Below are 115,343 nucleotides of genomic sequence, written 5' to 3' on the forward strand. Positions count from 1 at the left end.
TTGTAAACAGAAGTCTGTCCACGAATCTGTAACGACCCTCCTCCTTTTGCATCAGCTGAATAACCAACTTTCAAACCTGGAACGCCTCGTAATAAATCCTGAACAGTCTGCGGATTTTGATTTGCCAAAGCTTCCGGCTTAACCTGAACAATTGCTCCGGTTAAATCCTTTTTCTTCATTTTACCATATCCCACGACTACAACTTCCTCTAAAGCAGCTGCATTCTCTTTTAATTGTACAACAATATTCGATTTGTTTTTTACAACTATTTCCTGGGTTATAAAACCAACAAATGAAACAACTAATACTGAATTTTCATCTCCTGCTAAACTAAATTTTCCGTCGAAATCTGTTGTAGTTCCAATTTTTGTTCCTTTTATCGAAACAGTGGCTCCCGGTAATGGAATACCATTTTGATCTTTAACCTGCCCGCTTATACTATTTTGCTGCTGAATTTTTTCAAGCTTTTTTGTACTCCCTGAAGCCGCAGTGTATGCATGCATTTGAGATAAGGAAACCAATACACAAAATATTGTAAGTTTCTTTTTCAAATCAAATCCTGATGCGCAATCCGGAGCTTTGATTTTCTTAATAAAATTTGTCATTTTTGGTAGTAATTTTGGTTAATTGATTAGTTAAGTTTGTAATCACAGGACAATGCAATTGGTAATTCTAAATTGTCTCTCTAAATCCAGAAATTTTTACACAGCCTCATGATTTACAACACAAATCTAATGCAACACGTATAAGTAAAAGGGGGTAATTACAGCATTATAAAAGGGGCAAATCAGCATTTTACCATTAAATACAAGTTTTTTTAGTACCATGATAAAAAAATAGGTTTAAAAATATTTTATTCATAATTATTTAAAATTTAAAACAAGACTTTTCATCGGATTAAGAATGTTTTTTCTTTAAAGAGTAAAAAAAAAAATACAGCTTAAAATAAATAAGGCTGCCAAAATTGACAGCCTTATATGTATTGAACAATGATTATGGTCATTTTACATAACGATACATTTCTGATGCTGCCAGTAAAAAAGCTCCCACTCCAAAATCTGCTGTAGAATTTTTATCAACCACCTGTCCCGGAATTGCTTTTTCGCCAATTGGCTGTACATATCCAACCGTCCCATCTTCCTGAAGAGCGAATTTTGTTAAATAATTCCATGATTTTTGTACAACTGGCAGATAAGTTTTTTTGTCTAAAATTCCATTATTGATTCCCCACAAAAAGCCGTAAGTAAAAAAGGCCGTACCACTGGTCTCCGGTCCCGGGGCATGTTCAGGATCGAGAATGCTTCTTGTCCAGTAACCTTCGTTTTGCTGAGCTGCTGCTAAAGCCTGAGCCATATCTTTAAAACGATTGATGTATTCGTTCCTATGTTTAGCCGATTTTGGTAAATCCTGAATAATTTTGGCATAACCGGCAAAAATCCAGCCGTCTCCCCTTGCCCAAAAGTCTTTTTTTCCGTTGGCACTTTTGTGTTTTGGATAGACATATTTGGCATCACGGAAATATAGCTTAGCTTCATTATCATACATAATTCCATCTGCATATTGCAGATAAGAATGCAGTTTTTCCAGATACATCTCGTTTCCGGTAACGTTGTACAGCTTTGTCATCACCGGCATTACCATATACAATCCGTCAACCCACCACCAGTAATCATTTGTTGAAGTACTCATTTCGTATTCGATCACTTCGCGGGCACGTGCAATTTTGCGTGGATCATTTTTTCCTGTAAAATTGTATAAATCGATATACGTCTGAAAACAAATCTGCCAGTCTCCAAACAAAACATGTTTGTCGGTTTCTCCATAATTGTATTTCCACTCTGACTTGTCATTTGATTTGGCACCCATCCATTGGTTTTTCTCGGCCCAGGCCATAGAATAATCCAGGTATTTTTTGTTTTGGGTTACTTTGTAAGCTTCCATGTTTCCGGTATGATAGGCCGAAACATGCCAAAAAGAATTGCCCGGTTCAGGGTGTGTTTCCTGCCAGTGATTGTTGACTTTATCAATAATCGAAATCACTTCTTTTTTTGATTGTTTTATTGAAGATGTTTTTTGGGCTGTGCTTTTGCAACTAAAGGCTGTTAAAGAAACAGTGCTTATCAGTACAAAAAGTGATTTTTTAAAATTCATTTGGTTATGAGATTAGATTAGTGTTTTGACTTATTTGGTTTAACTAATTTAAAACTAAATATTTTTAGAAACTAGTGTCATCCTGAGCGGAGTCGAAGGCTTTTAACCGTAAAAGCTTTGAGGGGCTTCGACTAAGTTTATCCTGAGCGAAGTCGAATGGACTCAGCCTGACATCCGTTTATAATTAACCTTATTTTGCTATTTATATCATTTTTCAGCATGGTCAATCGGAATCTGCTGACCAGACCATATTTTCTTTTGTGTCCACGGCTCATAAGCATCACTCCAAAACGGATCTGTTTCCAATAAGCCCAAAACTAAAAAGGCTTCGGAACACAAATATAAACTTCCTGTTGAGATATATCCTTCGCCAATATTATTCTGATGCCCGTATAAACCTACCTGAAGCCAGCCGTTTTTATCGAAAGTACCTTTTGTATTTATCTGGTTATGAATCATAGCATACAGCGCCGACCGAACCTGAGCCGGAGAAACTTCTTTTGGCAGTTCTTTCCAGAGTGCAATTTGGGACAGCAACTGAAATGCACCAAATCGATACGCCAATGATCTTCCAATTGGAGGATAAGTTCCATCCGGCGAAATTAATCTTTCCTGAATGGCCGCATAACGTTTGGCTCTTTTTAACTCAGTATCATAATCGGCTTTGTAGTCGTTATTTTTCTCTTTCAATACAGTTAAAATATCCAGTTGCATAGGGTGAATGACGAAACTGTTATAATAATCCCAGTGAAAATCGGGACCATCACCGTATGTCCCGTCGCCTAAATACCATTTTTTGTGTTCTGATAAAGCATAATTCAATCGATTAGTATCCGGATCTTTATCGAATTTAATTATCGCTGCCTCAACCATTCCGGCAAAAAGAAGCCAGTTGCTATGATAAGGTTCAATGGTTCTGGTTGATTTTAAAGCTTTAATTACATTTTCTTTTGTAACGGCATCCAGCGGTTCCCAAAGCTGTTTCGGTGCACGAAGCAAGGCCTGAGCAAAAAATGCGGCATCAACCAAAGGCTGTCTGTCTTTTACAAAATTCATAAAATCTAAACTGTTCGGATCAGTTGCATTATGAATGGATTTTCGTGCTAAGTCAATATATTTCGCTCTCAGTTTTCCTTCCGGAGTTTCGTCAGGACCTAACTCCAGCCACGGAGCCATACCTGAAAGTGTTCGCCCAAAAGCCTCCAGATAGGTTACATGAGTCCTTTCGTCCCAGGCACCGGGAGATTTTTCTACAGGCATCAATGTTTTTAACTGATTTTTGCTCAATGCATCTAATACCGGATCGCCTATTTTGATTAAAGAAGCTACGAAAAATTCACGCACTTTTTTAGGGGAATCTTTTTCCAGTTTTTTTGATTGGGATTGCAAACCCGTGAAAGCTGTAAAATAAGCAAACCCTAATAAAATTGTATTTTTTAAATGATTATTCATATATCTTTATATTTATTAAAATATCTTTTGTCTCTTCTGAAAACATTGTCATCCTGAGCGGAGTCGAAGGCTTTTAAACATAAGAGTTTTGAAAAGGGCTTCGACTTTAGTTTATCCTGAGCGAAGCCGAATGGACTCAGCCTGGCAGTAGTTTTCAATTCAGGTTGATTTCCAGAAACTTTCATTTAGAATATATTTGTTATCCTTTACATTTTGATACTTCTTTTTAAACTCCGAAGGATTTAAATTGTAAAATTGCTGAAAGTGCTTCCTGAAATATTTTATATCTCCAAAACCGGCAATTGAAGCTGCTTCGCTTATCTGTAAATCTGTAGTGATTAATAATGTCGCTACTTTTCGCAATCGTACATTTCGGGTAAACTCCGAAACCGATTTTCCTGTGATTTTCTTGATTTTTTTATACACCAAAGAATAACTCATTCCTAATTGTTCTGACAAATCATTTACATTAAAATTCTCTACATCCAAATTCGCATCAATAATATCTACAATTTTATCAATCAGTTTTTTATCTTCGTCAGACAGCTTTAAAGTTGCAGACTTTTTTGTAACCGAATTCAGCATATAATTTTGTTCACTATCACGTCTGGCAAATATTCCGCTGATTCGGGCTAATAAATAGTCATTGTCAAATGGTTTAGTAATATAATCATCAGCACCTACTTCGGCACCTTTTAGTTTTACATCTTCTGAAGTTCCTCCTGTGAGCAGTATGACCGGAATATGTTTTAATTCTTCATCGGTTTTGATATGCTTGCAAAAAGCAACTCCGTTCATTTCTCCCATTACGACATCAGAAATAATCAGGTCCGGCATTACTTTTTTAATTACAGCTAAAGCCGCTTCTGCATTTTCAGCTACCGTAACATGATACTTTGGCGTTAATATTCGCTTTAAATAATTCCTGATCTGAACATTATCATCTACTACAAGAATGCTTTTTGCATCCTTAATCAAATCCTGAACATTTTCTGGTTCTTCGACATTTTGCAGTACATTTTTCTGAACCGTATCTTCAAAAGCCTCTTCCAGAAATAAAGTTCTGTCGCTCAGATCTTCTCGGATTTCAACATCCCCAAAATATTCTTTTCCCTGTAATAATTTAATTTCAAAAACAGATCCTCCATTTTCATTATCACGACAACTTACTTTTCCGTGATGCTGAGTGATAAACTGTTTTACCAGATAAAGACCGATTCCGAATCCTTTGCGGTTGTTTCTGATATTTTGATTGGACTGATAAAACAGATTAAAAATTTTGTCTTTATCTCCATCCGGAACTCCTTCTCCATTATCGATCACATTGATAATTACTTCATTTTCTGAACTTCGCAAACTAACGGTAACTGCTCCGTTTTCTTTTTCGGTAAATTTTAAAGCATTCGAAATCAAGTTAAACAATGCCATTTCGATTTTTTCCCGATCTACATAAACCATTATTTTTTCTTCGGAAATACTAAAACTATAATCGATTTTTTTGGTTTTGGCATGCTGTACAAAACAGCTAAAAACCTCTTTACACAATTCTACAATATCAATCTGACCAATTTTCAGTTTTCCGGTTTCGGTTTCAGTTTTTCGAAAAAGAAGCAACTGGTCTACCAGACTCAGTAATCTTCTCGAATTACTGTACACCATTTCTATTGCAGCCAGATCTATCTGTTGGTCTGTACCGTAAATTATTTCTTTTAACGGATTGATAATCATGGTCAAAGGCGACCTGAATTCATGTGAAATATTAGTAAAAAAGGTTAATTTTTTTTCATTCAGTTCCTTTTCCTGCTTCGCCAAATCCTGAGACAGCCTTACCTCATATTTTAGTTTTTCCTGCTGACGCTGGTATTTATCGACTACATAAATAATCAATCCGATAAGGAGAAAATAGACAAAATAAGCATAACCACACCTGTACCATGGCGGTAAAATAGTAACTGGCAACGAAATAGATTTTGTATTCCAGATTCCCTCAGCGTTGGTAGATTTAATTTTCAGCACATAATCGCCTTCTGTTATTTTGGAATAATTGGCATTTCGAATATTGTCCACATAATGCCATTGTGAATCCCAGCCTTCTAAAAAATATGCATAGGATATTTTTTCAGGCAAACTGTATTCTAATGCGGCAAATTCGATATTGAGCATCGATTCGTCATAAGGCAATTTTAATTTATCAATTCCGAAAACAGACAAACCTTCTTGGTCATAAACCTTATTGTTTACTTTTATAGATGTTATAATCAGCTTTGGAAAATCATGAAACTGGTTCGTTATTTTGGTATTGATAATATTAAAACCTTTTATTCCCCCAAATACAATTTCGCCCGTAGAAAGTTTAAGCGCAGCATTGTAATTAAACTGATTGCTTTGAAGTCCGTCCGCATCATGATAACTGGTTATTTTTCCGTTAGCTGCATTGTACACAAATATTCCGTTGTAGGTGCTGCACCAATAATTTCCCTGATTATCCTGTACAATATTTAAAACCGAGTTATTGGGAAGTTTGTTTCTCTGAGTCAAAAATCTGCTTTTGAAAGTCTGTGGATTAAAAAGCATCAAACCGCCGCCTTCTGTACCCACGAGCATTTTTGTGTCAGAATGTGAAACGATAGCACGTACCGGATATTTTACATCAATCTCTTTTCTCTTCATTGTTTTAAGATTGAGCTGATACAATTTCGTAAAATTTCCGATCCAAAGATTACCGTTTTTATCTTCTGTCATCGAAATGATTCCCCTTATTTTAGCATCTACAAAATCAAAATGATCCGTTGTTTCATTATAACGGTATAATCCTTCTTCATCAGGAGAAGCGGCCCATAAAACATTGTTTTTACTTCGAAAGAGTACCCAGATATTTTTTTGATTCCCATTTAGTTTAGGATTAAAAAGATTGTATTTTTTAAAGCTTCGGGTTTGGGAATTGAACAGACAAACCCCTCCTCCGTAAGTTCCAAACCAGGTTCCTTTTGTATCTTTTACAATTGCTGAAACGAAATTGTTCGATAACGAATTGGGGTTGTTGGCATCATAAGAATAATTGGTAAACGAATTATTCTTTCGGTTCCATAAACTTACGCCACCGCCGTCTGTACCTATCCATAGATTTTCATTGTCCTGTTCGGATAACGAAAGAATAAAATCACTTGGCAGCGTATTTTTTATTTTTTCGTTTTTGGAAACTGTTGTAAAAGGGCTTTTTCTTTCTTCGATTGTATTAACGCCTCCTCTCAAAGTTCCGATCCAGACACGATTTTTATTGTCTGAAAACAAAGAAGAAATAGCGTTACTGTTGAGTTTTTCTTCATTCAGGGCTGTACTTAATAACGAAAAAGTATCAGTTGTATAATTGTATTTTACAACACCGTTCCCATTCGTAGCAATCCACAATTCTTTTGCATCCGGTTTACACATCAAATCTGAAACAGGATATTGAATTTCCTGATTTTTATAAAGATGATGCGTTTTATTTAAGACATTGTACCGAAACAATCCTCCTTCTGCTCCGATCCAGACATTTGAAAATTTATCATATAAAATACAGCCACTCCCTAAAACAATCGGAAAAACGACCGAAAGTTTTTGTGCTGATGCATCCATAGTTACAAGCCCGACACCTGCAACACTGCACCATAATTTACCTGACTGATCAAAATCGATTTCCTGGACATGATAATCCCACTGCAATTTTCCTTTTACATAAAGTGGAATCTGAATGATTTTTGCTTGATTTCCTGCGTAGTAAAGCAAACCTTTACCCGCTGTAGCGATGTACATCTTTGATTGATAATCCCTGATTTGATTGACCACAAAATCAATCAGTTCATTTTTAGAAGTTTTCGCATCTGTATAACTTCTTGTTGTAAACTTGTTTTTTAGATAATCGTAAACACTGATGCCGCCTTTGGTACCAATCCAGATTTCATTTTGAGTACCACAAATACTGACAATCCTGTTATTAACTAACGAATTGGAATCATTAGGTTCATTTCTGAAACTTAAAAAATTATAGCCGTCATATCTGCTGATTCCGTCATACGTTCCAAACCACATTAATCCGCGTTTGTCTTTGTAAACAGAAGTCACAGCATTATTCGCAAGACCATTTTGGATTCCGATGTAACCAATATCATATTTTTCCTGTCCGTATTTTGGAATAGCAGTTTTTACAGCCTGTGGTTTAGCTGTAAAGCAAACTAAAAATAGTAAAAATAAAAGGGCTTTATTTCTCAAAATATTAGGTATAAGGGCTAAATATTGTTAAATCTAAGAAAATCAGAAAAACCTATGAACAATTCATAGGCTTTCTTTCTACACAAACATAAATAAAAACGTCAAATTATTTGATTAATGAAATGACATAAGAATAACTATATTTTTTATCCAATAAACGGTACGGATCATGAGGCAAACGTCCCCAGCTGTCATCACCACCCAGACCTCTTTGCTTGTAATCTACATGCAGGTAAACTGCTTCTTTTGAATCTAAATCCAAATCCGTTGGATGGCGCTGTGCCTTGTTTTTTCCCGGATCCAGATCTTCTGTCGAAATATTCAGCGCACTAAATCCAAGAGTCTGTAATCCTTCTATTTTTATACCCTGACCTTTATTGTTTTTTAAAGTCAGCCAGCGAACATCTGTTTTATAACCGCCTTCCTGAGGACGAATGTAATTACTTGTATACTGATTAATTACCTTATCTGAATATTCGCCAATAAACGAAGCCGAATTTCTATCAGAATAATTTTCCCATGGCCCTCTTCCATAATAACTCAGATTTTCATAAGAGCCGTCTAGTTTTGAACGCATTCCAAAACGAGGCAGTTCCGGCAGATTTTTGCCTTCCAAATCAATAGCAGCAGTCACTTTTATAGAGCCATCATTCTGAATCAGATAATTTACAGTGTATGGAACATCAATACCTGCTAATTTATACGACACTTTTACAAGTAAACCTTCTGAAGTATTTTTATCCAGCTGAGCACTTACAACTGTCGGATTTTTGGATGCTTCTTTCCAGATTACTAATTTATCCTGCATATTGCTTCCAAAATCATTATCTGTTGGGGCACGCCAGAAATAAGGTGTCGGGAAACTGGCAAAAATAGTATTATCAGCATTTTTTAAATTGTATTTCAGGATTTCTCCTTTTTGCAAATCAAATTCTCCTGCGATATTTTCTGTCTCAAAAGAAAGTACATTATTCTTAACCGTATGTTTCAGTTTAAATGTACTTTTTGCAATGCTGTTATTTTTAAAATAATAACCTTTTCCTACTGCAAACTGTTCTCTGGCAAATTCATGGCCTTTTGCAACCAAAGGCGCATCGTATTTTGAAACCGCATACACATTTAAAAAAGATTCTGAAGTTTCGTCAATAGAACCTAAATCTAAAGCAACCTTTTTAAGTTCTTCAGGAGCGGCATCTAAATCGAATTCTCCTGATTTTAGTTTTTCTCCGTTTTTAATCAGTTCCCATTTAAAAGTAAAATCAGAAAGATTAGTGAAATTAAAACGATTGACAACGGTTAATTCATTTGAGTTATTAAAACGAAAATCAATATTTTGATATACCTTTTTGATTTCATACAACGCAGGTTTTGGCGTTCTGTTTGAAAATATCACACCGTCTGCACAGCCATTTTCGTCATTTTGAAGTTTTTCAGCTCCTAAATCACCGCCGTAAGCCCAAAACGTTTTGCCTTCTGCATTTTTGGTTTTAATACCCTGATCCACCCAGTCCCAGATAAAACCACCCTGCATGTGTTTGCTGCTGTTAATGATATCCCAGTATTCCTGAAAATTTCCTCCGCTGTTTCCCATTGCGTGTGCATATTCACACATAATGTATGGGCGTTTTTTATCAGCAGCTGCATAACTTTTCATACTCTTAATTCCGGGATACATCGGGCATACAATATCTGTGTTTTTGTTTTCTCCGGCTTGTTCAAACTGAACCGGACGCGTTGAATCTACTTGTTTTAACCAATCGTAAGCATCATAGAAAACAGGACCGTTTCCACATTCATTTCCTAAAGACCAAATAATGATTGAAGGGTGATTTTTATCAGCTGCAAACATTCTTTTGATACGATCTAAATGTGCAGGCGCCCATTCCGGCAAATAAGCAGGATGCTTTTTCTGATCAAACCAATTTTGCCATTCAGCTCCCATTGCATGCGACTCTATATTGGCTTCATCCACAACATAGAACCCATATTCATCACATAATTCGTATAAATGCGGATCATGCGGATAATGACTCATTCGGATTGCATTGATATTGAATTCCTTCATTAACTTAAGATCTTTTAATGAAGTTTTTTCATTTGGAACATGCCCCGTTTCATCATCATGTTCATGAATATTCACGCCTTTAACCATAACCGCTTTTCCGTTGACCAACAATTGGGCGTTTTTGATTTCTACTTTTCTAAAACCTGTTCTCTTAGAAACAATTTCAAGCGTTTTACCTTTACTGTCTAATAATGTAATAGTATATCGATACAGATTTGGCGTTTCTGCATTCCATTGTTTTACATTTTCAATCGTACCAGCAAAACTGATTTTTTCCTCTTTGGCATTTACTTTTTTGCTTTCAGAATAAACCGTTTTTCCTTCTTTGTCAAATAATTCTACTTTAAGAGACGGATTTTTGATCGTATTCTTTTCGAAATGTTTTAAAGTGATATCTAAATTGAAAATTCCGTTTTTGTACAGATTGTCTAAATCACTTTTTACAAAATAATCCCAAATAGTAGTTTTTGGCATTGCCTGCAAATACACATCGCGTTCGATACCGCTTAACCTCCAGAAATCCTGATCTTCTAAATAACTTCCGTCATGCCAGCGGAAAACCTGAACCGCAATTAAGTTTTTACCTTTTTTTAAAAAAGAAGTAATATTAAATTCTGCCGGAGTTTTGGAAGCTTTGGTCATTCCGACTTCTTTTCCGTTCAGGAATATTTTAGCATAACCGGAAATTGAACCAAAATGAAGTATAATCTCCTTATCTTTCCACGAAGGTAAAACTTCAAAAGTTCTTCTGTAAGTAGCCACCGGATTATAATCGCCGTTTATAAAAGGAGGATTTTTAGGAAACGGATACGTAATATTCGTGTAAATTGGAATATCGTAGCCCTGCAATTCCCAGTTCGAAGGAACCTGAATATTTTTCCAGTCTGCATCATTCAGATTCATTGCATAAAAATCTGCAGCTCTTTGAGACGGATTCTGGACAATATTGAATTTCCAGCTTCCATTCAGACTCTGATACAATTCTGATTTTTGAGGATTATTACCTTTTAATTCGGTTTCGTTACTGAATAAAAGAAAGGAGCTCCTGCCCGCTTCTTTTCCCCTGTCAATTATCTGGGGATTTTCCCATTCATTATTCTGGGCATAATTATTTTGCAGGCTCAAAAACAAAGCAAGTGCTAATACAATTTTTTTCATTTAATAATTTTTACAAAATCAGATTTAAGATGTAATACTCCGCAATTTTATTCCAGATTCAGCTTGTTATAATTGTTTAGAAAAAGATAATTCCCTTTACATATAAAATAAAAAGAAGCTGAATCAGAAATAAGAACTTGTTTACAAATTTAGATAACGCCTCATAAGCCAGGAGGGGCATTACAGCAAAATAGAAGGGGTATATCTGTATTAGACAATCAAAATATACGTTTAAAAGGTGATTTTTGTATTATTCATCTTTTAAAATTTTAAAAAAGGCTCAAAATGGATTTATAAAAAAAACCAGTGAAATACTAACTTCACTGGTTTACTGATTTACTTTAAATTTTAATTCGTAGTTTATCTATCAGAACATAAACTGAAGGCGTGTCTGCAGGAAATTTGTAGCACCTTTTAAATCATACCGATTCAGGATTCCGTATCCATAAGCAAACTCAAGACGCAAATTGTTAGACATGTACCAATTGACCATAGGTGTTATCTTCCAGTATCTACCTCCGCTGATGAGTCCATCGTTTAAATCTAAACTTGAAAATCGTATCAGACCTTCTATTTCTCCAAGTCCGCCCTTAAAAACAGATTTTTCTATCGGAATAAAAGTAAAAATTCCGCCTACAGTATTATAAGGTCTTTTACCTCCCGTGAAAATATAAGTAGCAAGTAATTCTCCTCCGTTAAAAACTGGATTGTTTGTAGATGAGGAATTAAATGAATGCCAGTAGTATTCTGAACCAAATGTCCAGGAACCGTTAGTATAATATATTTCACCTCCAAAAATAGTTGACTGATTCGAAGAAAATGTACCTGTGTCAATCATAATCGGAGCCGGGTTTGATTCTGGTCTTGATTTAAGACGAATTGAATTATCAACAGGCTGACCTACCCTTAAATTACCTCCAATATGAAGCGTTGTATTCTTCTCGGCAGAATGTATAGGAAGCCAGGCCACCCTTGAAACAAACTGCCATTTATAGGTTGAGAACGATTGCCCTTTTGAAAGCCAGTCGGTGTACATACCAATATTCCAGACTATTCCCGGTTTTGGTAAATATCCAAGCCATTTTATACCATCTGCCAAAATAGGAACATGATCGATAGCCATTTGTCTTTCCATGTAAGGAAGTGAAAAACCGTTCATTACCTTGCTGAGCGAAATACCTTCTTTGGTTCGTCCTACAAATATATGGCCCCATATTTCTGGTGTTGCAACTGTAACTCCCGTTTCACGGACATACCAGGATGTCTCCTGAGAACCATCGTACATAAATGCTGCTTTCCAGCTTATCGCTCTTTTTGTTTTCAGCTGACCGCTTACCAAAAGTCTGAAATCACGAACGTCGAACGTATTTTTTAGTTCGCTGTTAAGCAAGTCTAACTGGGTTTCCATGCTTTCATTCGGGTTATACGCTGCATATTCAAGCAACATACCCATACCAAACTTAAAAGTAGAAAAGCGTGTATCCAGCATATTCCATGGTTTTTTCTGAGCACTGGTGCTATCTAAAACCAGTAAAGTTTCTCCTTCTGTACCATCAGGAATGGTTTCTTGTTTTTCCTGAGATATAGCGCCGAAAGGTAAAATTAGTAACAGAAAAAAAACTCTATAAATCCACAGATGGAAATTTATAGAGTTTATTATAGTTTGTTTGGTATTCAAAATATCAGTTTTTTAGATATTAATAATTTATGGTCTTTATTTTTGACCTGTCAAGCTTGCAGGATCAAGAAGTTTTTTGATCTGATCTTCTGTAAGCAGTTTTTTTTCGCGAATAAGTTCCAGAATTCCTTTATTGGTTTCAAGAGCTTCTTTAGCCAGTTCAGTTGTTTTTTCATACCCCAGTACAGGATTGAGAGCAGTTACAATACCCACACTTCTTTCCATATAATGATTTAATGTTGCTTCATTTGGAGTAATACCTTCGATACAGTTTTTTCTGAATAATGGTATCGCTTTAAAAAATAACCCTTGCGACTCCATCATCGCGATGGCTTCTACAGGTTCAAAAGCATTTAACTGCAATAAACCAGAATGCGCAGCAAGTGTAACGGTCAAATCATTTCCAATTACTTTGAAGCATACTTCATTCATTAATTCAGGCATTACAGGATTTACTTTACCCGGCATAATAGATGATCCCGGCTGAAGTGCAGGTAAATTGATTTCAAAAATTCCGGCACGTGGACCTGATGCAAGGAAAATAAGATCACTGCTTATTTTTGATAAAGCAATTGCTAAACTTTTAAGAGCCGAAGAATAAATTACAAATCCCTGCTGACTTGATGTTGCTGCAATAAGGTCTTTGCTTTTTACAATTGGTTTTCCTGTAATTTTTGCCAAATGAACAGCAACTTTTTCAGCATATCCCGGTGAGGCTGTAATCCCAGTACCAATAGCGGTTGCTCCCATGTTTTGTTCGCATAAAAAAGCTTCTGATTTACGTAAGGCAGCAATTTCTGCATCAAGCTGGTTTGCAAATGCGTGAAATTCCTGTCCCAGTGTCATTGGTACAGCATCCTGACCTTCTGTACGTCCCATTTTTAGGACATCTTTAAATTCATCTCCTTTTTTATGAAAAGCTTTGGCTAGTAAATCAGCCTCTTTTATCAGTTTATCATTGTGCAGTATCAAAGCAATTTTAATAGCTGTTGGATAAACATCATTTGTAGATTGCCCCATATTAAGGTCATCGTGAGGCTCTATGTATTGATATTCTCCTTTTTTATGTCCGCTAAGTTCCAGCGCTATATTGGCCAGAACCTCGTTAACGTTCATATTGGCAGAAGTTCCTGCTCCTCCCTGATACAAATCAACCAGAAACTGATCATGATATTTACCGTCTATTACGGCCTGACACGCTTTTTCTATGGCAGTCAGCCTCTCTTTTTTAAGTCTCCCTACATCTGCGTTGGCTCTTGCTGCAGCTAATTTAACTATGGCAAAAGCTTTTACATAATCAGGATAAAATTGAGTTGTCATTCCGCTAATCTGAAAATTTTCTAATGCACGGGCTGTCTGAACTCCATAATAGGCATTGTTCGGAATTTGTTTTTCACCTAAAAGATCTTTTTCTGTTCTGGTCTGGGAATAAAGTGAGCCAGCAAAGCATCCGCACAGGATTGCAACGTATTGTATTATTTTACACATAATTTTAATTTTTTAGGATTTTAATTATTTACTGAAATGATTTTATTTCTAATTAACTTATTATAAATGCTTTATATAATAATCTTAAACGAATAATTTTTAATTAGTTAATTTTAAATATTCTTGATTTTTATTCACTGATTGAAAAAGAAACTGGATTTATAGAAAAATTTATTCCATATTTTTTGTTATGTACCTTACGATTTCTTCTTCAAGCTCTTTGGTAAGGTTCTCATACTCTACTTTCAAATGAAAATTTTCCTGCATCATTTGCTTATGCTTTTCGATATTCAGTTTACTACAGCAATAATCATCACACATATTCTTAAAATCATCATCAACCAAATACAATATTTTGATAGATTCTTGATAAGTGTTAAGCTTTTCGCTGCATAATTTTTCTGGAATCGACATCTTAGATTACGTTTAGTTACAGATAATCAACCAAATGTAGTTAAGTCGTTGATAGCTTGTAAGTTAAAAACCGTTAAATTTAACCGTTAAATATCAGAAAAAACTTAGTATTAGTGTCTAATTCTTACAAAAAAGCAAACTTTATCATAATATATTAATAATTTTTTTTTAAATTTATGGTGATTCAAAATCTGCTCATTGTTCTCATTTAAAGCAACTTATATGGAAGCTGAAAAAAAAATTACGAATGAAGAAATTTTGACCGAACTGGAAACTGTTTTGAAATATAGTTCGCTAAAAAGTTCCCCAGTTTTAACCAATTTTTTAAGATATGTTGTGGAAGAAACTGTAAATGAAAACCAGCATTGTATTAAAGAATATTCAATAGCTGTTAATGTTCTCAACAGATCTTCTGATTTCAATTCTAACGATGACGCAGTAGTGCGAATCCACGCCGGAAGACTTCGCAGAGTTATGAATGAATATTATCTGACTCAGGGTCAGAATAATGTACTAATGATAGATATACCAAAAGGCAGTTATATTCCCACATTTATCAGACGTATAAACAACCGAATAGCAGAACCTTTGCAAAACAACAATACAAAACCACTCATTGCTATATTCCCATTCAAATCAATTATTCAGGATCAAAATTTGAGTATTGTAGCGGAAATGTTATGTGGAGAACTGAGTGCAGAACTTTCCCGCTTTGACGAAATTGCAGTTATTGGGAATTTTTCCAACGAAATGATTTCAAAAATCAATCAAAATGCGCTTGAAGCCGCAAATCTGATTGGAGCAGATTTTATTGTAACCGGAAATCTTAAAAAGAACGATCAGAAACTGCAGATTAGACTGAATTTACTAAATGCCTCAACTGGCGAATTTATACTTACAAAATCATTTGAATATGAGAGCCTTGAAGATTTTATAAAAATACAAAATGAAATCATCGAAAGTGTGGCATGCATAATTGGAGGCTATTATGGTGTTATTTTTAAAGAAATCATAAAAAGTGCATCTTTAAAAACTATCAATTCTGATATATGGAAAGGAATTTACAGCTACTACAAATACCAGTCCTCCTATTCGCTCGAAAATTGTTTGTCAGCTTTTACTAATTTAAAACAGGCGACAAAAAAACATCCCGATCATGCTTTGTTATGGGCTATGATGGGTGAATTTTATCTTGATGGTATTGCTTTTGCTATCGAAGATAATGAATTTGAAGAAGGATATCGATGCATAATGAAATCTCTTCAGATTGATCCAAATTGTCAGCATGTATGGCACGCATTAACATTCGCAAATTTGTTTAAAAAAGATTCTGAGGCTTGTCTGCACTCTGCTGAACAATGCATAAAGATAAATCCTAATGCATCCGGCTTAGTATCTGGTGTTGGCTGCATGTTAATTTTTGCCGGTTACTTTGATAAAGGCTATGCTATCATGAAAAATGCATTAGAAAAAAATCCAAACTGTCCATGGTGGATGAATATTGGGTTCTGCTACTATTACATTGCAAAAAAAGACTATACAGCTGCGCTTTACTGGGCAGAAAAAATGGATGCTGAAGAGACTTTCTGGGATCCTCTCCTTAAAGCAGTCACTTTATCTTTTACAAATCAGGATTCTAAAGCAAAAAAATATTTGACAAAATTAATTGAGCTGGAGCCAGAAATATCCCAAAAAATCAATTCAGCGCTTACAAGATGTATTCTCAGCGAAAATACAATTATGCAAATCATTGGAAGTTTGGACAAAATTGGTTTAAAAAGACTTGTTGTCCATAATTAATAACAAGGAAGTTTTAGATAGTCTGATTGTATTTTTCAGATTTTTTTTCAAAAAAATAATTTTTATCAAACATAAAACGTTCTGGTACTAGGATTGTTTTTTTAAATTATAAACACTCCTGTGTTTTTTCAGCTACGTTCAGAATAAATTAGCAGAAGGCTTTTTAATAAATTGCCTTTGACTCCAATCAGCATGAGGCTTATTTTAATTCTAAATGATTTGCATCTATTAGCAAACAAGTAGTTCATTTCATTATTTTAACATAATAATAAGGTTATTTCCTGCCTTTTTTTGCTAACTTCATAAAACTTAAATTTTTTATATTCCTAAAACAGTTAAATTATGCGCGTATCAGTCATTCGAAAAAATATAAAGTTTACCCCAGATTCCAGAAGAGTTGTAGCAAGATATTTTATGAATGGTGATGAGCGGACGCAACAAATGGTAATCCGCATAATGATGCTGGATGAAAAACAGGTATCTGATACACTGGAACAGACACTTCGTGAATTTGCAAGGCGTCACCGAAATATTTCAGCTATTTTTTTCAGACACTGCGAAAAAATAAGACCATTAATTGAAGCTATGCAGATTGACTTTGAAGCCATGTCTCTTGACCGAAAAATGCTCATAGGTTCTTATTGCACAATGGAATATGCTATTGAATCGGCTGCAATTTTTAATCCTTCTATTGTTGAAGATTTTGATCAGTCCGGACTTGAAGCCGGCGAAAAAAGGGTCATCATCTCTTTTCGTGCCACTGGAGAAGGTCATATTTCGTCAATAGTATTCAGAAGGGGAATTCTGGATAAAAACAACGATCTTCACATAATGAAAATTGGGAATCAGATTGATAAAGCAGATATTGATCATAAAGTATTATTTAATAAATCCCGATTTTTAACTAAATTGTCTGAGATGCATACGCACGACAAATACATCGAACAGATTATGCAGGGTCTTCCTGATGAATTTGAATTTGTAGTCCTCAAAAATATAGTAAATGCTGCATTAAATGATCCTTCAATTCGTCAGGAGCGAAGAACTGCTCTTGAAGAAATAATATGGCTGGCCAATTCATTTTATGATTTAAGATTCAGCCATGATGCAGATATTACCGAAAGAGTTATTTTTCCGATATCTGATTCTGAAAGCCGCGGTATAGAGGATGCCCGTTTTGTCCGTTTTGTAGATGACGATAATTCTGTTTCAATTATGGCAACTTACACTGCTTATAACGGACATGCTATACTTCCTAAACTTATTTCTACAGAAGATTTTTATAGCTTTAGAGTAATGCCATTGCATGGAGACGGTGCTCAAAATAAAAACCTTGCCCTTTTTCCAAGGAAAATAAAAGGTAAATATGCCATGCTTTCCAGAATTGATGGCGTAAACAACTACATCATGTTTTCTGAAAGAGCCACGCAATGGAATAATCCAATTCTTCTGCAGGAACCAAGATATACCTGGGAACTGACACAAATAGGAAATTGCGGATCTCCTCTTTGGACTGAAGAAGGCTGGCTGGTAATTACTCATGGAGTTGGAACGATGAGACGTTACTGTATCGGAGCATCATTATTCGACCTTGATGATCCGTCTAAAGAAATAGGAAGACTTACTGAACCTTTGCTTGCTCCATTAGAAGATGAGCGTGAGGGTTATGTTCCTAATGTTGTATATTCCTGCGGAGCAATTATTCATAACAACAGTCTAATATTACCGTATGCTGTATCTGATTATTCTTCTACGTATGCTGTAGTGGATATGGCAGAATTACTAGATGCATTAAGAAAAAGTAAATAACAAAATTTTTAAAATGTTTTTAAAATTAGTCCATTTCATGAAAATGGGATTTTTTCTTGGAGTCAACTTCATTTTACCCAAAGAAAAACAGTAAACTTAAAATAAGCTGATTTAAGAGTCTTTTATTGTAAAACGAATATATGACACCATTTTTTTTTAAAAATAATTTTAGAAAGAGATATTTAAGTCATTTGTAATAGCGATATTTTATTGTTATTTATTTTTTGATAACAAAAATTGATTTTCATGCTTTCAAATCTTTTCGAAATTTTCAAATAGAATTTTGGCATGAAGATTAAATTGTATTAAACACAAAACTCCAAAATCAAATGATTTTGGAGTTTTAATATTGTTAAACTTTTATTATTTACTTTTTAACTTCAAAACGGTTACCGAATAAGCGGACAACTTTAGCGATGCTTTTTCACCTTTGAGACTGTAAGCACTTTCTTTCGGACTTATTTTTTGGGGTTCTGCAAAAGTATTTTCATCTTGTAAATTTGAACTCGTAAGCGTTATTATAGTCCCTTTAGACGAAAATTTGGCTCCCTTCAAATCAACTGTAACTTCTTGTGAAACTGCTGCTGTATTTACCAGTTTTATAATTACCTCTTTTGCATTTACATCCTTTACAGCAGATGCATAAAGGTCGTTTTGTCCTGTTAGCGGTTTTCCTTCTTTAGTGATATTCAATAAATCGGTTCCTTTATTGGTTGAAAACAATTTTTGTACATAATAATTGGCAGAACCATAAGATTGCAAATTATTGAACCAAATCATATCCGGTGTCCATTGCCATGCATCTTCATGGGCCATTAGCGGAGCATACGAAGTCATATTGACTACTTCGGCGTTTCTCTCCAGTCCAGTCATGAAAGCCGCTTCAGAAAAGGCACATTCCCAATTATTTCTGTTGTTTGGGTTAGCACCGGAAACACTTTGTGCAGCATATTCTCCTGCAAATATTTTTGGTCCTTTTCTATCGTAATTATCATAACGTGAAGCATTTTCCCTAAACCATTGCGGACTTTTATAATAATGTTCGTCTATCAATTCTGCATTAAGTTTTTTGAGTTCGGCCATTGCAAAGTCAAAATGTTCTCCATCCGGTGATGGTCCGCTTCCTGAAACGATAATGATGTTTGGATATTTGGCTTTTATGGCTTTTTCAAAAACTTTATATCTTTCAATATAATCTGGTCCCCATTGCTCATTCCCAACACCAATGTATTTTAGATTGAAAGGTTTGGAATGTCCCATATTCGAACGAATTAATCCCCAGGTAGTTTCTTCTGAACCATTGGCAAATTCAATTAAATCCAAAGCATCCTTAATATAAGGATCCAATTCTTCTATAGGAGCCAATTCTCCTGTATTGTACTGACAGGCCATTCCACAACTTAAAATAGGTAATGGGGTCGCACCAATATCTTCTGAAAGCTGGAAATACTCGTAAAATCCAAGTCCGAAACTTTGAAAATAATCAGGTGTCTGTTTGTGGCTGAATTCCACATTCCAGCGGTTCATCATGGTTCTTCTGTCTTCAACATCTCCCACCGATTTTTTCCATTGATAACGATCTGCTAAAGTTCTTCCTTCTACAATACAACCGCCCGGAAAACGTAAAAAACCCGGTTTCATATCATATAAAAGCTGTACAAGATCTTTTCGTAAACCATTTTTTCTGTTTTTCCAGGTATCTTCAGGAAACAACGAAATCATATCGAGGTCAATTGTACCTGTTCCTTCAAAAGTTATTTTAAGTTTGGCTTTAGCTTCAGTCTGAGTTGCTGTAAATTGTGTAGAATAAGTCTCCCATTCGTTTGATGTTGGAACAATATTCGTTTCGCCAATTACTTTTTTATCTTTATCAATAAGCTGAATTATTATCTTTTTGATAGCTCCGTTGTGATTCGCTGCTTTTAGAGAAAGATTGTATTTAGCCTCTTTTTTTACCCCCATCCCTCTAAAACCTTCATTAATGAGGGCGTATCCTTTATCATCATTTATAAGGACACGACAAAAATTTGGATTGGTTTCGTTTTCTGCTACTTTTATAGGTGTTGCAACTCCCGAATTCATATTCATCGAAGACCTTTTTGTGTTCGGTTGTTCCCAGCCCATCAGAGGTTTTTCAAATTCAAAAGACCTGTTTTTAATCATTTCAGCATATAAACCTCCGTCTGCAGCAAAATTGATGTCTTCAAAAAATAAACCAAACATCGTCGGCTGTATCTTGGTAACGGTTTTGGCAACGTCAACTTCTAAAATTGTTTTTTGAGCATGCATGCAAATACCGCTGAATAGCAAACCTCCAATGATTATTTTGGTAATAATATTATTTTTCATTTGTATGATGGTTGATAATTTAGTCTTGCTAATTTATTTAAAGTTTATTTTAAAAGCTCGTTTCAACAGAAATAATTTGAATTATTAACTTCTTCTAGGATTTTATTATTTTTTCACGGCTTCATATTTCTGAGGAAAAGCAGCTTCTGCGTCTAAATTATTCACTTTTAAAACATCAACATTTTTACTTTCAACAGCATATTTAAAATAATCTGTTTTGTTTTTCCCCCAGCTTACAGAACAATTCTGAACTTTAATATTTTCGGCTGTATCAAAATAAAATCCTGATGTACTGCCTTTTACAAAACCATCCATTTTTGATGGACGTCGATCATAAATTCCACCCTGAAAATTAGATGTTTTATCAATAAATACATTTACTCCTTCAAAAACGATGTTTTTAATTTTGTCCTTCGTTTCTCCGCTCACATAAACCCCATTCTCTCCAAAACACTGGATATTGGTAAAATAAATATTACTGATTGCACCTACTTTTCCTTCGGTTGCTCCTTTTGGGAAACGCCAGTTGGCATCTTTGTGGTTTCCGTTTGCACGACTGTAAGCCGTTACATAAATAGGTTCTGCTTTGCCCCACCAGGTATCAGTCGTGAGCTGACCTTCGATAATCATATTCGAAAAAATAACATCACTCACAGTCCCTTCATCCCTATTCTGAATACCAACGCCTCGATTACTTTTTTTAATGATACAATTGTTAAAAACCACCTGCCTAATAGCATCCATATTTTCTGAACCGATTTTGATGGCACAACTGCTGCTGGTCATAGTACAATTGGTCACCGTTATGTTTTCGCAAGGGCCGAATTCTTCAAATTCTCTTCTGTTTTTCAGGCAAATACAATCATCACCGCTTTCGATATAACAATCACTAATACGGACATTTTTAGAATGATCCAAATCAATTCCATCACTATTTCGGACTTTTAAACTGTTCAGCAACGTAATTCCGCTAATAACCACATCATTACAGCCTACCAAATGAACTGTCCAGTAAGCCGAATTTCCGATGTGAACATCTTTTATTCTGATATTCTTCCCTCCTATAATAGTCAAAACATGAGGTCGCGGATCTAACACATTAAAAGGCTTCAGAATGTAAGCATCTTCTTCTTCGGCCCCCATGAAAGAGATTCCATTTCCGTCTATTTTACCGCTTCCGCTAATGCTAAAGTTCTCTATGTTTTTCCCGCCAATCCAGATGGTACCTTCTCCTTTGTTTTTGCGAAAAGCGCTTTCGGTATATAATTTTTCATCAGGGCTTGCCAAAATTTTAGCACCTCCTTCAATATGCAGATCTACATTCGATTTTACATTAAAAGGTCCGGTCAAAAATGTAAAAGGTGCCGGAATCAATACCTGACCTCCTGTTTTGCTACAGGCATCAATGGCTTTTTGAATAGCAATGGCGTCATTGGTTTTGCCATCCCCTTTGGCTCCGTATTTTTTGACATCATACACTTTTTGCGCTACGGCAGTCAGTGAAATACAAAAAACGATTACGGTTATTATAGTTTTCTTTATCATCTGTTTTTATTTTTAAAGCTTAAATAGAATCCATTCAAAGTATGATTTATTTTTTAATTCATCGAACGAATTATTCCTTCCTCTAATCCTCTTAACTCAGCCAGTCCTCTTAATCTTCCAATTGCAGAATAGCCCGGATTTGTTTTTTTATGCAAATCATCCAGCATCTGATGCCCGTGATCCGGTCTCATCGGAATTGCTGTATCTGCTCTTCCTTCTTCCTGTCTGCGTTTTTGTTCAGTTAGAATTTCTTTGACAACGGCAAACATATCTACATTTCCTTCTAAATGATTGGCTTCGTAAAAATTTCCTAATTCATCTCTTTGTGTACTTCTTAAATGAATAAAATGTACCCTGTCAGCAAATTTCCTGAATATTTGTTGCAGATTATTTTCCTGAATTACACCAAGTGAACCAGTGCAAAATGTGATTCCGTTATTTCTGCTTGGAACTTCTTTTGCCAAATAATCAAAATCTGCTTCTGTACTTACCACTCTTGGCAATCCCAATATTGGGTAAGGCGGATCATCCGGATGAATGCACATTAATACATTATTTTCTTCAGCAACAGGGATAATCTCTCTTAAAAAAGAAACCAAATGCTCCTTTAACCTTGTAGCATCAATACCTGTATAAGTGTCTAATGTTTTCTGAAACTGTTCCAGTGTATAACCTTCTTCCGCTCCCGGCAAACCGGCAATGATATTTTTGATGAGTTTTGTTTTGTCATTATCAGACAATTGGCCTAAATAATCTTTGGCTCTGTTTTTCTGTAATTCAGAATAGTCCTTTTCTCCATTTGGTCTTTTTAATAAATAAAGATCAAAAGCGGCAAAAGCAGCAGTATCAAAACGCAAAGCTTTTGAACCGTCTTCTACTTCAAAAGCCAGATCAGTTCTTGTCCAGTCTAAAACCGGCATGAAATTATAGCACACAATAGAAATACCGCAGCTTGCCAGGTTTCGGATGCTTTGTTTGTAGTTTTCGATATAAATTTTATAATTACCTGTTTGCGTTTTGATGTTTTCATGAACAGGAACTGACTCTACTACAGACCATATTAATCCGCTGTTTTCAATTTCGCTTTTTCTTTTAAGGATTTCGTCAACAGTCCAGACTTCTCCATTCGGAATATGATGCAGTGCTGTCACAATTCCGACAGCCCCCGTCTGTTTAATATCTTGTAATGTAACCGGATCATTCGGTCCGAACCATCTCCAGGTTTGTGTCATTTTCATATAACAATATTTTTATTAAAATTCATTCTGAGCGGAACTGATGGCTTCTAAATCGAATTGGCTTCGACTAATTTATCCTAGCGAAGCCGAATGGACTCAGCCTGACATATTTTTTAAACTCCGCTAAAAGCAGAAAATCCTCCATCTAAAGTTACTTTTGATCCTGTAACAAATTTGGAAGCATCACTTAGCAGCCAAATCAAAGCTCCGATTAGTTCGTCCGGATTTCCAAAACGACTAAAAGGTGTGTTTTGAATAATCAGATTGCCTCTTTCGGTTAGGCTTCCGTCTTCATTTGTTAAAAGTCTTCTGTTTTGTTCGGTCAGGAAAAAGCCCGGTACAATAGAATTCATTCGTATTTTGTCGCCAAATCTATTGGCCAGTTCAACCGAAAACCATCTTGTATACGAATCAATAGCCGATTTTGCCAGACTATACCCCAACACTCTTGTCAAAGCATGTTCTGAGGAAACTGATGAAATGTTTACCACGCTTCCGCTTCCTGTGTTTTTTATCGCTTCACCAAAAACCTGTGTGGGTAATATGGTTCCGAACAAATTCAGATTCATTACCTGCTGCAACGCCGCCATGTTCAACTGAAAAATATCCTGTCCGGGCTGAATAACAGCATCGGGCATATTTCCACCGGCCGCATTTACCAGTCCGTCAATTTTTCCGTATTTAGAGAGCAATATCTCACGTGCTTTTATAAGATCCTCTTCATTTGTAACATCGGCAATTAGGGCAATGGCTTCTCCTCCATTCTTTATAATAGTTTCCACTCTTTCATTGGCAACTTTTTCATTTCTGCCTAATACACCTACAATCCCTCCTGCATCGGCAATTCCATTTATAAAAGCTTCACCTAATATTCCGGTAGCACCGGTAACCACTATTACTTTTCCCTGTAATGAAAAAACTGTATTCACTTTTTACTATTTTAAATTTAATTATTTGTTTGAATAAAAATTACTACCAGAAAACGGTATATAGAGCTACCAATATTCCGCTAATGATAAAAGATCCGATGATAAATTCAGAAGAAACTTTAAACATTGATGTGTCTACTTCTATACTGTGTGTTAGCTGCTGTTCTTCTGATGAAGGCTTTAAAAGACTAATTACAATCATTAAAATTACTATTATAAAGAAGGAAATAGTCATTCTGTCCAAAAATGGATAATCCGGGAAAGCTCCGTTTGTCCACATTGGCAAAAACTTTAATACAGCAGCAACGGGTACGGTAAACAATGCTCCTGCAAGTCCGGCTGCTGGTGTGGTTCTCTTCCAGAACATTCCCAATAAAAAGATAGCTAAAACTCCCGGCGAAAAGAAACCAACATATTCCTGTATAAACTGATAGGCCTGATCCAGTGATTTTAATTGTGGTGCCACAACAGCTGCAATAATCATACAGACAACTACACAGCCTCTTCCTGTACGTACTAGTTTTTTCTCAGTTGCTTCTCGGTTAAAATACTTTTTATATATGTCTAAAGAAAAAATAGTCGAAATACTATTGGCTTTACCTGCTAAAGATGCTACAATTGCAGCTGTTAAAGCCGCAAGAGCGACTCCTTTTAATCCGGCAGGCAATAGATTCATCAATGTCGGGTAAGCGTGATCCGGTTTTAAAACTCCTGTTGCATCTACCATTTCCTGCTGAAACATTCCGTTTTGATGCATAACATACATGGCAATACCCGGTAAAACGGCAATAATAGGAACTAATAATTTTAAAAATGCCGCAAATAAGATTCCTTTTCGTGCTGTTTTTAAATCGGCTCCCAAAGCTCTCTGAACAATGTATTGATTACAACCCCAATAGGCCAGATTATTGATAAGCATTCCTCCCACAAGTACCGACATTCCCGGTAATTCAGTATAATGTGGGTTTGATTTTTCTAAAATCATGTGTAAATGTCCCGGTGCTTCGTCAGCTATAACTGCAAGTCCTTTTAGAATGTCTTTTCCAAAACCAAACTGCTCGGATAATAAGGTTAAGGCTAAATAAGTCGTTACCAAACCTCCCAGAATCAATACAATTACCTGAAACATATCAGTATATCCGATCACTTTCATTCCGCCTAAAGTTACGATGACAGAGAACAAACTTAGTCCAATCACACAAAACTGAAAACTCACAGGCGCTATAGATGAAATAGCTAAAGCACCCAAATAAATAATGGACGTCAAATTTACAAAGACATAAATCAACAGCCAGATTATGGCCATAATTGTACTTACGGTACCGTTGTATCTTTTTGCCAAAAACTGCGGCATCGTAAATATCTTGTTTTTAAGATAAACAGGTAAAATAAACATGGCCACGATAATCAACGTTGCAGCCGACATCCATTCGTAAGAAGCAATCGCCAGTCCTATGGCAAAACCCGAACCACTCATTCCAATAAAATGTTCTGCCGAAATATTAGACGCAATCAATGAAGCGCCAATGGCCCACCAGGTAAGTGAGCCTTCTGCCAAAAAATAGTCATTGGAACTGGTCATTGCATTTTTCTTGCTTCTGTAAATGTACATCCCGTAGGAGACAACAATCGCAAAATAGATTAGAAAAACGATGTAATCTGCACTTTGTAAAGTATTCATAATGAGGTTTTTTGGTTGATAGTTATTAGTTGGTCGTTGTTAGTTTTTGGTAAAAAAATCGTTTATATTTTTAAAAACCATTTTTTCTTATATAAAAAGTAAAGCAAAACAAGCTGTATAAATGTTACAGATAAGGTTATAAATACTGGCTGCCAGACAGTTGGTGCGAATTTAATTAACCCTCCAAATATATAATCTGCTGTATGTTTAAAATTGACCAAACCTTCAGCTGCCATATAAATTAAAATTGAATTTGAACCGATTAACAATAATGGGAATGCCCATTTATGAAAGCCGAGCACATCTATTATAAAATAAAAAAAAGTAAAAAATAGAATGCTGAATCCACCCACAAAACAAACAAATGAACTGGTCCATAAATGTTTGTTGATAGGAAAATCATAATCCCAAAGAAGTCCTACACCTATTAAAACAACAGCCGAAGTAACCAGTGTCAATATGATTTTATTAATAGAAAGAAAATCTGCTTTGGTTTTTAGAAAAGTTCCCAGAAACATTCCCAACAAAGCTGTCGCAACGGCTGGTATTGTTGAAAATATACCTTCAGGATCATATACTTTACTGTGCAGCCTTCCCGGAAGTAAAAGACGGTCAATGTAACCTTCCAGTGAACCTTCTGCCGTTAGATCACCTGCTCCAAATCCAGGAACGGGTATTAATTTCATCGCTAAATAATAACCAATCAAAATTCCTGCAAACCAGACGATTTGCTTTTTTAAATCAAAATTTAAATAAATGAGTCCGGCAAAAAACCATGCGATTCCGATACGTCCTAACACACTGGCAAAACGGGTTTGATCATACCCCTCAAAGCGCAACAAGCCGTTGACAACACATCCAAGAAACACCAAAATACAAGTCCTTTTTAGCATGGACAAGTATATTTTCTTCTTTTCCTGTGAAGGAAGTTCACTTGGTGCTATTACACCTGCCAATTTCATTTTTTTATCGAAAGAAAACGGCATTGAAACACCTGCAACGAATAAAAACACCGGAAAAATCATATCATAAAACGTGATTCCATCCCAGTCAGTATGATGCAATTGTGAAGACATCCAGACAAAAACCGGAATTGGAGCTGCTTTGGCCAGAGCGTGAATAATATGTTCACCGCTCATAATCCAAAACATGACAAATCCTCTCAGAACATCTAAAGAAACTAATCTGTTATTGGTAATAATTTTGTTCATACCGGATTTATTTTAAAGCATATTTTACCTGTTGATTCCTGCACAGAGTATCAACTTATTGTTCTGTTTATATTTGTATTTATTGATTTACAACACTATTTGCCAAAAGTATGGCAGTCACTCTCTTTCTGATCTTTGAAAATTTACAGCAACCACGTTCAGATAAGTGAACGTGATTGGATGTAAAAGTGAAACATTAAGTGTTTAAAGGGGCAAAATTTGGCACACTCAAATTATTCTGGTTATTATTCAACTGGTTTTATGACAAATCCGTAACTGTATTCATTTTGAGTCAGTAAATATTGTTCATGCGGTGGCAATCCCCAGCTGTTGTCTCCTCCCAATCCACGCTGGGTTAAGTCCACACAAACCACGACTTCATTTCTTGGTGTAATATCACTTGCGTGAATATTTTTTTTAGAAATTCCGGCGTCAAAATCGCTTGGATAATTATTCAGTGTACTGATTCCTAAAGGCTGCAGTCCTTTTATTTCCAGTCCTTTTCCACTATTGCTGGAAAGCGAAAACCAGCGAACATCTGTCTTATATCCATTTTCCTGCGGACGTGTATAAGGCACGTATTGATCCGCTACTTTACTTTTATAAATCCCTTTCAAAGCTCCTGTGTTTCTGTCAGAGTAATTTTCGAGAGGTCCTCTTCCGTAATAATCCAGATTCTCAAAATTGTTTTTTAAGACGAAAAGCATTCCAAAACGAGGCATTTCCGGTAAAGGGTTATTGCCTTTTTTAAATGAAGACTGAACTTCTAAAGCACCATCATTATTTAGCGAATATTTGATTGTATAGTCTGAAAAAACATCGTTGAGCTTTAATTTTGCAATCACATATTGCTTTCCGTTTTCCTCCACAACCTGAATATTTTCTAAAGTGGTATTTTTTCCTGCAGTTCTCCAGACATTGCATCTAATCTGCATTTTATTTCCCATATCATTATCAGTTGGGGCTCTCCAAAAATGAGGTTCCGGATATTGTTTAAAGTATTCCTCACCCTTTAAACTGTAATACGAAATCAATCCGGTCGTCTTGCTGATCTTAACCGTAACCTCTGCTGAACTCAAAACAAATTCATTTTTTTCATCCTGAATTTTTGAAGATTTTTTCGATTCTGTCTTCGCAAAATATTTATCGTTTTCGATCACAAACTGTTCTCTTGCCACTTCAAAATGCTGAGGCAGTAATTCAGAACCTGTTTTGGTGTAAGCAAAAACATTCAGTAAATATTCAACTCCTTCTTTTGCCTGTAATTTTGGCAAATCAATTTTGAATTGTTTTTTTGATTTTGGGTTCAGGGAAACATAAAGGGTACCTTCTTTAATGATTTTCCCATTTTCTAAAATTTGGTATTCAAAGTGGTATTTCTCCAAATTTGTGAACCCAAAATCATTTATGATTTCAATAACTCCGTTTTTAATATCAACAGATTTAAATAATATGTCCTGGTATACTTTTTTGACTTCAAACGCACCCGGATGCGGAGTACGATCCGGCCAAACCAATCCGTCATTACAGCCATTTTCGTCATTCGTATAATTTTGTCCCCCCATATCACCGCCATAAGCCCAATATTCGCGACCGATTTCATCTTTCATTTTAAATCCCTGATCTACCCAGTCCCAAATGAAACCGCCCTGCATATTTTTGCTTCCTCGAATGATATCCCAATATTCCTGAAAATTACCGGTGCTGTTTCCCATTGCATGAGCATACTCACACATAATATACGGGCGGGTAACTTCTTTACGTGCTGCATATTCCTTCATGTACGCAATTGTAGGATACATCGGGCAGATGATATCAGTGTTTTCATTTTCTTTTGCCTGCTCAAATTGCACCAAACGGGTGTTGTCTCTCTTTTTTATCCATTTGTAAGCATCATGAAATACAGGTCCGTTGGCACTTTCATTTCCTAAAGACCAAATAATTACTGAAGGAGCATTTTTGTCTCTTTCGACCAAATTGTAAATTCTATCCATGTGAGCGGCATGCCATTCCGGAAGATGGCCCGGATTCGTTTTCGGATTCATCCAAATAAGAGGCTGTCCCTCTACTCCCATTCCGTGGCTTTCTATATTGGCTTCATCCACCAAATACAAGCCATACTTATTACAAAGTTTAACCCATAAAATGTTATTCGGATAATGACTACAGCGCACCGAATTGATATTCAGTTGCTTCATCATTTTGATGTCCTTCATCATCGTGGCTTCATCCTGATAATGTCCTGTTACCGGATTATGTTCGTGAATATTGACACCGCGAACCATTAATCTGACACCGTTTACAAGTAATTCCCCTCCTTTTAATTCTACTTTTCTAAAACCGATTTGTGTTGAAGTTGCTTCAATTATACTGCCTTTTTCGTCTTTTAATGATAGCACGAGCGTGTATAAATTCGGCATCTCACTACTCCATAATTTTGGATTGGAAACATTTTGAGAAAAACTAACTGTTTGAGTTTTGTTTGCCTCGAAATTCACTTTTAAATCTTTAACAAAAATTGTTTTCCCTGCGGCATCAATCAGTTTCGCTGTTAATTTCTGATTGTTTACAGTAACAGAACTCATGTTTTTTAAACTGACATCAATATTTAAACTTCCGTTTTTGTAATTGGCATCTAAATCAGGTTTTGCGAAAAAATCAGCGATACGAATGTCATTGGTACTGTATAAATATACGTTTCTGTCTATACCCGAAAGCCTCCAGAAATCCTGATCTTCCAGATATGAACCATCGCTCCAGCGATATACTTCTACAGCCACATCATTTTTTCCTGGTTTCAAATATTTCGAAATATCAAATTCGGCAGGGCTTTTGGTGTCTTCTGTGTAGCCTACTTTTTCTCCGTTTACCCAAATGTACATAGCCGATGTTCCTGCTTCAAAATGAAGGTAAACATGTCTTTTTTTCCAATTTTCAGGCAAAATAAAATCTTTTTTGTACGATCCGACCGGATTATCAGAGTGATTGATAAATGGCGGATTTCTTTCAAAAGGATACGTAATATTGGTGTAAATCGGAATGCCGTAACCATGCAGTTCCCAGTTGGAGGGCACCTGAAGCTCTTTCCAGTTTAAAGTACTAAAATCTGTTTTGTAAAAATCTTTTGGCCGTTGATCGGGTGTTGGGGACCAGGAAAATTTCCATTTACCATTCAGGGAAAAATACCAGGGTGAGTTTTCATATTGATCGCTTACGGCAGATGCTTCGTCTGCATAAGGAAGAAAAGACGCTCGTGCCGGTTCTCTGTTAATCTGAAATACCTGCGGATTCTCCCAGTCATTTCTGTCTTTTTCCTGTCCTACAGCACCTGAAACAAAAATTACTAACAGACCAAATAAAAATATTTTCGTTTTGATTTTTTGCATTTATACAATTTTAAATCTTACCACAGAAAGAATTACAAATTTTAGAAATAGTACCACTTTAGAAATTCAGTTTTTCCGGCAAATATTTAGCAACTAATTCTTTATAGTATGGCAATAATGCTTTTACATCTGGTTTAACAGGCGCTTTTGTATATAAATCGTACGGATTAAATTTTCGTACCCAGTCAAACATTTCAATATCCTTCTCATTCATCAAATGTGCATAGGCATTCTCTTTATGTTGTGAATAAAATGAGTGGTAGCGAATCATATATAAAGCCGGTTCAGGTAAATAATCTTTCATGATCTGATACAGGTATTCATCATGTCCCCAGCTCATTTTTACTTTGTCCAGACCACAATTTTCAGTATAAACGCCAAATTTAGTATTGAATCTCTCATCTGTATAATCCGGATTGTCTTTGAAAAATTCAGGATACACAATTTTATCAGAATATGCACAGCCAACAGGGAAAGTATCTCCTACTACAGCCCACTGTGGTTCTCCGAACAAACATAAAATTTTTCCTAAATCATGTATAAAACCGGTAAGTACAAACCAGTCCGGATGACCATCTGCCCTAATCGCTTCTGAAGTTTGTAAAAGGTGCTGTGTCTGGTCTAAGTCAATGTCCGGGTCACTGTCGTCTACAAGTGTATTCAAAAAGTCAACTGCTTCCCAGATTGACATTTGTTTTTTATTGAACTGTAAAAATTCCTGTTCTTTACTGCATACAAAATCATACGTCTGATAGGTATGGTTTATTCTGTAAAATTCCCTAACTGTTTCTACTCTTTCTGAATCAACATAATTTCTAAATTCTTCTTTTTCTTTTACAGGTTCAGAAGGATCCGGATAACGTAGTAACAAATCATCTTCCCATTCATCTAAATTATGCAACGGATTATCTGTGTCTATATTCTTCTTCATAAGATTTTATTTTAAAAGTTATAAGACAAAAATAGGATTACATATACGGTTTAAAATGGATTAATACATCAAAAACATGGATAGAATTTAATTCTGTATGAATTTTACAGCAATAAATTGTAAAAAAAATTTTCAATACTGAAATTCCAAATTCCAATGTTTAGGAAAGTAAAAAACAAATCCCAAATCCCAAATCTGTGAGCGATTGGAATTTGGGGTTTTAAAGTATCTTCCTTTCCAATTGGAATTTTGAATTTCAATATTGTTTTTTTCTACTTGATAAGCTTCCTCGGAGGAAAACCAAAAAGAGCTTATTAAAAATGAGGTTTTATGCAATATGACTCAAAATTCAGATCCTTACCAGAATGCTGTAACCGAAAGAATAAATGGAATTTTAAAACAAGAATTTAGCATTGATAGATACAATCAAACAACACAAATAACAAACCAAATTGTCAAGGAAGCAGTCGCTTATAATGAAATCAGACCTCATTATTCAAATTACATGATCACTCCGAATCAAATGCATTCTCAAAGCAAAATTAAAATGAGAACTTATAAAACAAAAAACAGTAGCAAAAACGTTTTTGCTACTGTTTAAATATTTAATTTTATCTAATAATCTGTATCGTTTTTTTAAGACGGGACATTACATAATAATCTTAGAGACGCAAAGTAGTGTTTCTCTACCATGCGTCTCTAAGATTAAAAATGGAAAAATTTTAGTGGTTACAATTTTTAATCAAATCGTTCTTTGTATTTTTTAAATAAAGTATTCATCACTAAAAGCACTATTCCAACGCCCAATAAAACTAAAGCCCTGATCAGGAAATCTGCATTTGACAAATCGAAAAACATGAGTCGGATTACACAAACGCCCACTAAAGAAAGTGAAACGTAACGGAAATATTTTTCTTTCAGGATAATTCCCAGTACCAGTAATCCCAAAGATTCTAAAATCCAAAAGAAAGTTAAGATTCCTTTGTCGAACGAGAGATACAAAAATAATCCGATACTAAAAGTTGCCGGATAAATAATGATACTGTTTCTAAATTCGAAATCTTTGATGTACTTATAAACAATAAAAATATACAATGCCAACAGCGCAAATATGATGAGATAAACATATTCAAATTTAGATTCGTAATAAGTGAAACTAATAAAAGCTAAATGAAAATTTGCCAATAAATAATATACGATACTGATTTCTTTTTTGTTTCCTATTTTTTTATAAAAAAGACCTATGTTTATTATAGCCGTTGTCGCCCAGAATACAGGAAGCCATTTGTGTTCTAATTGTGTGAACATAATGGTAGACAGCCAAATATTTATTACAATTTGATAATCTATTTTTAGTGATTTTATAAACTCTTTTTTGTTTATCAGAAGTACTAAAACAATCAATAAGACGATGCTGAAAAGTTGTAGACTCCATGCTAACAAGTTAAAATCATTGAGTTCTCTGATACTGTAAAAAATAGAAGTTGCAATAGATAAAGCTGAAATACCTAAAACAGCTTCCGGAGCGAATTCTATCTTTCTGTATAGTATCAGACCAAAATTCAGGATTGCCAAAAGCATGAATACAGGAGCTAAATAAGCTATATCAATCTGAATAAAAAATAAAGAGATTACCCATAAGTTTTGAATGACAGGTAAAAATGTAATAAACATTTTGCCTTCTTCTTTTAGGCTTTTTATTTGCAGGTAATTGTAACCAAATGATAATAAAACAAGTATTGCCTGAGTAGTGTATAGTATGTTTTTGCTAACTGTATTGGCCTCAAAAGCGGCTAAATAAAGACTTAGTAATAAAGCGCCAATTAGAAATACAAAAGAGTAAATATTATAACGTTTAAGTCTTTCAATTTTTTGAAAAACCCAAAAAGTGAGCAATGCCAAACCTCCTAAATAAACAGGAATATAGTCCATTTGAATACAGGCAAATCCAAAAACCAAAGCGTTAAAAACAATGAATTCAGAATTTAATATACTGAAATTACCCCAGCCTGAAATAACAGCATTCGATTTGTTCTTGATCTTGTCTGCAAATAAAAAATAGATTTCAATTATAGATAGTCCAACAGCTATTAATCCAATTTCGGTATAAGTTAAAAATCGGGTATTGTAAGCAAATAAAGCACTTCCAAATATCGAAAATGCCAGACAAAAACCGTAAAGCAAGATTTGATTTTCAGTTCTAAGTGTTTTTCGTTTAAACTGAATCCATAAAAATTCGTGATTTAATAAAACAATTCCAAACCATCCAAAAATCTGTATAATAGTATAAGGTGCTAAATATTTATATAAAAGTGAAACCAATAGGCCATTTATACCAATGATTCCAATAGTTTTAACGACAGAGTCATCATTATACAATAATTTTACAAACCAGTTACTTGTTATTGCGGCAATAATTCCTAAAGAGAAAACAATATCTAAATTAGATTTTGATTCTGTGAGAACTAATATTGTTCCAGTGACAATAGTTATGATTAAAAAGATAAATCTGCCAAGATCAAAAGTGTTCGTTTTGAATCTGAATCGCAAACCACACCACAATAAAGTAATAAATAAAACAGGGTAATAAAACGAAATCTCAATTGTATGGTACCAGCTTATAAAAAATAGTATAGAAAAAAGAACAGAGAAAACACCGTTTAAGCTTAAATCTTTTTTAATGATGAAAGCATCTATTTCAAAAAACTCTTTTTTCACAGCGCAAAGAACAGGAACCAGTAACGTCATAAAAAGCATCACAATCAGAGTGGTAAAAGAATTTGTAATGTTACTTTGTTCAGATGACGGATAGATGTACATCACAAAAAAGACAAAAGCAACTAGACAGAAAATATGATTGAGTGCTAAAAATATTTTATGCAGTAAAATTTCTTTGCTTTTGTAAACTACAAACAAACAAGAGATCATTAAAAAGTACAATCCACAAGCGATAACATCAAAGCCTACTTTCCAGTCATTCAACATTATGATACTTAAGGCGAAAAGTATGAACGAAACCATTCCGTCTAAATGATATAGCCAAAAAATCTTTTTCTTTCGAGCAAAAAGAGTCGCAGAAATACAAATGATGGCTGCTGCAAATAAAACAAAAATCTTGATTTTACTTCCGGTTGAATGTAAAATTAAACCTGAAGCAAATAAAATCCAATTGGTCAAATGCGTTATAAAAGCAATTCTGTCAAAACGTGTATTTGTATAAATATTTCGGTATTGCATGTACATACAACTTACAGAAACCAGAATAATACCAATTATGGCAAAGATATTTTGAGAAGGACTTAGAGTGTTTGTTCCCTGGGTAAACCAAATGTCAAATATGATAAAGGCTGAAATAACAATCAATAAATGATATTCCCATTTTTCTTTATAGGATAAAATTATTCCGGCTGTAGCAGTTGCTGACGCTAATAAAAAAGTAATTAAAAATTTTTCCGGAATTACACATAAAATCAGGACACTCAAAATCACGTGAAGTGATAAGAAAGTCTGTTGTTTTATAATGTAACCGACATATAAATTGATTGTAATTCCAATACCGATAAGCGAATAAGCGAGAGGAATACTATGTATAAACGTGAGCGCCGGAATTTGCGAAGCACCAAAACAGCCAAACAAAAATAAACTTGCCCCTGCACTACGAAGCCAGAGCCCGGTTTTAAACCATTTTTCTTTTTTCTGCAAGAAGAAATACGAACCCGTCAAAATTCCGGCATAAAGCCAAAGAATTAAAACTCGAAGCATTGGCGAAACTTTCAGAGCTGTGTAAATGCTCAGATAACCAATTCCTAAAACCATAATGGCCGTTCCTAAAATTCCGGTCCAGTTTTCGGCAAATTGCTTTTCCAGTTTTTTTATTAGAATCGAAAATGCACTTTCTAAATAAATCTCTTCTTCTTGTTTTTGAGGCAACATTTCCAGTTGTGGCTCTGATTCATGTGTTTCATGAATTTCAATATTTTCAACCAGTTCAGGATTTTCTATTGGTAAAACACTTTCTTTTTTATCCTCATTATAAACCGTTTGTTTTTCGTAGCTCAAAGCAATTTTTTCGAGAGCTTCATCCACAGGAGTGTTTATTTCAGTCTGAACAACATCTTCAACAACATCGAGTGGTATGGGAATGACCGGAGTAACAACTTCTTGTAAGTGTTCGGGAATTATTTCTTTTTCATTCGTGTGTTTAGCAACAAATTCAGGATGTTCCAGTTGTTTTTTGATTTCAATAATTTCCTCTTTCAAGGCATTAAAATCCTTTTTATTTCTTTTATACAGAGAATCTAAATGTTCATTTTCTGTTTTTAGTTTAGAAAGATTATTAAATAAAACAACAACACATACAATTAATGCAAAAAGAATAAAATTCTCCATAGTTCAAATTTAGAATCGGCAAATGTAAGAATTATACTTTTAATTCAATTTTGAAAAACAGTTTCTTTTTCAAAAACTGGCTTTTTGCATTTAGTATAAAACACCATACAATTTAAAAGCCCTTTTTGCAGATTTTGCCTATATTTTTTACTTTTTTGATATAATAAATTGTATTCTTCTAATTGATAAGCTTGCTCGGAGGAAAACCAAACTGTTTTTTAAAACATCTGCTGAAATACAACGGATCGTTAAATCCGACCATATTGGTTACTTCAGAAACATTGTATTTTTTTGTTTTTAGAAGCTCGGCCGATTTTTTTAAACGAATGGTTCTGATGAATTCATTTGGTGCCAGATCAGTTAACTCTTTAATTTTTCTATAAAGTTTAGAAGAGCTCACACCCAGTTTATCGCATAAATATTCTGTTGACAAATCTAACTCACTGAGGTTATCATTTATTAAAGCTGTAATTTTTTCCATAAACTCTTCATCAATAGGAGAATGGGTAAGCAAACTTACTTTGCTCTCTACTTCTCCTGAAAATTTTACTTTCAGATCTAATCGGGATTTGATAACATTTTCAATAACCGATTTTAATAATGTAGGTTCAAATGGTTTTACCAGATAGCCATCGGCACCAATTTCATATCCTTTAACTTTATCCACATTTTCGCCAAGTGCCGTAAGCAGCACCACCGGAATATGGCTGATAAACTCATCGTTTTTAAGTTCTTTACAAAATTCGAGTCCGTCCATAACAGGCATCATTACGTCGGCAACACATAAAATAGGTTTAATTTGCCTGCAGATTTTAAGTCCTTCCTCACCGTTTTCTGCATCATACACTTTATAATAATCTGAAAGAAAATCAACCAGGTATTTTCTAAGTTCAGAATTGTCTTCAATAACCAGTATTTTTTGTTTCAATTCGGTACTCTGAATCGTTTTTTTAACTGATTTTTCAGGAATAAGCATGCTTAGATTGTCATTTTTCAAAGCATATTCAAACACTTCTTTGCTTTCATAGGAAACGCGGTCTATTGGAATTTCAACTCTGAATGTACTTCCTTTTCCAAGCGCACTTTCAACCGTTATCGAACCTTTGTGAATGGCTACTAATGATTTAACCAAAGACAGACCAATACCCGATCCCGTATTATGGGCTTTACTATTGGTTGCCTGATAAAATCGTTTGAAGATTTTTTCCTGGCTTTTTAGCGCAATACCGATACCGTCATCTATTACTTCAATAATTAAAATTTCATCTGTATTGTTTTTTAACCTGATAAATAAATCTACGTTTCCGTATTTGTTAGTAAACTTTAAAGCATTGGATAACAAGTTATAAAGAATTTTATCATACTTATCATTATCAATCCAGCCCTCAATAGATTCATTCTCGGTGATAAAATTCAATTTGATTTTTTTATTGAAAGCCATTTCTTTGAAAGAATCAAAAATATTTTTCGAATAGCTCAGAATATCAGTTTTTGTAACCTTAAGTTTTAATTCACCTGATTGTGCTTTTCTAAAATCAAGTACCTGATTTACCAGATTCAGCAGCCTGCTGGCATTTTGATAAATAAGATTGTACCTGCTTTTCTCATAATCTGTAGCATTACTGTTCTCATCCAGTAATTGCTTGGCAGGACCTAAAATAAGTGTCAAAGGGGTTCTCAACTCATGAGAAATATTTGTAAAAAATCGAAGCTTTTCATTATTCAGTTTAATATCGTGCTCTCTGTTCACTTTTTCAGTAAGGAGTTCCTGTTTCAGACGGATACGGTTTTTGATTTCCTTTCTTATAAAATAAAAAACAAACACCAGTGCTATAAAAAACAGCACAAAGGATAGTGGCGTTAACCAAAACGGCGGAAGTATCCTTATTTGGTAGGATACCTCTTTGCTCCAGAGGCCATCGCTGTTACATGATTTTATTCGGAATACATATTTACCGGGATAGAGATTGGTATACTGAACCGTTCTTGAGTTGCTGTTTGCTGTAATCCATTGTTTATCAAATCCTTCCAGCATATACTGAAACTTATTCAGTTTTTCATTAGCAAATGAAGGAGCTGAAAACTGGAGAGAAAAGTTTCGGTTTTTGTAATTGAGTTCTACTTTTTTTCCATAATTTAAATCCTGTGAAAGCGGAATATCCCCATTAATCTCCATTTCCGGAAAAATTTCTTCGTTCTGAATCTTGAATTCACTGATAACAGGTTCAGGAGACCATCTGTTTCTCTTCATGGTTTGCGGTGAGAATGTGATGATACCATTTTTTCCTCCAAGAAAAATAGTCGAATTATTAAAATTGAAAAAACCGCTTGAGCTAAAAACATCGAGTCTGTTACCGCTGTTTACATGGTAAATATTAATGTCTTTTAAGTCAGATTTTACCCAGGCAATACTGTTGTTGTTGATATTGAGCCATAAATTGCCGTTTACGTCAGACAGCATATCGGTAATCCATATACCTGAAATTTCCTTAAAGTTTTTTATGGTTGTAAAAGTGTTCTTTTTTGGCTCATACAGGCACAATCCAAAACGTGTTGATGCCCATATTTTCCCCTTTTTGTCAATCATAATATCACTTACGTTGTCTTCGTTTGTTGTACTATTTTCTCTTTTTGAAAGGGATTTGTAGGTTTCTATCTTACCTGAGTCGAGATTATATTTTACAACACCTGTTTCTGTAGCAAACCACACATTATTTTGGGCATCTTTTTCTATGGAGTTAATCTGAAAACCCGGCAACAATTTTCCTTTAGATGCCTGAACCTGTAGTGTTTTAGTATTAAAAACTACAGCACCTTCTCCAAACGAACCTATCATCAAAGATTCTGCTCCTATTTTATTAAAAGCGAATATAGGTGAGGTATCAAAACCCAGATTGACTTCTTTTGATGAATTCGTAGTGTAGTTATAAACCAGCATTTTACCATCCCAAAGACCGCAATAAAAAATTTTACCATCTTCAGAATAAATGTTCGATATATCTATGGATTTGTTATATAGCGGAACAAAACCTTTTGTATTTGAAATAAAAAGTCCGTTATGACTGGTAGCCACAATTACTTTTCCGTCGTAAGTTTTGGAAAAACCTCTTATACGCGGAGCCTGATTGCCTATGTAACGGGAAATATCTTTATTGAGTGTGAATTGATTTTCGTATGGATCAAACTTGTCAAGACCATCCTCTGTCCCTATCCATAAAACTCCTGCACGATCAAAATATAAAGCTGAAACCAGATTATCAACGATAGAAGTATCATCTGATAACACTGAATAATACCATTTGTAAATCCCTTTTTGAATGTCTTCCAATTGGTTGCAGACCAGTAAACCTCCTAAAGTTCCTACCCAATATTTACCATCAGGGGCTTTGGCAACTGATAAAAAATATGGACCTAAATTGCCTCTGATTTCTTTGTCTTCAATATATAAATTTACAAATTGATCGTTTTTTTTATCTAATTTATATAGACCTCTTCTTGTTCCAACAAAAATATCTGACTTGGCATCTTCATAAATAAAATTGATGTACGGATTTTTTTCGGTCGAATTAGGGACAGAGAGCGTATAATTATTCATTTTTACGATTGTTCCTTTACTGTCTAAGGTAATTTTGGCAACAGAACCTTTGTCATAACTTCCTACCCAGATATTTCCTTTTTTGTCTTCAAATATTTCTTTTACATAATCAAAACCTTTAATCGGAATCTTTTCGAATCTGTTTTCTTTCAAAAAAAACATATAAACTCCCTGATTTTTAGTGCCTACCCAAACTCTTTTGAATTTATCTACATATACCGATCTGATTTCTCCTTCGGGCAGACTGTTCGGGTCATTTTTTTTAGGTAAAAAAGTCACAAAAGCATGTGCATCCATTTTAAAGAGCGTCAGACCTTTTCTTGTTCCTATCCATAAATGGTTTGATGCTTCATCTAATTCTAATGCTGTAATGTCATCATTGTATAATTTATTATTACCCGGCGCTGAACTCATGTAGTTTTTAAACTGATAACCGTCAAAACGATTCAATCCAAAAAAAGTTCCAAACCACAGAAAGCCCTTTTTATCCTGAACGATATGCCTCACAGAGTTATGTGACAATCCGTTATTATCGTTGTAATGCGTAAATTTTATATTCTGGGATTGCGAATGATAAAAAACGAATAAGCTCAGGAATAGTATGAAAGGATTTTTTCTCATAAAATGAATTAAATGAAATTGAGGTTTTGGTCAAATTAAAGTTAGGAAAATTTAAGGATTTATTCGCTCGATCTGATTCGTTTTTAAGCTAATCTTAAAATGATCTGAAGGTTTACTGTTCATTGTTTTCAGAAATATTTTAGCCCATAAAGCCAGTTTTTCATTATCAGATTTTTCTAATTGTTCACAGACTATCTGATACTGTTTGAGTCTTTTCGGGCCTATTTCTGGTTTCGCCAGTTCATCAGCGTTTTTCAATCGGTAAAAATCGAAAATCATATCAAAACCAGACCAGGATTCAAAATCTTTTGTGGTTAAGGAACTAGCTTTAATCACTGCATCAACTGCTGCATTGTTTTTATTTATATGCAAAAAATCCTTTCCTGAAAGCTTTAAAAGTGATGCAGAAAATTCAACCGGAAAATCTTCAGGTAAAAAACGAAGCCTCACTAATTCCTTTAAATGCCAATTTATAAAGTCTTTATAATCTTGAGCTTTCAGAATTTCTTTATTCCAAATTTTAGGGCTTTTTATATTTTCCAGATGAAGGTACTCCTGATTATAAAAAGGAAACAAACTATTAAACTTAGAAACCTTATGAATTACTACGGTTTCTACTTCAAGAACTGCATCCGGATGAATGGTAAGAATTTTATAAGCCGGCATATAAGCCGCCAATGAAGGAGTCTGGATATTGAACAATGTATTTCCCTTTGCTGTAGTTCGCACCGCAGTATCGTTAATGTGCATGTGTCCGCCAAAATGAATCTGAATTCCTGCATCAGCAAATGTTTGGGCTACCTCTTCATTTGGAACTCTTGACAATTGCATTTTATTGGAGCCAAAAAGCAATTTTAATTCAGGTGAAGCATCATCATTAAAATCAATCATTGGGTAATGACTAAAGGCTATTAAGGTTTTTCCTTTTTGTTTTGCTTCTGTAGCAACCTTTTTTACCCAGTCTATCAAATGTTGTTTATAAACGAGTACATTATTATAACCAATACTGGCACCTGAAAAGTCATGAGGATTATTAGGCAGTCCAGATAATTTTTCATTCGGAACATAAGCATTGGCATCTATGGCCAGAAGCCACACTCCTTTTACAGGTTCAACGAGATAACTCGCATCAGGAAGAAATAAATTGGTGTTTTTTACAGAATAAGTTCTTTTTTCTAAATCCGATTCGGCTAAAGCTTTTTCATAGCTGTAGTTTTCGTAGTTATAATCAGAAAATGGCGTTTCCCAATACAAATAGTTTTTTTGTGGAAAGAATCCAAAAGTATGCATTTCATTCAGGGTTTCCTTGTAGCCCCAGTTTTTGATATCAGCAGTGATAACGGGTTCTAACTGATTTTCATGTTTAGGAAGATTGTTTTTTGAACTGCTGATAATTTGCTCTTTACCATCTTTTCCTAAAAAATCGGTTTTATAGGCTTCCTGAGCAAAAGGTTTTACAGCATCGTGATTTCCGGTAGTTACAAAAAATGACATGCCGTATTTTTTAGAATACTCATCAAGTATTTTTCTCAAACCTCTCACATGAACCGGCTGCCCATCATCACTAAAATCTCCCGGAAGTACAACCTGTTTAATTCCTCTTTTCGAAATGTCATTTAAGGCTTCCAAAAAGGCAAAATAATTCTCATTGAATATTCGGGTTGAATGCAATTGCGAATTCATAGTTCTAATATTGGCATACTCACCGGTTACAGGATTTGGAATTCCCTGATAATTATTGTCTTCAAATTTCGCAAAAATATCCTGTAAATGAGCATCGGCAATAAAAGCGATCTGAACATTTTTTGTTTTTGTCTGTTGCGATTTACAAGCAGACAATGAAAGGAAAAAAAATATAAAAACAGATATTCTTAGCATATAACTTTTTTTATTTGACACATAGAAACATAGATTTTGCAAACTTAATAAAGGCGTTTCACAAATTTTAAAAACACATCATTGGCAATATTAAAAAGTCAGGCTGAGCGGAGTCGAAGCCCCTTGATTATGAAAGCCTTCGACTCCGCTCAGGATGAAACCTCTAAATCGTATATATTTTTTCAAAACGTTTCTTACTTACCTTCTATTTCAAGTTTTTGTCCTAATAACTGATTTTCCAGCGTTGCTGAAATCACATTTTTGAAAACAATCTGTTTATGCTTTGCTTCAGGAAGATTTATTTCCTGCATCTTTACATTTTGGACATCATCAAATACAAATGCAGGCCTGAAATCAGAATTATCTAATGTGAGTTTGATATTTTTCATAGTTATTCCACTGGCATGTCTTACATAAAAACCATAAGCCGGCAATTCTCCAAACATAGAAAATTCTGGATAATCCTGAGCTGCTTCGGGAACATGATACAATCGGTTTAATGAAATATACGCCATTCCTTTTGAGGCTCTTCCGGGATAATTAATTTCGATGTTTTCTAAAACTACATTTTCAATATTATGCCCTTTCAAACCCACAATTGATGATGGAAAAGGATTATGGAAGAAATCGACTTCGGGTCCTCTCAGGTCATAATCGCTGTCGGGACGTCCGAAGGGTACTTGTACTTTTATGTTTTTTATAGTAACATTTTTTATAGTTCCGGGTTTGTCGCCTGTTCGCTGTCCTAAACGTATAAAAATAGCATTGCCTGTATTCACTGCATTTATGTTTGAAACTTCAATGTTTTCTATAAAAGCACCGTCAACAGATTCTATCGCAATGGCAGAACGAAACGTATCATAAACCTTAATATCTCTAATGGTAACGTTTTTGAATCCGCCAAAAGAAGCGGTACCGAATTTTACAGCACTGGCACTGGATCTGATGGTACAATTGGCAATATAAACCGAATCATTATAAAATCCGGGATAGTATGATTTTAAACAGATTCCATCATCGGCAGCGTTGATATCGCAGTTAGTAACTTTGACATTTTTACAATCTGTAATATCTATTCCGTCATTGTTCCAGTACGAGCGGTTTACTATTTTGAGATTATCCAGAACGAGGTTGTTGCATAATTCAAAAGATAATCCCCAACAGGAGGCTTCTCCTGCTTTCAATCCTTCAATTGTAATATTTTCACATTGGGAAAAACGAAATAGTTTTGGCCTCATGGTTTCGTTTGGCCTGTTTCTGCGAAGGCTGTATTTAGGATCTACAGCGATACCGGCATGATGAAGACTGTCAATATTCAAAGCCAGTTGCAATCCCTGACCATCTATTGTTCCTTTACCTTTTAGTGAAATGTTTTTGGCTTTATGAGCAATAATCAAAGCCATTTGGGAGTTGTCGTCTTTTTTAGGAGAATCAGGTCTTCCTTCAAAAGACATATTAGGATAATCTTTCGGATTTGTACTTCCCAGCAATACCGACCCTTCTTCAAAATACAAGGTTACATTGCTTTTTAGAATAATACTTCCAGATAAAAAATTCCCCTTGGGAAAAACTACACGACCTCCTTTATTTTTAAAAGCGGCGTCAATTGCTTTTTGGATTGCAATGGTATTAATCGTTTTTCCGTCTGCTTTGGAACCATAGCTGGTGATTAGAAAATCCTTTTGAGTTTTTTGTGCGTTCGATTCAAAACCAAATACAAAAAGATTGATTATTACGGTAATAAAAAACAGTTTTAGTTTAATTTTTGACATTTTTATTCTTTTAGAACTAATACCCGTCAAACAAAAAAAATTAAACTAAAACTGCTTGTGAAAAATAAAGAAATCTTACTTTTTAATGTAAGCTTCTAATTTATCTAAAGTGTTAAGTTCTGTCTCTCTTGCGCAAGAGGATATAATTTTTGTTTCTAAGTATTTTGCTGGTTTAGAAATTAACAAATATTGTGTTCCATCGTCATTCGTTTTTACATAATCTTTAGGATTGTACATGATGGCAGCTCCAACTTCAACAATTTCTGCAGCTACATCTTCAGGATGTTTTCCCCATACAGCGATGTAATTTGCTCCTTTTTTAACTCCGAAATCTTTAAAATAATTGACTCCCGTAACAAATTGTACTTTTTCTCCATTTAAGCTAAAAGCTTCCACTTTTGCCTCTCTTTTTCCTGAAAATACAGTTACACGAACCATAATATCTACTTTTTTTCCTTTGTATGGCACTCCTTTTGAAATCATTTCCATCCATGAAGTCGTATCTGTTTTTCCAACACGAGCCAAACGGTTTGTTACCGGGTTCAACGGAACTACTTTTTCACCGTCCCAAAGCTTTACACCACCTAAACCACTAGTTGCTGCTACTTTATAATAATCAGCTCCCCATCCTTCTTTTTGCTGCTCAGGAGTTGGGTACCAATTAGCTTTTTTCAGTTCTAAACCTGCTTTTGCTTTATTGTACACATCAATAGCTACTTTATCGCTAAAATAGATTCTCAATGCCATCCACTCGTTTTCAATTGCCGGTCCGTGATGCCCGATTGTTTTGTACAAATCTCCCGATTCTGAACCAATATCTGTTAAATACGTTATTTTATCAGACTTCATATACAAACTGGTGTCTGTATTATTTTGTGCAAAACCAATACAGCAAAACAGCAAAGCAGCTAAAAATGATAATTTCATAATTTCAATTATTTATAAGATTAATTTAATTTCCGTAAAAATAAAACAACCTTTCAATAATACCGCAACATTTTTTATAATATTAACGGGTTATGAAATTAAAAGCTACCGTCCGGCTGAGTGCATCGGCTTTGCTCAGGATAAACTCAGTCGGAGCCTTTAGGTTTCATAAGCCTTCGACTCCGCTTAGGATGACATTTATTTTCAATTAGATTTATGAGATTACCATTTTATGATGAAATGGCGTAAATCCTGTAATATAAACATGCTCACCGTTTGTTCGCAAACTTCCCTGATGATACGTATACTCCTCACTATCCAGATTTTCTATGTTTAAATGTTCGCATTTTCCGGGACCAAATTGTATGCTGTCTGATCCTACGGAGAGTTCTCCCTGTCCGGATTTCAGAAAATAATTCTTTTTTTTATCTAATGTTGCTCCGGTTATATTGCTTCCTTCTTTAAAACACATTTCTATGGTTACTTCTATGTTTGGAGGACCGTCTACTTTAAAATCAAGACTTAATGTACCGTTCTCTTCTGTAATTTCAATTACTGTGGTCTGAGTTTTTACATTGCTTTTTATTCGTGAATCAAAATCCATTTTATTCCAGAAACGTCCATCCGGAGATTCAGATAATTTGTAATCGCCATCTGCTTTTCGAAATTCTTCAGCAAGTGGCTGATAGTAATCGGCTTCTTTGGTTTCCTTCAGTATGTATTTATTTCCTTCTTTTACAATTCCGTCACTGCTGAAATAACCCATCCTGAAAAACGAGGTAGAAAGACGCATAAATTTTAGTATGGCCTCCCCTTTTCGATACATTAAAAAATTCGGATTCGAAGATCTTCCTGAAACAATCATGACTGGTTTGTCATTTCCTCCAAATAAGGTTACTGAAGTTTTGCCACGTCTGATTCTCGCTAAATTTGAAATCCCAAAAAACTTCTCAAAATCATTTGCTACGGTTCCAGTAACAGGAATTTGTTTTCTGAGATCTTCATTTTCCATAAAAAAGGCCAGTGAACCTGACAAAATATCTGTGGCAAAAGCAGGAAGATTTTCAATCAGATTTGTCATGTGCACAAACATTGGATTTTTTGTACGGATTGCCATGTAGCGGTATTGCAGATAAAAGTTCGTCACCTTTAAATCCATAAACTGATCCTGCCTTTTTGAATCAACCGTAACCAGATCACCGTTTGGTTCTGTGTAATAAAAATAGGTTGTCAGGTTTTTATTTACTATCTCTAATAACTCCGGCCTGTTTAACAATCGGGACATCGTAATTAATGCCTTATCAATAACGGCAGAGTAAATCCCACTTCGTTCAGCATAATGTCCGTCTTCATTCATATAAATTCCTTCTGCCAGCCATTCATCAATTCTTTTCACATATTTTGTGTCTGGATACAATGAATTTATACTGGCCAAAGCTGCGCAAATAACCCATCTGTGGTTTGGCGTATGAACACCTCCCGTAACCATCGCTTCGCCTGCATTTAAAATAAATTTTTTCAATTTATCCTTTAATTGAACTAAATCAGCTTGTCTATTATTTTTTAATATTGCTGCTGCCGGACAAATATATTCCAGAATAAAGGCTGTATCTGGTGGTGATTGCCTGTTACCTCCGGCATCCAACGTACCATCACTATATTGTTCTTTTAACAATATATCAATAGCATCATTTAGTTTTTCAGCAAGAATTTTAGATTTATAAAATTCTGATTGCGGATTAGATATTGATGCCGTCATTGTGGTTATAGAACCCGCAATTCCGCGATAACTGTTTAATTTGACTGGCGGATCAACAGAAATTTTATTTAAGATGCTTTTAACTTTGGCATCATTACTCAAAATGAGTTTTTTCATCAATTCAGCATCTTCTTTCACAGAAATACTTTCTGAAAAAAAATCATTTGCAAAAACAACATTACTGGCAAAAACTCCTGCCAGCGAAAGGCCTCCAAGCCTGATAAATTCTCCACGGCTCATCTGATGTTTCATATTGCTATTTTTTACTGATTCAACTTTGTGATTTTGGTTTGTAATATTGAAAAATGATATAGTTCTAAGCCAATTAGGTTTTTACAAGAAGCTTTCAACAATAAAGAGGCTTCGACTAATTTTAGCCTGAGCGAAGTCGAATGGACTCAGCCTGACACCTGTTTTCATTTTTACTAACAAATTATGATCTAAACTACTTATCTACTATTTTTACTAATGTCCAGTTGATGCCCAACGGATTTTTGGTTATTTTACAGATTAAAGGGTACTCGGGATTTTTTACGATCCACATTTCGGTTTCATCAATCTGTGCAATTACATGGAGTGCATCTACTGATTTTCCTTCAATGATTACATTGTTTTGCTCCTTATTCTGATCCAGCACATACGTTGTATTGTTGTAAACGAATTTGTTGTTTTTTACTAAATCCTGATAGGCTGATTGTGAAATCATGAAAAAAGTTTCATTTGGTTTTAAATTCAAAACCGGGGCATATTCTCCCTGATTATAACTTAATGCATTGCCGTTTTTTAATGCCTCATTCTTAGTGACAATATTGCTGTTTACATCTCTTGTATCCAAATTGAATACAAGCGCATCAGCCGTGATTTTAGAAGTCAGCGATAAAGTTCTCGTCTGACCGTGCAGTTTACAGATGTAATGCAGTTCGGTATTATTTTTTATTGTGGGAATAAAATCTTGTGCTGAAACCAGCTGAAATATTCCACAAAAAAGAATGGTTAAAATTGTATTTTTCATCTTGGCTTATTTTTTTGGTGGCAAAATAGTGGTTCCCCAGACAGAAGGTTTTGAATCCATTTCGTAAATCAATTCACCTCCCTTAGCAATATCTTCGTGAGAAATCCAGGCTTTGTTGTATGGCTGCCCGTTTAAAAAAGCGGTTTTGATATATTTATTCTTTTCAGTCATTTTTTTTGTAGTAATCTTAAAGGTTTTGCCTTCTTCTAACTGTAAAGTGACTTCCTTAACTAATGGTGTATTCAGTAAATAATAAGGCTGACCGGCATTTGGATACAATCCCATTATGTGAAAAGCCAGCCACGAAGACATAGCACCCGAATCGTCATTACCCGGTAAGCCTTCGTGTGATGTATTGAAATTGTCTTTTATAATCGTTCTGATCCGGTCACTGCTCAAATGCGGTTTTCCGATCCAGTGGTACATTGTAGGTGCCAAAAATGAAGGTTCATTCGACACATCATACAATTTGGCATCAAAAAAAGTATCCAGTCTGTTTTTAAAAGCCGTGTCACCACCTGATCTGCGAATCACTTCAGGAAGATCATGCGGAACACTTAACGAATATTCCCAGGAAGTTCCTTCATAAAAAAACACACACCAATGGCAAACGTACCATGGAGATTCTGTAATTACCGGAGTATACTTATAAGTTGGTTTCTGAATTTTTGATTCCCCGAAAACAACATCATCCAGCCAGTTTCCGGAAGCGTCTTTTGGCATAATAAAACCTTTTGCCCCGTTATTTTCATAATCTGAACGCCATAAATTCTGCCAGTTATCAGCCTGTTTGATATACTGATTGTAGATTTCGGTATGATTTAAACCTTTGGCAACTGTAGCAATATTATAGTCGTTGTAAGCATAATCTATAGTACGGTTTCCGGCACGATCTGTCCCAAACGGTACATAACCTAAGCGCAAATAATCCAATAAACCGCCCCTTCCTTCTCGCTCTTCATTTCCACCGGGCGGTATTGTAGCATCTTTAAGCATTGCTTTTAATGCGAGTTCATAATCTATTCCTTTTAAGTTTTTTACGAATGCATCAGCAAGGACAGTTTCGGCATTCGACCCTCCTTGTGTTCTGCCGTTATCATTTCCGCTTCGTCCTTCCGGTAAATAACCTTCACGTTTGTAAATGTTCAGCATTGCATTGACAATTTCTACCTGACGTTTCGGATCAATAAGCGTAATTAACGGACTAGAACTTCTGAACGTATCCCAGATACAGTAAAAATCATCGTAATACGGTTCATCATTCGTCCATAAAGGATTTTCTCCGGTTCGGTCAACAGGCATAATCATAGTGTGATACAAACCAGTATAAAACATCTTTTTATAATCTACAGAAGTATCCGGAGAAAGCTGGATACGGCTTAGTAACTGCTCCCATTTGTTTTCTAAGGATGACAAAACCGTGTTGAAATTCCAATGCGGAATTTCGGTTTCAATATTGTTTTTTGCTTTTAATTCGCTTAAAAAAGAGATTCCAATTTTTACATTGAGTTCCTGTTTTCCGGCTGCTCCAAAAGAAACCAAAGCAGCTGTTTTTTTGCCTGAATCAAACTGAGCCGGTTGATTATTATAAAATTTTCCATCTTTCCAGGTAACGTATTTTGCAATCGGCTGATCGAAAGTCGCCCAAAAGTAGACCGTATACGCGCGTCCGTTATTCCAGCCGCCTCTGATTCTGCTGTAGCCTCTCACTTCAGTATCTGAAACAATCTCAATTTGAGAACCGACAAACTGCTGGGCTTCCCTTGCATCTGGTTCCGGAGATTCTCCCAGAAAAAATCCCGGATCAATTTTTAAATCTTTTGTTGCATTTTTTGGATAGGTAATTCTGTAAAAAGAAACTTTTTCGGCAGTTGTGATTTCAGTTTTAATCTGATTTTCTTTAAAAACCGTTTCATAATAGCCCAGTTTTACATTTTCTTCAATCCTGTGTGAACTCTGATCTAATTTATCCAAAGGACCTGAAAAAGGCATTATCTGAATATTTCCGTACTTAGGACCACCACCTGTTCCACTCACATGAACCTGACTAAATCCGGTTACTTCTTTTGGTAATGGCAGCCAGCCACTGTTGGGGCTAACTGTACAATCCGGACTAGGTTTTACCATTCCGTAAGGGCATGAAGGACCTATAAAAACACGGCCAACACCTTCAGAACCAATCATAGGATCTACATAATTATGAACCGTTTTCTGGGCATAATTTGTTAACGTGCAACATAATGATATTCCTAAAAAAATGATCGTTTTAGTAGCTATTTTCATTGCTCATTTTATTTCTTTAATAATCTGTTTTAAAATGGATGTCATGCTGAAATCTTCTTAGTAACGAGCATTCGACTCCGCTCTGGATGACAACAGTTTCTAATATTACTGTTTAGAATTATTAGACATCTCTAAAGTCAATTTTCCTCCGTTTGTAACTGCGCTGTGAGAAATAGTCTGTTTTTCTACCGCTGTATTATTATATTTTATTCCGTTAATATAAATATTTTCTGCACTGTTGTTTGGTGCTTCAATAACAAAATTTTTTCCTTTATAATAGTTCGGATTTAGTTGAATGGATACTTTAGTAAATATAGGGCTTCCTATATGATATTCAGCTTCTTTGTCTGTTCCTCCATTTAGTTGAAATAAACCAATTTTAAGCAAAACATTCAGACTTCCCATTAACCCCTGATCCTCGTCTCCATTGTAACCTGTAGCCGGAGATAATCCGCTGAAGGTTTCTTTTACTACACTTCTTGTCCAGTATTGTGTCAGATCCGGTCTTCCTAATGCATTAAAGATAAAAGAAGTTTGTATAGAAGGCTGGTTTCCGAAATTGATTGGAATACGACTGAACTCCGGATGCAATTCGGCATCATGTGAAGTTCCTGATGTAAATTTCAAGTCTTTTGCCGTTTCAAATTGTTTGTTCAGTTTTTCAGCGGCTTTTTCCTTTCCTCCCATCAATGTAGCCAAACCTTCAATATCATGAGGTACAAACCATGTAGATTGTGCTCCGTTTGATTCTATAAAACCGTTTTCGTATTTGTATGGGTCGAAATTTTCGAGCCATTTTCCTTCTACATTTTTTGGTCGCATCCAGTCTACGCTTTTGTCAAACACATTTTGGTAGTTTTTGGATCTGACCATAAAATAATCATAATCTTCCTGATGGTTTAATTTCTTCGCCAATTGTGCCAGCGCCCAGTCCTGATAAGCATATTCTAAGGTCTGACTGGCTCCGTCCTGATGACTTCCAAAATTGCCTTCTGGAATTGGATACGGAACAAAACCTTTTTCCAGATAATATTTTAATCCTCCGCCCAGATTCGTATTATGCTCATAACCTGCTTTCCCCATGATACCGTTGAGCATATGATTTTTTTTCAGGGCAGCATAAATAGCTTCCAGATCATCTTTTACAATCCCTTTCTGAATGGCTGTAACAATAAAAGGTGTCGTTGAAGCCCCAGTCATCACATACGTATCATTTCCTCCCGAAGGACCGCGCGGAATCATGCCTCCATCTTTATAATATTGCATTAAAGAATGAACAAATTCGTTCATAATTTCAGGATAAACCAGTCCCCATAGTGTATTTATTGTCCACTGAGCTCCCCAGAAAGCATCTGAATTGTAATGATTGAATTTTGGTTTCCCGTTAGCATCAAGCGGTAATTGTCCTATTCTGAATTTCTCTCCGGTATTATCAGGATAAGCACCGTTTGCATCACTAATCATTTTTCTTCCCTGCAAAGCGTGCCAGAGATCTGTATAAAATCGCCTTTGATCGGTTTCGGTACCACCTTCGACTTGTATTCTGCCCAGTAAACTATTCCATTCGTTTTTTGAATCAGAAACTGTTTTATCAAAATTCCAGTGAGGTAACTCCTGTTGCATATTGTTTGTTGCATTTTCAACCGAAGTGTATGAAATAGCCGCTTTCATCAGTACTTTATCTTTGACTTTGTCAAAATTTACCAGATAATTTCCAGTCGCTTTATTTCGCTCAACTGAAGAAACAGCTTCGTTAAATTTAATTTTAAAATATACTGTTAACGGTTTTGGGCGTCTGAAATTGGTACTTAAAACCAGTGATCCTGAAAGTTCATAATCATTATTTTTTTCAAGTGTCCCATTGGTATTTTCACAAGGCCCCAAAATGGTGTTTAGATTAAACAGAATCGCTTTACGGGCATTTGCAGGAAATGTATATTGATGGAAACCAACTCTTCTGGTACTGGTTAGTTCTGCTCTTATTTGATACCTGTCAAGTACTACGGAATGATAACCTGGAAATATTTTTTCAGATTCATGACTAAATTTAGAATAAAAATCTGAAAAGATATTTGCACTATTTTCCGCTGTAAGGGTTACAGGCATTACTGAAAGCGCAGACAGTTGCCATTCATGAACATGGCTAAAACCTCTTATGGTATCGGTAGTATATTTGTAACCGCCTCCCCAGTCTCCTTTGATTTCGGTATCCGGATTTAGATTTACCATACCAAACGGACGGCTTGCAGATGAAAAGTAAAACCATCTTGAATTTTCTGTATCAAGCAAAGGATAAACCATATCTGCGAACTCCTTTTTTTGAGAAGGAGCACTTTTTTCAGCTTTGCACGACACTAAAAGAATAAGAGCTAAACTTATTGCGATGCTTCCTGTTATATAAAATTTATTGAGTCTCATCTATTATAAGGTATTGGCAGGTCTTTTTAAATGTTTGATTTTGCGGAGTTTATTGTGTAAATTCCAATTTGAAAAATTCTAAATTTTAACAAGTTATTTATTGTTATTTTTTTAGTTAAAAAAAATACACAAAGAGTATCCTATGTTCCCGGATGAGAATATGCATTATCTGATCAATCCAAAAATCATTTTTTAATAAAAAGGAGAAGAAACATTTATCTTCTCCTTTTTTGAATTAAATATAGTTTTTGGTTTATGTTTTTAATTAGTATATCCGTCGTTTTGGGTCAATGCCGGATTTAAAACTCTTGCATTTGTAGGTATCGGGAAAATTCTGCGATATGTATCAGCATTTGTTTTGAAACCCCATGATCCTTCGTATTTTCCAAAACGGATCATATCATTTCTATGCCATGCTTCCTGTGCAAACTCGCGGCTTCTTTCTTTATAAAGGTCTTCTAAAGTTACACTTGTCCATGCTGCAGAAGTAGTACGGTTAGAACGAACCATATTTACTAATGAAACTGCAGTATGTCCTAAAGTCTCATTTCCTCCGCGCAAAATTGCTTCAGCTTTCATTAACAATATATCTGAATAACGTAAAAATGGTACGTCATTATTTTGATTACGGCTTGTAGAAGTAGCATCCGGGTAAAATTTAATATTTCTGTATCCCATGTTCCATGCAATTTCATCATTTCCTAAATCAAACAAAGTAACACTTTGACGAAGAACGATATCCGGTGTTAAATCTACCTGATAAGTATAAGACGCACTACCGTCTGCACCCGTGTAGAACTGATCGTATCCTTTTTTGGTAGTAGTTACCCTTACAGGTGTAACTCCATCATTCATAAACTGTAAACCAGTAAGCCATTGCTTGTTACGAATGTCATTCGGATCATTAAAGTTTGCATAAAATTCAGGTATAGTACTTCTCGGTGCACTAGGTGTAAATGGCAGCCCAAATTTAGCTCTTTCAGAACGCGGAACGTCATAACGCGCATGATACATTTGTCCGTTGTAACCTACGGTTACAGCAGAAGGATCATAAGGAACAGCGAAAATGAATTCCTTCATTTGCGGACCATTGTTTGGATAAAACATTTGAAGATAACTCGCTCTTGGTTCAATAGTATACAATCCTGATTTGATAACTTCATCACAAACTGCAATACACTCATTATAACGTGATGTACCTGTATATACCTGAGCATTCAGATACAATTTGGCAAGCAATGCATTTGCTGTTTGCTGGTTTGGTCTTCCGTAAGTTGTAACTCCAGAAGCCGGATTTAGATTAGGCAGTGCTTTTTTCAGTTCTTTTTCAATGAATTCAAAAACTACTTTTCTGTCTGATTTCGGGCGTGCTGTAAAATCTCCGTAAACCGTATCCAATGGCACGCCACCAAAATTGTCCATCAGCATAAAATAAGAGATGGCACGCATCGTTTTTAATTCGGCAATCATAGTCGATTTACTTGCTCCTTCCGGCATTGCCTGATTCAGGATTGAAATTGCCTGATTACTGGTACCTATTACCTTAGACGACCAGTCCCAAAGACTTCCTATGATACCATTATCGGCATTCCAGTCATGATAATGCATCGCAATATAATTCCTGTTATCAAACCAGTTTCCTCCTCTTGCAGGCATAATGGCTTCATCTGTAGTTAAAGATTGTGACCACCACCATGAGAATGAAAAATCACCTCTAAAAGCTACATAAACAGGTCCAGCTGTCTGGATATATTGTGTTTCGTTTTGCGGAAATACATCCGGAGTAAGTTGTGTTTCAATTGGAACATCCAGATCACTGCAGGAAGATAATAAGCCAGCTACAAGTAATGGAAGTCCTAAATATTTTAATATCTTTTTCATAATTTTTACAATTTAATTTTAGAATACCACATTTAAACCAAACAAGAAAGTTCTTGTTTTTGGATAGAAATTATTTGAATCTACACCTGGAGCGGTTCCTCCCTGTTCTACTTCCGGATCAATTCCTGAATATTTAGTAATTACAAAAAGATTGTTTACGGTTTCGTAAATGCGAAGTTTCTTGATGTACTTACCTACTTTACCAAAATCATATCCTAAAGTCAGGTTGTCCAGTCTTAAATAACTTCCGTCTTCAATAAATCGGGTTGAATATTTATAAGAATTCAAATCATTTGGCGATTCATTTGCAGCATCTACCAAAATATTGGTTGTCATAGCAGTACTTGGTCTGAACAAATCTGCACGGGTTGCATTGAAAATTTTATTGCCAAACACTCCTCTGAAAAAGATATTCAAATCGAATTTTTTGTAGGTAAAATTGTTATCCCATCCTAATAAAAATTTAGGCTGTGCACTTCCTGCATAATGGTAATCTGTACCAATAGCCGGTGTAGTTGTTAAACTTCCGTCTTTTGCAACATATTGAGAAACGCCTGCTGAATTCTTTCCTGCATATTTCAATGTAAAAAATTGCCCAAGAGGTTTTCCTTCTTTAAAAATCTGCAAAGTACTTCCTGTTTGTCCCGCACCTTCCGGCTGTACTCTACGAATTGAATCTCCACCTATGAAATATGGGTTTGTCAGTTTAGTTATCTCATTTTTATTGTGAGAACCATTCAAATTGGTTGTCCAGCTGAAATTCTTAGTTTTAATGGCATTAATGTTCAAACCAACCTCAATACCTTTATTAGACATATTACCACCATTGGCAACAATTGTTCCTACTGGTACCAATACCGGATTTACAGAATAGTTAAAGATCATATCTGTCGTTTTCTTATCGTATAAATCAACAGAACCGGATACTCTTCCTTTTAAAATTGTAAAGTCAAGACCAATGTTTGCAGTAGCTGTTTTTTCCCATTTTAAGTCCGGGTTAGCTGCCTGATTAGGGCCGTAAGCACCTACCTGCTGACCATTGTAATAAAATGTTCCCAGACTTCCTGAGATAAACTGCGCTGTGTAAGCATTAAATCCGGAAGAGTTACCTGTTTCACCATAACTTGCACGAAGTTTTAAATCGGTAAAAATTCCCTGGTTTTTCATAAAACCTTCCTTATCAATTCTCCATGCACCACCTACAGAAGGGAAATATCCCCAGCGATTATTTTCTCCGAACACAGAACCTCCGTCTCTTCTTAATGTTCCCTGAAGAAGGTATTTGTCTTTATAATTGTAATTAAAACGACCGAAATAAGAAATTAAACGTTTTTTCTGATACGCTTTACTGTCTCCAAAATTCACTACATAACCATTAACAGAAGTGTAGTTACTCAAAGCAAGATTGTTATATCCTACATTATCAACAGGGAAATTGGTTGTAGTAGCCTGAAAACCATCACCCAAGACATCTTCCTGCCATGAGTATCCAAGAACCGCTTTGATTTTGTGATCACCAAATTCTCTGTCCCAGTTTAAGAAACTCTCAATAATTGTATTGCTGTTTTGATATGAACTTCTTAAAGCAGATCCGTTTACACCGAAATTCATTAATGTTTTGGTTAATGGCGGATCTGGGTTATTGTAGAAATTCGCACTATTATATTTTTGATAGTAGCTGTCATAAAACTCACCATGCAATGAATTTAACTGTTGGTATGATAAGTTTAAGTTATAAGAGAATCCAAAAGGAAGTTTTACCTCTGTAGTAAAGCTACCCACAAAATTATTTGTTTTAGTATCATCATCTCCATGAGCGATCATGGCAACAGGGTTAAAATAACTTGTCTGAATAAAGTTCTCAAAATAAGATCCGTCTTCATTTTTAACCGGAGAAACCGGAAGGTGGCTTACTGCCTGCAAAAGCACTGTGTTACGCTGAGGCACATTAGCATACTTACTGTTTGAATTGGTTACATTCAGTCCAAATTTAACTTTATCATCAAATGCAAATTGTTCAACAGCTAAGTGTGCAATCAATCTTGAAAAGTTATTGCCTAAAAGAACTCCTTCTTTATTAATGGTAGAAATACTTGCAAAATAGTTACCGTGTTCTCCACCACCACTCATCGAAAGGTTATGGCTGCTTGACAAAGCTCCGTTATCTCTCAAAACTGCTTTTTGCCAGTCTGTATCTGCTCCTTTGTCATTTTCAGGAGTAAAATTCAGATTGTTTTTACTTGTAAAATCTCTAAGCTGTTTAGCATTCATCATATTAAGCTGGTTAGACACATATTCTTTACCAAAATAATTGCTGTAGCTAATCTGGGTTTTATCCTTACCACCTCTTTTTGTTGTCACCATGATAACCCCGTTTGCAGCACGGTTACCATAAATTGCTGTAGCAGCTGCATCTTTAAGTACATCAATTGTAACGATATCCTCTGGCGCAATGATAGAAATATCAACACCAGGAATTCCGTCTACTACATAGAAAGGCCCCTGAGAACTATTTAAGGTAGAAGCTCCACGCAAAACTACTGATGATTGTTTAGTAGGGTCACCACTGCTGGAAACATTCAAACCTGCTACTTTACCCTGAAGTAACTGACCAACATCACTGATTACTCCATTATTCAATTGATCTGCTTTTACAGAAGTTACGGCTGTTGTCAAATTTTTACGGGATCCTTTACCATAACCTACTACAACAACCTGCTCTAAAGCTGTAGTTGCAGAAGCCAGTCTAATTGTAAAATTTGTTTTTGACCCATCTAATTTGACTGTCTGATCTGTAAATCCGATGAAAGAAACCACTAGGGTTGCGTTTGGATTTGAAACAGACATTTTGAATTTTCCGTCAAAATCTGTTACTACACTATGGGTAGTACCTTTTTCAAGAATATTAGCCGCGGGCAAGGGTAAATTCTTTTCATCTAAAATTACACCGGACACTTCTGTTTTTTGTGCCCATGAATTAATTGAAAGACCTAAAAAGAAGGCTAACAATAAAAGTTTTAATTTTTCCATACTCAGTATTAGTTAATTGGTTAAATAGTTTAGACGAAATTACTTTTAATGTTTTTTTAAGAAATGGACATCTTATTCATAAACATGGATTTTTTTGTTAGCACCAGTAAAATCAAGGGTTTACAAAGAACGTGTTTTAAAATTCTATAACTAAAGTCTTATTAATATATCCATCTTACGAAAGCTTCCATGGCTGCATAATGAGATAATCCTAGTTGATGATATAAATCTGCAGTCTCTCTGTTCCTGTCTTCTGCACGCTGCCAAAATTCCCTGCTGTCAGAACCCTGAAAAACAACTCCATCCTTTTGTGACTGGTGTTTAAAAATTGCTTTTCTTTTTTCAAGTACCTGATCCGGTCCCATTGGTACAGCCATTTCAATTTCATCAATTCCCCACTCCTGCCATGCACCTCTGTACAACCAAACCCAGCAGTCTTTCATGAAATCTTTTGACTTTAATCTTTTCACCGCTTCAAAAACAGCATCCAGACATACTTTGTGAGTACCATGTGGATCTGCTAAATCTCCTGCAGCATAAATCTGATGAGGCTGTATCTTCTCAATCAAATCCATTGTGATCTGAATATCCTCTTCTCCCAATGGTTTTTTCTCAATTGTACCGGTTTCATAAAACGGAAGTTCCATAAAATGAATCTGGCTGTCCGGCAATCCCACAAAGTAACACGTAGCCTGAGCTTCTCCTTTTCGGATTAATCCTTTAATGTTTCGTACTTCCGGAATATCAATTTCACTGTTCTTTTTATTTTGTAGAAATCGCAGCGATTCTTTGTAAATGTTATCGGCTTCAGCACTTTTGATTCCGAATTTATCATTGTAGTCGCAAACAAAGCTGGCAAATCGTAAGGCTTCATCATCAGCAACTGCAATATTTCCGGAAGTCTGATACCCTATATGTACTTCGTGCCCCTGCTCGTGCAAACGTTTGAAGGTTCCTCCCATACTTATAATATCATCATCTGGATGCGGACTAAAAATAAGGACACGTTTTTTGGCTGGTTCTGCTCGTTCCGGTCTTTTACTGTCGTCTGCATTTGGTTTTCCGCCTGGCCATCCGGTAATGGTGTTTTGAAGTTTATTGAAAATCTGAATATTGATATCGTACGCAGGACCTAAGTCTGCAAGCAAATCACTCATTCCGTTTTCAATATAATCGGCATCTGTCAGCATCAGGATTGGTTTTTTCAGATGCAGCGCCAGGCCTAAAACTGCTTTTCGAATAAGATTCTCTGTCCAGTTTACATTTTCAACCAGCCAAGGCGTATTAATTCGTGTTAATTTTGAAGCAGCAGCTTTGTCCAGCACAAAAGTAGTATTGCTGTGTTCCTGTAAAAAAGAAGCCGGTACCAAGTTGGTGACCGACCCTTCAACTGAAGCTTTGATGATATTTGATTTTCCTTCGCCCCAAGCCAATAATATTACTCTTTTGGCTTCCATGATTTTTTTAACACCCAAAGTAATTGCTGTTCTTGGAGTATTATTTAAACCTGAAAAATCGTTGCTAGCGGCTACTCGGGTAATATGATCCAGAGCGACCAAGCGGGTTTTTGAATTTTGAAGCGAACCCGATTCATTAAACCCGATGTGTCCGTTACCTCCAATTCCTAAAACCTGTAAATCGATACCGCCCAATGCTTCAATTTTGGCTTCATAATTGGCACAATAATCCCCAATGGCTTCTTTTGATAAAGTACCATCCGGAATATGAATGTTCTCTGGCAAAATATCGACATGATTGAATAATAATTCTTTCATAAACCGTACGTAACTGTTTATCGAATCCGGTTCCATTGGGTAATATTCATCCAGATTGAATGAAACTACATTTTTAAAACTCAATCCTTCTTCTTTATGAAGCCTGACCAGTTCTGCATATAAACTCTTAGGGCTGGATCCTGTTGCTAAACCCAATACACATAACTGATTTTGAGCCTGCTTTTCTCTAATTAAACCTGCTATTTCATTGGCTACTGATTTAGAAGCTATTACTGAATTTTCATAAACCACAGTACCAATATTCTCAAATCGCTTTTCAAAGCTTGTCGCTTTGTCTATACTGCTTTTTAACATTGCTTTTATTTTTTATAGTTAGTATAATTTTCTAATACATTTCTTTGCTTTCGCACCATTTTTCTTCCCATTGTTTTATTGATGCTCTTACTTGTGCTTCATCAAAAAGCGTGTTGTTAATGACAGATTCTCTTTGCGCCTGTAAAAACATTTTCCACCTTGGCCAGTAAAAATCTTTGTACATGCCTTTCCAGGCTCTGGATGCGTAATCATTTAAATGTCCTTCTCCGCCCCATAATGTTATCAAGGATTTTGCATTTTTTAAATATAATTTTGAGCTCTCAGGTGTCTCCCCATAATCCCAAGCCGATTTCAGCCAGTAATTCAGGTTGTTTAAAGGCTGACCTGACATCATAGCATCAATATCCAAAGCCTGTTTTTCAATCTCTTTAAATAAATCATCTCCTTTTTTGATGTCTTTAGCTTCATAAGCTGCAACACATTCCATTAGTAAATCATCAATACATAAAGAATAATATTGCCTTGAAAAATCTATTAAGTCATAATGATAAAGATTCTTTTTATCGAAATTTTTAGCTTCTTTTTTCAAAAGATCAATCGCCAGTTTTAGTTTTTCTTTGTCTCCCGGATTTCCTTTAAATTCTGTTACTTTTAGTGTAGGTCTTTTGAAAAACAGATAAGCCCCCGCCCAGTCATTCCACCAGCGGGTTTCCCAGTATTTAGTACTGTATACAGCTTCTGTTGCCAGTTGCCATCCTTCCAAAACTTTGTCAGGTGTTTTTCCGTATCTTGCTTTCAGATGTTTTTTTTGCCATTCATCTACAGATTCTTTTCCTTGTGTCCATGGAAGATCGTAAATATATTCGTAAACTATTGAGTTATTATTCAACCCTTCAGGCATTACACCATAACCCACAATGTTTCCTTTATTCGGGTTTTCCAGTAAGCTTATGAGTTCTTTTCTGTAAAAATTTAAATCTCCATAAACTGGATTGGATCCTCCATAATTATGTACGTAACCGTAAGACCATTGTTTGCCGTAAAAAGCTTCCTGATTTTCCCAGACCTTATATCGGTCGTTTGCATAATCCTGAACAATCATTCGGTCTTTTGGCACTTTACTCAGAAAAGCTTTTGTAGCTTCCTTAGTCCAAAATTCTTTGTTATCTCCAAAAAGCCATCCCTGCATTACCCATGTTGCACCCGGTGAAGCTTCATTAATTGTTTCAAAAATAGTATTGCCATAATCTGATAGCTCTTCATATTTATGTTCTTCAGAAACTGGTGGTGTTATTTCGTTAAAGGAATCTGCCAGATAAAAATCAGACTGTCCGTATGTTTTTGTGTAAATTTCAATAAAACGTTTTCCGATTTCTTTAAACAAAGGATCATTAGGATCTAACAGATAAGTACTTTCAAACCCTCCTCCTGACCATGATTTTAATTCGCTTATTTTTGAATTGGGATGCTGTTCTGCAAATGCTTTTGGTACATAACCACTAAAAGCCGGTACAACAGGATGCATGCCCAAAGCTCTCATCTTTTGTAAAATTTTCTTCTGAACTTCTTTCTTTTTATTGATCCATTCCTGAGGCAGAGGTCCGTCAAGGCTGTTTATGTTGCCCATTCGCTGCCATGGTAAAAAAGCAGGACCTGTAAAATGTGCCTGTAACTGGCTATCTGTTAGACCGTATTCTTTCCATAATTCCTGCCAGACAGCTTCCTGTCCTTCCAGAGCTGTAGGCAGATTAATTCCGTGAAGCGCCATCCAGTCAATTTCCTGTTCCCAGCGTTTCCAGTCCCACCAGGGCGTGGTATACCCAAAAGTACAGGCATTAATGTATTTTCTGTATTTAAAAGGAGTAGATTGTTTTTTTGAATATGCAGGCCATGTTTTAGGCAAATTGATTCTGCTGCCTTCCCAACTAACCGAAGATGCTCCAATATCCCTAAGAAAGGTATAAGCCGCATAACAAACCGCAGTATTAGATGTCCCGCTAATTTTTACCTTGTTTCCTGTGGTTTCGACTTCAAACGAATCTGAATTTTGATTTTGATTTTCAATAATATGTAAATCAAACTCTTTTGCACGGTTACCAATTAGCCTTTCAATTACGATTAAAGCACTTTTTGTATTGTCTGCATTCTGACAATATACTTTAGATCCCAAAAGAAACAACATTACCAAAATCAGTATCACATCATTTATTAAGGAATAGTCGTTTTTAATTTCCAAACACTCACTTTTCATAAAAATACCTATTTATTAAATTAACACAATTTATTTTCTTAAAAACACTTACGTAAAAAAATAGGGAGATTAATCAATTAATCTCCCTTCAAATCAACTTAAAAACTAACACAAAATCTAAGCTCAACATTCTCAATGAAAAATATTGACATCAAACACTTAATCTTTCTAACAACCATAATGATTAATTAATGATAAAATTACTGCTAAAGAGTCTTTAAGAAATGGATGAATTGTTCAAAACTATGGACATATTTTGCATTAAAAAAAAATGCTTAATGCTCATCTCCAAACATTTTCAAATGCAAGAAAAACATCATGCTAAAAGAGAGAAAATGTATAGGAAATCTGATTAATTAAAATTATCATTGTACAACAAAAAAACATTGTAATATGAACAAAACTACTTTTTTATTTTCTACACTACTATCTCTAATTTTATCAGTTAATGAAGTTCATAGCCAATGGACAAAACAAACATCACCTACCACTTCCGACCTGGAAGCATTGTATTTTATAAATGCTACAACTGGTTTTACTACAAGTGGAGATGTTGGGAGGTTGTATAAAACAGTAGACGGCGGCGTAACCTGGACGGCAAATGGCAATTATTCATCGCGCGACATTTGGTTCGTTGATGCTAATATTGGCTTTGCTTCATCGACTGTGGCCTCATCTAGCGGAACCATGAAAAAAACGACAGACGGGGGGACAACCTGGACAAAGATAACTGCCCCAAACTCAAGTTCATATTTAGGAGTAAGTGCTACATCGGCGACGAACGCTTATTTTATTAATACCGAAGACAAGGTCATTAAAACTACAGATGGCGGAACATCGGTGACTTCCTACACCATTCCTCTAACGACTCCGGCAAGCCACAATTTGACAGATATTTTCTTCATAAATGCTACAACTGGCTATTTGACTGCCAATAACGGACAAGTTTTTAAAACGACTAATAGCGGAACTTCGTGGACAAGCCTTTCTACAGTCCCCCTAGGTAGCGGTTTCAATTCCCTTTATTTTATTGATGCGATGACTGGATATGTGGCAGGATCAAGCGGTAAGGTTATAAAAACAACTGACGGTGGCGCAACCTGGGTTGATAAATCTATAACCGGTATAATTGCCATAAATGCTATTAAATTTTTTGATGCAAATGTGGGGTTAGCTGTTGGCTTATCGGGCAAGATTTTCATGACCAATAATGGTGGCGATACCTGGACAGAACAGGCTTCTGGAACTACTCAACATCTTTGGAACGTCTTTTTCTTGAATTCAAGCAGCGCAATTGTTGTTGGTGATGCGGGAACAATATTAAAAAATAATGCCGTTTTGGGTCAGGAAGAATTTATTCCAAAAGCATCTTTTTCATTATCTCCGAATCCATTGACGAATGTTTCTGTATTGTCAATTCAAAACGTAAACGATTTTAGTTCATTGGAATTGGAAGTTTATGACATCACGGGGAAATTAATCAAGCGCAATACTATTAAATCAGAACAATACCTGCTTAATAAATCAGAGTTCACATCTGGCATCTACTTTTTAAAGATTAAAAAAGGGAATAAAGTCTTTGAAACCCTAAAATTAGTAGTACAATAAATCAGTCGTATTTAATTTTAGTTTTTTTACTATAAAAATAAAAGGCAAATTGTGCGATAAAACACTTTTTGCCTTTTTTATTGATACTATTCTTATTTCAGATTTGCTTCAAAAGGTGATGCAGGCAAATTTTCCTTATTGTATAAATTGGCTTCCACAGGATTATCAGCCCAGGCATACCTGACTTTTATCGGATTTGGAACTGAATCATTCCAGACAATTACTTTACCATTTTCAATTTCAGCATTTGCCCAAACAAATTTTCCATCGGTACCGGCTATGGCAAATCCTTTTAAAGCAACATTACCTTTGGCAATTAAACCTGTTCCAATATCTGAAAAACTCAATATTAATGTGTTTCCTTTTTCAATCATGGCTTTAAAAAGCGGTCCTGATGAAATTAGTTTTTTTTCTCCATAAACCATCTTTCTGGCCTGCAAAGCCAGCCTGTACCCAACATCATATTTATTTAAGGGATGAATGTCATTCCACTCTCCTAAATCAATTGTTACAGCCATGGCCGTATTCGGAACTGATAAAGTGTTTTTTTGCTGCTGTCTTAACTCAGCCCAATTGCTTTCAACCGGTTCAGGTTTTGATTCCATATAATTGGCAAGCTGAACGTATATAAAAGGAAAATTGCCCAGTTTCCATTCTTTTCTCCAGTTGGTGATTAAGGTTTCCATTAAAGCCGAATATTCTGCCGGATTTTTGGTACTTGATTCACCCTGATACCACAGAACGCCTTTCATTGCATAATTTTTTAACGGAGCAATCATCGCATTGTACAATCCGACGGGTTTCCATCTGATAAAAGTCTGCGATGGCAAAGGCAGCATTTTTGTTCCTAATCTGTATTTCCATAAACCACTTAAATTTATAGAATCATTACCATTTATCAATTGGTATTCTTTATCCATGACAAAACCTCCCCTGCCTGAGTTGTTTATGACACGTATAGCAATTTCATTTTTTCCTTGTCTTAAAATATTTGAATTAAAAGTATATTTTCTGGGCGGATACAGGTATGAAGTTGTTCCTACAAAATGACCGTTTACAAAAACCGAATCGGCATCCACAATTCGTCCTAAAATAAGTTTAGCCGAATTCTCTTTAACCTTCGGTATTTCAAATTCTTTTCTAAACCAGACAGCGCCGTTTACATGTCCCAGTTCATTGTCTGCCCAATAACCCGGAACATGCATTGTGTTCCAGTTTGAATCATTTAATTCTGGATTGGACCATTTATTTTTTAAACCCTGATCTGTTTTATTTAGTAATTGATACCATTCATTATTAATCTTTTTATCATTTGATTCAATTTGGGATATCAGGTTTTTATCCTTAAATCTTTGGTATTCCTGATAATACTCAGGAAATTTTTTAATTCCTTCTTCATTGATCCAGGATTCGGCCGGAGAACCTCCCAAAGCAGCATTAATCAGTCCGATTGGAACTTTATATTTTTCATAAATTTCACTGGCAAAAAAATATCCCACAGCCGAGAATTGCAGAATATTAGTAGGAGTCACTGAAATCCAACTACCCGAAGAAAAATCAACATTTTCTTTTTCAAAATCATATTGATCCGGTACTAAAAATTGTCTGATAGCCGAATTATCTGCGTTTGCAATTACATGACTGTATTTATCCTTAACACGTTCCATCGGGAGTTCCATATTAGATTGTCCTGAGCAAATCCATACATCGCCAAAAAGAATATTTTTTAAGGTGATGGTATTACTTGCTGAAAAAATCATTTCATAAGGACCACCTGCTTTTTGCGGAGGCAAATTGATAGTCCATGTTCCGTCTTCATCAGTAATCGCTTTATATATTTTATGATTAAAATTTAATGCTATCTTTTCTTTAGGAGCAGCCCAGCCCCAGATTTTCAATTTGGAATCACGTTGTAAAATCATGCCATCACTAATCAGTCTAGGCAGTTTTATCTGAGCATTCAAACCAAGGCTGATAAATAATGTAATCAGTACTATAATTTTTTTCATTTTAAAATCGTTGAATTATTGTTTAGACCGATAAATTATTCATAGGTATATAATTTTATTTTTTGAATTTCATAATCCCCAACAGAAATCCTGAGGTGTCTTCCCTGATGAGTCTGATCACCATTAAAGTGTCTTACAGTCCTCCATACATCATTTTCAAATTTCCCCTGGTCTGTTTTTAAAATTCCGGCGTTAAGAGCTGTGTTTTTTAAAGCTTTAAAAGTTACCACTACACCGGATCCGGCAATATAAAACTCATCAGGAGCGATTTCAATAATGATTGCACTCGACATCGGCCAGACGTCAGCTTTTGCACCATCAGACCAGTTTAAGGTATAATCATGCTTAAATGTAAACTCGAAGTTACCTAGATTAATTATCTGTAATTGATTTTCTTTATCTAATAAAACACCATCAATTTTCCCCTGTCCTTTGTTGGCTTCAATGACAGGAGTCAATTGTTTTACAAGATTATAAATTTTTCCGAGCGGCTCTTTTTTTGCATCAGCAACAGATTCGATTGAGAAAGGAGAAAAACCAATGGCTTCATAATGCCCAATAGCATATAATCCTTTAAATGGTGCACTTTCGTCAAAACGATGTTCCGGAATAAAAAGCGGATCTCCCTGACGGGTAAATAAGTCGTTCCAGTGTTTAAATAACGGATTGTAAAAGTCCGGAGAAAGCATATCAACAGATGTGCCTGCGGCTTTCCAGATATCCATTAAATGCGGTAATGGACCAGCACTCGGATATTCTCCAGGCTTCTTTTCAGGAGCGTTTAAGGCTGCATTTACAAATAACGGCAATGCATAAACATCTTTTCCGGCTTTGGCGATTTTATTGGTGAATTTTGCAAAATACCACGCCATGAAAATTTCGTCTGTATGAAGACCTTTACCAAAGATTTCCTCCCAGTTTCCTGAAGTTTTAAAACCGTTTTTTTTCCAGATTTCTAAAAATTCAGGGACTAGGATTTCTTTATTTTTCTGCATGTATTTTAATAATTCATTGGGAACCGGTTTATTAAATGCATCGTTTGCTAATGCGCAATAATCCCTTGCTGTAGGCAGCATTCCGATTTCATTCTCCACCTGAACCATAATTACTGTTTGTTCTTTTTGATCAAAATCTTTAATGTGGCTCATTAATTTCTGAAAAGCTTTTAAATCGGCCTCTAAATTATTTTCGCTGAAAGGCGTTAGAATTTCGTGACTTTTGTTTTTATCATCCTTAACTCTTGGATATTTCTTCTGATTCAGTTTTACCCATTCCGGAGCATGACTTGACATACTGTTTTTCCATGATCCAAACCAAAGAAATACCAATTTTAGATTTTCTTTCCTAGCTCTTAGAATTAAATCATCAACTAATGAAAAATCAAATTTACCTTCCTGAGGTTCTATAAGTTCCCAATACACTGGAGTTAATAACGTATTCAGATTCATGTCAGAAAGTTTTGCCCAGATTGGCTCCATGCTTTCCATACTTGTTGCAGAAGAATTTCCTAATTCCCCCCCTCTTATTATAAAAGGTTTATTGTCGACAATTAATTGTGTTTTATTGCCTTTTTTTTGAAGATGAGGTATTTTTTCCTGCGAAAATCCGAACTGCAAAACAGTTAACAATAATGCGGGTACTATTTTTTTAGAAAATCCAATCATTCTAAATTTTTTAAAAATTAAAAATCGATTATAAGCTTGTTGACGTATCAAAAACAAATAAGTAATCCATAATACAAATCCGTTTTGCAGATTTATATTATGGATTAAATTACAATAAAAAGGCTTTATTTCTGAAGTTCGCCTGAAAAGTCTTTACTTACATCTTTACCGGCAAGACCATCTGCAGTTCCTTTGTAGGCGTGTTTGCGTACATAGTTTGCATCCCACAAATTTGGAGATTCTTTTGGAAGCCAGAATTCATGCTCTTTCGCATTATCTGATACACCCCAGATTGTTATTCCGTATTGTTGTGAAGCCGGAATATATTTTTTATAAGAATCAATCACATATTGATACATTTCTGCTTGTGAAGCCTGTTGTGCTACCGTTGGAGTTTCTGTACCTAATCTGATATCCAGTTCTGAGATCTTGATTAATTTTCCGCTGGCAGCCAGTTTTTGAAACATCTGATCGATTTTAGCTTTGTCAGTTGTTAAAGAAATGTGCATTTGTGTACCTATTCCGTCAACAGTAGCACCCTGACTTTCAATATATTTAACATAGTTAATTAATCCGTCACATTTATCAAGTCTAGATTCTAAATTATAATCATTTATAAATAATTTGTCTGTTGCATTACCATACTGACGAGCCAGTTTAAACGCTGTAACTGCATAATCTTTGCCCAGATATTTTACCCAAGAGAAATAATCAGTTGCAGTATCACCCTCAGTCCCATTTCTTAATGTTCCGTCTTCTTTCATTGGCTCATTCACCACATCCATAGCAAAAACACTTGTTTTGTAATGGGTCATCATTTTAGAAATCCAGTCTTTCATAGCATTACCAATGATAGTAGTTTTTTCTGCATCCGTTTTATCAATTGTAACAGGAGCTGTAGGGCCGCCTGTACCTGCTGCATCATCAGTGACAGTAACATTATCTATATAGTAAGTACCTGCCTGACCTCCTAAATCAAAGCTTAAACCAGTTTCGCCGCCTTTTGCAGTGATTTTCCACTCAATAAGTTTCCATGTTGGAGAAGTTGACTGGTCTCCCTGATAACTTGCCAATGATGATGGCGTTGTAGAACATCTTATAGATCCTGTTGCCTCTGATTTGATCATAAACGCAATCGTATACTTTTTGCCGGCACTTAACGTAGAAGTAAAAGTGGACTGAATTTGAGTTCTCCATTGGTCAGAAGGCGTACTTGTTGCATTTACTACCTTCATAGCTCCATTTCCTTCATAAGCACTAGCAGCAGGAGCAAGACTTAAAGCATCTGCAGCTCCATTAGACTTGTTCCATCCTGTGATACCAGAATTGAAATTTCCGTTTGAAAGTAAATTCACAGCACCTACAGGAGCATCCAAATCTACCACAGATATTGTATTTACATCAATAAGGTAAGTTACGTTTGGTAAATAACCCAAATCTATATTAAATTTGAAAGCGGTAGCTCCTACATTAAAATCAGCGGCACTTAATTTAATTTTAACCTGCTTCCATTGCGATGATGTTATAAAAGCTTCTGTCCAGGATCCTCCAGTATTATACCAGTCTTTCCATGGATATTTGTTTATTAATGCAGCATCTGCATCAAAAGAAAGACGTCCTTTTCCGGCAATATCTGATTTGATGTAAAAAGAAATTTCATAATTATGCCCTGTTACAATCAGAGTACCCGGACTTGTTAATTGTAAGTTATGTGCAGACGAAGAAGTTGCACTGGATTGTAACTGAATAGCCTGCGAAGTACTTGTAAGTCCTGCATTTGCAACAATTGCGATTCCTTTACCCGGGTTATTTCTTGACCAGCTGGTAAAAGTTCCGCTTTTCAAACCAGCCACATCTAAAATATTAGCACCACTTGAACCCGGAATTATTGTGGGTGCAATAAGACTATTTAAATAGCTTGCATTATTATTTGAATGCCACACTAAAGTATGTCCAAATACACTTAAACCCGCCTTTTTGGTTTCTGCAATGAAAGCATCAATCGTAGCAAAATTAATGCTACCGTCAGATTTTACCATGGCACCGTGTTTCATAGCATAGCCAGGTGTCACTTCGTCAAAGTTCTCATTTACTATTTTTCGATAAACTGCGTCACTCATATACAAATCAGCTCCGATTCCGTTTCCAAGAATCATACTTGTATAATTTTTCAAAGGTTCGTATCTGCCAATTTTTTCAACCAAACCCAATGGAAGCTCTGCACCTGTTACTGCTCCGTGCTCAGGATCTTTTTCCCATTCCATTAAATTATCATCACAGGATGCAAAAACCAAGAGTGATGAAGCGATTATAGGTAATATCTTTTTATATTTCATTTTTGATGTTTTTTAGTTTTCAAAATCATTATAAACCGGTGTGTTCAAAGAAACTATTCTCCAGTTGTCGGTATATACACTAACCGAAGTAGCTTTTGAAGTAAACACAACTTCACTTTCTGTTCCTGTAACATCTTTCAGTTTAACATCAGAATTTTCAAAATAGAAACCGAAGTTTTTGTAGGTTACACTTTCGCGGTATGCCAAAACAGTTTCAAAAGTAAAATCTCCCTTAGACCATGCGTAAAATTTATTTAACGGAATCGTAACTGTTGTCCAGCCTGTAGTTTTAAAAGCAACCGATTTTCCATCTACAATCCATGGTACATAGTTATATACAGCTCCTGCCCATTCTCCACCATTAAAGTTATTTGCCATACACACTTTCAGAAATCCTGTATCTTTCCAGTCGTTAGGAACATAAATATCAAATTGTAATGCTACTTTATCAAGCGGAGTGCTTGCCGGGATATATGGAGTTAACTGACCTCTCCAGTCATCAACACCGTTTCCTGCAGTCCATACTTCTGTGCAACGGTTTTTTGCAGCATCAAAAGAAACAATACGGGTTGGACGATGCGCAACATATTTTCCCTGAGAAACACTTCCTGTTCCTGTAGCAACTGACTCTAAATCTGCTGGTTGAATCATACTTGTTGATGATCCCCAGAATCCGTGCTGACCTTGTCCGTCAAAATTAAGTAAAACTCCTTTTTTAAAATTAAAATAAGCCGGAGAGTAAACTCCTCCATTAGAAGTCTGAACAAATAAAGAACCACCATTTTCTGTAACTCCGGAAGGAACCACAACCGTAAACGATTCTCCATCTTCATCAGATGTAATTCCGGTTGTTGATTCAATGTTGCCAGGAAAAACTACTTTGCTTACCTCTGTCAGACCCGTTCCATAAACCGTAATTGTTTCTCCAGCTTTAGGCAAAGTATTAGAAATATTGGTAATCACAGGTTTTGCCGAACGAATTTCAAATGGAAAAACAGTTTCATTACTATCATTTGCAAAACGAATTGTATTTCTAACATCAGGATCAGCATCTAAAATAGGAGTATCAGCTGAAACACTAACTAACATCGAATTATCTGTTACAAAAACTACGTTAAAATATGTTGAATATCCGTTGATGTATACTTTTTTCAATCCTCTGAATCCAGAACCTTCAATGCGTAATAGCTGTCCTAATCTTGCAAAATTTACCTCTCTGTCGGGTACAGATGAATTTACATCTTCCAAAAACACTTTTGTAATAGTTATTGGGCCGCCACCTTCACTAGAATCACTATTGTCACAAGCTGTAAACAATATACTGAAAAACATCAACCCAAGAAATAATATGGGTGTCCAGTAATTTTTATTAATAATATATTTCTTCATATTAATTGCTCTTTATGTTTATTATTTATCTACTAAAATAAATCTGTAATTCTATCTTCTGTAAACTTATAAGGAACCGGTGCTTCTCTCAGCAAAGGATTCTGGATAAGTTCAGATTCAGGATAAGGTAAAAGAAAAACAGTTGCATCAATCACGCCAATTGCACGTGGACTTGTACTTTTTGAAGCATCTACAGATACTGTGTTAGTAGGCGTATCATACAAAATCGGTGTGATAACACCTCTGTTTTGCCCTGTAATATAATTGATTACTTCTTGTTGTTTGTAATAAGACCTGCGAACCAAATCATACCAATATTGCCCTTCCATACACAATTCAACTCTTCTTTCGTGTCTGATATCCTCATAAGTAAGACTTGTTTTAGTTCCAACATTGGCACGTGTACGCAGTTTATTAAATCCCAATAAGGCAACTGCATCTGTTGTACTGGCATTATTTCCTAAAGCTGCTTCCGCATAATTTAGATACACTTCTCCCAAACGCAGCATATAAGTGTTCAGACCTGAGTTCATACGCGTAATTTTAGCATTATCTTTTGTAGAACCTACAACTCCTTTTTTAACTGTTAAGAAATCTTTACTGTGGTCTACTGTAAAACCACCATTCGATTTATTAATTTCAGTATAAAAATCATCATCAGCCATCCAGGTAGCTTTGCGACGTTTATCTGTCGATTCATACTCCTGTAAAACATTATAAGATGCCCTGGTCCAATAACCCCAGGCTGCATCGTCACCGGTAATATCTGAACTGTACGCAAAATAAGCCTGCTGTGTATTGTTTACTCCGTAATCTCCGTTTGGTACCCATTGAAGTGCGAACATAGACTCTGTATTGTTGTTGTTGTCGATTTTATATAAATCTTCATAATTTTCCATTAACACATAAGGTCCTTCATTGATTACCTTCAAGGCTGCTTTTTTAGCCAAATCTAAATATTCCTCATTTCTTGTACCACTGTTTGGGTTATCACTAAATCCTGAATAGGACAAATAAACACGAGACAACATACCAAAAGCACTGTATTTTGTTAAACGCCCTGCCTGACCTGCCTGCGTTGGAAGATATTTGGCTGCAAATTCCAAATCACGTATAGCAAATTCGTAAACATCTTTTAACGGATTTTTATTTACCACAGGATTTTTAACTAATTCCTTTGGATCTGTAGAAATAATCACATCTCCCCATAATGAAGCTAAATACCAGTAAGCTGTACCTCTCATAAATCTTGCTTCTGCAATGTATTTGTTTTTAATATTTTGATCAACACTACTGTCTGTAATACCAATTATTACATTATTTGATTGTTGCACAACATTATATAAAGACGCCCATGCCGAAACCAATGGCCCAGTCAATCCAGTTTCTGTTAGATCTGTAAACGGATAGATATAATCTGAAAATGGCGCATACATATTAGCAGAGCGTCCATCACCTAATCCGTAATAGAATTTATCATTAAAATCGAACCAAACTTTATTGTACAATGGTCCTGTCGCGGCCTGAAAATCAGATTCCGTTTTATAAAAATTTTCTTTTGTAATTACATCATTTGGTTCAACGTCTAAAATGTCGCTGCAACTCGTCCAAACAAATGGCAATGCAATAATTAGAGCCGTATAAAATATTTTCTTTGTTTTCATTTTGCAGTTTTTAGAAATTAACAGTTAGTCCAAGTGTAGTTATCACAGGTGAAGGATAACGTCCATTATCTACACCATTTAACAATTGGTTTTGGTTTATTGCACCAACTTCAGGGTCGTAACCTTTATATTTTGTAAAGGTTAAAACATTCTGCATGTTTGAGTATACTTTGATATTTGAGATTCCATATTTAGAATACAAATCTTTAGGAAGATTGTAACCTATTGAGATATTCTTCAGCCTTACATAAGACCCATCTTCTACAAATCGGTTACTCAGACGATAGTTTGATGCTGATGACGCTGAAGAAGCTCCTATTCTTGGCATATAAGGATCTCCGCCTACAATCTGAACGTTACGATAATCGTTTGGTCCGTTTGGATCAATTAATTCTAATTGTGCGTATCCTAAAGCGGTTTTAAGCAGGTTTGTATTCTCACGAGGGTTTTCAAGCCATCTTCTTTGGTAGTTTAAAACTTCATTTCCATAAGATCCAGTAAATAAGATACTCACGTCAAATCCTTTAAATGAAAAGCTATTGTTGAAACCGAAAGTAAAATCCGGATTAGGATTACCGATATAATCTGCATCTTTTTCATTGATAACTCCATCCTTATTTTTATCATCGAATATATAATCTCCAATCCAAACACCATTTTCACCAATTACCATTCCTTCCGGTAATGCTGTGGGTTTAACTGTTCCTGTGGCATCTTTATAATAAAAATCTGTAGCTTTTTCAAAACGTCCAATAACTTTATAACCATAAAATTGTCCTAATGGCTGGTCCACAGCAGTACGAGTAACTACTGTTACGTCTGAACCCTGTTGTAAAGTCTGATCGTAAACACCCGATTCTGAATTTAATTTCAACACTTTAGATCTGTTCATAGAGATATTGAAATTTGATTTCCACAGAAAATCATTATTTTGCATGTTTATCGTGTTTATTGTAAACTCAAAACCTTTATTTTCAAGAGATCCAATATTAGCAAAAGGTGGTGATGTAGCTCCCTGACCAGTAGTTCCAACATACGCTGGCAGTGATAATCTTAACAATAAATCATCTGTCTTTTTATAATAAACATCTGTTGTAATTTCAATTCTGTTATCAAAAAGTCCAATATCTAAACCAATATTGGTTTGGTTGGATTTTTCCCATTTCAGATCTGGATTTGCTGTATTGGTCGCAATTTGTCCGCTTCCCCAATTGGTTGCTGAAGTTCCGTAAACAGAAGTATAAGCATTATTTGGTACACTTGAATTACCTGTAACTCCCCAACCTGCACGTAATTTCAAATTGTTAATTGTTTTATTTTCTTTTAAAAATGATTCATTTGAAATTTTCCATCCTAAAGAAGCAGATGGGAACCAATCCCATTTGTTACCTTCAGCAAACTGCGAAGATCCGTCTCTTCTGATGGTTGCTGTAAGCATATATCTGTCATCAAATGAATAAGTCGCTCTTGCGAAATAAGAACTAAGCGATTTTGTAGAACTTGTGTTTGAGTTTCTGGCCGTTGTAGGATCACCTGCATTTAAATCTGTAGCTCCGTTTGTTAAATATCCTGAACGGTATCCATAAAGGTTTTCCCAGTTTTGCTCTTGAAGCTCTTGAGATAACATTGCATTGATATTATTTTTTCCGAATGCTTTATTATAAGTCAATGTATTAAGCCAAATCCAGTTTTCGCTCGTAGATTTTGTTCTTGATCCTTCTCTTACTTCATTTGATAATGCTCCAAAAGTATAGGATGGATTAAAAGTATATCGGTTTCCAAAACCATAATCTATAGAATATTGAGTCTTAAGTTTTAAATCTTTTGTAAAACCAATTTCTGCATAAACATTTCCTCTAATTCCGTAATCTTTTCCGTAATTATCTTTCAGCATTGCAATTCCTAATGGGTTAGTCTGAACGAATTCGGTTGTATCAGGTCCGTCAAAAGTTCCATCAGCATTACGAGCTGCTACGTTGGGAGTTTGTTTTAAAGCTGTTAAAATTACCGAATCATCATTCACTGTCGTTACCTGATTGGTTTTGTATGCATTTAAGTTAACCCCAACTTTCATCCATTTTTTTACCTGAGAGTCTACTACTGCACGAATCGTCATACGGTCAAAAGATGATCCGATTATAGTTCCTTCCTGATCAAAATATGACATCCCTAATGCATAAGTAGTGTTTTCAGATCCTCCTGATGCGGACAAATTATAATTTTGAATTAAACCAGTCTGAAACAACTCGTCTTGCCAATTTGTTCCTTCTCCTAATAAATCAGGACGGATAAAATAGGGGTCTCTCTGTACAATGCCTAAATCAGATCTCGTATTTTTTAAGGTTCCATATTCTCTTAAATTTAATACTTGCAATTCTTTAGGCATTTCCTGCCATCCTACATAACTATCAAAATTTAAAGTCAAATCTCCTTTTCTACCTGTTTTAGTAGTAACTATAATCACACCATTTGCAGCTCTGGATCCATAAATCGCTGTTGCAGACGCATCTTTCAAAATATCGATAGAAGCAATATCATTAGGGTTAATTCCTGAAAGCGGATTTGAATTTAAAGACCCGGAATTACCATCTATAATAACACCATCAATTACATAAATTGGCTCGTTTGAACCGGTAATTGAACTTATACCACGAATACGTACCGAAGAACTTCCTCCTGGCGTACCACTGTTTTGCTGTATCTGCACCCCCGCAGCGCGTCCCTGCAACACCTGATCTATTGTTGTAGAAACAGATTGTGCCACTGCTGCACTAGAAACAGAAGAAATCGCTCCGGTCAAATCTCCTCTTTTCATGGTACCGTATCCAATAACAACTACTTCTTTTAAGCTGTTAAGATTTTCTTCAAGAACTACATCAATTTTACTTTGGTTGCCAACAGTAACATCTTTGGTTTTATAACCAATAAAACTGAAACTCAAAACAGCATTTGCCGGAACAGAATTAATAGTAAACGTACCATCAAAATTAGTTACTGTCGTGTTCTTTGTTCCTTTTACAATAACATTTACACCTGGAATAGGCCCATTGGCATCTGAAACTGTTCCAGAAACCGTTGATTGAGCATTTACTGAAGCAGAAAACACAGCCATCAGGATCAGAAATCCTAAATTCTTGAAGTATTTCGATTTGCTTTTAGTAATTAAAAAGTTAGTCATAAATAATTGATTTAATTAGTTAATAGTTATGGTCTGTTAGTTTTTATAATTTCATGAAATTGTATAGCCTTTATAAAAACAAATATATATAAAATGCAACAATACACAATCGGTTGCGTTAATTTTTTTTATCAAATTCAAAAAAAATATTTATTAAAAAAACATATTACATATTTATATAAATAAAAAAGTAATAATTATTTATTTTGAGAAAGTTTTAAAGCTTAAACATTACATTAATTTAAACCTTTACTATTGTTTCCTAAAAAAAACATAAAAAACATGATTTTTCTAAAGAGTAAAAAATGAATGGATTTTTGCTCTGATTTAAAAGTTTAAATAGTGTTAAGTAAATATATAAACCATAAAATCTTACAAAAGGTAAAAGAGTATTTTGAAAAGGAAGAAAATGAATTCTCAAAAAATAAAAAACTCCTTTCCAAATGGACTTGAAAGGAGTTTAATTACTTTTAAATTTAGATTTGTGGGCAAATAAATTTATTGAAAATGAAATATTTACAAATTCATTTTTTTAGCATCTTCTACAAATTGTTTCAGTCCAATATCTGTCAAAGGATGTTTTAACAAACCTTTTATCGCAGACAAAGGTCCGGTCATAACATCAGATCCAATTTTAGCACAATTTACAATATGCATCGTATGTCTTACAGAAGCTGAAAGTATCTGTGTTTCATAACCATAATTGTCATAAATCTGTCTGATTTCCTCAATTAGATGCATTCCGTCTGTAGAAACATCATCCAGTCTTCCTAAAAATGGAGAAACATACGTAGCTCCTGCTTTTGCTGCCAATAATGCCTGACCCGCTGAGAATACCAAAGTAACATTGGTTCTGATTCCTTTTGAAGAAAAATATTTACAGGCTTTTACCCCGTCACCAATCATAGGCAATTTCACAACAATCTGCTTATGCAATGCAGCCAGCTCCTCACCTTCCTTAACCATTCCTTCAAAATCTGTTGAAATTACTTCGGCAGAAACATCGCCATCTACAATATTACAGATATCAAGATAGTGTTTCAAAATGTTATCTTTTCCTGTAATGCCTTCCTTGGCCATCAACGACGGATTTGTAGTAACTCCGTCTAAAACTCCCATAGCCTGGGCTTCTTTAATATCTTCTAAATTTGCTGTATCTATGAAAAACTTCATTTTTCTAAATTTAATTTTAATGGTTTAATAAATTTTCTGAACAATAATTTTGTTTAAAAAAGGCAAAAAAAATTAAGGCCGTTGGAACTAACTTAAACCTCCGACCCTAATTTTCTAAAAAGTTAATTCGAATTACCCCAAAAAAAGGCTTTTAATTTGAGACTGAATCCATCACAATTCAATATTCTACTACAACTTTTTCTTCAACAACTAATTTTATAACCTGCTTTGTTTTAGAAATTTTATTCTAAAAATCTATTCGAAAAGATTATATGTACTGATTGATAATATTCTCAAACAATTCCTGTTTACCGCTTTGAAGGTTTAATTCTCCGTTTTCATGAGCGATAGTGTAAAGATCTTTTAAGCCTAATTTTCCATCAGCAAAATCTTTACCTTTTCCAGAATCGAATGATGCATATCTTTCTTTTCTTAATTTTTCGTAAGGTGAAGAAGTAATGATTTTGTCAGCTGTCAGTAAAGCTCTTGCAAAAGTATCAGCTCCGCCAATGTGCGCTAAGAAAACATCTTCTAAGTCTGTAGAATTTCTTCTGATTTTAGCATCAAAGTTAACTCCACCTCCTTGCAATCCACCAGCTTTTAAGAAAACCAACATTGCCTCTGTAGTTTCCTGAATATTATTTGGGAACTGGTCTGTATCCCATCCGTTTTGGTAATCTCCTCTGTTTGCATCGATACTTCCTAACATTCCGGCTTTTGCCGCAACTTCTAATTCGTGTTGGAAAGTATGCTGTGCCAAAGTAGCGTGGTTTACTTCGATGTTGATTTTGAAATCTTTATCTAAACCGTACTCTTTTAAGAATCCAATTGCTGTAGCAGAATCAAAATCGTATTGGTGTTTAGATGGCTCCATTGGTTTTGGCTCGATGAAGAATGTTCCTTTAAAACCTTGAGCTCTTGCGTAATCTCTTGACATTGTTAAGAATTGTGCCATGTGGTCTAATTCCCTTCCCATATCTGTATTCAATAAAGACATATAACCTTCTCTACCTCCCCAGAATACGTAGTTTTCTCCGCCTAAAGCGATTGTAACATCCAAAGCTAATTTTACTTGTCCACCGGCTCTTGCCACAACATTAAAATCAGGATTTGTAGCCGCTCCGTTCATGAATCTTGGGTTTGAGAAACAGTTTGAAGTTCCCCAAAGCAATTTAATTCCAGATTCAGCTTTTTTCTGTTTTAAGTAATCTGTAATGAAAGCCAAACGTTTTTCTGATTCTGCGAAAGTTGGCCCTTCATTAATCAAATCGTAATCGTGGAAACAGAAATAATCAAATCCCATTTTGCTGATGAATTCAAAAGCAGCATCTGCTTTATCCTTAGCTGCCTGATAAGGATCTGATGAAGCATCCCATGCAAAATTTTGAGTTCCAGGTCCGAATGGATCGCTACCTTGTCCGCAGAAAGTATGCCAGTAAGCAATCGCAAACTTAAAGTGCTCACGCATTGTTTTTCCAGCTACAACCTGGTCTGGATTGTAATATTTAAATGCCAACGGATTATCAGATTCTTTTCCTTCAAACTTAATTTGGCCAATACCTTTGTAGTATTCTTTATCACCTAAAACTATCATTTTATTTTTATTTATTTGTTACTATTAATTCTAATTCTTTTTTCCAGTTTTGATATGCCTTTTCATATTCCTCTTTATTTTTTAAAGGCAAAAAGGTCATTACGTGATCGTTGGTTGTAATTGCTGAACCGAATTTTTCAAAGTCTCCATCAGTTAAGCCTACTGCTCTCGCCGCTCCTACTGCTCCGGTCGTGTTGTAAATTTCAATTTCATGTCCGATTAATGTAGCTACCGTATTCGAGAAAATTTCGGAACGGAATAAATTATCATTACCTGCTCTGATCACATTGATTGTAGCATTATCATCTTTCAAACATTCCATTCCATAGACAAACGAAAATGCAATTGCTTCCAAAGACGCTCTGTATAAATGAGCGTTGGTATGAATATTAAAATTCAGGTTTAAAATATGAGATCCAATACTCTTATTGTTAAACATTCTTTCTGCACCATTTCCAAACGGAATAACAACCAATCCTTCTGAACCCACATTTACCTGAGATGCTTTTTCGTTCATTTCTTCGTACGACTCATTACCGGTATTGTTGCGCATCCATCTGTATTGTATTCCGGCTCCGTTTATATTCAGCAATTTTCCGACTCTCGGATTTGATTCGGAATAATTGACATGAACAAAATTATTTACACGGGTACTTTTTCCTGAATTGGTTTCTGTCACGGCATAAAAAACGCCCGAAGTACCACCCGTTGCTGCCACTTCACCCGGACGAAGCACGTTTAATGACAAAGCATTGTTTGGCTGATCTCCCGCTCTGTACACAATCGGAATTCCAACAGGAAGTCCTGATTCCTGTGATCCTTTTTCGGTAACTACACCCTGATTGGTGAAATTTTCTACAATATTTGGAGTTAGTGACTGATCGATTCCGTAGTAATCCAAAAGCCAGTTAGCTACTTTATTTTCTTTATAATCCCAAAGCATTCCTTCAGATAAACCGTTTTTAGTAGTCGTTACTTCGCCTGTCAGTTTTAAAGCGATATAATCTCCCGGAAGCATGTATTTATCAATTTTACTGTATACTTCAGGCTCATTTTCCTTAACCCATTTCAGTTTTGAAGCTGTGAAGTTTCCCGGTGAATTCAACAAATGTTCAGCACATTTTTCAGCTCCGATTTCAGCGTAAGCTTTGCTACCAATTTCAACAGCACGGCTGTCACACCAGATAATCGAATTGCGCAGTGATTTACCGTCTTTGTCCACGATAACCAATCCATGCATTTGGTACGAAATACCAATTCCCTGAATTTTAGAAGCATCAATATTGGCTTCTTTAATGGCTCTTTTTGTTGCTGTACAAATGTATTGCCACCACATTTCAGGATCCTGTTCTGCCCAGTCTGGCTGCAATGACAAGATTTCCATTTCGTTTTGAGGCTCATTCAGTACGATGACTTTTTTGCCTGTCGCTGCTTCAACAAGTGCTACCTTGACCGAAGAGCTTCCAATATCATATCCTATATAATACATAAAATTTTATAATGATTCTCTTAATATTAATTTTGTGGGTACATAACACTGCGTTTCTTCGTCATGAGTAATAAATGCAGCTGTTTTGGTTCCTATTTCCTTGAAATCAGTCGAAACTACTGAAATTCCTTTATAAATAAATTTCTTCATTGGTGTTTCATTATAAGACAGAAAACCAACATCTTTTCCAGGTTCAAAATCTTTCTCCTTGCATTGCTCTAAAAAGTGCCCCAAAATCCTGTCACTCACACTGATATAAGCAATTTCTTTCTCTATACTGAATTTTTTAGGATCTGTTATAATACTATATTTAAAACCAAAATCAGTACAGAATTTCTTGAAAAACTCAACCGTTTCCCATGGATGATTTGTGAAATCCGGATATACAAATTCTATTTTTTTATACTTTTTAAACAAATCAGCCGCCTCGGTCAAAGCATCGTAAAAAGCTTTCCCAAAATCCTGAAAAATATAATTACTGTTCTTTTTCGCCTGAATATTCCAGTCAATCAAAAGCAGTTTGTCATTCGAAATCGCCGATAAAGCCGGAGCAATCGCAGCATTATCAAAATTCATTACGACATATTTGTAATATTTACCGATTCCGTTATTGATGATCGTTTTAAAAACATCAATATTATAATGATGAAACTGCACATCAACAATCACATTATCAGGCAGATTATTCACAACAGAATGATACAAAACCTCTTTATATGCCTTAAATGTGTCCAAAACCAAAAGCACTTTTCGGGTCTCACCAGCCACATAATACCCTTTATTTGGTACTGAATCAATAACTTTTTGATCCTTCAGAATCGAATACGCTTTAAAAACCGTATCTCTCGAAAGCTGATAAGTCTTGCAGATCACATTTACAGACGGCAGCAAATCTCCCTTTTGCAAAATATTCTCCGCAATGGCATTCGTAATTCCGTCAACCAACTGTTGGTACTTCGGAATATCACTTTCGTGATTGATTACAAACTCAAATTTTTCTTCTTCTTTTAGCATACTGTTCTGTTCCGTTCTGGTATGCTAAAGTAGCTAAAAAACTTTTATAAAAAATTATTTTTTACATGAATTATGTTATTTTTTTTTAGAGCTCTTTTTATTCTAATAATTTGGGCGTGTCCCGCCGAAAAAGGCGGGCCGGGCTATCCGTTGCAAGTCCTCGCACTTCCTTCGTCAGGCTGTGGGCTTTCCACTACTATCCCTCACGCGAAATGGTTTCATAAGAACTTCTACGTAATCTTTGTCATTCCGAGGAACGAGGAATCACACTAGAAACTCCGCACAGAATGCAGCCAATCTTTGTCGAATCCCGAGTGTGATTCCTCGTTCCTCGGAATGACAAAACGTTGCAAAAACTACTCTCAAAAATGTTCACACGAAGCATACATCGCCAAATACGTCCCTACAAAACCTCCAGCTTCTTTTGTGCTTAAAATAGAACCGTCAACACTTTTTATTAATAAATTCCAATCTTCTTTGTCTGTAGTTTTATAATAAAAACTATATAGTCCTCCGTTTCCTTCTATTTTTACAAATAATGATTTTCCACTATCCGAAAGTTCTTTTTTCGAAATAATTTCAGGATTTCCATTATTGATCTTAGAAGCTGTTCGTTCTACAAAAACTTCCAATTTATTATTTGCATTCAGACGTTTTCCAATTAAAAAATAATGTTTTTCATTCTGAAATGCGGTCAAACCTGCTGCCTGAAAATTATCTTTAGGCGTAAATTCTAATTTTACTGAAGCTTCAAATTTTAAATGCTGCTGTCTTCTTCCTATAAAAGAAAAATTGGTTTCAGTATGAATTGATTCAGGTCTTGGTTTGATTAGCAATTTCCCATTAATCAGCTCGTACCACTTTTCTTTTGGCGTTCTGATGAAACTCCATTTTAAACCTAATTCATTCGAATTAAAATCATCCTTTGAAACGAAATTTCCATTTAGCGGTTCTGTTTTTTCTTTCGAAAGAGGCAGATTTGGACGTTTATTTATCATCGGTATGGCTTCTTTGCCACCTTTAATTTCAGGCCAGTCATTTTTCCATTCTACCGGCATCAAAAAAGTTTCCCTGCCGGTATTGTACAAATCCTGTCCGTAAGGTCTGCAGCCTAAAAATACTGACCACCAGTCTCCGTTTGGCAATTGTACAAAATCAGCATGTCCTGTTGTTGAAACTTCATTTTTTCGATTTGTATCTAAATGTGACTGCGTTAAAATCGGATTGCTGGCATAGCTTTCATAAGGTCCATAAATGCTTTTGCTTCTAAAAACGACTTCCGAATGATTAAAACCGGTTCCTCCCTGTGCACAAATCATATAATAAAATCCGTTCTTTTTGATTACGTGCGGGCCTTCAATCCAGACTGGTTTTTTCGACAAATCTGTTCCTCCGTTAATTACTAATTTAGGTTCAGTTATCGTTTTTTGTGTTTCCAAATCATATTCCAGCATATAAATAGCCCTATGACCATCGTGCAGCGAAACATTATTGGGCGGAGGACCATTATGTGTAATGTAAACTTTTCCGTCTTCATCAAAGAAAATATCAGGGTCAATTCCATTTACCTGTGGAAGCACAATCGGATTTGACCATGGTCCGGCTGGATTTTTAGCAGTAACAATAAAGTTGCCAACACCACTCACATTAGTACAAATTACATAAAATGTTCCTTTATGATATCGGATAGTTGGTGCATACATCCCGCCTGATAAACGTGAATTCCCAAAATCAGCCTGTTCAGGACGATTAATAATATTTCCTATCTGTTTCCAGTTTACCAAATCAGTACTTTCAAAAATTGGCAAACCCGGAAAGTAACAAAACGATGAATTGACCACATAAAATTTATTTCCAACCCTGCAAATCGTCGGATCCGGATAAAACCCTGCCAATATCGGATTCATATATTCACTATCTGATTTGGTAATATTGGCATAAGCATCATCTTTTCCTTTATACTCAAACCATTCAAATGAAGCATAATCGGCATAAACAACCGATTGTGATTTTTGCGAAATTTTTTTACATGAAGAAACAGAAACCAATAAAACAGCTCCAATTATAAGTTTAATATATATAGTTTCTTTTTTAAACATGCTTTAAAATATTCAATTAAAATAAAAATTATCTATTCTTCTTTTCCATAAGGATCAATCGTATTAATTGTACCGTCCTCATTGTATGTGATTTCAGTAACTTTTATAGATCTCAAATGAGTGACTCCTTTTGAAAGACTTGAGTCATGATAGAAGAGATACCACTTTCCTTCTACTTCACAAATAGAATGGTGCGAAGTCCAGCCAATCACCGGATTTAAAATTCGTCCCTGATACGTAAACGGTCCATACGGATTATCGCCGATGGCATAACAGATAAAATGCGTATCTCCAGTAGAATATGAAAAATAATACTTACCATTATATGTATGCATCCATGGACCTTCAAAAAAGCGTTGCTCATTATTGCCTGCAAGCAAAACATCACCGTTTTTGTCCAGGATTTTAATTTCTCTTGGAGCTTCAGCAAATTGCTTCATGTCATCACTCAATAATGCTACGATAGGTCCTAATGCCGGTTCGCTTCTATGAGGTTCTTCATTATCTTCAGAAAATTGATTGTTTCTGTATTTTTGAAGCTGGCCACCCCAAATACCTCCAAAATAAAGGTAATACTTGCCGTCATTGTCTTCAAAAACAGCCGGATCAATAGAATAACTTCCTTTAATTGCTTCCGATTCTGCAATAAATGGTCCTGTAGGTGAATCACTGATAGCTACTCCGATCTGAAAAATTCCATCTGCACGTTTTGCCGGAAAATACAAATAATACTTGCCATTTTTACAGGCGGCATCAGGTGCCCACATTTGTTTCTCGGCCCATTTTACATCTTTTACATGCAGAGCAAGTCCGTTATCGACTACTTCAGATTCTATATTTTCCATAGAAAATACATGATAATCTTCCATTCCGAAATGGTCTCCATTGTCATTAAACGGAATCCCTGCATCAATGTCATGCGATGGATAAATATAAATTTTACCATTGAACACATGTGCCGAAGGATCGGCTGTGTACATGTGTTTTACCAAAGGCTGTGATATCGCTGTTTTGTCTATCGTTTCAAAATTAATTTGTTCAATGCTATCTTCAGGCATAGTCGTATTTTGTTTTAATGATAATAATTTATGCTCTTCTTTCTTTTAAATCACTTTCTATTTGTACTTCCATTTTCTTGTCAATTTCATAAAAAAACAACAATCCGCCACCAATCAAAAAAGGTATTGCAGGAAAGATACTTACTAGTAATTTGATTCCGTTAATGGCAATATCACTTTGTGAAGCGGCATTTGGTACATAATCAAAGTGTCCCAAAAGAGAAGTTGTCAATGCGCCTCCAATACTCAGTCCTGCTTTTAGCCCCACCATCATTGCAGAAAATATAATAGCGGTAGCACGGCGGTTGTTTTTCCACTCCGAATAATCCGCCACATCAGCAATCATTGCCCAAAGAAGCGGAATTGTAATACCGTAGAAAAAACCGTGAAAAATTTGAGAAAAAAACATCAGTCCAACAGCTGTTGGCGAAAAGAAATAAAAAGCAATTATAAATAAGGTCGAAATAAAAAGAAATAATCCAAAGACGTTTCTTTTACCGTATTTGTCAGCGAATCTTTTGGATAATGTAATTCCAACTATCATAAAAATAATTCCGCCGGCATTAAACAATCCGAATCCCGCAGAAACAGGATCGTCTCCAAAAGTATTTAAACCTATATTGGAAAGAAAATCTAAAATGGGCTGAATAAAAACAGCCAATTCTTCTTTATTTACGTAGTTTTCAAAGTAATACACATACGAACCGCCTTTCATTGCCAGCGTTACAAAAACCAGTAAAGTAAGTGTCAGCATGATAATCCAGGGTTTGTTTTTTATCAGATCACTTAAATCTTCCTTTACGCTTGATTTTTGTTCCGGTTTTGGTACAATACGTTCTTTAGTAGTCAGAAAAGTAATAAGAAGCATAATGGTTCCGATAATTGCCAGTGCTGTCATTACTTTTTCGATACCTATTGCCTTGTCGCCATTTCCGGCACTTTTGATAATTCCGAGCATAAAAACCTGCACAAAAAACTGTGCAAACATTACAGCAACAAACCGATATGCCGACATACTGTTTCGCTCGCCCATATCGCCTGTTATAACGCCACTTAAAGCAGAATAAGGCAAATTATTGGCTGCATACAACAATAGCAATAGCGAATAAGTTATCACGGCATAAATTACTTTTCCCTGATATGAAAATGCAGGTGTTGTAAAAGCCAAAAGCGCAATAACTCCCAAAGGAACAGAGGTCCACAAAATCCAGGGACGAAATTTACCCCATTTTGTATTCGTTCTGTCTGCCAGTGCGCCAATAATTGGATTGAATATAAAAGCAGCAATTAAACCCACAACCAACATAATTATGGAGGAATGTGTTGGAGATAAACCATAAATATCAGTATAAAAATACGCCAGATAGGTCATTAATGTCTGAAAAACTAAGTTAGCAGCCAGATCTCCAAGACTATATCCTATTTTTTCCTTAATGGATAATTTTTGAGAAGATAAATTCATTATTGTATTGGTGGTTAGTTAGGTTACTTAATGTTTAGTAAATTATATTGTTTTAAATTTTTAGCTTTAAATATTGTCAGTTCTTATTTTTGGTGTTAAAAAACTAAGAATAATAACAAAACAATCGGTTGTGTAAAATTATAAAAAAAACTATAGCAACCAAATTTAGTTTGCCTTATTACTCTTTAATTTTAAAAATTTAATATTGTGAATGATAAGCTATTAAGCTTTATTGATTATTTCTTCAAATTAATCAAAACTTCATAAGCTTTTTTCGGCTGAAGCTGGGTATCAAATAATAAAGGATAATTGGTTCTTCCTTTTATTGGCCAGTCATTCAACCATGATTGACCGTCATAAGTTCCCCAAAATGTCACTCTGCTTATTTTGTCTTTATGCTTTAAAAACAATTTAAAAATATCCGAATAACGCTGAGCCAGTTTCTCCTGAACAGCATCAGGAAGACCATCCGAATACGGATTCATTTTGGCACTTCCCTCGAATTTCTGACTGATTTCAGCACCTTTCAAATCCCACGGATTTGGCAAAACAGTAATATCCAGTTCTGTAAAAGCTACTTTAAGACCTAATTCCGAATAAGCTAAAATCGATTTTTCAATTTCTTCTAATGAAGGTCCTTCCAGACTCCAATGTCCCTGAATTCCTACTCCGTCTACTTTTCCCCCCTGCTCACGAATATATTTTACCAATTTTAAAGCACCTTCACGTTTTTTAGGCTCTTCAATATTGTAATCGTTGTAATATAATTCAGCTTTCGGATCTGCTTTTTCTGCCAGTTTAAAAGCATCCGCAAGATAGCTTTCGCCAAGAGTATTCAAAAAAACGGATTTTCTTAAAGTTCCGTCCTCATTCAAAGCCTCATTTACTACATCCCAGGAATCAATCTTTCCTTTGTATTTGGAAACAATCGTGCTGATATGATCTTTCATAAACGCTTTCATTTCCGTACTGTCCTTAATTTCGTTCATCCAGGGCGCTAACTGGCTGTGCCATATCAAAGTATGCCCATGAATAAACATTTTACTTTTTTCGCCAAACGCCACAAATTTATCAGCCAAAGCAAAATCATATTTATCCTTTTGAGGATGCATATACATAGATTTCATGATGTTTTCTGCTGTGATGGCATTGAATTCTTTTCGAATAATCGCATCGGCTTTTGCATCTTTTTCTTCGATTTGATCTGCATTCAAAGCTGTTCCTATAAAAAAATCTTTTTTATAAGAAGAAGCCAAAGAAGCAACTCCCTTTTTTGAAGTACAATTTACAAACAGCACCGCCGTGACTGCCAGTAAATAAGGACTGATTAGTTTCATTATTTTGTGATATTTTAGGTTAATAAGTAAGTCATAAAGTCGAAAGTCAAAAGTCGAAAGTCAAAAGTCGAAAGTCAAAAACCGAAAGCCCAAAGCCCAAAGCTCAAAGCTCAAAACCCAAAGCCCAAAACAGAATCAATTAATTCCCCGGAGCAAACGGAAATTTTAATGATTTAAAATATTCTAATGTTTCATTTGGTTTTTCTACTCCTTTTGGCAATTCTTTACCTGAAAATTGCTGAAAATACAGTAAGCAGGCATCACGCCACCATTTTGATTCTTTATACTGAATATTCAATAACATCTCAACTTCCTTAAACCGCTCAGCATCAACGTAAGGCTTTGTTCTATTCCAGATGTTTTGCATTTCTTTTACCTGATCAACGCCTTCCTGATATTTTAGCGCCATTCCATTCCAGAGTGTCTGCCCGTTTTTTAATTTATAATCCCATGAAACATGATGAAACCATAATAAATCTTTTTCAGGGCAAGTTGCTGGATTATCAAAAATTTTCTCAACTTCTGAAGCGTATTGAGCCGTGGCATTAGTACCTGTTTTAGACCTGTCGAAACCAATTCCGTTTTTATCAGCTTTATGGTAATAAACCGGATTCCATTCGGGTCTTGATAAATTTGAAACCCATGGTCCCGGACCGTAATGATGACCTGTATCCATAATATGATGCAGACCAAGAGGCGTCATGTAATTTACGACAGCTTCGCGCGACTGCATCATCATTTCCTTAATCGGTTTGATAAAGTTTTCATTATTTGAAAAAGTGCATCGCAACCATTCATCTGCAATAGTTTCTGAATCTAAATAAGGATCCCAGGCCAATCTTCCGAAACCATACCAGTTTGCCTGAGCAAAAGGATGTCCTGTCCAGTTTAAATCATTGCCAATATTGGAAACTCCAGCAATTCCGGTAAGTTTATGCTGATCCAAAGTACCATCAACTACTTTTGCAACTAATGAACCTTTGCCTTTTTGATACGTATCTGACTCTAAAACTTCCTGATACAATTTAGGCAGGTAAACCAAATGGGTGCTAAAACCCAAATATTCCTGTGTGATTTGAAATTCCATCATTAAAGGCGTTTTGGGCATTGCTCCAAATAAAGGATGAAAAGGTTCTCTTGGCTGAAAATCAATCGCTCCGTTTTTTACCTGAACGATTACGTTATCTTTAAATTTTCCGTCATACGGCTGAAATTCGGCATAAGCCTGTTTGGCACGGTCATTCACATCATGTTCAGAATATACAAAAGCTCTCCACATAATCACACCTCCAAAAGGCGCTACCGCATCTGCCAGCATATTAGCACCGTCAACATGATCCCTACCGTAATTTTGGGGACCAGGCTGCCCTTCAGAATTGGCTTTTACCAAAAATCCTCCAAAATCCGGAATTCGTTTATAAATTTCGGCTGCTTTATTTTTCCACCAATTAGCCACATCTACATCTTTTGGATCGGCTGTTTTCAATCCTCCAATTTCAATTGGTGCTGAAAAACGTGCTGTTAGATAGACTTTTATTCCGTATGGTCTGAAAACATTTGCCAAGGCTTCAACCTTCTCTAAATATTGAGGTGTTAAGATCAGGGCATTTGCGTTTACATTAGTCAAAACTGTTCCGTTGATACCCACAGAAGCATTTGCACGTGCGTAGTCAATGTAGCGCTGGTCAATAAAATCAGGCAATTTCTGCCAGTTCCATAAAGAGAAACCTGCGTAACCACGCTCAACTGTTCTGTCCAGATTATCCCAGTGATTTAGAATTCGTATATTAGTTTTTGGAGCCTCAATAATATTTAAGTTCTGAATTGACTTATTAGTCTGAAGCAGTCTCAAAAAATTATAGACGCCATATAAAACTCCAATATCATTTTTTGCAGTAATAAGTATGTGTTTTTTATTCTTTAATGAAATGGATTTGATTATAAATCCTTCTTCGTTTATTTTATCAAAATCAGAGCCAACAGCTTTTTGAATTTCGGATGTTAATGAAGATTTAGAACCTACAATTATTTTATTCTCTCCTTTGATTTCTGGAAAAACCTCCGGCTTGTTTTCTAACATATTAAAAAGCCCTGTTTCTAATTCTTTTAGTGAAATCTTTGAAGTTTCAGAATTTCCTAAAGAAACAATTCCCTGTAACTGATTTTTATATTCTGAAGCCAACGCAGCGTTAGTTGTTTTATCATATTGCAGCCATAATTTATAATCCTTTTGCGCTATTGCAGAAAAGGAAATTATAAATGCAAGGAAAATTAATCGTAATGAAATCATCTTTTACTAATTTATTCTTTTTTAAACATGCAATAAATATGAAAACGTATATTTTACACAATAGTAATATATTTAATAAAATTTTAGACTAAAAAATACATTTTCACAAATAAAACAACAAACACAATCGGTTGCGTAAAAATATAGCATTGTAACTAAAGAAAAAAATTAAAATAGATTTTTTTAGAAAATTATTTTTCAGGATTAATAAAATTAAGATCTTGTAAACAATTATACTTTACAGTAATCATCTGTAATTATGATATTTAAAGCTTCTTACAGATTGGTACGGCATGATTTTAAAAAAAACATAAAAAGTTCTCACCTCCATCAGCAAAAAAATAACAATGACGAAAATCTACTCAGAATTTGGTTCACAAATCGGAATTTCAGAAAATATCCTTCGCAATTGTGCCCTGAAAATTTTGCCTTAAATACCTTGATTTACTTATAATTATATAAGCTGAAGTTTTAATTCTATAAATAAAAATGTACTAAGGACTTTAAATTTGATAATGTAAAATTATTGAGTTTAAAGTTTTTAGTTTTTTCAATAGTCTTAGACTGAAGAAAAATCAAAATCATACTATTTAAAATAATAAATTAAAAATTTAAGTAATTAAGATTAGTTTATTTATTATCAATGAATTAAAAATAACTCATGGATATTTATGCACTTTTACAAATTGTCGTAGCTACCATTGCAGCAACATCAGCCATGACGTTGTTCAGTTATGTCATATCTGCAAGCTTTAGGGAATTGTATAAAGAGCCTGTGTTGCTAACTTTTTTACTCACTCAGCTAAAAATTGATCTATCGCTTAAATCAAAGGCCACTTTAGCATGGCTGCTGCATTATTTTATCGGATTTATATTTGTCGTTATTTACCATTTTTTATGGGTTAATAACATTTTACAGTTATCGTTATGGAGTGCTTTTTTATTAGGAAGCTTAAGCGGAATTATAGGAATTGCAGGCTGGATGATACTGTTCAGATTGACGGATTATAAGCCTGACATAGACTATAAAGGTTATTATATTCAGCTGTTTTTCGCCCATATTATTTTTGCTCTGGTGGCGGCTTTGTTTTATTATCTTATTTCAACCATCTTCTTAATCGCACAATCAAATGTCACTATCTAAATACAATCAGAAAAGAGATTTCAGGCAAACTAAGGAACCGAAGGGTAAAGTTGAAAAATCGGCAAGTGAACTGATTTTTGTAGTACAAAAACATGCCGCTACTCACCTGCATTATGATTTTCGACTGGAAATGGATGGCGTTTTAAAAAGCTGGGCTGTTCCGAAAGGCCCCTCAATGAATCCTGATGATAAACGTCTTGCTATGATGGTCGAGGATCATCCGTACAGTTATAAAGATTTCGAAGGTACGATTCCCGAAGGAAATTACGGTGCCGGAAATGTGATTGTATGGGATAACGGAACATATACTTCTGATGAGGAAACTGCAACTCCTGAAAAAACGCTTTTAGCCGATCTGAAAAAAGGCCGTTTAAGTTTTATTCTAAAGGGAAAAAAACTCAAAGGAGAATTTTCTCTGATAAAATTAAAAGGCAAACAGGAAAATGCATGGCTGTTAATCAAAAAGAGCGATAAATATGCCACTGATACCGATATTTTAGGGAAAAACAAATCGGTATTATCTAAACGTTCCCTGGAAGAACTGGAAGAAAAGTCTAAGAAAGCAATTCGTGCTGCCAAAGAAAAAACACCTTCAAAAAAAAAGAACAGTCCCGTTGAAAAAGCCGTTTTTGTAAAACCAATGCTCGCTAACACCAAAGAAAAACCTTTTGATGATCCGGACTGGGTTTTTGAAAATAAATACGACGGATATCGGGCGATTGCAGTTATTAATCCTCCCCAGGCAGAATTATACAGCCGAAATGAAATTTCATTCAATGTAAATTTTCAACCCGTTGCAGATGAATTAAAAAAAATAGATCATACGGCAATATTAGACGGAGAGATTGTAGTCGAGGATGAATCTGGAAAAGCAAACTTTCAGCTGCTTCAAAATTATCTTAAAACAGGCTCAGGAACTTTAAAATATTATGTTTTTGATCTTTTAAATTTAGACGGAAATTCAGTTACAGCATTGTCTTTGCTTGAAAGGAAAGAACTTTTGAAAATTCTTTTTAATAAATATGATTTTGAAAATGTATTTTACTCCGAACACACTGTCGAAAAAGGATTAGAATTATTTGATCTCGCTGCAAAAAACAAACAAGAAGGCATCATTGCTAAAAAATCTGACAGCAATTATACTACCAATAAACGCAGCAATGACTGGCTAAAAATAAAAACCTCCAATCAGGAAGAGGCGATCATTATCGGGATTACAGAGCCTAAAAAATCCCGAAAATATTTCGGTGCCATACTACTTGGACAATATTATGGTAAAAGATTGCAGTTTATTGGTAAATGCGGTACCGGTTTTAATGACAAAACCTTAAAAGAATTATACACTAAACTCCAGCCTTATTTTACCGCAAGTTCTCCTCTTAACGAAAAACCAGCATTACGAGACACTATTCAATGGGTTAAGCCTAAATTAGTCTGTCAGGTTAAATTTTCTGAATGGACACAGGACAAACATCTTAGACATCCCGTATATCTTGGTCTTAGAATAGATAAAAAAGCCAGTGAAGTATTTACACCTTCAAATATTAAAAACACGGATTTACCAAAAGAAGACGCAATGGAAACCAAAGCAAAAAATAAAGCCGAAAATGACTATGATTTGAAAATCGGTAAAACGATACTTCATTTAACCAATCAGAATAAAATATATTTTCCGAAAGACGGCATCACTAAAGGTGATATTGTTCAATATTACAATGAAGTATCCGATTTAATTTTGCCTTATCTTAAAAATCGCCCTGAATCGATGAACCGATATCCAAACGGAATTGATAGCCCAAGCTTTTATCAAAAAGATGTAGATATAGAAAAAACACCTTCATGGCTGAAAACAAAAAAAATATTTTCTGAGTCAAACAATGAAAATATTAACTATTTGATTTGCAATAATAAAGAAACGCTTATTTACATGGCTAATTTAGGTTGTATCGAAATAAATCCGTGGAATTCCACTATTCAAAATATAGAAAATCCGGACTGGCTGGTAATTGATATTGATCCTGACAAACAAAATTTTACTGTTGTAGTAGAAACGGCCTTAGTCGTAAAGGAAGTAATGGATGAATTAGAAACAGAGTGCTATTGCAAAACTTCCGGAGCTTCAGGATTGCATGTTTATATTCCGCTTGGTGCCCAGTATGACTATGATTCCATAAAGATTTTGGCTGAACTGATTGCAAAAGAAGTACATTCAAGATTACCGGAAACGACTTCACTGGAACGCAGTATCAAAAAGCGAAATCACAAAATTTACATTGATTATCTCCAGAACAGAATTGGCCAGACATTGGCTGCACCCTATTCTGTGAGACCGAAACCTGGAGCAACTGTTTCAACACCTTTAGAATGGAATGAAGTAAACAGTAAACTACATCCTTCGCAATTTACTATTAAAAATGTACTGAAACGATTTGAGAAAAAAGGCGATTTGTGGACTCCAGTATTATCTAAAGGTGCCAACATAAAAAAAATCCTCAAAAAAATTGAGGATCAGAAAGATTAAGAGGATTTTTTCTTTTTAGTTTCCAGACTTGCTTTGAGCATATCAATTAAGCTATCATTTTGTTTATGAACCACTTTAAGTTTTGCAGGTTTCCTGGTTGTTTTTCCTTTAGCTTTCTTTTTAATTATTTCTAAAAGCTTGGCGGTATATTCATCTTTAAAATTACTAATATCAAACTTTTCGGTAAGCTGATCGATTAATTTATTTGCCATCTCAACTTCTTTGGTTTTGGCTTTAGAAACCGGCGGAAGCTTTAATTCAGCTGTATCACGTATTTCCTGTTCAAAGCGAATTCGGTTTAAAACGATAACATTTTTATAAGGTTTCAAAATGGCCAGGCTTTCTTTGTTACGCAAAACAAAACTCGTTATACCCACTTTTCCTGTAGCCGCAAGTGCATCACGCAGTAAGGCGTATGCATTCATTGCTCCTTTATCTGGTTCGAGGTAATAAGGCTGTTCGTAATAAATACTGGCAATTTCCTTTTCTTCTACAAAACTTTCGATGGCAATAGTTTTTGTTTTTATGGCATCCGCAGCTTCAAAATCTTCATCTTCCAAAATGACGTATTTATCGTCAATTTTATATCCTTTTACGATATTCGAAAAAGCGATTTCCTTTCCAGTATTTTCATTTACACGCTTAAATTTGATATTGGCATGATCTTTTTTGTCCAGCATATCCATATCAAGACTGCTCTCTTCTATTGCCGAAAACAATTTTACCGGAATATTTATTAATCCGAAACTGATTGAACCTGTCCAAATCGATCTCATAAGTATTTTTTTTAATGTCAGAATTAAATATTTCCTTCTACCCAGTTCAGCGCTTTATTGAATTCGGCTTTTTTGAAACCACGAAATTCCCCCGGAACAATATAACTAAAACCATTTGTAAAAGAAATAATCTCCTCTGTATCAGTAACAATTGCTGCTCTGTTCCATTTACCTAAATGTTTCAGTCCGATTAAAGCGTCCTGCAGCCATGCCCCTGTTGTAAAGTTTCCGATATCTGTATCCAGTACCAATAAAAAATTAATTTCATTGATTCTTTTTACCAATTGATCAATAGCAGGAACTACTGTTGTCTGAAAATCCTCTTTTGTTACTTCTGCAAGCGCTCTGAAAGCCACTACATTATCCGGTGTGTCAATTATGTGTATCATCGTTCTGTTTTGATTTTAATTTACTCTCAAATTTAAAAATACAACCGGCAGATTTCTTTATATGATATTCTTTAAAAATTATAAAATATCTATCTTGTAGATGGTTACGTTTTTGTTTAAATATTTAATTAAATTAATTCAGCTAAATTCTTAGTTAAATTTTGAATAATTCGTCTGTAAACATTACTGAACTTGCCATAAAAAAAATTAATTTTGAGAACCCAATTCATATTTAAAATTATGTTCCAAAAAAGAAATTTTCTCCATCTGTTCGCAGTATTAATTATCCTATTTTTTGCTTCGAATGTGAGTTCGCAAACGACGTCTCCTAAAAAAGAAAACCGATCAAAATTATTTGAAGAAACGACTACAGACAGTGATTACCTGATCGCTATTGAAAAGGCAGGCGAAGTAATGGAATCTGCGTACAATGACGCCGATTTTGACAGTGCTTCTCACCATTTGTTTGGTGAAATCAAAAGGACACAAAGTAAACTTGACCTCATTTTGACAAGTTTAAAAGGTGCTAATCCAAACGTTCGTAACCAGCAAATGTATCATACTGTTTTAATGGAATTACAGTTGCAGCTGGATGAACAGAATACTGCTATTAATTTGCGCAACGAGAATCTGGAAAAAATTAAAGCCCGGTTTATTGAACTCCGAAAAGACAAAACTTTGATAGGGCTTTTAAAAGACACTATCCGACGTAAACAATTCAAAAAAGAGTTTGCCGACCTTAAAAAGAGATATCTTGCCACAGATAGTTTAATGACTAAGAATCAGGGGATTTTAAACGCAAAGAAAAGATTAACAGTACAACGAAAAATTGCTGTTTCTAATGCTTTGATTACTGTCGAAAATAATCTGGAAAAGTCAGGAATCAGTATGCTGCATAAAGAATATCCTTTTTTGTGGAGCGTAAATGAATCTATTCCTAAAAAAGCAATAAAACACAATATAGGAGCCAAAATAGTAATAGAAGAAAGTGTTGCTGAATATTATTTGAGTTATCGAATTGGCGGACTGATTACGTTATTGTTTTTTATGGGGCTTTTAGGCTGGTATATTTCACGCAATTTAAAATATCTGAAAACCAACGGATACACTGATACTCTTTCGCATTTTAAGTTTAAATATTTAAACAGAGGTGTCATAGTTCCTGTTGGCGTAATCGGACTTAGCATTGCCGTTGTCAGCAATTTGTATGCCCCTGCTCTGTTTTTAGAATTGCTTCAGCTATTACTGCTTGGATTCCTGACTGTACTTTTCAAAAATCAGTGGTCAAAGGTTTCCATGAAAAACTGGATTTTTCTTTTAGGATTGTTTTTCATACTTTGTTTTCTGGATCTGTTTATAGAAATTGGATTTCTACAGCGATGTGCCTTTATTATCATCAATATTTTAGGAATCCGCTATGGTCTGGTTCAGATTAAAAGCCTCAAAGATCAATTATATATTAAAGGTTTCTTTAAATGGGCGAGCATTATTTTTATTGGATTAAATGGTTTATCCATACTTTATAATCTTTTTGGAAGAGTATCGCTTTCGAACATGCTGAGCTTAACCGCTTTTATTTCACTTACGCAGATTGTAGCATTGAGTGTCCTTTTGAAAATCATTTTAGAAATTATTATTCTTCAAATATATACGACCCGAATCAAACGCGGTTTCGAAAAAATATTTGACCATGAAAGCTTGTCAGATACACTAAAAAAGCCATTTATTATTGTAATTAGCTACATGTGGCTGGTAGTTATTGCTTCCAATTTAAATATCTGGGAGTCGCTGCGTTCTTCATTTGGAAGATTATTAAACCATCCAAATACAATTGGAAGCATTACTTTTACTTTAGGAAATATTGTACTCTTTTTCATCATTATCTGGATCGCCCATTTGCTTCAAAAATATGTGGCTTACTTTTTTGGGGAAATTGATGATGAGAATGAAGAAAACATCAATAAAAGACAGCATTCCAAATTACTAATCACTAGACTCCTGGTGTTAATTGGCGGTTATCTTTTGGCAGTTGCAGCATCCGGAATGCCTTTGGACAAACTGAGTATTCTGTTAGGGGCGTTAGGAGTTGGAGTTGGACTCGGACTTCAAAATGTGGTGAATAATTTTGTGTCGGGCGTCATTTTAATTTTTGACAAACCCATTCAGGTGGGCGATGTTATTGAAATAAGTGATGAATCAGGAAGAGTAAAATCGATGGGATTGCGAACTACAAAAATCAACGCCCCAAACGGTGCCGAAATTATAATTCCGAATGGAAATTTATTGTCACAAAACATCACAAACTGGACTTACACTGACAATTTTAAACTGGTTGAAATTTCAGTAGAAATTAGCGGTAACACCACTCCCGAAGACATCAACTCTACCATAATGGAGGCTCTGGAAAATGTATCTTTAATTAACATGGAGAAAATGCCGCAAATCTATTACAGTGCTATTTCTGAAGAAAAATATAAAATTCTCGTAAAATTCTGGTGCAGTATTTATCGTACTGAAGAAACTGTCAGCAGTGCGCGTCAGGTTTTGTTTCGTAATTTTAAATCAAAAGGATTGACTTTTTCAGCTTAATTAGTTTTAATATATAAAAAACAAAAACGCCTCAATTACTGAGGCGTTTCTTTATTAAACAAATTTTAATTAATGTTTACCATTACCATGTGAGTGGTTTTGATCATTTTTAGAGTTCCCTTTTCCCTTACCATTTCCATTATCATGTCCGTTCGACTTTTGTTTTCCTTCAGACTTGTAATTTTTATCTGGTTTTGGACCTCTGTTTTTTTGAGGTTTCCCTACATATCCTTTCGGATAAGCCGCTCTGTGTTTAGAATGGTAACTATAAGGTTTGCTTCCTCTGTAATCATTTAAAACCACTTTATAGCCTGAATAAAAATCATAATTTCTGTATCTGGACGGTACTCTTCTTTCACGAATCCATACTCCATTATTAAAATAGATATATTGGCTTTCTGTTACATCATAATAGATATCAATATCCGGTAAATAGTAATACCTGCTGTTGTCATAACCTACTGGTCCCCAATTTGGAGGTGTACCAATATTTACATTAACGGAAACCTGTGAATGCGCCATTACGCTCATAAAAAGTGCTAAGGCAAATACTAACTTTTTCATATTTTTTGTTTTTAAAAATTAATTTCATTAAAGATTAATCTAAAGTAGTGCCAATATGTAACTTTTTCATCTTAACTATACCAAACAGCAAAAAAAATCGACGAAAAGCATTTTTTAGACGATCTACATTTCAAAAAAGAACGCCTCAAATAACTGAGGCGTCCTTCTATTCAACAAATCAATCAACAATCATTTTGTTTTATTTCCAGCCACCGCCTAAAGCTCTGTACAAATCGACAACAGCCTGAAGTTTCTGTAAATTATCGTTAACTCCGCTCAGTTGAGCAGCCAAAAGGTTTTGTTCTGAAGTTAATACATCCGTATAATTCGTAGCAGAACTGTACTCTAAAAGTTGTTTTGTATAATCTACGGCTTTGATTAAGGCTTCGATTTGTTTGGTTCTCGAATCTTCTTTTTCAACAGCCATTTGATAGGTATATAAAGCATTTGAAACTTCCTGACCAGCCGTTAATAAACTTTGCTGAAAGTTATTATACGCCTGCAATTGCTGAGACTGGGCAGTTGTGAGTCGCATTTTATTAACTCCCTGATTGAATAACGGCTGCGTTAATCCTCCAATTATCGAATAAAAAATAGAATTTGTAAAAAAGTCTTTTAATTCTAAATTCGAAAAGCCACCGCTTGCAGTAAGCGTCAGACTTGGATAAAAGTAGGTCTTAGCCAAATTAGTCGATTCGAAAGCCACTCTGAAATTAAATTCGGCCTGACGTACATCCGGACGATTTTGCAATAATTGAGAAGGCATACCAATAGCTAGGTTTTCAGGAATAATCTGTGTTCCTAAAACTCCTCTGTCAATTGGTCCGGGAGCCTGTCCTAATAAAATATTGATGGCATTTTCAGTTTCACGGATGCTTTGCTTCAAATCCGGAATCAAAACTTCTGCTGCATGCTGATTGGCTTCACTTTGTACCACAGCTGCACCAGTTACAATGGCTCCTTCTTTTAAATCTTTAATTGTTTCAACATTTTTAATACGGCTTTCTAATGTTTCCTGCGTTATAGCCAATTGTCTGTCATAAGCCAGTAATCGGAAATAATTATTAGCGATATCAGCAATTAACTGAGTCTGAACTGCTTGTTTTGCTGCATCCGAAGCCAAATATGTTGCCAGAGCTGCTCTTTTGGAACTGCTTAGTTTTCCCCAGATATCAGCTTCCCAGGAAGTGCTTAAACCTAATTTGTAGGTTGTAGTAAGCGTATTGATATTGATTCCGGCAGGAAAATTTAGTCCTGCCTGTGACTGCTTGTTTCTGGTTACATTTGCATCCAGTTGTAATGTTGGGTAATAGGCCAGTTTACTCTGACGCAATGAAGCCTGTGCCTGAACAATATTCTCTATGGCATTTTTTAAATTCAGATTATTATCTAAGCCTTTTTGAATTAATGCATTTAGTTTTTCATCTTTAAAAACACTTTGCCACGGCATATCGGCTATCGTAGTTGAATCGGTAGAAGCCTGATCTCTGTACAATTGATCTGTTTTTAAAGTTGTGGGGCGTTCGTACTTTTTGGTAACCGAGCACGCACTTAAAAGCGCGGCCGTCATTACCAGTAAGATATATTTATTTGAACTATTTGTCATTTCTTTTGAATTAAATTTTACTCTTTGTGAGCTTCTAATAAATGAATTTCCTCGTCATCTTCGTCATCGTCGTAACCATCCTTTGCCGGACCACTCACCTTTTCCTGTAAGGTCTGGAAAATGATAAACAAAACCGGAATCACAAATACTCCCAGAATGGTTCCGATCAACATTCCTCCAACTGCTCCGGTACCAATTGATTTGTTTCCGACAGCTCCCGCACCTGAGGCAAACATTAACGGAACAAGTCCGAGGATAAAGGCAAACGAAGTCATCAAAATTGGTCGTAAACGTGCCACAGCTCCTTCAATTGCAGCCTGCACAATCGGCAGTCCTTTTCGTCTTCTGTCCAGAGCAAATTCAACAATCAAAATACCATTCTTTGCGAGAAGTCCAATCAGCATGATTAAGGAAATCTGTAAATAGATGCTACTGTTCAGTTTGAAAATAATCGAAAATAAATAAGCTCCCGCCAATCCAAACGGAATTGAAAATAATACGGCAAAAGGCAAAATATAGCTTTCATATTGTGCACTCAGTAAGAAGTAAACAAATACCAGACACAGAATAAAAATAAAAATTGTTTCACTTCCAGAAGCTAATTCCTCACGTGTTAAACCTGAAAACTCATAACCATAACCTGCCGGAAGATTTTCTGCTGCTACTTCCTGAATCGCTTTAATAGCATCTCCTGAACTGTAACCCGGTTTTGGTGCTCCTGTAATCGAAATAGAAGTAAACAAGTTAAATCTCGAAATTGACTCAGGTCCAAAAACTCTGGTCATGTTTACAAACTCTGTAATCGGTGCCATATTTCCGGCTGCATTACGAACGAATATTTTATTCAGACCCTGAGTATTTGTTCTAAACTCCGGAGAAGCCTGAATCATGACGCGGTATTGTTTCCCGAATTTATTGAAATTCGAAGCATACAATCCTCCGTAATACCCCTGCATAGTTGACAGAATTGTATTTACTGAAACCCCTGCATCTTTCGCTTTCGCTAAATTAATATCCATCATGTATTGAGGGAAACCAGGGTTAAAAGGCGTTGTAGCATATTGTATCTCCGGACGCTCAGCTAATTTGGCTAAGAATTCATTATTAACTTTATAAAATTCAGCTGTTGTATGACCTCCTTTGTCCTGTAATTGAAATTCAAATCCACCACTTTGTCCGAAACCCTGAATCGTTGGCGGTGAAATGAAGAAAATATTCGCTTCACGAATTCCGCTGGTTTTGGCAAACAATTGCCCAATAACATCATCAACACTCAAATCACGTTCATTCCATGGTTTTAACTTTACAATAACCATACTGTAAGCACTTCCTGCTCCGGCTGTAAAGTTCTGTCCTACAATACGAAGTGTATTTTTAACTCCCGGAATTGTTTTAGCAATACTATCAACTCTCTTCGCAATTATATCAGAACGCTCCATAGAAGCTGATGGCGGCAAACTAATATTTGCGAAAACAGTTCCCTGATCCTCTGAGGGCACGAAAGCTGATGGCGTAGTTTTCATCATATAAACTAATGCTATACCAGAAACCACAATAGAAGCCAGTGCTATCCATTTTTTTACAGAAAGGAAACTTACAGATCGCTTATATCTTTCGGTTACGTTATCAAATGCAACGTTAAATGAAGTATAAAAACGCTGTAAATAACTTTTATGTTTATGATCGTCTGCATGTGGTTTCAGTAAAAGCGCACATAAAGCCGGACTCAGTGTCAAGGCATTAACGGCAGAAAGAATAATCGCTACGGCAAGAGTAATACCAAATTGTTTGTAGAAAACCCCTGTCGATCCATTAATAAAGGTTACCGGAATAAATACAGCAGCCATTACAAGTGTAATCGAAATAATTGCTCCCGAAATTTCATCCATTGCATGAATGGTCGCTTTTTTAGCCGATTTGTAACCGTGATCCAGTTTGGCATGTACCGCTTCGACGACGACAATGGCATCATCGACGACAATACCAATGGCTAGTACCATCGCAAAAAGCGTCAATAAGTTGATCGTAAATCCGAATAAATTCAGGAAGAAAAATGTTCCTACAATCGCAACCGGAACCGCAATGGCCGGAATTAACGTCGATCTGAAATCCTGAAGGAAAATAAACACCACGATGAAAACCAGAATAAAAGCTTCAATCAGCGTATGAATTACTTTTTCAATTGAGGCATCCAGATTTTCATTAACATCTACCAGAACAGTATATTTCATTCCTTTTGGAAAACTTTTTGCTGCTTCTTCAATCAGTTTTTTAGAATTGATGATTACATCACGCGCATTAGATCCCGGAGTCTGGCTAATGGCCATTGCAGCCGATTCTACACCGTTTGTTTTAATTGTTGAAGAATAACTAAGAGAACCTAACTCAACTTTGGCAATATCCTTAAGACGAAGCATTTGTCCGTTCCCAACCGATTTTATAACAATATCTTCAAATTCATTGGCACTGGTCAGACGTCCTTTGTATTTAATTACATATTGAAAAGCCTGATTTCCGTTTTCACCAAATTTACCTGGTGCAGCTTCAATATTTTGTTCTGCCAGCGCAGCCGAAATATCGCTCGGGATCAATTTATATTGCTGCATTACATCCGGTTTTAGCCAGATTCGCATGGAGTAATCTTTTGCCCCAAAAACAGTTACATCACCTACTCCAACTACACGCTGAATTTGTGGAACAAGATTAATTTTAGCATAATTCTGAAGAAACGTCTGATCGTAGGTTTTATCATCACTGTACAAAGAGAAAATCAATAAGTTACTACTCTGGCTTTTTGTTACTGTAACCCCAGCCTGAGTAACCTCTACAGGCAATAAACTTGTAGCTCTTGAAACCCTGTTCTGAACATTTACCGCTGCTAAATCGGGGTTTGTACCAACTTTAAAATAGATTTTTATAGAAGCATTTCCGTCGTTTGTGGCACTAGAAGTCATGTAAGTCATGTTTTCTACACCATTAATTTGTTCTTCCAGTGGAATCACAATACTTTTTAGTACCACATCTGCATTGGCACCCGTGTAACTTGCAGAAACGTTTACAGTTGGCGGGGCAATATCCGGATACTGCGATATAGGTAACTCAATTAGGCCTAAAACACCTAAAATAACGATAATAACAGATATTACCGTCGAGAGTACAGGTCGTTGTATAAATTTTTTAAACATGTGTTTCTTATTTTAAATCTGCGTAAACTTTATCAGCGCTTTGATTTTGAGCTTTAATTTCTGTTCCGTCTTTCAGTGTTGCCACTCCTTCCAGAACAATTTGATCACCTGCATTCAAGCCTTGTGTTACGACATAATAATTTCCTGCATTGTTATCCAAAATAGTAATATTGGTACTTTTTGTTTTCCCATCTTTTCCAACAACTACTGCAAATAATTTATCCTGAAGCTCGTAAGTAGCGCTTTGAGGAATAATCAGACCACCTTTGACTTCATTCGGAATTCTGACAGTTGTACTGCTTCCGCTTCTGATAATACTTCTTGGATTTGCAAAACGCGCTCTGAAAGTAACCGAACCCGTTTCTGTATTGATTAAACCATTTACTGTTTCAACACGCCCTTTTTCAGGATAAGCTGAACCGTCAGAAAGCACAAGGGAAACCGCAGGCATATTTTGAATTTTTTGAGCCAATGTCGAACCTGGAGATGAACTCTGTGTAAAATCCAGAAGTTTTTTTTCATTGATAGCGAAGTAAGCATACACATTTCCTATACTGGAAACTGTTGTCAACGGATCTGCAGTATTAGAACCAACCAAACTTCCTAAACGAAACGGAATTGAACCAACAACACCGTTAACCGGACTTGTTACAGTAGTGTATCCTAAATTGGTTTTGGCATTTACCAGACTGGCATTTGCCTGAGCCAAAGTTGCCATAGCCGATTCATACGTATATTGTGCCGACTCTAAATCGTATTTACTGATGATTCCTTTTTCTACCAAAGGTCTCACTTTGTTGACCGCCAGTTTTGCGGCGCTAACTTCTGCCTGAGCACTTTTAATACTGGCAGTTGCCGTACGAACCTGCTGTTCATATTCCGGAGCGCTGATTTTAAACAAAGGCTGACCTGCTTTTACCACGGCACCTTCATCTACAAATATTTTATCGATATAACCTTCAACTCTCGGACGGATTTCTATGTTCTGCTGTCCCTGAATACTCGCAGGATAATCACTGTATAAAGTGGCAGATTCAGGCTGTAATGTCAGCGTTTTATACTCTTTAATTTGTGGCGCCCCTCCGGCCTGAGCCGATTTATCATCTTTCTTACCGCATGAAACGATAACAAAAGACGCTGCTAAAATGCTTAAAAATGATTGCTTATTCATTGTCAAAATGTGTAATTATCTATTTATTTCTAAGCAAAAGAACTAAAATAGAATACACAAAAAATTTACAATAGACGAACAGCAAAAGACAATCGATAGAGACAACCTCACACCCGATGGATATTTTGTAAAAATTAAACAAGTGTTTAATTCTAAAATCATCGGCTCTAAAAAGGTTTTTAAAGGCTGTAAACCCATTTTGGGCGATTGCTCCTTTATCGTATTTAAATAAAGTGTAATATTGTCATTAAATAACGACAATTCATTATGGCTACAAACATTTACAGACCTTATTTATTTACCGGAATCCACATTCTGGGTTGGTTATTGTTGGGGTTTATCATGCTGTTTTACATTCCTTTAGCGTGGAATGTTGTTTTGCCTTTTGAATTCTGGCTTTGGCAGATGATCATACTGATTTTGCTTATTATTGTTTTTTATGCTAATGCTAAAATTGTAGTTCCGGGAACCATTATAAAGAACAATACATCCCCCTTTTTGCTTTGGGCATTTCTCGCCATTTTTGTGATGCAGATTATCGCATTCCTCTACACTTCAGAAACTGATCTCCATAATAAAATCAGCGAAGTTTTAGGATTCAAAAAATACCGAAATCCTTATTTTGACAATTATGTTCTTACCCTTACCCTCTTGGTTTTAGGAATCAGCACCAGCTGGTCTATGCTTCAATACTGGCAAAAAGCCGCACAGCACAAACAAAAACTGGAACAGGACAAAACCATGGCCGAACTGGCAATGCTCAAGGCACAGATCAATCCGCACTTCTTTTTCAATTCACTAAACAGTATTTATTCGCTTACTTATACTGATATTGAAGATTCGAGAAATGCACTTCATACGTTAAGCCGAATGATGCGATACCTGCTTTACAGTACCGAAGAAACTACCACATTGCTCAAAGAAGCTGATTTTATGAAGGATTTCATAGCTCTGATGAAACTTCGGGCCAATAGCAAATTAACGATTACAACAGACATTCCCGAAAAAATACACGATTACCCAATTGTTCCGATGTTATTATTACCTTTAGTAGAAAATGCATTTAAGCACGGAATTCATGCGACTGACAAAAGTGAAATTCACATTAAACTCAGACAAAACGGAAGCAATCTTGAATTTGAGGTAGAAAATACCTATTTCGAAAAATCTGCCGTATCAGATGTTGGCGGAATCGGTTTGACCAATACCAAACGAAGACTTCACTTAATTTATCCGCACAAACACACCTTACAAGCCGGTATTGCTCAAAATGGTAAATACAATGTAAAACTGGAATTAAACTTAGCATAATCATGGTATTAAAATGTATAGCAGTCGATGACGAACCTCTCGCATTAAAACTTGTAGAAACCTTTATTGCCCAGACTCCTTTTTTGGAACTGACAGCAAGCTGCGATAATGCCGTTGAAGCAATGGGTTTAATCAGAGAAAAACAGCCTGATCTTGTCTTCCTCGATATCAATATGCCCAATCTTACCGGAATGGAACTGGCAAGACTTTTACAGGAACATCAGGGACCAACGCCAAAAATCGTTTTTACAACCGCTTACAATCATTATGCAATAGAAGGCTACAAAGTAAATGCAGTAGATTATCTTTTAAAACCGTTTAGTTACGAAGAATTTTTACGTGCTGCCAATAAAGTACTCCAAATATCCGAAGAGTCTTCTAATCACTACCAGCCTATTGCTGCCGATGATGAGTTCTTTTTCTTAAAAGTTGAATATCAGTGGGTACGAATTTCTTTGAAAGATGTTTTATATATCGAAAGTTTAAAAGACTACGTAAAGGTGCATCTTATTGATTCTCAAAAAACGGTCCTCTCTCTTATTTCATTAAAAGCATTAGAAGAAAAATTACCGTCATCAAAATTTATGAGAATTCACCGCTCGTTTATTGTCTCTCTGGACAAAATAAACGCCATTACTAAAAATTCTATTTTAATAGGTAAAACAGAAATTACGGTTGGTGAGCAATACAAGGAAGCCTTTAAAACCATTGTAGACAGATGGTTAAAATAAAAAAAATTAGATTATCATGGAAAAAAAATCAAACAAATATTACCTGACTTTAAGTCTTAAGGAATATGCAAATGGCGAGACAGAACCCCCAAAAGAACTGGGAATAGAATTTAGCAATCACGACGAAATTTTTGGAATTATCCAAAAAATGAAAGACAAAAACTTATTTCAGGATCCGTCTGAAGCAACTCAGTTTGCAATTGGACTAAAATTATTCAGCGAAATAAAACTTAAATACCGTAAAAATCCACTGTTTGATGAGTTAAACGAAGTTTTTCCGGTCTTCATGAAAAAACTGAAAAGTTTATAAAAACAAAAGCGTCCCGATTATTGAGACGCTTTTGTTTTTTAGGCTGATTAAAATTTAAGCTTTTGCTTTTCTTTTTACTGTACAGCCAATTTCTTTTGTCTGAGTAATAGCCGGTTTTTGATTGTTTTTTAATGACGTAATTACATCTTCGGCATATTTTATTTTTTCTGTTTTAGTTCCTTCAGGATCATTATCAATCGCCCCAACATATTCTACAACATTTCCTTTCGCAGTTTTAGAAACAATAAAGATATGTGGCGTACGTTTTGCTCCAAACTGGTCTGTCACTTTTTGTCCTGCATCAAATAAATAAGGGAAAGGATATTTTTTTTGCTTTGCTAAATCCTGCATTTTTACAAAAGTATCTTCTGGCTGAGCTTCAGGATCATTTGGATTTATAGCTATTACAGGATATCCCTGAGGTCTGAATTTATTGTCTAAATCGATAATTCTCTGCTCATACGCAACCGCATACGGACAGGTGTTGCAGGTAAAAACAACAATAAAACCTTTTGCTTTTGGGAAACTTGCAAAAGAAACTTCTTTATTGTCTACATTTTTCAGTTTAAAATCAGGAGCAGCATCTCCGGCTTTAAGCGTTACTGTTTGGGCCTGAGAAAAGAAGGCAGAAAATGCCAGCATTAGCAAAAGAATTATTTTTTTCATAATTAATAGATTTACAGTTTTTTATATTCAGTTAATAATTGTTCGTAGGTAAATTCACTTTCGACAAATTTTCGTTTGTCTCCTTTAATAAAAATAGTTGCCGGAATACTGCCAGACCATGAAGGATCAATTCGGTCAATATATTCCTGTGGGCTGCTTTCGTTTAGTAAAAAAACTTCATTTTTAAGGTTTTTTCTTTTAACAAAAGGTACTACGGCAGAACTCAGTTTTGATTTGAAATCAACACTAATCAATAATACAACCAGTTTGTCTGATTTATATTCGGCACCCAGTTTTTCAAAATGAGGGAGTTCCTTAATGCACGGAGCGCACCATGTTGCCCAAAAGTTCACAACATAAGTACTGTCTTTTCCGGTTTTTATTCTTTCGTCTAACTGATCGATATTAAGCAGTTTTACATTTTGACTGTAAGCCGTAACTGAAAAAGTCAGAAAAAGAAAAGCAAATATCTTAAAAACACGCACTGTCATATATTTTGAACTTTTATATTTTTTGTCTTACAAATATAAATTAATGAAGCTTTGACTACTGTTAATAAAAGTTAAATGCAAAAAAATCTTCAGATAATTTTTAAAAAAAAATATTTAACCATTTAAGCAGTAGCACTTTATCTTATTTTTCTTAAATTTAACTATCAAATTAAAGACCAGATTATCATTCAATAATTTCTTCTTAATTGTTTTGTCCTTCCAAAATTAGAAAAAATGAAAAACTTTACATTTTCTTCAGCCTTAGCGATTTTTTTATTAATTGGGCCTTGTGTAATTTCCAGAAGTAATTTTTCAGATAAAAATGCAAATACTTTAGAATATATCTATGAAACACCAATCGTTAACGATGGTATTTTAGCTGCGTTTTTTAAAAAATATTCCAGTTTAAAAAAGTATCAAAACGAAGTCGTTGCACTCTATAAAGACAAAGCTTATCAGTCAATTTGGTACGAGTCCAATGAAATAAATGAATTAGGATATTTACTGTATCATAAACTAAATATGATTGGTGATGAAGGTGTTGAAATCAGCTTGCCTTATAAAACCAAAATTGATGAAATTTTTGATGAAAGCCCCGAAGAAAACATCTCTGAAACCGATACAGAACTACTACTGAGCAGTATGTACATTATTTATGCGAAGAGTGTTTACGAAGGCCTTGACGCAAAAACGGTTAACAATCTGGAGTGGTTTTTACCGAAGAAAAAAATCGCTTATGCCGCTTTACTGGATTCTTTAATTGTTAATCCTAAACTGCTTAACAAAAATAATCAGGTTCTTTTTAGTCAGTACTATAAATTACATGAGGTTTTAAAAAAATACAGGGCAATCGAAAAAAATAATACATGGACACCTATAACTACAGATTCACCATACAAAGAATTAAAACCTTTTGATACTTCAAGTACTGTTGCGCAAATCCGACAAAGACTAGCTGTTATCGGCGATCTCACCAATGATTCTAAAAGTAATGTTTATGACGAAGAATTAATGGCCGGGGTATTAAAATATAAAAAAAGATATGGACTCACACTTAATTATAAAATTACCAAAGACCACATTGACCAGCTAAATGAGCCAATAAGTGACCGGATAAAAACGCTTATGCTCAATATGGAGCGCTGCCGCTGGATTCCGCCATCATTAGAAAAAGGTCATGAATATGTGATGGTAAATATCCCTTCATTTATGCTTTATTATGTCAGAGACGGTAATTTTGAAATTGAATCTAATGTCTTTATTGGCACTCCGTTGACCAAAACGGTAATTTTTAGCGGTCAGATAGACCGAATCGTCTTTAGTCCTTATTGGTATGTCCCAACCAGTATTATTCAAAATGAATTGAAACTGAAAATAGCTGCAGATAAAAATTATTTGACCGAAAATAATTTGGAATGGAATAATGGGAGAGTCAGACAGAAACCTGGCCCAAAAAATTCCTTAGGACTCGTAAAATTTATGTTTCCAAATCCAAATGATATTTATTTACATGATTCACCTGCCAAAAGCCTTTTTACTTTCGAAAAGCGTATTTTTAGTCATGGATGTATCAATGTCATGAAAGCCAAAGAACTGGCAATTTCTATGCTGAAAGAGTATAAAGACTGGCCAGTAGAAAAAATTAATAATGCGATGAGCGGAGAAAAAGAAACCACTTGTAAGCTTACTACAAAAGTCCCGATATACATCGGCTATTTTACTGCATGGGTAGACAGAGAAGGTCAGATCAATTTTTTTCCTGATGTGTATGACAGAGATACGCATCTGAATAGTGTTTTATTTCCTGAGGACAAATCTTTCAAAACTGAACTTATGAAATAAAACGAATCAGTTAACTATTTGATAACATTTAAGTTACTATAGATTTATATTTGTTTTCTTATTTTGAATAAAACAAATATTATGAAATTCTTCAGCTTAAAATTTCTTGTTTCATTCAAAGAATGGCTTTTTCTAAGAGCAATGCACTCTTCATTTATTCATTAATTTTCAAAATAATATAAAAGAAAATACATCTGAATGAATAAAAGAGAGAAGTCATTTTTAAATAAGAACCAATTTGGTTCAGATTTTTTATGGGGCGTTTCGACTGCTGCTTTTCAAATAGAAGGTGCACATGATGCAGACGGAAAAGGGCCTTCAATCTGGGATGTTTTTACTAAACAAAAAGGCAAGATAAAAAATGGTCATCATGCCATAAATGCTTGTGATTTTTATAATTGTTATAAAGATGACATACATTTAATCCGCGAACTAAATATTCCGAATTTCAGGTTTTCTATTAGCTGGTCGCGTATAATGCCTAATGGTCAGTATCCTGTAAATCAAGCCGGAATAGATTACTATAATAAAATAATCGATTTTTTACTGGAATGCAATATAGAACCCTGGGTAACACTTTACCACTGGGATTTGCCACATGCACTTGAAGTAAAAGGCGGCTGGACTAATCGGGAATGTGCATCATGGTTTTCTGATTACGCAGAAGTATGTGCCCGACATTTTGGTGATCGTGTCAAAAACTGGATGGTAATAAACGAACCCTCTGTTTTTACAGGTGCAGGATATTTTCTTGGTATTCACGCTCCCGGAAAAAAAGGTATCACGAATTATTTGAAAGCCATTCATCATGTAACTTTAGCAACAGCAGCCGGCGCAAAAAAACTAAGGCAACATATTCCTGATGCTAATATAGGTACAACGTTTTCATGTACTCATATTGAACCATTCTCTGATAAACCTGCAGATGTTCAGGCGGCAAAACGGGTTGATACCTTATTAAACAGGACTTTTATTGAACCCATTTTAGGCCGTGGATATCCTCAGAAGGATCTTCCGGTACTCAAAAAACTCAATAATTACATTCAGGAAGATGATCTTAATAATCTAGCTTTTGACTTTGATTTTATAGGTCTTCAGTGCTATACCCGTGAAATCGTTAAATCATCACTGCTTACTCCGTATATTGGTGCCGAATTAGTAAGTGCGGAAAAAAGAAACGTTATATCTACTGAAATGGGCTGGGAAATTTATCCACCTGCTCTTTATCATATTCTTCAAAAATTTAATTCTTATGAAGAAATTAAGAAACTCATAATTACCGAAAATGGCGCTGCCTTTCCTGACATTGTTACAAACGGAAAAGTATATGATATTAAACGAACTCATTATATACAAGATCATTTGGAACAATTACTTAAAGCAAAACAGGAAGGCTGTAAAATAGACGGCTATTTTGTTTGGAGTCTTACAGATAATTTTGAATGGGCAGAAGGTTACAATGCAAGATTCGGATTGGTACATATTGATTTTGAAACTCAAAAAAGAACCATTAAACAATCCGGGATGTGGTTTCGTGATTTTTTAGAAAGCAACACCCAAATTATATAATTAAATCCTTAAAATTATATAAATAAGTCTATTATATCGTTCTTACATTTATTAACTAAATTTAAGGACGATAAATGGATCTAACAACACAAATCCTTTGGTTATTTACCCTTGCCATTCCTATTGCATGTGTCAGCTGGACTGTTACTCACGAAGAAGTATTTCGTGAGCCAAGGGAATGGTGTGTGAATCATTCGCAAAACGACAAGAAATTATTAAAAAGGAAGTTTTTTTATCTTTTTACCTGCGAATACTGTTTTAGTCACTACATTACCCTTTTTTTTCTATTCTTTTCAGACTTCAAACTCCTATTAACAGACTGGAGAGGATATATCATTGCAGGTTTCGCACTCGTTTTTGTAGCAAATATCTACATGAGTTTTTTTGCCTTATTACGGCAGGCTATTAAAAAAGAAAAGGTTGAAATCAAAAAAATTGAAACTGACACTAATGAAGTCCAAGAACAACAAAAAACATAAACAACTGTACAACAATTACTTATATACTAATATTTATAATTCTTTCTTTTTTTTAATTATTTCAAAATAAAATCAAAAAAACATTTTTTTTAATAGGTTTTTTTAACGTAATTTTAGCATACACAGAGCATAAATATTTTCAACGTTCTCAAAATAAGAAAATTACATTTTCTCAGAATACATGCCGTTTGTAGAATATTCATTAAAAAAAGAAACCCTATGAAAGTAAGTAAATTGATGTTTTTCGTTTTTTTCCTTTTAACTTTTCAAACCTTTGCACAGGTGTATACCGATAAAATAGTTGGTAAAAAAAATGAGGAGCTTAAAGACAGTCTCAAAGTAAAAGAATATCCATACATTTTACCTATATGGGGAGAAAAAGTCGCTCAAAAAGGTTATAAACTTCCTTACTCCGCGGGTGTTTCAGTAAACTGGTTTTGGCAAAAATCTGAAATTATTATTAATAATCTGGAAATAGGTTTTAATGGCGGACCAAAATACAATCTGGATGAAATTGTTCGATTTAAAAAATCCTATGTCGAAGCAAGTGCACTAACCATTAGACCAGATATTTGGCTTCTTCCTTTTTTAAATGTTTACGGAATCTTCGGAAAAGCAAATACCTCTACTAAAATTAATGCCGGAATCTGGCTACCTGATCCAGCAGACAACAACTGGTCTGAAATTACAAGTTTTAGCACTCAGGCCAATTTTAATGCTACAACATTTGGTCTGGGTATGACTCCTACAATTGGAATTGGCGGAGGCTGGCTCGCCCTTGATATGAATATGGCATGGACAGATATCAGTTCTCTTGATAAACCTGCTTTTTCTTATGTCTTTGGTCCAAGATTAGGTAAAACTTTTAAATTCAACAAACCTGATGAAAACATTGCTGTTTGGGTTGGAGGATTTAGAGTACATATTTCAGGAGATACAAACGGAGACTTGCCTTTATCTGATTTTATAAATGTGGACAATGCGCAGCAAAAAGTAGATGATGGTATTGCAAAAGTAGGAGAAAGTCAAATAAAAGTTGATGACTGGTGGAGTGGTCTGACACCAGCTGAGCAAAAAAATCCTGTGAATGTTGCCAAATATGATATAGCAAACAGAGCTTTAGAACGTGCAGGCAATTTTTTTGCTACTTTAGACGGAGCATTGAGTACTGTTGGAAATTCATCTGTACAATACTCTCTTCAAAAAAGGCCAAAAGACATGTGGAATTTTATTGTGGGATCTCAATATCAATTCAATAAGCATTTTATGTTTCGTGCAGAATGTGGTTTCTTAGCCAGCCGCACACAGGTATTAGGAAGCCTTCAGTACCGTTTTGGACTTTAATATATGCTCATGAAAAAGTTTTTACTCAGCGTTGCTTTCTTTTGTGCTGCTACAGCACATTCGCAGGTTTTGATTTCGCTGCTCTTTGGAGACAAACTTAATTCTCCTTTTTTGGAATTCGGTTTAGAAGGCGGAGCTAATTTTTCGACCATTTCCAATCAGGAAACATCTGGGACAAACTTAGGTTTTAATCTGGGTTTTTATTTTGATTTTAAATCCAAAAATAACCCTGCCTGGATGATCAATACGGGAGTAATAGTTAAATCGCCAATGGGCGCCAAAGGCATTCCTGTGTATTCTTTAGAGAATGAGGATTTAGACAACACATTTGAAGGAGGTACTATCGACAGAGAAATTCGTTATTTTAATGTCCCCATTTTAATTAAATATCAGTTTAAAAATAATATTTACTTGAAAGCCGGCCCACAATTCGGACTATTAGCCAAAGCTTTTGATGAATTCAGCAAAGAAGTTGATGGAGACGATGTAACTTATAAAAACAACATTCGAGACAAAATTCACGTTATTGATGCCGGTATTGCCCTTGGTACAGGATATCATCTAAATGTTGGAAATGGTTTAAACATCACAGCTCAATACTATTATGGTTTAGTTCCTCTGATGAAAGGAGATTCAAGCCCAAAACAATATAACAGGTCATTTTATCTAACAGCAGGAATACCAATAGGCAAAGGAAAAGCAGCAAAAAGACGAGCAGAAAAAGAGGCTTCTGAAAACAAAGTTATTTTGCCTGAAGACGAAAAAAAATAGCCTTTAAAATATTAAAATGCCCTCAGAAATTTAAACTTCTGAGGGCATTTTAATTGTACAAAAAGCGATTCTCATCGCATCCAGTTACTTCCAAAAACAATGTAATAAGCCCATTCTTCTGGTCCTCTTGCCACATCTACTCCCATTCTTAACTTGAATTTACGAGCTATCAAATACCTAAAACCGGTTCCATAATTATAAACTACAGGTTTAGCAAATGCCTTATCCCAGTCATTAAAAGCACTGGCCACACCGCCAAATCCCATAAGACTCCATCTTCTGTACAAGTCCCATCTAAACTCTGTTTCGGTAACAAGACTTGTTTTCCCCATATATCTGGCCGCAGGAACTCCTCTCAGATTAATTCCTGGTAAAAGATAAAAAGGGGTATCACCAAATGCCTGTTTACCTTCAAGTCTCAATCCTCCAACTAAATTTTTAGCGACATGATAATATCCTATTGCAGATAGATTGACTCTCCAACCGTCATAATCACTTCCGATCATATTATCAGACCAGAAAAAATCTGATTGGATGCGAATTCCTTTATCGGGTGTAAAAATATTATCACGCCCATCAAACTGAACAGCTCCTCCTAACTGACTTACCAAACTATTAACATCTTCTGGTTTCATAAAAGAAGGTGGAAGTTCTGCATTGAAGTCAGGTAATGAAATTTTAGAATTTAAAAGAAGATACTGGGGGCCTGCACTCCATTTTGCATTATTAAATTGTTTTAACCATTGCGTATAAAAAATTGATGTTTTAAAATTGAGTTTAAATTCTTTATCATTACCATTTGGTAAATTTTCATAAAAAGATAAATTTAAATCTCCATATGCTGCCATCACGCGATATAAAATTTTGGGCTTAATTAAGGTACTGGAGCGAAATCCTCCTGCAAGCCAGCTATTATTTCCTGTGTACATTCCAATTCCTCCGGTAATATCCGGGTTTATGTGACGTTTCTTACCGTTTTCATCAATTACAGGAGCATGTTTTTTAAGAAAAATAGGAACGGCAGCTATTCCAATTCCGCCAAGTGCGGGTTCTGTAATAATCGTAGGGACAACAATAAAACCATGCGCATAGATAATGTAATTACTCAAATCAAATGCTCCATCCAGAGAATCTTTTAAACTAACACGTCCCTCTTTTTGTCCTAACATCACATTCAATGACAAAAGAAAAAAAATAATTGTGAGAGTTGTTTTTCGAAAACACTTTGTTTTTTTCATAATAGATCTTAAGATTTCATATTAATGCATTTGAAAACCAACAAACTTTATTTCCAAAAACTTTGATTCTTAAACAATAACATTTGTTTTTTCTGTATTACCTCTTATCAGTTTAAAATATTCTGATGGTGATTTTCCGGTATGTTTTATAAAAGCCCTGAAACAAGTGGTTCTTGATTTAAAACCCGCTCCCCAGGCCATGCCTTCCAAAGAAAGATCTTTCCATTCCGGATCATTGATTTTCTCATTAAAATATTCAATTCTTTTAAGATTTACATAATCCTGAAAATGAAGATTAAATTCTGAATTAATTAAATTTGAAAGATGGTGCACAGTGATTCCTGTTGCATCAGATAAATCACGAATTACAAAATCCTTTTTCAAAAACAATTTTTGATTTGTGAAAACATTTTGAAGTATTATCAAATACTCTTCTTTCTTATCAGGTGTTAACTCTTTAACCAATGACAAAGTATTTATACTTTCAGCGGTTTTATTTAACTGGGAATTTTCTTTTATAAGGTTAAAGCTCTCTAATGAGTCATCATAAAAAATTTGTGGCTTAAAATAAAGCCACCCAACTGTAAAAATAAGAACAGATGATATCAGAATATAACATGCAAAATCTCCTCCTTCTATTTTGCTAATTAAAAAATAATGAACAAATAGTACCGAAAAAAGAAACAATATAATCAAATTGTAAAGCCTGATCCAGCTGAAAACTTTTATTTTGGCTAGCTGATTCAGTTTAATTTTTTTTAAATCGTAATTTAAAATCATCATTGTCTGACAAAAAGCATATATGAGCCAAATACTAAGGCTCAACATAGAAAAAGGATTGTCTATTTTTACTGATATATGTTCTGCTAGAGGAAGCTTTATATAATTATCGACCCATACAATAAAAGTTAAACTAAAATAGAATATAAAGGGTAAAAAATGCAGCCAGTCGTATTTTCTAAATATCCTGTCTGAAAATAAAACACTTCTGACATATAAAAAAGCAGAAGGTGCTACTAAAAAAATAAAGGATTTTGTAATCATTAACAGATCCGGAAACTGTTTAAAAATATTTGCAGATAAATAAAAATTATAAACACTTACAACAGCTAAACTAAAAAGAAACAAGCCTAAAAAAAAGCTTTTAGAATAGTTTTTCTTCGAAAAGAGAACCATAAACGATGTTGCAAATCCAACAATTGCTGCTATAAAAAAGAAGAGAGAAAGTACAATATCCAGCATATCTTTGAAACTTAATTTTACAATATATTTCCCAATTTAAAATATAAGAAATTTGAACTATCAAAGGCTTTATACTTATTTGCAAAAACACAAATAAGTATAACTGCCTTGTGTACTTTATTTTGTACTAAACTATTTTTTTTCTGCGCCCGGTGGAAAACCTTCCAGAATTTTTTTGATCGCGCCATTTATAAATTCTTCAGGATTGTCCGGCTTGCTGTCAATTTCAGCATTGCCTATACCCTGCCAAACCAGCTTATCTGTTTTTGTAGAAACAATATCAATAATTAACGATCCGTCAACATAATCATAACTATTAAATGTAGTAGTACCACTGGCCATCATACCACCGCCTCCCCAATATCCGTAAGGACGGTACATACCTCCGTAACCATAATAATTTGAATTTGCAGTAACCGAAGTTTTGTTTTTTAAGATAGAAACAGCATTTACTTTTAAATCAGGGTTACTTGTGGATTCTGTAAAACCTTTTGCAGTCATCTCGGCACGAATAGCTTTTGCCACACGATCTACGTTCAGTTGATTTACCTGGCCTTCCTGTGCTCTCAAATCATAAACTGTAAATGTTTTGAATTCACTAAAATTGACTGAATGATCATAGTCTTTTGTAACATTT

At 35.1% G+C, this 115,343-nt stretch carries 70 protein-coding genes (2 of these 70 only partly in view); 15 read left to right on the forward strand and 55 right to left on the reverse strand.

Annotation, left to right across the window (positions count from 1 at the left end; all coding sequences use genetic code 11):
* From AAEO57_RS00645 to AAEO57_RS00680, 8 genes are all read right to left on the reverse strand, one after another.
* Window positions 1–605, reverse strand: partial view of a SusC/RagA family TonB-linked outer membrane protein gene (locus AAEO57_RS00645; RefSeq protein WP_341688440.1) — the start only. The gene continues 2,728 nt to the left of window position 1, outside the view; the window shows 605 of its 3,333 coding nt (coding positions 1–605); its start codon is at window positions 603–605; the stop codon falls past the left edge of the window.
* A 394-nt stretch (window positions 606–999) separates the two neighbouring features.
* On the reverse strand, window positions 1,000–2,151 hold the full coding sequence (locus tag AAEO57_RS00650) for a glycoside hydrolase family 88/105 protein (RefSeq protein ID WP_341688442.1): 1,152 nt from the start codon (window positions 2,149–2,151) through the stop codon (window positions 1,000–1,002).
* Between the two features lie 207 nt (window positions 2,152–2,358).
* A complete protein-coding gene (locus AAEO57_RS00655; protein WP_341688444.1) occupies window positions 2,359–3,603 on the reverse strand; it encodes a DUF2264 domain-containing protein in 1,245 nt (414 codons plus the stop codon).
* A 159-nt stretch (window positions 3,604–3,762) separates the two neighbouring features.
* Window positions 3,763–7,854, reverse strand: coding sequence for a hybrid sensor histidine kinase/response regulator transcription factor (locus AAEO57_RS00660; RefSeq protein WP_341688446.1), 4,092 nt, complete (start codon window positions 7,852–7,854; stop codon window positions 3,763–3,765).
* A gap of 106 nt (window positions 7,855–7,960) precedes the next feature.
* The gene (gene lacZ / locus AAEO57_RS00665; RefSeq protein WP_341688448.1) at window positions 7,961–11,077 is read right to left on the reverse strand and encodes a beta-galactosidase, LacZ type; all 3,117 of its coding nucleotides are present in this window, start codon (window positions 11,075–11,077) and stop codon (window positions 7,961–7,963) included.
* A 367-nt stretch (window positions 11,078–11,444) separates the two neighbouring features.
* The gene (locus AAEO57_RS00670; RefSeq protein WP_341688450.1) at window positions 11,445–12,755 is read right to left on the reverse strand and encodes an OprO/OprP family phosphate-selective porin; all 1,311 of its coding nucleotides are present in this window, start codon (window positions 12,753–12,755) and stop codon (window positions 11,445–11,447) included.
* 36 nt (window positions 12,756–12,791) lie between these two features.
* On the reverse strand, window positions 12,792–14,243 hold the full coding sequence (locus tag AAEO57_RS00675; RefSeq protein ID WP_341688452.1) for an aspartate ammonia-lyase: 1,452 nt from the start codon (window positions 14,241–14,243) through the stop codon (window positions 12,792–12,794).
* Window positions 14,244–14,414: 171 nt separating this feature from the next.
* Complete coding sequence (locus AAEO57_RS00680) at window positions 14,415–14,657, reverse strand: hypothetical protein (protein ID WP_341688455.1); 243 nt, start codon at window positions 14,655–14,657, stop codon at window positions 14,415–14,417.
* A 222-nt stretch (window positions 14,658–14,879) separates the two neighbouring features.
* On the opposite strand from AAEO57_RS00680, the gene AAEO57_RS00685 reads away from it, so the two are divergent.
* On the forward strand, window positions 14,880–16,457 hold the full coding sequence (locus AAEO57_RS00685) for a hypothetical protein (protein ID WP_341688457.1): 1,578 nt from the start codon (window positions 14,880–14,882) through the stop codon (window positions 16,455–16,457).
* Window positions 16,458–16,799: 342 nt separating this feature from the next.
* Window positions 16,800–18,266 (forward strand): glycoside hydrolase family 130 protein, encoded by a 1,467-nt coding sequence (locus AAEO57_RS00690; RefSeq protein ID WP_341688459.1) that lies wholly within the window; start codon window positions 16,800–16,802, stop codon window positions 18,264–18,266.
* A gap of 363 nt (window positions 18,267–18,629) precedes the next feature.
* Here the strand turns inward: AAEO57_RS00690 and AAEO57_RS00695 are convergent, their stop codons facing one another.
* From AAEO57_RS00695 to AAEO57_RS00730, 8 genes are all read right to left on the reverse strand, one after another.
* Window positions 18,630–20,615 (reverse strand): alpha-L-arabinofuranosidase C-terminal domain-containing protein, encoded by a 1,986-nt coding sequence (locus tag AAEO57_RS00695; RefSeq protein WP_341688461.1) that lies wholly within the window; start codon window positions 20,613–20,615, stop codon window positions 18,630–18,632.
* Between the two features lie 105 nt (window positions 20,616–20,720).
* On the reverse strand, window positions 20,721–22,160 hold the full coding sequence (locus AAEO57_RS00700) for a glycoside hydrolase family 28 protein (protein ID WP_341688463.1): 1,440 nt from the start codon (window positions 22,158–22,160) through the stop codon (window positions 20,721–20,723).
* A 53-nt stretch (window positions 22,161–22,213) separates the two neighbouring features.
* The gene (gene uxuA / locus AAEO57_RS00705; protein WP_341688828.1) at window positions 22,214–23,392 is read right to left on the reverse strand and encodes a mannonate dehydratase; all 1,179 of its coding nucleotides are present in this window, start codon (window positions 23,390–23,392) and stop codon (window positions 22,214–22,216) included.
* Between the two features lie 119 nt (window positions 23,393–23,511).
* Window positions 23,512–24,327: an SDR family oxidoreductase gene (locus AAEO57_RS00710; protein ID WP_341688465.1), complete on the reverse strand. Its 816-nt coding sequence runs from the start codon at window positions 24,325–24,327 to the stop codon at window positions 23,512–23,514.
* Between the two features lie 43 nt (window positions 24,328–24,370).
* On the reverse strand, window positions 24,371–26,008 hold the full coding sequence (locus AAEO57_RS00715; RefSeq protein ID WP_341688467.1) for a sodium/sugar symporter: 1,638 nt from the start codon (window positions 26,006–26,008) through the stop codon (window positions 24,371–24,373).
* A gap of 62 nt (window positions 26,009–26,070) precedes the next feature.
* Entirely contained in the window at window positions 26,071–27,219 is a 1,149-nt protein-coding gene (locus AAEO57_RS00720) for an acyltransferase family protein (RefSeq protein WP_341688469.1), read from the reverse strand.
* A 245-nt stretch (window positions 27,220–27,464) separates the two neighbouring features.
* Window positions 27,465–30,605, reverse strand: coding sequence for a beta-galactosidase, LacZ type (gene lacZ / locus AAEO57_RS00725; RefSeq protein WP_341688471.1), 3,141 nt, complete (start codon window positions 30,603–30,605; stop codon window positions 27,465–27,467).
* Window positions 30,606–30,663: 58 nt separating this feature from the next.
* Window positions 30,664–31,536 (reverse strand): inositol oxygenase family protein, encoded by an 873-nt coding sequence (locus tag AAEO57_RS00730; protein ID WP_341688473.1) that lies wholly within the window; start codon window positions 31,534–31,536, stop codon window positions 30,664–30,666.
* Between the two features lie 337 nt (window positions 31,537–31,873).
* Here AAEO57_RS00730 and AAEO57_RS00735 point away from each other — a divergent pair, with 337 nt between their 5' ends.
* Window positions 31,874–32,137, forward strand: coding sequence for an integrase core domain-containing protein (locus tag AAEO57_RS00735; protein ID WP_341688475.1), 264 nt, complete (start codon window positions 31,874–31,876; stop codon window positions 32,135–32,137).
* 137 nt (window positions 32,138–32,274) lie between these two features.
* On the opposite strand, the gene AAEO57_RS00740 is transcribed toward AAEO57_RS00735, so the two are convergent.
* The 13 genes from AAEO57_RS00740 to AAEO57_RS00800 all read right to left on the reverse strand — a co-directional run bounded on the left by AAEO57_RS00740 (window position 32,275) and on the right by AAEO57_RS00800 (window position 61,403).
* Window positions 32,275–35,925, reverse strand: coding sequence for a hypothetical protein (locus AAEO57_RS00740; protein WP_341688477.1), 3,651 nt, complete (start codon window positions 35,923–35,925; stop codon window positions 32,275–32,277).
* 178 nt (window positions 35,926–36,103) lie between these two features.
* The gene (locus AAEO57_RS00745) at window positions 36,104–40,141 is read right to left on the reverse strand and encodes a hybrid sensor histidine kinase/response regulator (RefSeq protein ID WP_341688479.1); all 4,038 of its coding nucleotides are present in this window, start codon (window positions 40,139–40,141) and stop codon (window positions 36,104–36,106) included.
* A gap of 51 nt (window positions 40,142–40,192) precedes the next feature.
* On the reverse strand, window positions 40,193–42,019 hold the full coding sequence (locus AAEO57_RS00750; RefSeq protein ID WP_341688481.1) for a metallophosphoesterase family protein: 1,827 nt from the start codon (window positions 42,017–42,019) through the stop codon (window positions 40,193–40,195).
* Between the two features lie 194 nt (window positions 42,020–42,213).
* Window positions 42,214–43,791, reverse strand: coding sequence for a glycoside hydrolase family 28 protein (locus AAEO57_RS00755; protein WP_341688483.1), 1,578 nt, complete (start codon window positions 43,789–43,791; stop codon window positions 42,214–42,216).
* Between the two features lie 75 nt (window positions 43,792–43,866).
* Window positions 43,867–44,718, reverse strand: a complete 852-nt coding sequence (locus AAEO57_RS00760) for a DUF4861 family protein (protein WP_341688485.1) — start codon at window positions 44,716–44,718, stop codon at window positions 43,867–43,869.
* Window positions 44,719–44,932: 214 nt separating this feature from the next.
* Window positions 44,933–46,729 carry a hypothetical protein gene (locus AAEO57_RS00765; protein WP_341688487.1) on the reverse strand — a complete coding sequence of 599 codons (1,797 nt, stop codon included), beginning with the start codon at window positions 46,727–46,729 and terminating at the stop codon, window positions 44,933–44,935.
* A gap of 193 nt (window positions 46,730–46,922) precedes the next feature.
* On the reverse strand, window positions 46,923–47,489 hold the full coding sequence (locus tag AAEO57_RS00770; RefSeq protein WP_341688489.1) for a hypothetical protein: 567 nt from the start codon (window positions 47,487–47,489) through the stop codon (window positions 46,923–46,925).
* Window positions 47,490–47,495: 6 nt separating this feature from the next.
* Window positions 47,496–49,772 (reverse strand): GH92 family glycosyl hydrolase, encoded by a 2,277-nt coding sequence (locus tag AAEO57_RS00775; protein ID WP_341688491.1) that lies wholly within the window; start codon window positions 49,770–49,772, stop codon window positions 47,496–47,498.
* Window positions 49,773–49,877: 105 nt separating this feature from the next.
* Window positions 49,878–52,190, reverse strand: coding sequence for a GH92 family glycosyl hydrolase (locus tag AAEO57_RS00780; protein ID WP_341688493.1), 2,313 nt, complete (start codon window positions 52,188–52,190; stop codon window positions 49,878–49,880).
* Window positions 52,191–52,451: 261 nt separating this feature from the next.
* Window positions 52,452–54,071, reverse strand: a complete 1,620-nt coding sequence (locus AAEO57_RS00785; RefSeq protein WP_341688494.1) for a RagB/SusD family nutrient uptake outer membrane protein — start codon at window positions 54,069–54,071, stop codon at window positions 52,452–52,454.
* An 18-nt stretch (window positions 54,072–54,089) separates the two neighbouring features.
* A complete protein-coding gene (locus AAEO57_RS00790) occupies window positions 54,090–57,101 on the reverse strand; it encodes a SusC/RagA family TonB-linked outer membrane protein (protein WP_341688496.1) in 3,012 nt (1,003 codons plus the stop codon).
* Between the two features lie 161 nt (window positions 57,102–57,262).
* Window positions 57,263–59,191, reverse strand: a complete 1,929-nt coding sequence (nagB, locus tag AAEO57_RS00795; protein WP_341688498.1) for a glucosamine-6-phosphate deaminase — start codon at window positions 59,189–59,191, stop codon at window positions 57,263–57,265.
* Between the two features lie 31 nt (window positions 59,192–59,222).
* Complete coding sequence (locus AAEO57_RS00800; RefSeq protein ID WP_341688500.1) at window positions 59,223–61,403, reverse strand: alpha-N-acetylglucosaminidase; 2,181 nt, start codon at window positions 61,401–61,403, stop codon at window positions 59,223–59,225.
* 393 nt (window positions 61,404–61,796) lie between these two features.
* Between AAEO57_RS00800 and AAEO57_RS00805 the strand changes: the two genes are divergently transcribed.
* Entirely contained in the window at window positions 61,797–63,011 is a 1,215-nt protein-coding gene (locus tag AAEO57_RS00805) for a YCF48-related protein (protein WP_341688502.1), read from the forward strand.
* Between the two features lie 92 nt (window positions 63,012–63,103).
* Here AAEO57_RS00805 and AAEO57_RS00810 read toward each other — a convergent pair whose 3' ends face one another.
* From AAEO57_RS00810 to AAEO57_RS00880, 15 genes are all read right to left on the reverse strand, one after another.
* Window positions 63,104–65,020: a sialate O-acetylesterase gene (locus AAEO57_RS00810; RefSeq protein WP_341688505.1), complete on the reverse strand. Its 1,917-nt coding sequence runs from the start codon at window positions 65,018–65,020 to the stop codon at window positions 63,104–63,106.
* 35 nt (window positions 65,021–65,055) lie between these two features.
* Window positions 65,056–66,684, reverse strand: coding sequence for a GH35 family beta-galactosidase (locus AAEO57_RS00815; RefSeq protein WP_341688507.1), 1,629 nt, complete (start codon window positions 66,682–66,684; stop codon window positions 65,056–65,058).
* A 125-nt stretch (window positions 66,685–66,809) separates the two neighbouring features.
* Window positions 66,810–69,020: an endo-1,4-beta-xylanase gene (locus tag AAEO57_RS00820; RefSeq protein ID WP_341688509.1), complete on the reverse strand. Its 2,211-nt coding sequence runs from the start codon at window positions 69,018–69,020 to the stop codon at window positions 66,810–66,812.
* A gap of 12 nt (window positions 69,021–69,032) precedes the next feature.
* Window positions 69,033–70,409, reverse strand: a complete 1,377-nt coding sequence (locus AAEO57_RS00825) for a glycan-binding surface protein (RefSeq protein WP_341688511.1) — start codon at window positions 70,407–70,409, stop codon at window positions 69,033–69,035.
* A gap of 32 nt (window positions 70,410–70,441) precedes the next feature.
* The gene (locus tag AAEO57_RS00830; protein ID WP_341688513.1) at window positions 70,442–72,073 is read right to left on the reverse strand and encodes a RagB/SusD family nutrient uptake outer membrane protein; all 1,632 of its coding nucleotides are present in this window, start codon (window positions 72,071–72,073) and stop codon (window positions 70,442–70,444) included.
* Window positions 72,074–72,083: 10 nt separating this feature from the next.
* Complete coding sequence (locus tag AAEO57_RS00835; RefSeq protein ID WP_341688515.1) at window positions 72,084–75,251, reverse strand: SusC/RagA family TonB-linked outer membrane protein; 3,168 nt, start codon at window positions 75,249–75,251, stop codon at window positions 72,084–72,086.
* 516 nt (window positions 75,252–75,767) lie between these two features.
* Window positions 75,768–76,424, reverse strand: a complete 657-nt coding sequence (fsa, locus tag AAEO57_RS00840) for a fructose-6-phosphate aldolase (RefSeq protein ID WP_341688517.1) — start codon at window positions 76,422–76,424, stop codon at window positions 75,768–75,770.
* Between the two features lie 268 nt (window positions 76,425–76,692).
* Window positions 76,693–78,018 (reverse strand): xylose isomerase, encoded by a 1,326-nt coding sequence (gene xylA, locus AAEO57_RS00845; protein WP_341688519.1) that lies wholly within the window; start codon window positions 78,016–78,018, stop codon window positions 76,693–76,695.
* A gap of 7 nt (window positions 78,019–78,025) precedes the next feature.
* Complete coding sequence (locus AAEO57_RS00850) at window positions 78,026–79,507, reverse strand: xylulokinase (protein WP_341688522.1); 1,482 nt, start codon at window positions 79,505–79,507, stop codon at window positions 78,026–78,028.
* Window positions 79,508–79,513: 6 nt separating this feature from the next.
* A complete protein-coding gene (locus tag AAEO57_RS00855) occupies window positions 79,514–80,521 on the reverse strand; it encodes a GntR family transcriptional regulator (protein WP_341688524.1) in 1,008 nt (335 codons plus the stop codon).
* A 362-nt stretch (window positions 80,522–80,883) separates the two neighbouring features.
* Window positions 80,884–82,620: a glycoside hydrolase family 43 protein gene (locus tag AAEO57_RS00860; protein ID WP_341688527.1), complete on the reverse strand. Its 1,737-nt coding sequence runs from the start codon at window positions 82,618–82,620 to the stop codon at window positions 80,884–80,886.
* Window positions 82,621–82,652: 32 nt separating this feature from the next.
* Window positions 82,653–83,678, reverse strand: coding sequence for a glycoside hydrolase family 43 protein (locus tag AAEO57_RS00865; protein WP_341688529.1), 1,026 nt, complete (start codon window positions 83,676–83,678; stop codon window positions 82,653–82,655).
* A 28-nt stretch (window positions 83,679–83,706) separates the two neighbouring features.
* Window positions 83,707–85,140, reverse strand: a complete 1,434-nt coding sequence (locus AAEO57_RS00870; protein ID WP_341688531.1) for an MFS transporter — start codon at window positions 85,138–85,140, stop codon at window positions 83,707–83,709.
* 236 nt (window positions 85,141–85,376) lie between these two features.
* Window positions 85,377–86,477 carry an endo-1,4-beta-xylanase gene (locus tag AAEO57_RS00875; protein WP_341688533.1) on the reverse strand — a complete coding sequence of 367 codons (1,101 nt, stop codon included), beginning with the start codon at window positions 86,475–86,477 and terminating at the stop codon, window positions 85,377–85,379.
* Between the two features lie 139 nt (window positions 86,478–86,616).
* The gene (locus AAEO57_RS00880; protein ID WP_341688535.1) at window positions 86,617–88,767 is read right to left on the reverse strand and encodes an alpha-glucuronidase family glycosyl hydrolase; all 2,151 of its coding nucleotides are present in this window, start codon (window positions 88,765–88,767) and stop codon (window positions 86,617–86,619) included.
* Window positions 88,768–89,428: 661 nt separating this feature from the next.
* Between AAEO57_RS00880 and AAEO57_RS00885 the strand changes: the two genes are divergently transcribed.
* Complete coding sequence (locus tag AAEO57_RS00885) at window positions 89,429–89,911, forward strand: hypothetical protein (protein WP_341688537.1); 483 nt, start codon at window positions 89,429–89,431, stop codon at window positions 89,909–89,911.
* Window positions 89,898–92,432, forward strand: a complete 2,535-nt coding sequence (gene ligD / locus AAEO57_RS00890) for a DNA ligase D (RefSeq protein ID WP_341688539.1) — start codon at window positions 89,898–89,900, stop codon at window positions 92,430–92,432. Before AAEO57_RS00885 ends, ligD begins: the two co-directional genes overlap by 14 nt.
* On the opposite strand, the gene ku is transcribed toward ligD, so the two are convergent.
* Both ku and AAEO57_RS00900 read right to left on the reverse strand, forming a co-directional pair.
* Entirely contained in the window at window positions 92,429–93,208 is a 780-nt protein-coding gene (ku, locus tag AAEO57_RS00895; RefSeq protein ID WP_341688541.1) for a non-homologous end joining protein Ku, read from the reverse strand. The two genes, ligD and ku, sit on opposite strands and share 4 nt — an antisense overlap.
* 23 nt (window positions 93,209–93,231) lie before the next feature.
* Window positions 93,232–93,597, reverse strand: coding sequence for a SpoIIAA family protein (locus AAEO57_RS00900; protein ID WP_341688544.1), 366 nt, complete (start codon window positions 93,595–93,597; stop codon window positions 93,232–93,234).
* 240 nt (window positions 93,598–93,837) lie between these two features.
* Here AAEO57_RS00900 and AAEO57_RS00905 point away from each other — a divergent pair, with 240 nt between their 5' ends.
* A complete protein-coding gene (locus tag AAEO57_RS00905; RefSeq protein ID WP_341688546.1) occupies window positions 93,838–96,186 on the forward strand; it encodes a mechanosensitive ion channel family protein in 2,349 nt (782 codons plus the stop codon).
* Window positions 96,187–96,255: 69 nt separating this feature from the next.
* On the opposite strand, the gene AAEO57_RS00910 is transcribed toward AAEO57_RS00905, so the two are convergent.
* From AAEO57_RS00910 to AAEO57_RS00925, 4 genes are all read right to left on the reverse strand, one after another.
* Window positions 96,256–96,750 (reverse strand): hypothetical protein, encoded by a 495-nt coding sequence (locus AAEO57_RS00910; RefSeq protein WP_341688549.1) that lies wholly within the window; start codon window positions 96,748–96,750, stop codon window positions 96,256–96,258.
* A 199-nt stretch (window positions 96,751–96,949) separates the two neighbouring features.
* Complete coding sequence (locus AAEO57_RS00915; RefSeq protein ID WP_341688552.1) at window positions 96,950–98,356, reverse strand: efflux transporter outer membrane subunit; 1,407 nt, start codon at window positions 98,354–98,356, stop codon at window positions 96,950–96,952.
* Window positions 98,357–98,373: 17 nt separating this feature from the next.
* Window positions 98,374–101,541 (reverse strand): efflux RND transporter permease subunit, encoded by a 3,168-nt coding sequence (locus tag AAEO57_RS00920; protein WP_341688555.1) that lies wholly within the window; start codon window positions 101,539–101,541, stop codon window positions 98,374–98,376.
* A 7-nt stretch (window positions 101,542–101,548) separates the two neighbouring features.
* The gene (locus tag AAEO57_RS00925) at window positions 101,549–102,712 is read right to left on the reverse strand and encodes an efflux RND transporter periplasmic adaptor subunit (RefSeq protein ID WP_341688557.1); all 1,164 of its coding nucleotides are present in this window, start codon (window positions 102,710–102,712) and stop codon (window positions 101,549–101,551) included.
* Window positions 102,713–102,979: 267 nt separating this feature from the next.
* On the opposite strand from AAEO57_RS00925, the gene AAEO57_RS00930 reads away from it, so the two are divergent.
* From AAEO57_RS00930 to AAEO57_RS00940, 3 genes are read left to right on the forward strand one after another with little or no spacing between them, the layout of a single operon-like run.
* Entirely contained in the window at window positions 102,980–104,023 is a 1,044-nt protein-coding gene (locus AAEO57_RS00930; RefSeq protein ID WP_341688559.1) for a sensor histidine kinase, read from the forward strand.
* Window positions 104,024–104,025: 2 nt separating this feature from the next.
* Entirely contained in the window at window positions 104,026–104,754 is a 729-nt protein-coding gene (locus tag AAEO57_RS00935; protein ID WP_341688561.1) for a LytR/AlgR family response regulator transcription factor, read from the forward strand.
* Between the two features lie 16 nt (window positions 104,755–104,770).
* The gene (locus AAEO57_RS00940) at window positions 104,771–105,064 is read left to right on the forward strand and encodes a DUF3861 domain-containing protein (RefSeq protein WP_341688564.1); all 294 of its coding nucleotides are present in this window, start codon (window positions 104,771–104,773) and stop codon (window positions 105,062–105,064) included.
* 54 nt (window positions 105,065–105,118) lie between these two features.
* Here the strand turns inward: AAEO57_RS00940 and AAEO57_RS00945 are convergent, their stop codons facing one another.
* On the reverse strand, window positions 105,119–105,730 hold the full coding sequence (locus tag AAEO57_RS00945) for a thioredoxin family protein (RefSeq protein ID WP_341688566.1): 612 nt from the start codon (window positions 105,728–105,730) through the stop codon (window positions 105,119–105,121).
* Window positions 105,731–105,741: 11 nt separating this feature from the next.
* Window positions 105,742–106,221: a TlpA family protein disulfide reductase gene (locus AAEO57_RS00950; RefSeq protein WP_341688568.1), complete on the reverse strand. Its 480-nt coding sequence runs from the start codon at window positions 106,219–106,221 to the stop codon at window positions 105,742–105,744.
* Window positions 106,222–106,455: 234 nt separating this feature from the next.
* Between AAEO57_RS00950 and AAEO57_RS00955 the strand changes: the two genes are divergently transcribed.
* From AAEO57_RS00955 to AAEO57_RS00975, 5 genes are all read left to right on the forward strand, one after another.
* Window positions 106,456–108,063: a L,D-transpeptidase family protein gene (locus tag AAEO57_RS00955; protein WP_341688570.1), complete on the forward strand. Its 1,608-nt coding sequence runs from the start codon at window positions 106,456–106,458 to the stop codon at window positions 108,061–108,063.
* Between the two features lie 198 nt (window positions 108,064–108,261).
* On the forward strand, window positions 108,262–109,632 hold the full coding sequence (locus tag AAEO57_RS00960; RefSeq protein WP_341688572.1) for a GH1 family beta-glucosidase: 1,371 nt from the start codon (window positions 108,262–108,264) through the stop codon (window positions 109,630–109,632).
* A gap of 74 nt (window positions 109,633–109,706) precedes the next feature.
* Window positions 109,707–110,111 carry a hypothetical protein gene (locus AAEO57_RS00965; RefSeq protein WP_341688573.1) on the forward strand — a complete coding sequence of 135 codons (405 nt, stop codon included), beginning with the start codon at window positions 109,707–109,709 and terminating at the stop codon, window positions 110,109–110,111.
* Between the two features lie 219 nt (window positions 110,112–110,330).
* Window positions 110,331–111,455 (forward strand): hypothetical protein, encoded by a 1,125-nt coding sequence (locus AAEO57_RS00970; RefSeq protein ID WP_341688575.1) that lies wholly within the window; start codon window positions 110,331–110,333, stop codon window positions 111,453–111,455.
* A gap of 9 nt (window positions 111,456–111,464) precedes the next feature.
* Entirely contained in the window at window positions 111,465–112,226 is a 762-nt protein-coding gene (locus AAEO57_RS00975) for a porin family protein (RefSeq protein WP_341688577.1), read from the forward strand.
* 71 nt (window positions 112,227–112,297) lie between these two features.
* On the opposite strand, the gene AAEO57_RS00980 is transcribed toward AAEO57_RS00975, so the two are convergent.
* From AAEO57_RS00980 to AAEO57_RS00990, 3 genes are all read right to left on the reverse strand, one after another.
* A complete protein-coding gene (locus AAEO57_RS00980; RefSeq protein WP_341688579.1) occupies window positions 112,298–113,464 on the reverse strand; it encodes a BamA/TamA family outer membrane protein in 1,167 nt (388 codons plus the stop codon).
* Between the two features lie 69 nt (window positions 113,465–113,533).
* Complete coding sequence (locus tag AAEO57_RS00985; RefSeq protein ID WP_341688581.1) at window positions 113,534–114,706, reverse strand: helix-turn-helix domain-containing protein; 1,173 nt, start codon at window positions 114,704–114,706, stop codon at window positions 113,534–113,536.
* Between the two features lie 132 nt (window positions 114,707–114,838).
* Window positions 114,839–115,343: the 3' portion of a DUF4136 domain-containing protein gene (locus tag AAEO57_RS00990; RefSeq protein WP_341688583.1), read on the reverse strand. Its footprint extends 77 nt past the window's final position; only the last 505 of its 582 coding nucleotides appear in the window; the start codon falls outside the window, past its right edge; its stop codon occupies window positions 114,839–114,841.

The sequence above is a fragment of the Flavobacterium calami genome (assembly GCF_038290035.1).
In the GTDB taxonomy this organism is placed as follows: Bacteria; Bacteroidota; Bacteroidia; order Flavobacteriales; family Flavobacteriaceae; genus Flavobacterium; species Flavobacterium calami.

Excerpts from the sequence above, each read along its gene's own strand:
- AAEO57_RS00700 (WP_341688463.1), bottom strand. The coding sequence starts at position 22,160 with ATGATAAAGAAAACTATAATAACCGTAATCGTTTTTTGTATTTCACTG.
- AAEO57_RS00960 (WP_341688572.1), top strand. The coding sequence starts at position 108,262 with ATGAATAAAAGAGAGAAGTCATTTTTAAATAAGAACCAATTTGGTTCA.
- AAEO57_RS00905 (WP_341688546.1), top strand. The coding sequence starts at position 93,838 with ATGTTCCAAAAAAGAAATTTTCTCCATCTGTTCGCAGTATTAATTATC.
- AAEO57_RS00810 (WP_341688505.1), bottom strand. The coding sequence starts at position 65,020 with ATGAAAAAAATTATAGTACTGATTACATTATTTATCAGCCTTGGTTTG.
- AAEO57_RS00825 (WP_341688511.1), bottom strand. The coding sequence starts at position 70,409 with ATGAAGAAATATATTATTAATAAAAATTACTGGACACCCATATTATTT.
- AAEO57_RS00650 (WP_341688442.1), bottom strand. The coding sequence starts at position 2,151 with ATGAATTTTAAAAAATCACTTTTTGTACTGATAAGCACTGTTTCTTTA.
- AAEO57_RS00880 (WP_341688535.1), bottom strand. The coding sequence starts at position 88,767 with ATGATTTCATTACGATTAATTTTCCTTGCATTTATAATTTCCTTTTCT.
- AAEO57_RS00785 (WP_341688494.1), bottom strand. The coding sequence starts at position 54,071 with ATGAAAAAGATATTAAAATATTTAGGACTTCCATTACTTGTAGCTGGC.
- uxuA (WP_341688828.1), bottom strand. The coding sequence starts at position 23,392 with ATGACACAAACCTGGAGATGGTTCGGACCGAATGATCCGGTTACATTA.
- AAEO57_RS00940 (WP_341688564.1), top strand. The coding sequence starts at position 104,771 with ATGGAAAAAAAATCAAACAAATATTACCTGACTTTAAGTCTTAAGGAA.
- AAEO57_RS00965 (WP_341688573.1), top strand. The coding sequence starts at position 109,707 with ATGGATCTAACAACACAAATCCTTTGGTTATTTACCCTTGCCATTCCT.
- fsa (WP_341688517.1), bottom strand. The coding sequence starts at position 76,424 with ATGAAGTTTTTCATAGATACAGCAAATTTAGAAGATATTAAAGAAGCC.
- ku (WP_341688541.1), bottom strand. The coding sequence starts at position 93,208 with ATGAGATCGATTTGGACAGGTTCAATCAGTTTCGGATTAATAAATATT.
- AAEO57_RS00820 (WP_341688509.1), bottom strand. The coding sequence starts at position 69,020 with ATGAAATATAAAAAGATATTACCTATAATCGCTTCATCACTCTTGGTT.
- AAEO57_RS00715 (WP_341688467.1), bottom strand. The coding sequence starts at position 26,008 with ATGAATACTTTACAAAGTGCAGATTACATCGTTTTTCTAATCTATTTT.
- AAEO57_RS00915 (WP_341688552.1), bottom strand. The coding sequence starts at position 98,356 with ATGACAAATAGTTCAAATAAATATATCTTACTGGTAATGACGGCCGCG.
- AAEO57_RS00800 (WP_341688500.1), bottom strand. The coding sequence starts at position 61,403 with ATGAAAAGTGAGTGTTTGGAAATTAAAAACGACTATTCCTTAATAAAT.
- AAEO57_RS00950 (WP_341688568.1), bottom strand. The coding sequence starts at position 106,221 with ATGACAGTGCGTGTTTTTAAGATATTTGCTTTTCTTTTTCTGACTTTT.
- AAEO57_RS00885 (WP_341688537.1), top strand. The coding sequence starts at position 89,429 with ATGGATATTTATGCACTTTTACAAATTGTCGTAGCTACCATTGCAGCA.
- AAEO57_RS00655 (WP_341688444.1), bottom strand. The coding sequence starts at position 3,603 with ATGAATAATCATTTAAAAAATACAATTTTATTAGGGTTTGCTTATTTT.
- AAEO57_RS00765 (WP_341688487.1), bottom strand. The coding sequence starts at position 46,729 with ATGAAACATCAGATGAGCCGTGGAGAATTTATCAGGCTTGGAGGCCTT.
- AAEO57_RS00850 (WP_341688522.1), bottom strand. The coding sequence starts at position 79,507 with ATGTATTATATAGGATATGATATTGGAAGCTCTTCGGTCAAGGTAGCA.
- AAEO57_RS00830 (WP_341688513.1), bottom strand. The coding sequence starts at position 72,073 with ATGAAAACAAAGAAAATATTTTATACGGCTCTAATTATTGCATTGCCA.
- AAEO57_RS00970 (WP_341688575.1), top strand. The coding sequence starts at position 110,331 with ATGAAAGTAAGTAAATTGATGTTTTTCGTTTTTTTCCTTTTAACTTTT.
- AAEO57_RS00945 (WP_341688566.1), bottom strand. The coding sequence starts at position 105,730 with ATGAAAAAAATAATTCTTTTGCTAATGCTGGCATTTTCTGCCTTCTTT.
- AAEO57_RS00925 (WP_341688557.1), bottom strand. The coding sequence starts at position 102,712 with ATGAATAAGCAATCATTTTTAAGCATTTTAGCAGCGTCTTTTGTTATC.
- AAEO57_RS00955 (WP_341688570.1), top strand. The coding sequence starts at position 106,456 with ATGAAAAACTTTACATTTTCTTCAGCCTTAGCGATTTTTTTATTAATT.
- AAEO57_RS00735 (WP_341688475.1), top strand. The coding sequence starts at position 31,874 with ATGACTCAAAATTCAGATCCTTACCAGAATGCTGTAACCGAAAGAATA.
- AAEO57_RS00755 (WP_341688483.1), bottom strand. The coding sequence starts at position 43,791 with ATGTCAAAAATTAAACTAAAACTGTTTTTTATTACCGTAATAATCAAT.
- xylA (WP_341688519.1), bottom strand. The coding sequence starts at position 78,018 with ATGATAGTTTTAGGTGATAAAGAATACTACAAAGGTATTGGCCAAATT.
- AAEO57_RS00740 (WP_341688477.1), bottom strand. The coding sequence starts at position 35,925 with ATGGAGAATTTTATTCTTTTTGCATTAATTGTATGTGTTGTTGTTTTA.
- AAEO57_RS00835 (WP_341688515.1), bottom strand. The coding sequence starts at position 75,251 with ATGACTAACTTTTTAATTACTAAAAGCAAATCGAAATACTTCAAGAAT.
- AAEO57_RS00815 (WP_341688507.1), bottom strand. The coding sequence starts at position 66,684 with ATGATTGGATTTTCTAAAAAAATAGTACCCGCATTATTGTTAACTGTT.
- AAEO57_RS00760 (WP_341688485.1), bottom strand. The coding sequence starts at position 44,718 with ATGAAATTATCATTTTTAGCTGCTTTGCTGTTTTGCTGTATTGGTTTT.
- AAEO57_RS00750 (WP_341688481.1), bottom strand. The coding sequence starts at position 42,019 with ATGCTAAGAATATCTGTTTTTATATTTTTTTTCCTTTCATTGTCTGCT.
- AAEO57_RS00675 (WP_341688452.1), bottom strand. The coding sequence starts at position 14,243 with ATGTGTAAAATAATACAATACGTTGCAATCCTGTGCGGATGCTTTGCT.
- AAEO57_RS00695 (WP_341688461.1), bottom strand. The coding sequence starts at position 20,615 with ATGAAAAATAATATTATTACCAAAATAATCATTGGAGGTTTGCTATTC.
- AAEO57_RS00985 (WP_341688581.1), bottom strand. The coding sequence starts at position 114,706 with ATGCTGGATATTGTACTTTCTCTCTTCTTTTTTATAGCAGCAATTGTT.
- AAEO57_RS00855 (WP_341688524.1), bottom strand. The coding sequence starts at position 80,521 with ATGCTAAAAGAAGAAGAAAAATTTGAGTTTGTAATCAATCACGAAAGT.
- AAEO57_RS00935 (WP_341688561.1), top strand. The coding sequence starts at position 104,026 with ATGGTATTAAAATGTATAGCAGTCGATGACGAACCTCTCGCATTAAAA.
- AAEO57_RS00860 (WP_341688527.1), bottom strand. The coding sequence starts at position 82,620 with ATGTTTAAAAAAGAAACTATATATATTAAACTTATAATTGGAGCTGTT.
- lacZ (WP_341688471.1), bottom strand. The coding sequence starts at position 30,605 with ATGCAAAAAATCAAAACGAAAATATTTTTATTTGGTCTGTTAGTAATT.
- AAEO57_RS00910 (WP_341688549.1), bottom strand. The coding sequence starts at position 96,750 with ATGAAAAAGTTAGTATTTGCCTTAGCACTTTTTATGAGCGTAATGGCG.
- AAEO57_RS00690 (WP_341688459.1), top strand. The coding sequence starts at position 16,800 with ATGCGCGTATCAGTCATTCGAAAAAATATAAAGTTTACCCCAGATTCC.
- AAEO57_RS00920 (WP_341688555.1), bottom strand. The coding sequence starts at position 101,541 with ATGTTTAAAAAATTTATACAACGACCTGTACTCTCGACGGTAATATCT.
- AAEO57_RS00685 (WP_341688457.1), top strand. The coding sequence starts at position 14,880 with ATGGAAGCTGAAAAAAAAATTACGAATGAAGAAATTTTGACCGAACTG.
- AAEO57_RS00730 (WP_341688473.1), bottom strand. The coding sequence starts at position 31,536 with ATGAAGAAGAATATAGACACAGATAATCCGTTGCATAATTTAGATGAA.
- AAEO57_RS00805 (WP_341688502.1), top strand. The coding sequence starts at position 61,797 with ATGAACAAAACTACTTTTTTATTTTCTACACTACTATCTCTAATTTTA.
- AAEO57_RS00790 (WP_341688496.1), bottom strand. The coding sequence starts at position 57,101 with ATGGAAAAATTAAAACTTTTATTGTTAGCCTTCTTTTTAGGTCTTTCA.
- AAEO57_RS00680 (WP_341688455.1), bottom strand. The coding sequence starts at position 14,657 with ATGTCGATTCCAGAAAAATTATGCAGCGAAAAGCTTAACACTTATCAA.
- AAEO57_RS00775 (WP_341688491.1), bottom strand. The coding sequence starts at position 49,772 with ATGAAAATAGCTACTAAAACGATCATTTTTTTAGGAATATCATTATGT.
- AAEO57_RS00870 (WP_341688531.1), bottom strand. The coding sequence starts at position 85,140 with ATGAATTTATCTTCTCAAAAATTATCCATTAAGGAAAAAATAGGATAT.
- AAEO57_RS00900 (WP_341688544.1), bottom strand. The coding sequence starts at position 93,597 with ATGATACACATAATTGACACACCGGATAATGTAGTGGCTTTCAGAGCG.
- AAEO57_RS00930 (WP_341688559.1), top strand. The coding sequence starts at position 102,980 with ATGGCTACAAACATTTACAGACCTTATTTATTTACCGGAATCCACATT.
- AAEO57_RS00980 (WP_341688579.1), bottom strand. The coding sequence starts at position 113,464 with ATGAAAAAAACAAAGTGTTTTCGAAAAACAACTCTCACAATTATTTTT.
- AAEO57_RS00780 (WP_341688493.1), bottom strand. The coding sequence starts at position 52,190 with ATGAGACTCAATAAATTTTATATAACAGGAAGCATCGCAATAAGTTTA.
- AAEO57_RS00720 (WP_341688469.1), bottom strand. The coding sequence starts at position 27,219 with ATGAACAAAATTATTACCAATAACAGATTAGTTTCTTTAGATGTTCTG.
- AAEO57_RS00875 (WP_341688533.1), bottom strand. The coding sequence starts at position 86,477 with ATGAAACTAATCAGTCCTTATTTACTGGCAGTCACGGCGGTGCTGTTT.
- AAEO57_RS00745 (WP_341688479.1), bottom strand. The coding sequence starts at position 40,141 with ATGAGAAAAAATCCTTTCATACTATTCCTGAGCTTATTCGTTTTTTAT.
- lacZ (WP_341688448.1), bottom strand. The coding sequence starts at position 11,077 with ATGAAAAAAATTGTATTAGCACTTGCTTTGTTTTTGAGCCTGCAAAAT.
- ligD (WP_341688539.1), top strand. The coding sequence starts at position 89,898 with ATGTCACTATCTAAATACAATCAGAAAAGAGATTTCAGGCAAACTAAG.
- AAEO57_RS00975 (WP_341688577.1), top strand. The coding sequence starts at position 111,465 with ATGAAAAAGTTTTTACTCAGCGTTGCTTTCTTTTGTGCTGCTACAGCA.
- AAEO57_RS00865 (WP_341688529.1), bottom strand. The coding sequence starts at position 83,678 with ATGCCTGAAGATAGCATTGAACAAATTAATTTTGAAACGATAGACAAA.
- nagB (WP_341688498.1), bottom strand. The coding sequence starts at position 59,191 with ATGTTAAAAAGCAGTATAGACAAAGCGACAAGCTTTGAAAAGCGATTT.
- AAEO57_RS00770 (WP_341688489.1), bottom strand. The coding sequence starts at position 47,489 with ATGAAAAATACAATTTTAACCATTCTTTTTTGTGGAATATTTCAGCTG.